Below are 115343 nucleotides of genomic sequence, written 5' to 3' on the forward strand. Positions count from 1 at the left end.
AGCCTATGTATTATTTACAACGGATGAGCCAACACAAATCACATATACTGTAGAAGGAAAAACAAAAGATACGGAGTATTCTTATACCACAAAAAAATATTCTGTGCGTCACGAAATTCCACTGATGGGACTTTACGCAGGACAAGTAAATAACGTTAAGTTGGAAGTTGAAAATGAAAATGGTGAAGTGTTAACGCACGACTTAGCCGTTGAAACGGAAGATATTGACAGTGATTTTTATACTGCTGAAATAACGCAGAAAAATGAATTGAAAATTAATGATGGACTGACGTATATGAAGCCATCAAGCGGTGAATTATTTGGTGTAGATAACGCTGGTGATATTCGTTTTCTACTCACAAATGAGTCATCGGAAATATTTAATTACAACGAAGAAACGGGTCATTTTATTTTAAATACAGTGTCAGAAACCGAAGAAGATACGAAACTCTTTAATGACTTGATTGAAATTGACCCAGTCGGAAGAATATATAAAGCATACACATATTCACAGTCTCATTATGACGGAGAGAAACCAATTCATAACGACATTATAACGCTAAATAATGGTAATATTTTAATGCTTGTTCATAACAATAAAGATGACTATATTAAAGACGCGATGATTGAAGTCGACTGGGATAATGGAAAAGTATTGAACGTTGTTAACTTTAAAGAAATACTCCCAGAATCATTTTACAAGTATACGGAAAGTAAAGACTGGCTAAGCCAAAGCAGTGTTTCACAAACAGAAGATGATACTTTAATTGTGTCATTTTTAAATCAAAACATTATCGCAGAAATTAAATATCCAGAGATTGAATTCAACTGGATTATTGCAAATGAAGATGAATGGCCTAAAGAAGATGATGGACTTGGAGAAAAAATAATTGAATCTTCGGATGAAATTCCAATAAGTCCATATGACATAGAGGTATTACCTGATCAAGATGATAACGCGTCGACGTTAGATATATTAGTATATGATGGTTATTTATATGAAAATGAAGCATACAATAGGATTGTACAATACAGAATTAATCGTTCAGAAGAAAATCTAGAAGAAATCACATCATACCACAACATGTTACAAAAGAATTATCTTAGTGACAGTAGCGTACATCTCTCGTATGACAAAGCATCTGATAATGTTCTTGTACCATTTACTTTAGAAAATGAAGAAAGTACTGAATCTAAAATTATTGAATTAAACCGTGAAAAAAATGAAAAAATATCAGAAGTATATGTCCAAGGAATTAACGAATTACGTGGCCCAATTGACGGTATATATCGCTTGCCGTTATTGTCAGAAGATTACGTAGTAGAAGTGCTTAGAGATGAGGAAGAGTAAAATAATAACACAAAAACAACGCCTGTAAAACAGGCGTTGTTTTCTATTCATCCTCTAATTTAACGTATTTTAATTGTGCTTTACCAAAGATATCTGCTGGCATTTCTTTCACACGGTCTTGTTTTACTGAAAGCTGAGTGTAGTGGTAAATTGGTGCAATTGGATAATCGTTTACAAACACTTTATGAGCCTCTTTGTTTAATTCGAGTCTTTTGTCTGGATCTGTTTCTGTAGCAGATTGATCAAGAAGGCTTGCATATTCTTCGTTATGCCATCTTGTTTGGTTATTACCACCTAGGTTTTTGTAAATGTTTAGGAAGTACTCAGGATCGTTAACATCTCCTGTCCAACCAAGACGTCCTGCTTGGAAATCGCCCTCACTTAATTTTTGTAAATACACTTGCCATTCGTTATTGTCTAACGTAGCATCGATTCCTAAGTTATCTTTCCAACCTTGTTGGATGTACTGCATAATTGCAGCATGTGCTTCACTTGTGTTGTAAGACAGGCTAATTTTGATATCTTCAGGACCATTTAATCCTAATTCTTCAATACCTTTGTCTAAAGCTTCTCTAGCTTCATCTAAGTCGTTAGATTCAAAATATCCTGTAGGCCCTTCAAATCCTTTTACAGTTTGAGGTACTAATCCTGTTGCAGGAGTCTCCTCACCTTTTGTTACGTTTTCAATAAGACCTTCTCTATCGATTGCAATCGTTAAAGCTTTTCGGATATTTTTATTATTTATAATATCTTCTTCCGTGTTAAACACAAGCATATAAGTCGCCACTTGGTCTTGAACGTCGAGTTTATCTTCTTCTTTAAAACGATCAAGTGCGTTTAAATCGATAGTATTATATGAACTTCCAAGATAGTCTAGATTACCAGAGTCAAATTCTTTTAAAGCTGTTGCTGCTGAATCGATAATATTAATATTTGCAACGTCGAGATCAACGTTATCTTTATCCCAGTAGTCATCACGTTTTTTTAATACAATTTTGTCTGAACTTTTGAATTCACTCACTTCAAAAGGACCATTAACGACGTATTCCTCTGTACCTATATTTTTATGCCAGTCTGGATTTTCTTCAACGTACTTATGGTTGAGTGGTGTGTAAATTGTATTTGACACTAACTCATTAAAGTAAGGTGTTGGATTATTAAGCGTGACTTCTAACGTTTTGTCGTCTAAAGCTTTTATACCAACATCTTCTTCGTTCCCTTCGCCAGTGTTATAATCTTGTGCGCCTTCAATGTAATACAGTAAGTATGCAGAATCAGCACCATTTTCAGGGTTTAATGCCCATTTCCATGCGTATTCAAAATCTTGTGCGGTTACTTTATCTCCATTAGACCAGTTCGCATCACGAATTGTGTATGTATATGTTTTTTTATCTTCACTTTCTTGAATATCTTCAGCTAACGCATTTGTTACTTCACCATCTTTGTCGATACGAGTCAGTCCTTCAAAAGCGTTTTGAACTAGAATTTGTGAAGTCGTATCTGTAGATAATAATGGATGAAGTGCAGGTGGATCTGTAGCAATAGAAAGATTGATTACTTTTTCTCCATCATTTGAAGCACTATCTTCTCCAAAGTCACACGCGCTCAATAAAGCGGTGAATATCAGTAAATAAAACACGAATAATCTCTTCATTAACATTCTCCTCTAAAGTTTATATTTATTGATTATAATAAATATTCTGAAAATATCAACAACTTTTTAAAAATAAGCACAATTCTAAATTAATTGTTTGAAATCTAGTATATTAATTAAGGGAGTGATTATATGGATTGTGTATTTTGTGATCTGATTAAAAATAAAGATTACCATCTTGTAAGAGAAAGCATTTATAGCATCGCGATTTTAGATAAGTCTCCAGCATCTAAAGGGCATGTTTTAGTAATGCCGAAGATGCATTTTGAAACATTTGGAGATATCGATAATAAAGTCGTGCGTAATGATTTAATTGCTTTAATGCATAAAGTTGCGACGATGGATATGTTTAAAGATTATAATATTGTAAGTAACAACGGAAAAAGAGCGGGACAATCTGTGCCGCACGTACATTTTCACTTTATTCCAAGAGAAGAATCGGACAATATTAACTTTGAGGTTCCTGCGGATGATTCTATCGATGTTGAAAAGTCTCTTAAAGAACTTAAAGAAAAACGAGCAGAGAAGAAAAAGAGAGAAGGATAATTTCCTCCTCTCTTTTTTAATGTTGAAAATAGGAACATATGTTCGTATAATAAAATCAAGGAGATGGTGGAGATGATTCTTGATTATAGAAATATTCCTTATGAAGAACTCAATTCTAATATACCAGCTGGGCGTGGCATGATTAAATGGATGCCTTTTGCAACGATGCCTGAACAATATGAAAATGTAAATCAAATGATTCAGAGTCAACTGAAAAAAGATTATCCAAAGTTGACACAAGATATAATCGAACATAATGAACGTATAGTTCACGAATTACTTGGTAAAACGGCGATTATCCGTTACTGGTCGAATGGACGAGAAATTATGATGGAATGTGATGTAGAAAGTATTAGTAAAGAAACGAACATGATTATTGTACGTAAGAACAATACGATTTTACCAATTTATTTTTATCATATTTATGAAATTCAAAAAGGCGGGAACTTATTTAAATGAAAATGGCTAGACCGAAGTCTAGCCAAATGTGTTATTTCTTATAATTTTTTAAGAAGTTTTCGAGTCGGTTGCATGCTTCAACAAGTTCTTCCATCGTTGCAGCGAATGATAAGCGAATGTGGCCTTCACCATAAGGTGAGAATGACGCACCGGGGACAACTGCGAGCTGTTCTTGTTCGATTAAATCTAAACAGAACTGGAATGAGTCGTTGCTATATTCACTAATATCAGGAAAGATATAGAATGCCCCTGTTGGCTTTTCTACGGGTAATCCCATGCCCGTGAGTCGATCAAATAAATAGTCACGTCGTGTTTTATAAGCATCATTCATCGCCTCTAAATCTTCTTTAGGAACATCTCTAAATGCTGCAATTGCACCGTATTGTGATGGTGTAGATGCACATATTGTGTTATATAAATGTACCGTATTTACTAAATCTGAAAGTTCAGGTGTTGATAAAATATATCCAATACGTGCCCCCGTCATCGCATGTGACTTAGATAATCCATTCACGACGAATAATTTGTTACGGATTTCTTCAAACTCCATAAATGAGTGGTGTTTACCTTCATAGACGTTGTCGCTATAAATTTCATCTGTCACGATAAAAATATCTTTATCTTTTAATACTTCGACGATTTCTTTGATGTTTTCATATGAGAGTGACGTACCTGTTGGATTTGTTGGGTAGTTGAAAAGTACTGCTTTTGTTTTATCAGTAATTTTTTCTTTAATTGAATCTGCTGTTGGGACGAGATCTGTTTTTGTCGTATCGACGTAGACAACTTTTGCACCGCATAACTTAATAATTGGTTCATAGCCTAAATATGATGGTGCAGGTAAAATGACTTCGTCACCTGGGTTTAAAATAGTTCTTAAAATATTATCTATTGCTTCAGAACCACCTGTCATAACGACAATCTCTTCTTCAGGACTGTAACGTACATTAAAACGATCAAAAATATAATCAGAAATTACTTGACGTAATTCTAATAAACCACGATTATGAGTATAACGTAATTTATTATTATTAATTGCATCGACCATTGCTTTACGAATTGGCTCTGGTGTGTCAAAACCAGACTGGCCAAGTGTTAAGTCGACACTATCAGGATACTGATCAACTTTATTAGAGAATTGACGAGTACCAGGTACTTCGATGTTTTGGATGTTATTGTTTAATTGCTTTTCCATGAATTATGACCTCCTAGAAAAATCGGTAAGGGATGTTAAAGTATGAAAGATAAGAAATACTCAACAAAAACGAAAGCGTTATCAATCGTTATGAACATTATCGGTGTTGTACTGTTTTTATTACCTATACATATTGATGGTAAATGGACGATAATGCTAGGGGTAATCGCTGATTATATTATGAAATACTTTAGTGATTTTTTACCCCTGTTAGTTGTAACGATTGGAATTGTTTCGACTATACTCTTCATTATACAGAAAATATTAAAAACTGAAATTCCATTTTTAAAAATGCTAGATGAAGGCTTTGTATGGACAACGATTAAGTTGATTGGATTTACGTTTTTAGTGATGGCATTTTTTAAAGTCGGCCCAGAATGGGTAGTTAATGAAGATACAGGACTCATGGTATTAAATGACGTATTACCTGTTTTAATTGTATGGTTCTTTTTAGCAGGATTTCTAATGCCCATTCTTTTAAATTTTGGTTTAACAGAATTTATCGGTGTTCTTTTAAGTAAAATAATCCGACCATTATTTAAAGCCCCTGGGCGCTCTGGAGTAGACGCTGTGGCTTCTTGGATGGGTGCAGCACCAATTGGAGTACTCATTACTCTTAGACAATATGAAGAAGGACTATATACTCAAAAAGAAGCGACTGCAATCGCTACGAACTTTTCAGTTGTATCAATTCCGTTTAGTCTAGTCATGACGAAGATGATTGGTATGGAACATATGTTTTTACAAATTTACGGTGCAATGGTTGTAGCTTCGATAGTTACCGCGATTGTAATGGTAAGAATTCCTCCAGTTTCTTGGAAATCAGATGAGTACTTAGTAGATAGTAAAGTTGATCCAGATGAAACCATTCCAGAAGACTGCGGAATGATAGAATATGCAGTCGATCAAATGTTTGATCGTGCTGAAAAAGAAGAAAATCCGTTTAAATTAATTAAAGAAGGTATAGTTTCTGTATTTGAAATGTGGTTCAATTTAACGACGGTAATTATGGCACTAGCAACATTAGCAATGATTGCAGTAGAATTCACACCATTATTTTATTGGTTAAGTCTACCACTTCAACCTATTCTTCAAGTGTTTGGCATGCAACAAATTGATCTAGCAGGACCATCGTTACTCGTTGGCTTTCCAGATATTTTCTTAGGGCCAATTGTAGGAAGTGGTATTGAAGATGAATTTACAAGATTTATAATCGCTGCAACGACGATGGCACAGCTGATTTATATGGCAGATATCGGAGCATTGCTATTAAAAAGTAAGTTAAATATTAACTTTTTTGAGCTTGTATTGATATTCGTGCTTAGAACAATTATTGCATTCCCAGTTATTTTTGTAATCGCTAAACTTGTATTTATGACGGTATAATTTTTTTATCTTACCTCCTATATATTTTAAAATTTACATGATATACTAGTATAGTTGTCGAAGTGTAAACTTTATTAACTTACAAACGTTTTCTTAAATTTAAAATATAGGGAGGTATTGTAGTATGGTACTCGAACTAAATGAGATCACTACAGTGTTACTTGCATTTTTAGTCTATTTATTCGGTGATTTCTTAACTAAAAAAATTAAAATTCTATACAGATTTGCAATTCCAGCTCCGGTAGTCGGAGGGTTACTTGTTGCAATATTAATACTTATTTTATCTAATACAAATATCGTTACAATAAAACTCGATACGAGCTTCCAGTCACTATTTATGATTGCGTTCTTCACGACAATTGGACTTGGCGCGAGCTTTGCACTTGTGAAACTTGGAGGTAAGCTGTTAGTTATTTACTGGTTAGCAGCTGGTGTTATTGCGATTTTACAAAACGTCGTTGGAGTTAGCGTTGCGAAGTTATTTAATTTAGATCCATTATTTGGGGTTGTACTTGGTACAGCAGCGATGGAAGGTGGACACGGAGGAGTAACGGCTTACGGTACAACATTAGAACAGATGGGTGTTGACGGAGCGTTATCTATCGGCTTAGCAGCTGCAACATTTGGTTTAATTGCAGGAGGATTAATCGGAGGTCCAATCGTTCAACATTTAATTCGTAAATATGATTTAAAGCCTTCTATTGATGATAAAAAAGTAAATTTAGATGATTACGATGAAGATTTTGAAGGAGACGGTGCAGTTACTGCTACAACAAGTCAATTTATTTATACATCGACTGTAATTGTATTTTGTATGGCTGTCGGAACATATTTAGGAGATATGTTCACAGAAGCAACGGGATTCTCGTTACCAGGATATGTTGGAGCAATGTTCGTTGCGGTATTAATACGTAACATTATCGACCGCTCAAAACCAGAAGTATTAAACTTAAAAGTAAACTCTTTAGTCGGAGAAGTTACACTTGCAATTTTCCTATCGATGGCACTTATGAGTATCAACTTAGGTGAAATTTCAGGTAACGTATTGCCAATTATCGTGGCATTAATTTTACAAGTTGCTTTAATGGCAATATTTGCATCAACGATTCTATTTAGATTACTCGGAAAAGATTATGACAGTGCGATTATGGTTGCAGGATTTATTGGACACGGGCTTGGTGCAACACCAAACGCGATGGCAAACATGCACTCTGTCACACAACAACATGGTATGTCACATAAGGCATTTCTAATCGTACCAATTGTCGGAGCTTTTTTAATTGAGGTATTAACTGTTCCGATTATACTTGCGACAATTAACTTATTCTCATAAAAAAGCAGCATTCGCTGCTTTTTTTATTTTATAACGAGATATAGATTTTTTATCATAAAAATTTTAAATTTTCTGACATTAAATATGTGATATCTATTATAATAGAATCAACTTAAATTTAGGAGGATTTTTTCGATGTCAAAACTTGGAATTATCGGACTCGGAAGAGTCGGAAGTCAAATATTAACAGATGTGCAACGTGAACAGTTATTTAAAGAAATTGTATTAATCGATGAAAATGAAAAAGTAGCACGTGGTGAAGCGCTTGACCACCATCATGTCACTGGAGCAAATGGTACACCACGCGTTAAAATCTACGCAGGTAGCTATGATGATTTAAAAGACGCGGATTTAGTTATTATTACAGCAAGTATCGTTACTGAAGCTAATATGGCAGATAGGGTGGCACTTGCTAAGGGAAATAAAAAAATTATTGAAGATGTCATTAAAAATATTGAAAGTGTAACGAAAGAAGCAATTATTTTAAATGTTTCAAATCCTGTGGACACGATTACTTATATCGGCAGTAAACATTATGATAAGAAAAAAATAATTGGTACAGGAACGATGCTAGAGACGGCGAGGTTTAAAACTCTCATCTCAGACCACTATGATATCGATCCAAAAAGTATAGATGCATTTGTGATTGGAGAACATGGTAAACACGCAGTACCTGTATGGAGTAAAGTAAGAATCTTTGGTATGGATTTAGAAGAATTTGAACGCTTAACAGGAAAGCCTTCAATCGATAAAGATAAAGTAACAGAAAGCATCGACCAAGTAGCATTTGAAGTCTTTTCAAATAAAGGATGGACAAACTCAGCAATTTCAAGAATTACTGTAGATCTTGCAAAATCTGTCGTATTCGATGAAAAATCTATTTATTCAGTTACGTCAGAATCAAACGAATACGGCTATAAAGAAGTCGCGTATGGACTTCCAACAATCATTGGAAAAGATGGAATCGAGCAACGTCTTGAAATTGAATTATCAGATGACGAACAATCAGCACTTACTGAAGCGGTTGAATATATTAAACAGGCAATTGAATTATAAAAAGGACACCTCTCTTAGGAGGTGTCCTTTAAAGTTTCTATGCTTCTAAGCGACTAAGTCTGCTTGTGAGTGCTCTATATCTTGGGAATTTATCTTTTAAGAAGAACAGTAATAAGATGAATAACATCGCACCAGCGAGCATTCCGAGTAATACGTAGATGATTGTACTAAATTCGTGGTCGAATGCCTGGTTGAATATTGCTGTTCTGTAACCAATGACTGTATATGACATTGGTAAGAATTCATAAAGTTTTTGGTAAATTGCGTTTGTCGTTTCGATAGGGAATGTACCACCACTCGCTGATAATTGAACGATCAGTAAGATGATACTTAAGAACTTACCGAAGTTACCAAATAACGTTACTAATGCACCAATCATTGTAATTGCTAATAATGACCATACGTAACTGAGTAGGAAGAATCTCCAGTGACTACTAATTTCTATTTGCATTATAAAGTCAACAACAACTGTAATGAATGTTGAAATTAGTAGCGCATGAACCATATAGAGTAACATACGGCTAAACCATGCTTTAAAGATGTTAATATCTTCATCAAAAATTTTGTTGTTTGGGTAAACGACGTTAAACGTAATAGACCCAATGAATAAGCTAATCGCAACGATTAGTGGCGCGAAACTTTGTCCATAGTTTTGAGTATCAACTATGTTTTTTGTTTCTAAGTGCACCGGTTGTGCAATGTCTTTTGCACCTGCTTCAGTAAATGCAAGGTTTTCTTCTTCGATTTTATCTAACACTTTTTTAAACTGAGTGTTAATTTCATTTAATGAGTCTGAGAGCTCTTGAGAACCTTGTTGTAACTCACCTAAACCACCATTTAACTCAGAAATACCACCAGCGAGTTGGTTTGAACCATTCGCTGCTTCACTAGTACCTTGTGCAAGTTGATTTGCTCCACCATTTGCTTGTGCTGCGCCTTGTTCAAGTTGAGACTGTGCTTGAACAAGTTGTTGTCCTTGTGGGCCAACCATTTGAGCGAGCTGTTGAAGTTGAGCTGTCATTTGTTGTTCACCTTGAACAAGCTGTCCAGTACCATCGCTTAATTCATTTGCACCATTATTTAATTGACCTACACCGTCATTTAACTCATTTGCCCCTTGAACGAGTTGTCCAGATGCATCATGTGCTTCAATTAAACCATTGTTTAATTCATCTGCACCGTCAGAAAGTTGTTGAATTGCTTCTTGAGCATCTTGACTATCCGATTCTACAGAGTTTAGTTGATCGACAATAGCTGTAATGTAGTTATCTGTAATTTCTTTACGCACTTCTTCGATGATGAAATGTCCAACCTGCTCTGACATCAACGCCCCAATGAAGTTATGTCCAGGGTTTAAGTTTAACGACATTTCTACTTGCTCGGGATCTTCTTTTAGAAACGACATCGCTTTTTCTGAAGCATCTTCAGGAATAACGATGTACCCGTAAGTATCTCCGTTTTGTAACGCCTTTTTAGCAGTATCTAGATCTGTAAACTGCCAGTCTAAGCGGTCTTCTTCTTTCAACTCATCAACTAAAGACTCACCAACGTTAATATCTTCGGTTCCTTTATCTTCGTTGACGATGTTAAATTTCATATCTTCTGTGTTCTCGTATGGATTCCACATCGCACCTAAGAATGTTATTGCATATATGAATGGAAGTGTTGAAACAACGAGAAGTGAAATAAGTAAGACAGGAGTTTTCAATATAAACTTAAAATCTCGTAGCACTTAATCACCTTTACTTTCTTTTTTTACTATAGTTATTGTACACTTAGTACAATAAAATATTATAATACTCACGTGATTTAATTACAAGGAATTCATTCATCATTTGCAGTTTTTTATACATTGTGTTTAAAAGGAGAGTATCCATGACAAAAAAAGATTTACGAGTAATAAAAACTCTAAAAAGTATAGATGATGCGATTGTTACATTATTAAAAGATAAAAAATTTGAAGACATTACGGTTAAAGACATCTGTGAAAAAGCGATGATTAACCGAGGAACATATTATAGTCACTATAAAGATAAATACGCGCTCATTCAGTCGTATCAAAAATCTCTAATTGAAGATGCGGAAAACTTAATTTATAAAAATATTACGGGGGATAGCTTAACAGAAATCGCTGATCATCAAGTAAAGGATATGCTTGAACAATTATTTGAATATATCGAATATAACCAAACGAAAATTTATGCTACTGCACTTGCAGTTGGTCGAGTAGAGTTTATGGAAGATTTTTCGAAGCATATGTATAAAATATACAGATTAAAACAAAAAGAATTAGATGTTCATTTTTCTGACGAAGCGCTTAGTGAGTATTTAATTACTTATGTATCTAACGCACATCTAGGTATTATTTATCGATGGTTAGAAAATGGGTGTAAGGAAACTCCAAAAGAGATGGCGGAAATGTTAGAGCTAATGACGATAACTGGAGTCTTCAAATCAGTATTAACAAAGGAAAAGGACGAGTAAACTTACTCGTCCTTATTTTTATTGGTTTTTCATTTCTAGCTGATGCACCATATGTGTGATCATTTCATTTAATGGTGTTTTAATACCTTTTTCTTCCCCGTAACGTGCAATTTGACCATTTAGATAATCAATCTCAGTTGGTCGTTTATTTGAAAAGTCTTGGTGCATTGAAGGATAGTGTAATCCTGCGACTTCATCTGGGAATGACGCTTTAATTTTTTCAAAAGATTTATTGTAATCAAGCGCAACGTCACGTGAATTTGCAACGTCTACAATTTCTTGAATTAAAGGTCCAATCATATTGTCTACTTCACTATATGCAGCAATTTCTCCGATACGTTTATCTAAAATTGTACATAATGGGTTTAACACGCTATTTACGACTACTTTTTCCCAGATTGCTAGGAAAACATCATCTGAAAGTTTAGAGTTTAGTTTTGCTTTATTGAAAATGTCATTAATTTCATGACCAAGTGGAGTATCTATGCCATCTGCTCTTTGCATAATAATGCTTCCTGAACCTTCTAGTAATATTTGACCAGGTCCACGTAGGCCAGCTGTCCACATCGTTACTGCTAAGAAGATGTGATCTTCTTTAATAAGTTCTTTAAGACGATCTTTATGACCTAAACCGTTCATCATAGTGAGAAGTGCTGTGTCTTCACGTATTGCGCCTTGTGTTTCAAGAGTTTTAACCATTTCAACAGACTGCATTGCTTTTGTTAAAATGATGATTAAGTCAAAAGTGCCGTCGATATTTTTAGGTAATGTTGCTGGAATATCGATTGTATAAGTGTCTGTTTCAGTTTGTATCTCTAATCCATCTTCATTGATTTTGTTAACATGCTCTTCCCACATGTCGATTAATGTTACATCATAACCTGCCTCAAATAATTGTGATCCTACACGTCCACCAAGTGCGCCAGCACCAGCGATTGCGATTTTCATAAATGATTACCACCTTTAATTAATTTAATTTATTCTGATTCGAAAACGTAAATTTCTTCAGAATATAATTTTAATACGCGTGTATATAAGAAGTGGAATAAAACTCCAAATATAATTGGTACTATAAAGTAAGCGATTATTACTAGTAGTACATTAAAACCTGTAGCACCAGTCATCTCTTGTAATGATTGAATTGGACCAATTAATCCTGCGACACCAAATCCAGCAGATTGAGGTGTACCTGGTAAGTTTATTAAGCCAGCGACAAATCCAGAGACAATTGCGTTTGAAATGACAGGTACAAGTAAAATTGGATAGCGAATTAAGTTTGGCATCATCATTTTCATTGCACCTAAAATAATTGCGATAGGTACTCCAATTTTATTTACACGTAATGTACCAATGAATAATACGATTGCTGTAGAAGCTACTCCAACACCTGCGGCCCCTGCTGCGAGACCTGAAATACCAATTGCATATGCGATTGCAGCTGTTGAAACTGGCGAGATAATAATAATAGCAAAAGCAACTGAAAGTAGAATTGCCATGATAATTGGTTGTGCAGATGTAATGTTATTAATTAATACACCAAGACCAACTGTAATAGTATTCACGTAAGGTAATAGTAAAATACCAAGTAATCCTGAAATTCCCCCAACAACAATTGGAATTAGAATAATACTTAAACTACCGAAGCGGTCTTTTACAATTAACATAATTCCGACAGCGATTGCCGCAGTAATCATTGTATTAATTAAGTCACCAATTCCTGTTAAAATCCATCCATTTTCTGTGAACACAGCGGCACCAGAACCTACGAACGAAGCTGTACCGATTGTTACAGTTGCCATTGGATTTAGATTAAAGTTCATTGCGATAAGTACACCGGTTAATACCGGGATAGTAAATTGAATACCGACAACTACGTTTTGTAGTATTTGGAAGATATTCGCATATTGGCTTAAATATCCAAATAATCCTCCTAAAATTGCGTTAGGAATCAATCCAACGACGATTGCTAGTGCGACACCATTTAAAACATTAAATAAAAACTTTTTTGGTGTAAGTTTTTCGTTTGCTACTGCTTCTGACATTTCTTTCACTCCATATATTTTGAATTAAATATGTATACTATTTCTATAAATAGAGTATCACGCTCAGCAAATAGTAACAAGTGGAAAAGTGAGAATTATCAAATGTTATACAATAATTTTGTGAAAATGCTAACAATTATACAAGATGTAATTTTATGCATAATAGTTATTAAAATATATAGTAAATTAAAATTAGTCAGAATAATTAAAATAATTTATAAAAAATGTTGAAAGTATAGTGAAAACACTATACTATTATTAAATATGTATTACTAAGAAAATACTTATGATACTAATAACAAACTTACAAAGGAGGAATTCAATATGTCCAACAATGAAATGGAACGCGGATTAAAGTCTCGACACGTATCCATGATTGCAATCGGTGGCGCAATTGGAACAGGTTTATTTGTTGCGACGGGTGGCGTTATATCTCAGGCAGGGCCAGGTGGTGCCTTAGTTGCTTACCTAATTATAGGTGTTATGCTGTATTTTTTAATGAACTCAATCGGAGAACTTGCAACATTTTATCCTGTTTCTGGTGCGTTTAGTGCATTTTCAACTCGCTTTATTGATCCGTCAGTTGGTTTTGCGGTCGGTTGGTTATACTTACTAATCGGAGTGTTAGTTTCAGCAGTAGATATTATTGTTGCTGCAAACGTGATTACATTTTGGGAGCCGATGCAATTTATTTCACCATTTGGCTGGAGTATGATCTTTTTCTTGATTATCGTCTTATTAAATGTATTTACAGTTACTTTATATGGTGAAGCGGAATATTGGCTTTCTCTAATTAAAGTGGTAACAATTTTTGTATTTATTGTTTTCGGTGTATTAATGATTTTTGGAATTTTAGGTGGAGAAACGTATGGTTTTAAAAACTATACAGTAGGAGAAGCACCTTTTGTTGGTGGAATGGCCGGATTCTTTAGTGTACTACTTATCGCTGGATTTTCAGTTGGAGGAACGGAAGTTGTCGCAGTGACTGCTGGAGAATCAGATGAGCCTGAAAAATCTATGCCTAAAGCAGTGAAACAAGTATTTTGGAGAATTCTCATATTTTATATTGGATCAATTGCAGTGATTGCAGCGATTATCCCTTACACTGATCCAATGTTATTAAATGAATCTGGGTCAGTGAATCAAAGTCCATTTACAATTGTGTTTGATAGAATTGGTATCGCATTTGCAGCTTCAGTAATTAACGCAGTTATTTTAACAGCGTTATTATCCGCATCTAACTCGATGTTATATACAGCAAGTCGTATGTTATTTTCATTATCTAATAACGGACATGCACCGGCATTTCTAGGTAAGATTAGTCATCGTACACGTTCACCGTTATCTGCAATTATTACAATAATTATCGCGATATTTTCAATTATTATATTCTCTCAATTTAAAGAGAATGCAATCTTTTTCTTATTAGAACTCGTAGGTTCTCTCGTTATTGCGGTTTGGGGGTCTAACGTATGGGCACAAATTCGCTTACGTAAAGCTATTAAGGTTCAAGGAAAAAATATCGATGATGTTTTACCGTTCAAAGGGAAAGGTTATCCATTTGGTACGGTAATCGTCGTTCTAGCATTATTGTTATTGTTCCTCGGCGGTTCGGTAAATAGTTTCTTATCGCTTGATTTTAAAGGCGTATTTAGCCACTTCTTACCATTTATTTTATTTGCCTTAGCAATATTTATTCATAAAGTAGTAACTGGAAGTAAAAAAGTAAAACTTGAAGATATAGATTTAGAACGAAAAAGAAAAGCTTAACAAAAAGAGAGTACTGATTTTCTTCAGTACTCTTTTTTACGAGGTGAAAAGATGATTATTACTACTCCTTTAAAATATAACGACACACTCCTTGAAGAAGTTAAAGAGCTCGGAAGATATTATAATATTCCATTTTTATATAGAGACAAAATAAGTACTAAAAAGCTCGTAGAAAAATATTCAGAAGTACTTGTAGTCGGTAAAGAAAAAGTTCAATTAAATAGAAGAAATGAAAATTTCACATATCACCCAAACTTTTCCCAAGTTAGATTAAAGCGTATACTTAAAGGAGAGTCTGATTCATTTTTAGAAGCGACTAATCTAACGGTTGGTGACAGATTTTTAGATTGTACAATGGGTCTTGCATCAGACAGTATTATAGCGTCGATAGTAACGGATGATGTTACTGCTTTAGAATCCACTCTTGGCGTATACTTAGTAGTTACTATCGGTATGAGTAAATATCGCTACACGTTACGAGAATTAGAGAACGCCTCAAAAACAATAAAGACGCATCATATAAATGCTTATAATTTTCTAAAAGAGCAACAGGATAACAGTTATGACGTCATTTATTTTGATCCGATGTATGAAGAAAATGTTAATTCAGAAGGAATCGAAGGTTTAAAACATTATGCAGATAATAGTGAATTAACTGAAGCAATCATTGAAGAAGCAAAACGTGTCGCATCTAAACGAATTGTTTTAAAAGCACACTTTAATAGTCCATTGTTTAAGAGATTTAACTTTATGCAATGTGTTAGAAAAAGTACTGTCTCACATTACGGTGTTATTTTAACGAGTTAAAATTAAGCCAGGAGGTCAAACTTATGACTATTAAAAAAGATTATGTAGATATACTTACCGAATATATTAGAGACGTAGAGGAATATGGACATCGTTACTATTTCAAACGACATTTTAAAAGTATTAAAAAGATTGGATTTGAAAATTTTAAAGAAGAAATGATTTCAGCGTTGGAATACATTACAGCCTATGATTATGTAGACATTGTTGATTTTCATTTTGAAAGCTTATTTAATTCTATGTGCATTTACGAAGACACCTTAAAAACAGATAAACGTTATGAAGAGAAGAATACGCAGTGTGATGTATTATTTAAAGAGGTCGACTGCTTGTATAATACTGAAAAGAAATCGCTAAAAGAAAAACTTGAGAAAATAAAAAAATAAACGAGGAAGACTCAGTCTTTCTCGTTTATTTTACTAAAAGTACAGGTATTTTCGATTCTTTTAATACGCGTCTTGACACACTGCCTATAATAATATCTTTTAGCACTTTACCTTTTTGACCGACGATGATGACGTCGTAACTTCCAGAGTTTGCTTCGTCGATAATCGTTTTTGCAATTTGTCCTGTTTTAGTTAAAAGCTTATATTGAATGTTTTTAGAATCTAAAAGACTTGTTTGTTTTTCGAGTCCTTCGATTGTATCTTCAGGTATTATGTCACCCCCGTGTAATGCTTCTCTCTGAGCTTCTGAGGCATCCCTTACATTTAGTAATGTTATGAAGGTATCTTCTTCGGTAAGCTTTGTTGCTTCAAGAACAGCACGATAACTATTTTCAGACATGTCTACCGCTACAATAATATTTTTATACATCGTTATTCCCTCACTTTGATTGACTATTTTCAACTCTTATTTTTGTCATACGTTCTAGCATTTCAGTACTATTTGAGTTTAAGTTTATAATCTTGACTGTTTTATCATGTTTTTCAAGGTTTAGTATAGCAGTTTGAATTGCACTGACTGAAGTGGAATCCCACAGATGTGCATGCTTGAAGTCTAACGTGACATGTGACTCATTGTCGTCATAGTTTAATTGTTCAAGCATTGACTCAATCGAAGCAAAGAATAATTGACCAGAAATATGATATGTGATGTGATCAGCTTCAGTTTTTCGTTTCGTAACGTCGATGTGTGAAATTTTAACCGCAAACGTAATTATTGCTGCTACAATACCACATATTGCACCAAGTGCTAAGTTACTCGTTATAATACTAACGAGCATCGTTACAGATAACGTAATCATATCGGATTTTGGTGCACGTTTAAAATATTTAAATGAACGCCAGTCAAACGTATTATACGCGACAAATACCATTAGTCCTGTAAGTACTGGCATCGGAATTTCATTTACAATACTTCCAAACATCATCACCAAAATGATTAAGGATATTCCTGCACTAAATGTTGATAATCTTGCTCTTGCACCCATTTGTACGTTAATAATTGATTGACCAGTCACCGCACAACCAGCCATACCTCCGAAAAGTCCTGTAAACAAGTTAGAAATACCTTGTCCAAAGCTTTCTCTATTCTTATTACTATTTGTCTCAGTATAGTTATCTAAAATTCTCGCGACAATTAAACTTTGAATAAGTCCAACTAATGCCATAGAAACTGCATATGGGAAAATAATTTTAAGTGTTTCTAATGTAAAAGGTATATTTGGAATATGTAGAACTGGTAATTGACTTTTAATCGTACCAAGATCCGACACTGTCATAACCTTTCCACCAAAGAAAAAATATACGAGAGACATTATCACAAGTCCAACGAGTGGAGCGGGGATAGTTGTAAATAATCTCGGAGCAAATAAAATAATAAGAAATGTAAAAGTGACATAAAAATACGTAGCGTTAGATATGCCAACGATGTTTTTTAATTGTGTGATGAATAATAAAATCGCAAGCGAGTTCATAAATCCAATCATTACAGAGTTTGGTATAAATCTAAGTAAACGCCCAATTTTTAAATATCCAAGTATCATCTGAATAATACCCATTAAAATCGTCGCCGCAAATAAGTATTCAGCACCGTGGTATTTGACGATATCAACAACGACAAGAGCCATTGCTGCAGTAGTTCCGGAAATCATTGCCGGACGGCCACCTGCAAAAGCGATGGTTATAGTCATAATAATCGGTGTATAAAGACCTGTCATTGGATCGAGTCCTGCAACAATCGAAAAGGAAACAGCTTCAGGAATTAATGCGATACTCACAATTAACCCAGCAATTATATTTGTAAAAATATTAGGGTTTTTAAACCATTCATCTGCTTTTGTTAATGTGTTCAAGTCTTCACCAGCTTTCATAAATTTACAAATAAATATTATATTACACATATATTATTAGAACAAGTGCATATGAATCTGTATAATAGGTTATGATTTAAAATTTACTGTATACTATACTTAACGGATAATGAATAATAACTTCATAAGGAGAGCTTTTTATGAAAATCGCATATATTGTCGACAGCACTGCAGATTTAGATTCGAAATATGAGAACCACCCGGACATTTATAGAGTCGACCTTCACATTACTTATGAAAATGGCGATGTAATTATTGATTCTAAAGAAGAAAGTAAAATAAAAGAGTTTTACAATAGAATTAAAACTGAAAAAGTACCGCCGAAAACTTCACAACCAACCCCACAATCATTTATGGATATTTTAGATGATATTGTAGAAGAAGGATATGACGCAGTTATTGGAATCACTGTATCTGCAAAATTAAGCGGTACATTCCAGACGATGAAAATGATAATGGAAGAGTATAAGGATAAACTTCAAGTGTATCCTGTTAACTCAGAAAACACATCTTACACAATTGGTAACATGGTCGAACAAGCAATGAATATGAACGAAAAAAATATTGAGATTGAAAAAATAGTCGAGCATTTAAAATGGGTTGCGAGTGAAACAGATACTTATTTACTGCTTAAAGACTTACACAACCTTGTAAAAGGTGGACGACTTGGATCAACTTCAGCTGCACTTGGCTCATTATTAAGAATTCGTCCGATTATGATGTTTGACAATGAAGAGGGCGTTAAGCTATATGAAAAAGTTCGTACGGATCGCCGTGTAATGGCTAAATGGATTGAATTGCTAGTTGAAAAATATGAAAGATTTAAAGGTAATTTAGAGGTCGTTGTCGTTCATGGTGACGTTGAACAAGATGCATTGAAAATTGTAGAAAAATTTAAAGATAAGTTCCCAGAGTTAAATTATCATGTGTTTTACTTAGGTACAGTTTTAGGTGTGCATGGTGGGAACGGTGCAATCGGTATGGCATTTATACCAAATAAATTTGAAGAATAAAAAACATGTTTCCTGATTTTTTCAGGAAACATGTTTTTTATTTTTTAAGTGAAGATAATAAACTTAAAATTGAAAGTGATGCAAGTTTAAGTGCTGGTTTAGTATCTTTGAAGCTATCTCCAGCTAGATAATGTTTTGCTGCAGCAACTGACATAACAGTAGAAGCCATGAATGCACCGAGGCGTCCAAATGTTTTGCTTACTAATGAAAGGCTTAAGAGTACTGCACCAATACTTTCTAAATAACCAACAATTAGCATTTCGTTAGAGTTCACGTTAAATTTCTTTTCAACCTCTTCTCCAACTTCACCATTTGCTTTTACTTTACTTAATCCTGGTTGATAAAGCTGTGAAGCTAGATACCAGTTAATAATATGTCTAAACATAATGTCCACTCCTTCTATTTTCTATTATACAGTGTAACCAAATATTTATGGTGTTAAACGTTATATTAGAATTAATAAAAAATAAGTGATAACAGATAGTAAACTTGACGTCACAAGTAGAGAAATCATCGGTACTTTAGCTTTATTTAATAGTGATTTAAATGAAACGTTTAACCCGAGTCCAACCATTGCCATAATCATTAGAAATTTTGCGATTTCATCGATTGCTTGAGAAATATTTTCAGGGATTGCTATAAACGTATTGATCACTGCGAGTAATAAAAATCCGATTAAAAAGTACGGGAAATTCACTTTTTGTGTCGTACTTTCTCTTGTCGTTCGTTTTGACCAAATGTACATTAATACAAAGCTAACAGGAACTAGTAAAAATACACGTGATAATTTCGCAAGTAGCGAAAATGCAAGGCTATCTTGACTTACACTTCCTGCTAAAACGACTTGTGCGATTTCATGTAAACTAAGCCCTGCCCACATCCCGTAGACAGAGTCTGTTAAATTCACAACGGGGAATAGAAATGTATATATGAGAGCAAAAAATGTACCGACTAATGAAATTAGTCCGATACTAATCGCAGTGTCTTCTTCATCACTTTTAATAATCGAAGAAACTGTCCCAATTGCTGCTGCACCGCAAATACCTGTTCCAAAACCTAATAAGAGTGCGATATTTTCATTACCATTAAATAATTTATTGATAAAAATAATCATAAACACGCTAAATAAAATAACGAAAATTCCACCTATAAGTAGCCATAACCCGTCTGTTGCAATGATATATAAATTTAGCTTCAGTCCGTATAATATAATTGCAACGCGAAGTAATTTTTTTGAAACAAATGTAATGCCACCTCTTAACGGCTCAGGATATCCAATAGAGTTTCGGTAGATCATAGAAATGATGATTGCAATCGCAAGTGCACCGATACTAGAAAGAACAGGTATGTATGAGAGCAGATAGCTAATTGCAGCAACAATTATTGTAAATAAAATTCCATATAAAAACAGTCGTGCATTATTTTTCATAAATAGACTCCTAATTAAAAAGGTAACCATTAGGTTACCTTTAAAGTTATTTATAAATATATTCTAATACTTCGACCGCTTGGTCAACTTCTTCTAATACAACATTTGCTTTATTAGACAGTTCTTTAAGTGGGTGAATGTGCGCTTTTGGGCGAATTAAGATGAGTGGTTTCCCAAGATTTACAGCGGTTGTTGCGTCCATTGCAGTGTTCCACTGCTTATATTCATCGCCGAATCGTGCAATAACGATATCTGCGTTTTGCATTAAAACAGTCGTTCTTAAGTTATTAATACTAGACGCAGCATCGTCTCTAAAGTAATTATTTGGTTGTTCACCTAAAATTTTTTCACCAATATCATCTGATAAGTCATGATTTGTTTGAGGAGAAACGAAGTTAATATTAAGTTTTTTATCTTTTACTTTTTCTTCTAACTCATCACGCCAGTTTGTATGAATCTCGCCTGCTAAATAAACAGTTAATTCCACTTTTTGTTCCCCCTAAGTTATATTTAATTGTTATATACCCACATTGATATATGATAAACTAAAACTGTTAACAACAATAAAGGAGTCATCATTATGAAGGTCGCACTATTTGATTTTGACGGAACGATTTATCCATATGAAACATTCGAAACATTACGTTTACACATGCGTGATAATCCAAAATATAAAAAATACTACAAACACTTTGTGAGACGTTTTGCGCCTGCATATTTTGGTCATAAACTAAAGCTTGTACCAGAATTACAGTACCAGTACAAAGCATTGGAGTCATATATTCATGCATTTAAAGGTGCGACAAAAGAAGAGATGGACGAATTTTTTAATATCGTTGGTAAATCGATGCGTAAAGAGCTGAACAAAAATGTCATGGAACGATTACAGTGGTTACGCGATAACGATTACTATACGATTCTCGTTTCTGGAGCATTTCACCCGATGTTAGAAGCAATTTTTAAAGATGAATTTTGCCATATAATCGGTTCAGAAGTGAACTATAACGAAAAAGGTATCGTCTCAACGAAGCAACCATTTGTGAGAGTATTCGGCACTCGTAAAATCGAATTGATTTTTGATCATTTAAAAAAGAAAGAAGTAGAATGGGAAGAGAGTCATGCATATAGTGACAGTGCTACAGATTTAAGTATGTTAAAACTTGTTGGCCATCCGGTGGTCGTTAAACCAGATTTAACATTAGAAATTATTGCTGATAAAAACGGATGGGAAATATTAAAATAAAGGATGAATATTATGTCGTTAATTAATATTAGTGAATCAGAGTTATATCCAACAGAATCATTTGGGCCTGCACTTGAAGGAACAATAATTTATAACGTACAAGGGCAAGCAGAATGGGTAGGTGCATTTATTACGACAAATGAGCGCCTAATTATGAATGTAGATATGAATGGTGAAGAGTATAAACGTGTATTTTCATATAACGACATTGCTGACATTTATACAAACGCGCATGGATTATTTATAGAATTCCCTGAAGGCATGGGAAAGCTTGCTTTAGTTAATGTCAAAGAAGGCGACGTTGACACATTTGTGAATTATGTAAAAGATAAAATAAATTAACAAAAAATAGATAAGTATTAATACTTTTATACCGTTATAGAGAACGATATAATAGTAAGTAAATATTAAATTAGGGAGATAGATTCAGTATGACAACGAACGAGAAGAAAAATGTCGTCCTAATCGGAGGAGGCATAATGAGTGCAACGTTAGGAACACTCATTAAAGATTTAGAACCTAACTGGAATGTGAAAATGTTTGAAACGCTTGAATCACCTGCGTTAGAGAGTTCAGGCCCTTGGAATAATGCCGGTACAGGTCACTCTGCACTATGTGAGTTAAACTATACGCCTGAAGACACAGACGGTAACATTGATATTATAAAAGCTGTTAATGTCAACGAAAAATGGCAAACATCATTACAATACTGGGCAAATCTCGTTAAAGAAGGCAGACTATCTGCACCTGAAGAGTTTATTAAAAAAGTACCACACCTTAGTTTTGTAGAAGGTAAAGATAACGTAAACTACTTAAGAAAACGTCAAGAAATTTTAAAAGAACATCCATTATTTGAAGGGATGGAGTTTAGTACGGATCCTGAAACGTTAAAAGAGTGGATGCCCCTAATGATGGAAGGTCGCGAGTCATTTGAAGATATTGCTGCGACTTACATGGAAAAAGGTACAGACGTAAACTTTGGTGAGTTAACAAGACAACTCTTTAACAACTTACAACATGAAGGTGTCTCTCTAAACTATAAACATGAAGTATTAGATTTAAAACAAATGGATAACGGTAAATGGGAAGTTAAAGTGAAAGACTTAAATACAGGGTCTGATGAATTCCATATCGCAGATTTCGTATTTATCGGCGCAGGCGGTGGAAGTTTACCACTACTTCAAAAAACGAAAATACCTGAGTCTAAAAATATTGGTGGATTCCCAGTCAGTGGTTTATTCTTAGTTGCACAAGATGAAGAAATCGTTAATAAGCATGAAGGTAAAGTGTATGGTAAAGCTAAAGTTGGTGCGCCACCAATGTCAGTACCTCACTTAGATACACGATATATCGACGGTAAAAAATCATTACTATTTGGACCATTCGCAGGATTCTCACCTAAGTTCTTAAAAACAGGTTCTTACTTTGACTTAATCGGATCTGTTAAACCGAATAACGTTTTCACAATGCTTGCATCTGGAGCAAAAGAAATGCCATTAACGAAATATTTAATTAGTCAGTTAATGCTATCAGATGATGATCGTATTGAGGAACTAAGAGAGTTTGTTCCAACTGCTAAAAAAGAGCAATGGGAAACGATTATTGCAGGCCAACGTGTTCAAGTAATTAAAGATACTGATAAAGGGAAAGGTACTTTAATGTTTGGTACTGAAACAATTGTTTCACAAGATGGTTCAGTCGCAGCGCTACTCGGAGCATCACCAGGTGCATCGACTTCTACAGATGCAATGATTGATGTTTTAAAACGTGCATTTCCTGAAGAGTTTATCGAATGGCAAAAAGAAATTAAGAAAATGATTCCTTCATATGGTAAACATCTCGGCGATGAAAAAGAAATGTATGAGTTAATCGATAAAGAAGTTCGTGAGATTCTTAAAATTAAATAACTGAAATAACGCCTAGCGATACGACTGCTAGGCGTATTTTAATGCAATTTACCTAGAAAGATATAACGCTATGCGTTATAATACTTATATCGAAAGATGACAGATAAGGAGAATACTATGGCTACAAACACACCGATTTATTATTCGACAGCGCAAGTAACGGATATGGTCGAGTTATCAGATCAAAACGTACGTAAGTACTTCCGCATGCTTGAAGAACGTGGCTACGAAGTCACACGTGATGAATATCAAAGACGTTTGTTTTCTAAAGCAGACGTACATGTACTACAAGAAATGATTAAAGTTTCTAAAGAACCTGGATTTACTTTAGAACTCGCTGCAGATGAAGTCATTAAAAAAGCAGATGAAATCATCGAAAAAAACAAAGAAGAAACAAATAATAGTGCTTCAAATGATGACGTATTAAAAGCATTAAGACTTGTTGTTGATAAGTTAGAAGAAATGAGACAAGAAAATATTGAGCTACATCAAAATATTAAAACGCTTGTCACAAGACTCGATAGTTATGACGAAAATCTTTTAGATACTAAAGAGCAACAGCAATTACTTGAATCAGAAGTAACGACAATTAAAGAAGATTTAAATAAATCTGCTGAAAAGATTGAATCTGATACAAAAACTCTAGAAGACCTAGAAACATCTCTACCAAAAGAAGAAGAGAAACTAGAAGAAAAAGAAGCAATTGAAGAGCCAGTAGAGGAAACTAAGGAAGAGGAAGTAACTGAAAAGCCAGATCGCAAAGAAGAAGAAACATCAAACAATAAAGACAGCTTTGATATGAGTACTTATGAGGAAAAAGAAGAAGACATAGAAGAAACTGAAGATGCTGAAGAAGCACCGAAAGTAGAAGAAGAAAAAGAGGAAGTATCTGAAGCTGAAGAGAAAAACGTAACATTTGAACCTGAGAAAAAGAAAAAAGGTTTTTTTGCAAGACTGTTTGGAGGCTAAAGTGACGCCTAAAAATAGCGATTCATGTTACAATACGTAAAAGATATATTGTGGACGATAATTTAACAAAAATGCCACTTAACATATGAAGTGAAAGTGGCATTTTTTGGCGTTCATTGCTAAAGGAGGATTGTAGGTGATTATCCATATTTCACAAAACTCTAGTGAAAATCAAATTGATGAAATCACACAATTTGTTGAATCGATGGGGTTAAATGTCCATCGTTCAAACGGATCGAATAGAATTATTTTAGGTCTAACAGGTGACGTATCAAAAATAGATATTAATACGTTAAAAAAATACAATATCGTCGAAGATGTATATAGAATTACAGCACCTTATAAAAAAGCGAATCGTGAATTTCATGAGACAGATAGTGTCATCGATATCGGTGGTGGTGTTAAAGTCGGTGGTGGTCACTTTTTAATGTGCGCAGGTCCATGTTCAGTTGAGAATGAAACTGACACAATTGAACTTGCGAAGCAACTAAAAGATGCTGGAGCAAACTCTTTACGTGGTGGTGCATTTAAACCGAGAACTTCACCATATAGCTTTCAAGGACTCGGTGTTGAAGGGCTACGAATTTTAAACGAAGCGAAAAAGGAAACGGGATTACCAATTGTTTCAGAGCTTATGGGGACTGACCATTTAGATACGTTTGTCGATATGGTAGATGTTATTCAAATTGGTGCACGTAATATGCAGAATTTTGATTTATTAAAAGCAGTTGGTCAAACAGATAAACCTGTTCTTTTAAAACGGGGCATGTCAGCAACAATTGAAGAGTGGTTAATGAGTGCAGAATATATATTAGCGGGTGGAAACAAGAACGTTATATTCTGTGAACGCGGCATTCGAACGTTTGAAGATGCAACACGTAACACATTAGATATTCAAGCAGTACCGGTTGTGCAAAAAGAATCTCATTTACCAATTGTAATCGATCCATCTCACGCTGCAGGAATTAGATATGTAATTCCATCAATGGCAAAATCAGCGGTCATGTCTGGTGCAAACGGCTTACAAATCGAAGTACATCAAAATCCTGAGAAAGCATGGAGTGATGGTCAACAATCATTAACTCCAGAAGAATTTAAAAATCTAATGGAGACGATTAAAATTCTTCTTAAAATAGAAGGGAAAACTTTATAAAATCTTTACAAAGTATTTGTAGCTTTAAAGTAATAAAAAGAGTATAATTATCTTAAATTCTATAGGAGCAGGTGAGTGTCCTTGAAAAAAGAACTTAGAATTTTAAGCGGCGTTTTAACTGTTTATCAGATAAGTAAAGCACTCGATTTACCATTTGATGTATCTAAAGACCTATTAGAAAAAAAGCTACATATTCAAGATTTAGACGAAGATTTCCAAATAAAACTAGAATCACTTGAAAGAGCATTATATAGTAACTAATGAAACTGAGGCTAACGACGTTAGTCTCAGTTTTAATTTAAGGAGCATTATGAAAAATTCATTACAAAAACATATACTCGTAATTATAATGTTAGTAATTATATTAATATTTATTATTGCTTTTATTGTCTCAATGGACTATTTACTAGAAAAAGAGGAAGAACCAATGTATACATTTAATGAAGCTTTAGAACGACAAATTAGTAATGGTACAGAAGATTTAAAATTTAGTGATGGGTACCTTGTACCTGCATCTGATGATGACATTAAGAAGGCAATGCAACCGGATCTTCAAAGTACGTATCAGTTTGTTGAACTTAACAATAGATCACAAGTGCCAGTCGAAATACTGAATGAGCTATTAAAGGATGCTGGTGTTTTAAAAGGAACAGGAGAGTACTTTTTAAAAGCAGAAGAAGAGCATAATGTAAATGCACTATATTTAATCGCTCATGCTAAAGTAGAAACTGGCAATGGAAAATCAAAATTAGCAAAAGGTATCAAGGTTGACGACAAAACATATTATAATTTCTATGGTATCGGAGCATTCGACGTTGCAGCGATTAAAGAAGGTAGTAGTTACGCTAAAAAAGCGAAGTGGGATTCAAAAGAGCGTGCAATTATTGGTGGTGCGAAATTTATCCGTCATGAATATTTTGATAACAATCAAAATACACTATATGATATGCGCTGGAATCCAAATAATCCGGGGACACATTTATATGCAACGGATATTAAATGGCCAGAGTCCATTTCAGGAATATTAGAAGAGCATTATGAAGTAGCACAAATAAAACCGGATTTTATAGATAGTAAAATTTATAAAGAAGAGGAGTAACGCATAGCGTTACTCCTCTTTATTTGCACCAACTACTCGGTCTGAATGGCTGTATATATTAAACATACCACGTCTTATAAATCCAACGGCTGTAATGTTTAAGTCTTCAGCAAGTCTAAGTGCTAAGTCAGTCGGTGCTGATTTTGAAAGGACAATTCCTACACCTATTTTAGATACTTTCGTTAATACTTCTGAAGACATTCTTCCACTAAAGATAATCACTTTATCGTGTACAGTAATATTATTTTTTAAGCAGTATCCATATAACTTATCGAGTGCGTTATGACGACCGATATCACCACGCTGGACAATAATACCGTTAGGCGTTGCGATACTTGCGTTATGAATTCCACCAGTTTCTTTAAAAACATCTGATGTATCTTGCATCGTTTTCATTAAGCTGATGATTTGATCTGGAGTGATTTTTGTTTTTGACATGGATACTTTCGACATTTCCATATCACTTTGAAAATAAAACTGTCTACTTTTACCACAGCATGAACCGAGTACACGTTTAGTAAAACTAAATACATCTATTGGTATTTCTCGAGTAGTTTCGATATGACAAAATCCTCCACGGTCATCGATATTCATAGATTTTATATCACTAAATGATCGAATCACACCTTCAGATGCTAAAAATCCAATGACTAATTCTTCTAAGTGGTCTGGCGTACAGACGAGCGTTGCAAATTCTGTGTCGTTGATATAAATCGTTAAAGGGAACTCTGTTGCAACTTTGTCAGTGAACGCTTCGAACTCATTATTTTTATATTTAATAATTTTCTCATTTGAGATAATATCCAACTTAAATAACCCCTAAAATAAATATTGTAAACCCTTACTTATAGATATATAATCATAATTATAAATAATATTCAATAATATGAATTAAAATCAAGGGGGTAGAACGATGGAAACAAAGAAAAATCGTTGGCTTATGGCTTTAGCTGGGGTGGCGTTACATATTTCTATTGGAAGCGTTTACGCATGGAGTGTTTTTACTCAGCCGCTTCAAGACAAAGTTGGTTGGACGTTAAGTGATGTTTCACTTATTTTTAGTATTGCTATATTTTTCTTAGGAACATCTGCAGCATTTATGGGACATTTTGTAGAAGCGAGAGGACCAAAAGCATCAGGTTTAATTTCAACAGTGTTTTTTTCATCGGGTCTAATCTTATCAGGTTTCGCAGTGTCGATTGAAAATTTATGGCTTTTATATTTAGGTTACGGGGTACTTGGAGGTATTGGTTTAGGTATTGGGTATATTACACCAGTATCTACTTTAGTTAAATGGTTCCCAGATAGACGCGGTATGGCAACAGGTTTAGCGATTATGGGATTCGGCTTTGCAGCGATGATCGCAAGTCCAGTAATGGGTTATTTAATAGATAATTTTGGAATCGCTAACACTTTTTATATTATGGGTGTTACATACTTTGTAATTATGCTTTCAGCGAGTCTTTATCTTGAAAGACCACCTGAAGGTTATCATCCGTCTGGAATTCCGTTACAAGAACAACCGAAACAAAAGAAAGACTATGTACAACTTACGGCAAATGAAGCAGTCAAAACACGCCGCTTCTATTTCCTATGGTTAATGCTATTTATTAACATCACATGCGGAATCGCTATTTTAGCCGTGGCAAGTCCAATGGGACAAGAAGTTGCTGGTTTATCAGTAAAAAGTGCAGCAATTATGGTTGGAATAATGGGAGTATTTAACGGTGCAGGCCGTCTTGTGTGGGCAAGTATTTCTGACTACATCGGTCGTCCGGTCGTCCAAATGTCTATACGATATATTTTATTATTCAAATTATCGTGTTCGCGTTATTACCATTCACGACGAACGGCATGTTATTTATGATTATGTTATTCATTATGATTTCTTGCTATGGTGGAGGATTCTCAGCAATTCCAGCATATATTGCAGATTTGTTTGGGACAAAACAACTCGGTGCAATTCACGGTTATATTTTAACAGCGTGGGCACTCGCAGGGCTAGTTGGGCCGTTTATCGTTGCGAAAGTATATGAAGCGACACAAAGCTATGATATTACATTATATATATTCGTTGCGATGTTTGTTGTAGCACTAATTATCTCATTAGTTATTCGTGCGGATATTCGTAAAATTAAAAGAGAATCAGAATTAAATAATCAAACAGTTTAAATCTACTTTAAATTTTCACAAAGTAACAAAAATCGTTAAGCACAGAGGTGTGTATTGTGTATAATAAAGGGTAGCAATCTTTTAGGAGGAAAAATAATGGGCAAAACATTACATCCAGGTCCTGTAAATAAAACAAAACGTTGGGATCCAAAATTATGGGTGAGTCCAATTCCATTCGGTTTAACAAAAGTTAAGCCGCATCATATGCGAGATACAGCTAAAATCGTATGGAAAAATAGAGATAACCTAAACTATGCCAAAAATATTATCTTAAAAGGTGTATGTGACGGGTGTGCATTAGGTGTTTCTGGTCTACAAGACCAAACACTAAATGGTCCACACATGTGTACGACACGTTTTAACGTTCTCAGATTAAACACAGCACCTCCAATCGATCCAGAATTTTTACATCAAGATATTGATGAGTTACGTAAATACTCAAGCCGTGAACTTCGTGAAAAAGGAAGAATTCCTTATCCGATGATTCGTCGTAAAGGCGAACGTCGTTTTACACGTATTTCATGGGATGAGGCAATGGATCAAATTGCAGGAAAAATGCGTGAATTAGATCCAAAACAATACGCGTTCTACCTAACAAGCCGTGGGATTACAAACGAATCTTACTACGTGGCAGCTAAAACTGCACGTTACTTAGGTACAAACCATATCGATAACGCATCACGTATTTGTCACTCACCATCTAAGTCAGCGTTAATGCGCTCAATTGGTGTAGGTGCATCAACATGTAACTACCAAGATTGGTTAGGTACAGATGTACTCGTATTTTGGGGATCTGTTGCATCTAACGCATCACCAGTATCAACAAAATACATGATGGAAGCGAAAAAACGTGGAACGAAAATTATCGTGATTAACCCGTACCGAGAACCAGCACTTGAAGATTACTGGATACCATCAGTCACTGAATCTGCGTTATTTGGAACAAAAATTGCAGATGATTTCTATGAAGTAAATATTGGTGGAGATATCGCACTAATGCACGGTATTATGAAACACTGGTTTGAGATGGAAGAAGTTCAGGAAGGTTCTGCAATTAACCATGATTTCATTAAAGAGCACGTGAATAACTACGAGGAATTAATGGAAAACGTTAAATCTCAAGACTGGGATGAGCTTGTTGAATCTTCAGGTATTTCTAAGAGTGACATCATTGAATTATCTGAAACACTCGCAAAAGCAAAAACTGGTGTAATGGTGTGGGCACTTGGTTTAACAATGCACTCACATGCAACAGACAACATTTCACAAGTGGCAAACGTCGCATTATTACGTGGTTGGTTAGGTAAAAAGCACTGTGGTTTAATGCCATTACGTGGACATTCAAGTGTTCAAGGTTCTGGAGAAATGGGTGCAGATCCATTCTCATTACCAGGTGGTGGATTTGACGATGAAAACGTTGAACGTATTGAAAAACTATGGGGCTTTGACTTACCGAACTGGCCGGGAGATACAGTTGGTGTAACGATTGAAAACGCAATGTTAGACGAAGATAATGAAAGAAAACTTAAGTTATATTACATGTCTGGTGGTAACTTCTTAGAAACAATGCCAGACCCTGACTTTGTTGAACAAGCATTATCAAACTTAGATATTCGTGTACACCAAGATATTATTTTAAATACATCAACACTTGTAGATGCGAAAGAAGCGGTTATCGTACTACCAGCTAAAACTCGTTATGAACAAGATGGTGGTGGTTTATCGACTTCAACAGAACGTATGGTATACTTCTCACCTGAAATTGAAGGAAACCGTAATAGAATTGAGGAAGCACGTAGTGAGTGGCAAATTTATGTAGACCTTGCGAAACGTGTAAAACCTGAAGACAGTCACTTAATCGACTTTAAAACAGGTCAAGACATTCGTAACGAAATCGCAAAAGGTAACCCAGTGTATGACGGTGTACAACACTTAACTAAAGCAGGAGACGTCTACCAATACGGTGGTGCTTGGTTATGTGAAGGTGGAGTTTGTCCGACACCAGACGGTCGTGCGAACTTAATTACGATGGAAATTCCTAAGAGTAACCAAAAAGCTGGAGAGTATAAACTATTAATGCGCCGTGGTGCACAGTTTAACTCAATGGTTTATGGTGACGTAGATAACTTCAACCATATGAACCGTCACGACGTACTCATCAACCCAGAAGATGCGAAACGTCAAGCAATTGAAGATGGAGAAGCAATTGTACTTTATAACAAAAACGGAGTATTCCAAGGACACGCGAGATACGCAGACATCCGTGAAGGAAATGTCGGTACATTATTCCCAGAAGGTAACTTCTTAGCACAGATCGGTGTTTACGAAAGTTTCGTAGAAATGCCAGATTACGATGCGAACGTTAAAGTTGAAAAGGCAGACTTCTTCAACGCAAACAAAGATAGACAATATTTAGAAAAACCAGTACCGGATTTAGAAGATAATCCGAACTAATAGAAATAGAAAATCCCCTAATCATATGATTAGGGGATTTTTCTTTAGTCATAAATCGTAAATTCTTCTGGTAACTCGTGTCTTGTTGAGTAAAGAATTGTTTCTGAGATGTTTCTTGAGTTATAACCGATACGCTCAAGTAACGCGATTAGTTCAGCATATACTGCACCTGATTCAGGTGAGCACGTTCCATCATTGAGTCGCGAAACGTGGTCTTGACGTAAGTTATGTTCGATTTTATTTGATTGTTTACCGAGTTGAATAATACGTTCTAACCCAGCTGGATTATAAATATCAATGGAGTCTACGGTCATATCGAGTGAACGTTTGACGTGCTTCATCATAGTTTCTAATCCTTCAAATGCAGCGTCTGAAATACGGATACGTGCATCTTCTTTCTTTTTGTATTCAATTGTAAACTTCTCAATAAAGTCAGCAGTATTTGTGTAAATTCTTGTTACTTCTAATAGTGCAGCGATATTTTCGCTATCGATACTTCGCTGATTTTGAAGTTCTAATATATTCATTAAATATTTTCTAATACGGTCTTGTACATTATCAATCAGTTGTATTTTTTCTTGAATTTTTCTATAGCGTTTATCTGTAGGGTTTTCAACGTATTTGTATAAATCTTTGAATGTATCTGAGACGATTAACCCTAGGTTTTTCACTTCACTCTGAGCGCTTTGAGTCGCAAGTTGTGGTGATTGCTTAAGTAAAATTGGATCTAAAAGGTTTGGTTTATAATCTTCAGCAAGATCTTTACCTGGAACAATTTTAGTAACAATCCACGCGAGTGTACCGATAAATGGTAACTGAATTAATGTGTTTATTAAGTTATAAGAACCGTGTGCAAAAGCGATAGTCATTGGCTTATTTAAGTTTAATAATGACTGTAGAAAATCGACATATATTACAAATAAAGGTAGTAATATTATAAATATTACTGCACCTACTACGTTAAAAATAACGTGAACTGCTGCAGCACGTTTAGCAGCAATTGATCCAACAAGGGCAGCAAGAATTGCTGTAATTGTCGTTCCGATGTTATCACCAAGTAATATTGGTAACGCTGCTTTTAAATCGACAAGGTCGTTTAAATAGAAGTTTTGTAATATCGCAATTGTTGCACTTGAGCTTTGTACAATCACTGTAAGTATCGTACCAACTGCTAGACCTAAAAATCTATTGTCGCTCATTTGTAACATTAAGTTTCTAAAGGCCTCTAGATCAGCGAGCGGTTTTACCCCGTCTCCCATCAATTCAAGACCAAAGAATAATGCACCAAATCCAAATAAAATACGACCGATATTATTAGTAGTTGTTTTATTTGAAAAGAATAACAGAAAACTACCAATTGCTAAAACAGGTAATGCATATTCACCAATATCTAAACCGATAATGAAAGCTGTGACTGTCGTTCCGATATTTGCACCCATAATTACACCGATGGCTTGTTTAAGAGTCATAAAGCCAGCAGAAACTAAGCCGATTGTAATTACAGTTGTACCCGAACTACTCTGAATTAAAATAGTTACAAGCATCCCAGCTAAAATTCCACGAAGTGGCGTTGCTGTCATACGGTTTAAAATCTCACGTAAACGGTCCCCAGCGGCTGCTTGTAAACCGTCTCCCATAGACTTAATACCGTACAAAAATATACCAAGTCCACCAAGGAAAGAGAAGATGACTTCCATTGGAGTTATATCCATAATTTTTCCTCCACAAAAATTAATTAAAAAGCATTTAAGCTAATATGTATATTATAATACCATTTTCAACGTTAAAGATTAAAAATTCAAGTGCTTATGGTAAAATATATTATCAATATAAATTAGAGGTAAAATGAATGAGATGGTCAAACGTTATTAGAGGATTTTTTATGGGCATTACTGAAATGCTCCCCGGTATAAGTAGCGGTACGCTTATGTTACTGCTTGGCATTTATGATCAAATGCTAGTTTCAATCAATCAACTATTTACAAAAAAGTATAAAGAGTCATTAAAATTTTTAGTTCCACTTGTTATTGGAATGGGGATTGCAATCGTAACGATGTCTTCGGTAATTAACTATATGTTAAATGAGCATGCGACGATTACACACTTTTTCTTTTTAGGATTAGTGTTGGGTGTTGTTCCGATGATGTTTAAGCTTGGTAATTATAAAGTTGAATTTAAAAGCATTCACTACATTTTAATGATTATTGTGACGATTGCTTTATTTTCACTCGATTATTTTGTTGGAGAAAAAGCAAGTGTAGAAAATGTTCAAATTACAGGAACGTTACTCATATGGATGTTTATTAGTGGATTTTTAGGCGCAAGTGCATTAATATTACCTGGTTTATCTGGAGCGGTTATATTATTAATGCTCGGCGCATATCCGATTGTGATGTACTCGATATCAGAGTTTTTATCATTTGATTTTAGTGTATTTCCTGTACTTATGGCGACAGGTCTCGGAGTATTGAGTGGGGTATTATTAACGAGTAGAATACTTCACTACTTATTAAAGACATACCCATATTTAATGTATGCACTAATTATTGGATTACTCATTGGATCGGTATTTCCAATTTACAATGGAATGCCAAGTAGTATCAGTGAGTGGGTCTTTTCCACTGTGACATTTTTACTTGGGCTATCCATTAGTTATTACATGTCAATCAAAAATAATACACATGCAATTTAATTAAAGTAAATGAGTAAAATAGTATAAAAATGCCATCCGGCAAGTAATATATTTATAACTGCAAGAATATTTGTTAATTTTTTTGCTACCGAGTAAAATATATACTACGCTTAAAGCACCGGAGATTACGAGCAATATAATACGTATACTTAACCAGTCGATTAAATCATCTGGTAAGTAGTTCGCATGTATATCAAAACCACTCCATGCGTTAAATAATATAAATAACAAAAGCAATAGTTGCTTCATAATTACATCACCTTCTTTAGAAAATTATAACAAAATTTCTAAAATAATGATTGGAGTAAACACAATGATTAAAAGACTAGAAGTAAGCGAAAAAGAGTATAACAACTTTATTGAATCTCATAGAAATGGAGACTTACTGCAGTTAACTGACTGGGCAGAATCTAAAAAATTAACAGGTTGGTATTATAAGCGCATCGCAATTGGTCGAGACGATAAAATAGAAGCGGCCGCAACTTTACAGTTTAAAAAAATTCCAAAAACTAAATTTACATTGTGCTATATATCGCGTGGCTTTGTCGTTGATTATAGCGACGAGATACTCGTAAAAGCCTTATTAAAAGAAGTCATTGACGCTGCGCTAGAAGAAAACAGCTATACAATTAAAATCGATCCTGACATTCCTGAGACTGATGCAGCAGCATTAAAATTATTAAAGTCTTTAGGATTTATCCATCACGGTTTTTTAGATGGTATGAGTAAAGATGCGATTCAGCCACGACAAACGATGGTCACTGACGTCTCCTTAGACGATAAAAAACTTTTACAGAGTTTTGACCGAAATAACCGTACACGTGTGAGACGTGCATTACGAATGGGAACAACAGTAAAGCGTGCGGCGCGTGAAGACTTAAAAACATTCCACGAGTTAATGAAAATTACAGGAGAACGTGATGGTTTCTTAACAAGAGATATCACGTACTTTGAGTCATTATACGATGCACTTCACGACAATGGTCATATGGAGTTATTCTTAGTCGAGTTAGATCCAAAAGAAGTAAAAGAAAATATCCAAAAAGATATCGATAAGGTTAATAAAGACATTAAAAAAGCTAATAAAATTAAAGATGAAACAAAGAGAAATAACCAACTCGAAAACTTAAACAACCGCTTAAGTAAACTAGATACTCAGCTTGAAGAAATTAAAGAGATTAAAGAAAAAGCAATTCTTTCAGGGGCGTTATACGCACAATGTGGAGAAAAAGCATATTATTTATATGGTGCTTCTTCCAATGATTATCGTGACTTTTTACCAAACCATCATATGCAGTTCAGTATGATGCAGTACGCAAGAGAAAACGGTGCTAAAAGTTATGACTTCGGTGGAACGAGTGTCGAGCCACCTGAAGACTCTGAGTATTTTGGATTATGGCAATTTAAAAGTCAGTGGGGCACAGAAGTCAGCAACAAAATTGGAGGATTTGATTTTGTACTGAATCGTCCAGTATATTACCTATTAAATACTATGGTGCCGATGTACCAAAAAGGTAAAGTGTTTTTAAATAAAATAAGAAAATAGGTGAGGAATATGTCAGTAAGTAAAACTCTTTATGAAGCACGAAAACATAACGTTCCTGTAGAAGCTAAAGATATCAATGTAGATAATTTAAAAGCAGCTTATGATATTCAAGATGAAATTCTTAGCTTTAAAAAAGATGATGGTGAAACTTTAAAAGGATATAAAATCAGTTTGACATCTGAAGATACTCAAAAACTGTTTAATAGTACACATCCATTATACGGTGCAATGACAGATAAACAAATTGTTAAAACTATTTCCTTAAATGATTATAATGATCCGTTTCTTGAATTAGAACTTGTATTTATCGTTCAAGAAGAACTATCACCTGAAGATAGTGTCGAAGATATTATGAAAAAATGTACAGTCGCACCAGGAATCGAGGTGCCTGACAGTCGTTATAAAAATTGGTTTCCGAATATCTCAATGTTCCAAGTCATTGCAGACACTGCCGTGTCAGGAAGTGTCGTTATTGGTGAAGACCAGACGTTCAACTATGAAGATTTAAAAAATATTAACGGAACGATTTTCTTTAACGGTAAAAGCGTAAAGACAGGAAATTCAGAAGACGTTTTAGATCATCCAGCGAACGCAGTGAAGTGGTTAGTCGAATCACTCGACGCACGTGGAGATAAATTAACAAAAGGAATGTTCGTGTCATCAGGCACATTTATCTCACCGATTCAATTAGAAAAAGGTCAATATAAAGCGGAGTATGAAACCATCGGTACAGTTGAATTGACTGTAACAGACTAATGACTCGGGTAACCTCGAGTCTTTTTAATGTTTAGCGCACCCTAAATAAGTGTAAAAACAAATAAAGAGGAGGTAGAGATATGTTTGAATATCAACGAGATTATTTTGAAAAATTAAGAGGACAACATTTAAAAGTTATTTTAAATATTGTATTATTTTCTATATTTTTAGGACTCGTTTTTCTATTTGCTGGAGGTATAGCCGTAGTGATAATCGCAGGCTCGGTGAGTACAATAGATGCAACAGGGTCTAACGCACTTAGCATTTTTGGAGTTATATTTAGTATAATTTTCTTCTTACTTTTTGCGATTTTTGTATTAATACCATTAAACTTTAGTTATTATAATTATTATTTCTTAGCATATGAAGAAAAACTTTCTAGATTTAAACATGGATTATTCCCATTCCAAAGAGGTAGATACTTAAAATCACTTGGTCTTGCGATCGTTTTAATTCTCATCGGATTTGCAATGAACATATTTATCAACATTGTAACGGGACCGATATTTTATGGTGGTGGATTTGGATTCGCTGATGTTAACGAGTTTAGTAATGCTGTCGTTAATTCAATTGGAGCAATACTACTTCTATTTACCGGGATTATAGTGACTGTATTTCTTAATATACTCGTTCAAGGTTTTGTTGCGAACACATGGTTTAGGCATTTAGAGAAAGCAGAAAACACATTTGGAGATAAGATAAGTACAGGATTTAACATTATTTCTAAGAACTTTAAGCAGTTTTTAAAACTTGTTATTTCGATGTTTTTACTATCATTAATACTCATTTTAATTGTTGGTGTTTCAATATTACTTGCATCAGCGATTATTGCATATACAAACTCAACAGTGCTTTCAGTCCTTGCCGGAATATTAGCTGGACTTGTGATTCTAGTTACTTCTATATTTATTAGTTATATTAGTTATGGTGGATTTATCTCATTCTATAAAAAGAATATGAATTATCCAGAAGAAACAGTTGAATATATTGAAGCATAAAATAAAGCCGTTCTACACTATAAGTAGAACGGCTTAAATATTGCCAAATATATAATGCACCCTATTGATACGATCGATATTGTTATTAGTGTTAATGCGAAATAATTATTCGCGCTGTCGTCAATATTACTTGAACTGGAATTAAAAGAAATCACACCTGCCATAAGAGAAGTTAATGCAACAACTCCCCATATGTAGATGTTAAAGAAAATAACACCCTCATTAAGCAGTACGTTGACAAAGAACATACATTGAATCAGTGTGAGTAATGTTAATATCACTCGGTTCATAAGTTAACTCCTTTACACGATGATGAGGTATACGACTAGCGCAAGTGCCATCGCAAGTGTAAAGACGTGAATTAAGAATAAGTGTCTATCATCATGTCTGACTTTAAATGCAGTAATCTCTACTGCTGCGATAATCGAAATCGCGAGTAACAGCATCATATAATCGTTAATTCCATGTAAAGGAAGTAGAAACGATAACAACATAATGAAAAATCCAATTCCGGAAATAATTCTGATAATCATTAAAAATTTAGCGCGTAAACTATAAATCGTTATAAATGCGACTAATAGATAAATGATTAACATCATTATCGTTAAAAATGTCATACGACTTGACCTCTTTTTCTATAATATTGATATATAAAGAATGTTGATAGTAATACAACTAATGCACCAAAGAAGAAAGGTACGCCGTAGTGGATAAGAAATAGTAAGTTGAAAAATACCGGTCCAATAATACGTCCAAGACTATCTAATGCATATGTTGTAGACGTCATCTTACCCATCTCGTTATGTTTTGCTTCTTTAGTAATTTGAGAAGTCATGAGTGTTTTAACAAGTGCGTTACCACTCATTAACAAGACAATACAAATGCCTGCGTAAAATAAACCTGTCATAAATGGAAGCATTATAAATGCGATTAAAGCCATGAGTTGGCCGATCATCATCGCACCATATTCTTGTCCGTCTTTTAATTTTCTAATGACTCCACCTTGAACGATTGCGTTAAAGATTCCTCCAATAAAGAAAAGAACGCCCATCTCTCCAGGTGTAATATCGATTTTTTCTTTTCCTAAAAGTTGGAATGTACTTTCCATTCCACTCATCATAAACATTACAACGAACGTTGCGACAAGTAAGATACCAACAGGTTTAATAAAGTATTCCTTTTGAACACCAATGCCACGCACAATCTCAGTATGTCTATTGTATGTTTCTTCAATTTTAATAATTGAAAAGATGAGTGCGACTAAAATAATGATGGACGTCATGAAAAACGGCGCTGAAATTGATACTGTGGCAAGTAATCCACCAATACCTGGGCCAAATACAAAACCAATACCCATCGCCATGCCGATGAGTCCCATGTATTTTGTACGAGATTCAATTGATGTAATATCTGCGACCATTGATGTTGTCGCGACATATAGTGCACCAGAAGCCATACCTGCAAAGAAGCGACTGATGTATAAGATTACTAAACTATTTGAAAAAATCGCAAAGACTAAAAAACTTAACATAAATACAAAAAGACCACCGACTAACAGAGGTTTTCTGCCAATTCTGTCAGATAGAGTTCCGAAAAATGGTGCAGATATAAAACTTGCAATAGAGTATATTGCAAGTATAAATCCAAGATGTAATGTACTTACTCCAAACACGACGACAAGTTCCGGCATGACTGGGATAATCATACTAAAACCAAAGTAAATTAAAAACTGAATGAGCATAATAAATAATATTTTTTGCTTTAAATTATCTGTCATCGTTTGAATCAACTACCTTTTTTAATTTTTTCTTTTGTTTCTTTGATTTCTTGTTCAATAGATTCAAGTTTTTCAAGCATTTTTTGCGGAGAGTGTCCGGTAGATTCAATTTTTTCTAAATCACCTTGAATTCGAACGTAATCATACTTTAATGATTCTAGATGTTGTTTTAAATCCATGCTCTCACCTTCTTATATATAGTTATTACTAATGATAGCACAAAAGGACTTTCTACCTCTACGTAAAAAAGCGAGGGGATATCCCTCGCTGTAGAGTATTGATTCGATTAGTCATCGATTTTTACAAAATCACCTGTATACGCATCAATTATAACATCAACGTCTTCATTATCACTGTTTTGAATGATTGAAATCTCGTAGTAAAGTTTTCCATCATCAAAGTCAGTGGACCATTCTTCAACTTTACCATCTACTTCTTTTTTAGCAGTTTCAATCGCATCTTCTACTTTAACGAGATCATTATATTGGAAGTAATCATTGTCTTCAGGATCATCTTCTGTTTCAGTTTCTTCTTCCACGACAGATAAGTCATTGACATTTAAACTTACTTCATATTCTTCAGTGTCGCTTTCAAGTTCAATCTTATAAACATACTGATTATTTTCAGTGCTAACTCCGATTTCAGTTAATTCACCGTCGAAATTAGATTTTGCTTCTTCAATCGCGTCTTCAATTGATGAATCAAATTGAGCCATATCGAGTTCGTCGTTTGTGTTACTTTCGTTTGAAGAACTTTCATTATTAGTATTACTACTATTATCATCACTATCGTCATCGTTTGAATCTTCATTTGAATCATTTGACTCGTTTGTGACTTCTGTTTGCTCTGAATTATTATCTCCAGTATTTTCGGTATTTGTTGTTTCTTCATCATTACTACATGCAGCTAAAGTAAGAGATAACGCAAGTAATAATGATGTAAGTTTGATTTTAGTATTAATATAGCATCCCTCCGTAACTATCTATTGCCAAAAGGTCGATTATATAAACTTTCTCTTGTCAAAAAACATTGCAAACATAATATAATATCGTTAAAATTTATAATTACTATAAAAAGTACTTTAATTAAGAAGAGGATGAATATGAAGCGGTATTTTCAGTTTGATGAGTTAGGTACAAATTATCGTAGTGAAGCAATCGGAGGAATCACAACGTTTCTTTCGATGGCGTATGTTTTAGCAGTAAACCCAGCGATGCTTAGTCTTGCTGGAGTAGACGGGATTCCTGATGACATGCGTATGGACATTAACGCAGTATTTGTTGCGACGTGTTTAGCGGCATTTATCGGGACTTTTATTATGGGAGTATGGGCTAGATATCCAATAGCTTTAGCGCCAGGAATGGGGTTAAACGCATTCTTTGCGTTCTCCGTTGTACTTGGTATGGGTGTACCGTGGCAAACAGCGCTATCTGGAGTTTTAATTTCTGGAATATTATTTATTATTTTAACGGCAACAGGTTTAAGAGAGTATGTAATTAATTCTATACCAATGGAAATGAAAATGGCCGTTAGTGCTGGAATTGGGTTTTTCATTGCATTTGTTGGGCTTAAAGGTGCAGGTTTAATTGTTGCTGATGAAAATACTCTCGTACATATCGGTAATATTCATGATGCGCATGTTCTTCTGACAATATTTGGTTTAATTCTTACTGTTATATTGATGGCAAGAAAGATTCCAGGTGCGATTTTTATTGGAATGATTTTGACGGCGATTGCTGGACTCGTATTTAACTTACTACCAATGCCAGACGGGATTGTAAGTAGAGTACCAAGTATTGCACCGACATTTGGTGCAGCGTTTGAAGGATTTTTAAATCCTTCAGAATTGTTTAACGTACAGTTTTTAGTCGTCGTACTTACATTTTTATTTGTTGACTTTTTCGACACAGCTGGTACATTGGTTGGAATAGCTTCTCAAGCGAACTTAATTAAAGACAATAAAATACCAAGAGCAAGTAAAGCACTTGCTGCAGATTCTATTGCTACAATCTCTGGAGCAATTCTCGGTACATCTACGACGACGTCTTATGTAGAATCAACGGCGGGAGTTGCTGCAGGAGCAAGAACGGGGTTTGCGAGTGTTGTAACATCTCTATTATTTTTACTTGCGATATTCTTTAGTCCGTTAATTGTTGTATTTACCTCTGAAGTAACGGCACCTGCTCTTATAATTGTTGGAGCTTTAATGGCTTCAAACTTAAGTCGAGTCGAGTGGACGAGATTTGAAGTTGCAGTTCCGGCATTTTTAACAGTTATTATGATGCCACTCACTTACAGTGTTGCGACAGGTATTGCAGTTGGATTTGTTTTCTATCCAATTTCAATGATCATGGCAGGTAAAAGAAAAGAAGTACATAATATAATGTATGTTTTATCTGTAATTTTTATCTTTTACTTCATATTTATATTACAATAATGAGAAATTTATATAAAAGATAAAAAAAGAGCGAAAATTATAAGGATAATCCTTGATATCTTCGCTCTTTTAATGTATTATATATAGCGTTGGACTCAAAGAAAGACAGAAACAGCTGTCAAATACAATGTAAATCCTTGGTATATCAAGGATTTATTGTAAAATCGATGAAGCGAGAGGTTACTGACACACCCGGCCCCATTGTCATGGCGGATGTGCAAGAAAATTTTCGTGGAGAAGTCTATCAATAAATGATGACGACCGAGGAGGTTAAAATAATGGCAAAACAAAAAATTCGTATTCGTTTAAAAGCGTACGAGCACAGAGTGCTTGATCAATCAGCAGAGAAAATTGTTGAAACAGCAAAACGTTCTGGTGCGGAGGTTTCTGGACCAATTCCACTTCCGACAGAAAAATCTGTTTACACAATCTTACGTGCAGTACACAAATACAAAGATTCACGTGAGCAATTTGAACAACGTACGCATAAACGTCTTATCGACATTTTAAACCCTACACCAAAAACAGTTGATGCTCTTATGGGCTTAAACTTACCATCTGGTGTGGACATCGAAATTAAACTATAAATTAAACTCAGGAGGTGCGACTTTCGATGACCAAAGGAATCTTAGGTAAAAAAGTAGGAATGACTCAGATTTTCGGAGAGAATGGTGAGTTAATTCCAGTAACAGTTATTGAAGCGGCAGGTAACGTTGTCCTTCAAAAGAAAACAGAAGAAGTAGACGGATATAACGCAGTACAAATTGGTTTTGATGACAAACAAGATTACAAACCAACTAGACGTACTAACAAATATGCAACTAAGGCTGAAATGGGCCACGTTAAAGCTTCAGGTGCGAACCCTAAGCGCTTCGTACGCGAATTCCGCAACTTAAACGTAGATGAATTCGACGTAGGTCAAGAAGTCAACGTAGATACATTTGAGGCTGGCGACATCGTCGATGTTACAGGAACTTCTAAAGGTAAAGGTTACCAAGGTAACATTAAGCGTCACAACCAAGCGAAAGGACCTTCAAGTCACGGTTCACGCTACCATAGACGCCCAGGTTCAATGGGTATGATGGATCCATCTCACGTATTAAAAGGTAAAGAATTACCAGGACAAATGGGTGGAGACAAAGTGACTCTTCAAAACCTAGAAGTAGTAATGGTTGACAACGAGCGCAGCGTAATTTTAGTAAAAGGTAATGTGCCTGGACCTAAAAAAGGATACGTACAAATTTCATCAGCAATTAAAGGTGACAAATAATAGAGGAAGGAGGATACAAAATGGCAAGCGTAGATGTATTATCTATTGATGGTTCAAAAGTAAAATCAATCGATTTAAACGAAGAAATTTTCGGTATTGAGCCAAACCAACATGCATTATTCGAAGCAGTTATGCTTCAACGTGCATCATTAAGACAAGGTACTCATAAAGTTAAAAACCGTGGAGAAGTTCGCGGTGGTGGTAGAAAGCCATTTAGACAAAAAGGAACTGGTAACGCACGTCAAGGTTCAATTCGTGAACCACACATGAGAGGCGGGGGCGTAGTATTCGGCCCAACTCCAAGAGACCACAGCGTCAAAATGCCTAGAAAAATGAGACGTTTAGCGTTACGTTCAGCACTTTCATCAAAAGCAAACGAAGAAGCATTAACAGTTGTAGATGCATTATCATTTGATGCACCGAAAACAAAAGAACTTGTTAAAGCTTTAGATAACTTAGATGCAGGTAGAAAGACACTTATCGTATTAGGTGAACAAGATGAGAACGTTCTAAAATCAGGACGTAATATCCCTGAGGTTAAAGTTATCACTGCTTCAGGCCTAAACGTATTAGATATCCTTTCTGCAGATCGTGTAATTTTCACGGAAGATGCAATTACTAAAGCAGGGGAGGTACTTCTGTAATGGAAGCTAGAGACGTTATTAAACGCCCAGTAATCACTGAGCGTTCAGCAGACTTAATGTCAGATAACAAGTACACTTTCGATGTTGACGTTAGAGCTACAAAAACTCAAGTTAAACACGCAGTGGAAGAAATTTTTGATGTTAAAGTTGAAAAAGTTAACATTATGAACGTAAAACCTAAAAAGAAACGTATGGGACGTTATGAAGGTTATACAAACAGAAGAAGAAAAGCGATTGTAAAATTAAGTGAAGGTTCTATTGAACTCTTCTAATTCGATAATTACCAATAAGGAGGTAAACATTTAATGGCGATTAAACATTATAAACCAACTACAAATGGTCGTCGTAACATGACGAGTCTGGACTATAAAGATGTTACAACGTCAAAGCCAGAACGTTCATTATTAGAGCCACTTCCGAAAAAAGCTGGCCGTAATGCTCAAGGAAAAATCACAGTTCGTCATAAAGGTGGCGGACATAAGCGTCAATACAGAAAAATTGACTTTAAACGTAACAAAGACGGGGTACCAGGACGTATTAAAACAATTGAATACGATCCGAACCGTTCAGCGAATATCGCACTTGTTCAATATGCAGATGGTGAGAAAAGATACATCATTGCTCCTAAAGGAATTGAAGTTGGACAAGAAGTTATGAGTGGTAAAGATGCAGATATCAAACTTGGTAACGCACTTGAATTAGGTGATATGCCAGTTGGTACAACTGTACACAACATTGAACTTAAACCAGGTAAAGGTGGACAAATTGCTCGTTCAGCTGGTGCGTCAGCACAATTACTTGGTAAAGAAGGTAAATATGCGATTGTTCGCCTACGTTCAGGTGAAATGCGCATGATTTTACTTACATGCCGTGCAACAGTAGGTGCTGTTGGTAACGAACAACACGAACTTGTTAACGTAGGTAAAGCAGGTCGTTCTAGATGGGCAGGTAAAAGACCAACTGTTCGTGGTTCTGCTATGAACCCTAACGATCACCCACACGGTGGTGGTGAAGGTAGAACAGGTATCGGTATGCCATCTCCACTTTCTCCATGGGGTAAAAAGACTCTTGGTAAGAAAACTCGTAGAGATAAAAAGAAATCAACTAAGTTAATCGTTAGAAGACGTAAAAAATAATCAACATCATTAAATCTTGTGCGGTAACAGCCGCACTGATTTCTTGAAGGGAGGCGCCAAAATGGCACGTAGTATTAAAAAAGGACCTTTTGTAGATGATCATTTAATGAAAAAGGTAGAAAACCTTAATGAATCAAATAAAAAGAGCGTAATTAAAACATGGTCACGTCGTTCGACAATTTTCCCACAATTCATCGGACACACAATTGCAGTTTACGATGGACGTAAACACGTACCAGTTTATATTACTGAAGATATGGTTGGTCACAAACTCGGAGAGTTTGCTCCAACAAGAACATTCAAAGGACACGGCGGCAATGACGCTGTAACTCGATAATAGTCTACACCTAAAGGAGGATAAAACATGCAAGCGAAAGCAGTTGCTAGAACAGTGCGTATTGCACCACGTAAAGTACGTCTAGTACTTGATCTCGTTAGAGGTAAAGAGGTCGGAGAAGCAGTAGCACTATTAAAGTTAACGAATAAAAGAGCGGCTGACGTTGTTGAAAAGTTAATTCAATCAGCAGTAGCAAACGCTGAACATAACTATGACATGGACGTTGACAACCTAGTTGTTTCTGAAATTTACGCAAATGAAGGACCAACGCTTAAACGTTTCCGCCCACGTGCACAAGGCCGTGCGACAGCAATCAACAAACGTACTAGCCACATTACTGTAGTACTTACTGAAAAAGAAGAAGCAGTAGAAGAACAGGCTGAAGAAGCAAACTAATTAGAGGAGGGAATTAATTTGGGTCAAAAGATTAATCCAACTGGATTACGTGTTGGTGTAATCAAAGACTGGGAAGCTAAGTGGTATGCAGAAAACGACTTTGCTGACTTATTACACGAAGACTTAAAAATCCGTAAATATATTGATAAAAACCTAAAAGATGCAGCAGTGTCACAAGTAATTATTGAGCGTGCTGCAAATAGAGTAAACATTGCGCTCCATACTGGTAAACCAGGAATGGTTATTGGTAAAGGTGGTAGCGAAATTGAAAAATTACGTGAAGCACTTGTTAAATTAACAGGCAAACGTGTTCACATTAACGTAATTGAAGTTAAAAATATTGATTTAGATGCAAAATTAGTTGCGGAAAACATCGCACGTCAACTAGAAAACCGTGTGTCATTCCGTAGAGCACAAAAACAAGCGATCCAAAGAACGATGAGAGCTGGAGCAAAAGGTGTTAAAACATCAGTTTCAGGTCGTTTAGGCGGAGCAGACATTGCTCGTGCTGAAGGATACAACGAAGGAACAGTTCCATTACACACACTTCGCGCAGATATTGACTTTGCTAACGAAGAAGCAGACACAACTTACGGTAAGTTAGGTGTTAAAGTGTGGATCTACCGTGGTGAAGTTCTACCAACAGTAAAGAACGAGAATAACTAAGAGAGGAGTACTTGAAGAATGTTATTACCAAAAAGAGTTAAGTACCGTCGTCAACATCGTCCAGACAGTAAAGGACGTTCAAAAGGCGGTAACGAAGTAAGCTTCGGCGATTACGGCTTACAAGCTACGACAGCGTCTTGGATTACAGCGCGTCAAATTGAAGCTGCACGTATCGCTATGACACGTTACATGAAACGTGGCGGTAAAGTGTGGATCAACATTTTCCCACACACGCCAATCACTAAAAAACCATTAGAAGTCCGAATGGGTTCTGGTAAAGGTGCTGTTGAGCAATGGGTTGCTAACGTAAAACCAGGCCGTATCCTGTTTGAAGTTGCAGGTGTTGAGGAAGCCGTAGCACGTGAAGCGTTACGTCTTGCAGGACATAAACTTCCAGTAAAAACAAAATTCGTTGTACGCGAAGAATTAGGTGGTGATACGAATGAAGGCTAAGGAAATCCGTGAATTAACAAATGAAGAAATTAATAACAATATTAAAGAGCTTAAAGAAGAACTCTTCAACTTACGCTTTCAACTAGCTACAGGTCAGCTAGAGAACACTGCTCGTATCAAAGAAGTTAGAAAAACTATCGCTCGTATGAAAACGACAATTCGTGAAAGAGAAATTGAAGAAGCTAAAGCGAATCAATAACTAAGAGGAGGTTTATATAATGGCAGAAACAAATGAACGTAAAGTTTATCAAGGCCGTGTCGTTTCTGATAAAATGGATAAAACAATTACAGTTGTTATCGAAACGCACAAAAGACATCCAATTATTGGTAAACGCGTAAAATACTCTAAGAAGTACAAAGCTCACGATGAGCACAACAAAGCAAAAGTAGGCGACATCGTTAAGATTGAGTCAACTCGTCCATTATCAGCTACAAAACGTTTCCGTTTAGTGGAAATCGTAGAGGAATCAGTAATTATCTAATTCAGTAGATATATAAAGGGAGGTAACCACGCATGATTCAACAAGAATCTCGTATGAAAGTTGCCGACAACTCTGGAGCTCGCGAAGTTTTAGCGATCAAAGTACTTGGTGGTACAGGCCGTAAAACTGCGAACATTGGTGATGTTGTTGTTGCAACAGTAAAACATGCAACACCGGGTGGTGTTGTCAAGAAAGGTGACGTAGTAAAAGCAGTCATCGTTCGTTCTAAATCAGGTATCCGTCGTGAAGATGGTTCGTATATCAAATTCGACGAAAACGCATGTGTCATTATTCGTGACGATAAAAGTCCAAGAGGAACTCGTATATTTGGTCCAGTAGCACGTGAATTACGTGACGGAAACTTTATGAGAATTATCTCATTGGCACCAGAAGTATTATAATTTTATATTAGCTAAGGAGGTGCGATAAGACGATGCACGTAAAAACAGGCGATAAAGTAGTAGTTATCAGCGGTAAAGACAAAGGTAAAGAGGGAACTGTTTTAAGAGCTATCCCTAGAGAAGAACGTGTGGTAGTTGAAGGAGTTAACATGGTTAAAAAACACCAAAAACCTTCTCAACTTAACCCAGACGGAGGGATCTTAGAAACAGAAGCAGCAATTCACGTTTCTAACGTTATGCACGTTGATCCTGATTCAGGTGAACGCACTAGAGTCCGTTATGAAGAAAAAGACGGAAAGAAAATTAGAGTAGCTGTTAAATCAGGTAAAGAAATTTAATTAGGTAATTCGGAAGGAGGACACATTTCGTGATTCGTTTAAAAGATAAATATAACGAGACAATTAAAGATGAACTCGTTAAAAAGTTTGATTACAGCTCTGTAATGCAAGCACCTAAAATCGAAAAAATCGTAATTAACATGGGTGTTGGTGAAGCTGTACAAAACGCTAAAGTACTTGATAATGCTGTTGAAGAACTTACAGCAATTACAGGTCAAAAACCACAAATTACAAAAGCTAAAAAATCAGTAGCAACATTCCGTTTACGTGAAGGTATGCCAATTGGTGCAAAAGTAACTTTACGTGGCGACAGAATGTATGACTTCTTAGATAAATTAATCTCAGTTTCATTACCACGTGTAAGAGACTTCAGAGGTGTATCTAAAAAAGCATTTGATGGTCGTGGGAACTACACACTAGGTGTTAAAGAACAAATTATCTTCCCAGAAATCGACTACGATAAAGTGACAAAAGTTAGAGGTATGGATATCGTTATTGTTACAACAGCAAACACAGACGAAGAGGCTCGTGAACTGTTAACACAATTTGGTATGCCATTCAAAAAGTAAAAAGGAGGCATATTCATGGCTAAAAAATCAATGATTGCGAAACAACAAAAACCGCAAAAATTCAAAGTAAGAGAATATACACGTTGTGAAAGATGTGGACGTCCACACTCAGTACTTCGCAAATTTAAACTTTGCCGTATCTGTTTCCGTGAACTCGCATATAAAGGTCAAATTCCAGGCGTTAAAAAAGCAAGCTGGTAATTCCATATAATTTGAAGGGAGGCATATTAAATGACAGTATCAGATCCAATTGCAGATATGCTAACGCGCATTAGAAATGCGAATATCGTTAAACATGAATCATTAGAAATTCCAGCATCAAATATCAAAAGAGATATCGCTGAAATTCTTAAAAACGAAGGTTTCATCAAAAATGTTGAATATGTGGAGGATGACAAACAAAACATCATCCGTGTGTTCTTAAAATATGGTCAAAACGACGAAAGAGTTATCACTGGTCTTAAGAGAATCTCAAAACCAGGACTTCGCGTTTACGCAAAGAAAGATGAACTACCAAAAGTACTTAACGGTTTAGGTGTTGCTTTAATCTCAACATCTGAAGGTGTACTTACAGATAAAGAAGCTCGTAATAAAAACGTTGGCGGAGAAGTACTCGCATACGTTTGGTAATAAATAATAGGAGGTGCAAAAATGAGCCGTATTGGTAACCGTATTATTGAAATCCCATCAAACGTTACAGTAGACGTTGATGGCACTACATTTACAGTTAAAGGTCCAAAAGGGGAGCTTACAAGAACTTTAAATGCAGACTTAAACTATAAAATTGAAGAAAACACGATCGTAGTTGAGCGTCCTAACGACTCAATCCCGATGCGTTCGATTCATGGTACAACACGTTCTTTATTAAACAACATGATTCAAGGTGTGTCAGAAGGATTCACTAAAGAATTAGAGTTAATCGGTGTTGGTTACCGTGCACAAATGCAAGGTAACAAACTTGTATTAAACGTCGGACTTTCTCACCCAGTTGAATTCGAATCTACAGATACTTTATCAATCGCTGTTGATGGTAACACTAACCTTAAGATTGAAGGTATCAACAAAGAAGAAGTTGGAGCATTAGCTTCTAACATTCGTGCTGTACGTCCACCTGAACCTTATAAAGGTAAAGGGATTCGTTACAAAGACGAATACGTACGTCGTAAAGAAGGTAAAACTGGTAAATAATTAAAAAAGTGAGGAGGAACATAAATGATTTCTAAGATCGATAAAAATGCGGTACGTCGTAAAAGACACTTACGTGTACGTAAAAACATTTCAGGAACTCCTGAAAGACCACGTTTAAATGTATACCGCTCAAATAAAAATATTTACGCTCAAATTATCGATGATGTGAACCATAAAACATTAGCAAGTGCTTCAACACAAGACAAAGAGTTCAAAGGTGAACTTGGATCTAACAAAGAAGCTGCTGGTGAAGTTGGTAAATTAATTGCTGAACGTGCAAAAGATGCAGGTGTTGAAACAGTAGTATTCGACCGCGGTGGATACCTTTACCACGGACGTGTTGCTGCATTAGCAGACGCTGCACGTGAAAACGGACTAAAATTCTAATTGAAGGAGGCGAATTAAGAAAATGGCTCGTAATCGTAGAGATGAAAAACAAGAATTTGAAGAACGCGTAGTAACGATTAATCGTATTGCGAAAGTAGTTAAAGGTGGTAGACGTTTCCGTTTCTCTGCTTTAGTAGTAGTAGGAGACAGAAATGGTCGAGTAGGATTTGGTCAAGGTAAAGCACAAGAGGTGCCAGAAGCAATCAAAAAAGCAATCGAGGCTGCTAAGAAAGACCTTATCCAAGTTCCAATCGTTGATGGAACTATTCCACATGAAATTAACGGACGCTTTAGCTCAGGTCACGTATTTATGAAACCAGCTGCTCCTGGTACAGGGGTTATCGCAGGTGGTCCAGTACGTGCGGTATTAGAGTTAGCAGGTGTTACTGACGTGTTAAGTAAATCTATTGGCGCAAGTACTCCAATTAACGTAGTGCGTGCTACTATGACAGGTTTAGAAGAACTTAAAGACGTTAACGAAGTAGCTAGACTGCGTGGAAAAACTGTAGAAGAAATCTTAAATTAAGGGGGAGTTTCCAAGATGGCAAAAGTTAAAGTTACCCTCGTAAGAAGTGTTATCGGTAGACCGGAAACACAAAAGAAGACAGTGGCTTCACTCGGTCTAAAGAAAATTAATTCTTCAATCGAGCTTGAAGATACTGCTCAATTAAGAGGACAAGTAGACAAAGTAAAACACTTAGTAAAAGTAGAAGAGATTTAATTAGCAATTTAAAATAGGAGGTGCGACAATGAAATTACACGAACTTAAACCAGTTGAAGGCGCGCGTAAATCACGTAAACGTGTTGGTCGTGGTATGTCATCAGGGCACGGTAAAACTTCAGGACGTGGACATAAAGGTCAAAACGCTCGTACAGGTGGTGGCGTAGGTTTAGTATTCGAAGGTGGTCAATTACCATTATTCCGAGCTATTCCTAAACGTGGTTTCACAAATATCAACCGTAAAAGTTATTCGATCGTTAACATTAGCGATTTAAATAAGTTTGAAGCTGGAACTGTAGTAACGCCTGAGGTATTATTTGAGTCTGGGTTAGTTAGAAAGAACGCAGCAGTTAAAGTACTTGGTTCAGGTGAACTTAATGTTAAACTTACAGTACAAGCGAATAAGTTTTCACAAGCTGCTAAAGAAGCGATTGAAGCACAAGGCGGTACTGTAGAGGTGATCTAATGATCAGCAATGTTCAGAATTTCTTTAAAATTAAAGAGATTCGCCATAAAATTCTGTTCACACTAGCGATGCTCGTTATATTTAAGATAGGTACTTATATACCAGTTCCTGGTGTTGATCCTAGCGTCTTTGACGCACAAGCAGAAGGCGGCGTACTTGACGTCATGAACACTTTCGGTGGTGGGGCACTTAAAAACTTCTCTATTTTTGCAATGGGGATAATGCCCTACATCACTGCGTCAATCGTTACGCAATTATTACAAATGGATGTAGTACCTAAATTCGCTGAATGGTCACGTCAAGGTGAAGTTGGAAGACGTAAAATTGCGCAATTTACGCGTTACTTTACGATAATTCTAGCGTTCATTCAGTCTATTGGTATGTCATTTGCTTTTAACCAAATGCTTGGAGGAACGTTAATCGAGGACAATTCAATTGGTTCATATTTAATCATTGCAATTGTATTAACGACAGGTACAGCGTTCTTATTATGGCTTGGTGAACAAATTACTGAACACGGTGTAGGTAATGGTATTTCTATAATTATCTTTGCTGGTATTTTAGGAGCATTACCAAGTTCATTAATTCAGTTCTATGAACAGCAATTTGTTGGCGCACAAGACACTACGATGGCTGTGTTGACAGTTGTTGGAATGGTCGTAGGTTTATTACTTCTAGTAGCATTTGCGGTTTACGTATTACAAGCGATTCGTAAAATTCCGATTCAGTATGCTAGAGGTAGAGGTCGTCAAGCAATGCTTGCACCTCAAGCGACATTCTTACCATTAAAAGTTAACCCTGCAGGAGTTATCCCAGTTATCTTTGCTATGGCATTCTTAATGCTACCGCAATCTATATCGCTGTTTTTCCAAGATCAAGCTTGGGCAATTAAATTTGCAGAAGCTGCAAATCCAGCTTCAAATATCGGTATGGTATTGTATATTATTCTGATTATACTGTTTGCGTACTTCTACGCATTTGTACAAGTTAACCCAGAAAAGATGGCAGATAACCTTAAAAACCAAGGCAGTTACATTCCTGGAATTCGTCCAGGTAAAAATACAGAAGAATATATCACGAACGTACTATATCGTTTAGTATTTGTTGGATCTATATTCTTAGCATTTATTGCTGTATTACCAATACTGCTAACAAGATTAATGGATTTACCACAAACAATTCAGATTGGTGGTACAAGCCTACTCATCGTTATCGGGGTTGCGCTAGAAACAATGAAACAACTCGAAGCTCAGGCAGGACAAAGAGAGTACAGAGGATTTAGACGCAATAAGTAAAACGTAAGAGGATTAGTAGGAGGATATTCATGAACATCGTAATCATGGGATTGCCTGGAGCAGGTAAAGGAACACAGGCGACAGAAATCATTAAAAAATACCCGATTCCACATATTTCAACTGGCGATATGTTCCGTTTAGCGATTAAAAACGAAACTGAACTCGGTAAAGAAGCGCAAGCTTATATGGACCGTGGTGAACTCGTACCAGATGAAGTAACAATTGGAATCGTTAAAGAAAGACTAGCTGAAAGTGATGCTAAAGACGGCTTCTTACTAGATGGTTTCCCAAGAACTGTCGCTCAAGCAGAAGCATTAAACGATATTATGGCAGAACTTGGTAGTCAAATAGACTCTACACTATATATCGATGTTCCTGAAGAGGAACTTATGAACCGACTCACAGGTCGTCGTATCTGTGAAGTATGCGGTACGGCGTATCACTTAGTGTTTAACCCGCCGAAAAAAGATGGTGTTTGTGATCTCGATGGCGGTAAACTATACCAACGTGAAGATGACAACCCAGAAACGGTTCAAAATAGACTAGATGTAAACATTAAAAAAACAAAACCTCTACTTGAATTCTACGAAAATCAAGGAATTCTATCTAAAGTAGATGGTGCAAGAGATATCGACGAAGTTTTTGCTGACGTCGATAAAATTCTTGAAACACTTTAATATTCACCTTAAGTCTTTAGGTGAATATAGCAATGGTCCTTAAATATAAGTGGTTTCACCTGAAGACAAGCTAAAAGAAAGAGTTTAAACTGTAAAGGAGGAATATAAAGTGAGTAAAGAAGGCGTTATTGAGTTAGAAGGTATTGTAAAAGAAACATTACCGAACGCACAGTTCAAAGTAGAACTAGAAAATGGTCATGAGATTACAGCTCATGTATCTGGTAAAATTCGTATGAACTATATTCGAATCCTTCCTGGAGATAAAGTAACAGTTGAAATGTCACCATATGACTTAACTAAAGGAAGAATCACTTATCGTTTTAAATAAGGACTCCAATTATTAAGGAGGTAACAAAATGAAAGTAAGACCATCAGTAAAACCAATCTGCGAAAAATGTAAAGTTATTCGTCGTAAAGGTAAAGTAATGGTAATTTGTGAAAATCCTAAGCATAAACAAAGACAAGGATAATAATTAACGGAGGTGTAAATCAATGGCTCGTATTGCAGGAGTTGACATTCCACGTGACAAACGTGTAGTAATTTCATTAACGTATATTTACGGTATCGGTAAATCTAGAGCAGCTGAAATTCTTTCAAAAGCTGGAGTAAGCGAAGATACACGTGTTCAAGATCTAACAGATGATGAACTAACAAAAATTCGTGAAGTTGTAGACAATTACAAACTTGAAGGTGACTTACGTCGTGACGAAAACTTAGACGTTAAACGTTTATTAGAAATCGCATCATACAGAGGTATGCGTCACCGTCGTGGATTACCAGTTCGTGGACAAAAGACTAAAAACAACGCAAGAACGCGTAAAGGTCCTAAGAAAACAATCGCGAACAAGAAGAAGTAATTAATAAGTAAGGGAGGAGTATTATAAATGGCTCGTAATCAAGCACGTACATCACGTAAACGTAGAGTGAAAAAAAATGTTGAATCAGGAGTTGCGCACATTCGTTCAACTTTCAACAACACAATTGTAACGATCACTGATGATTTCGGAAACGCACTTTCATGGTCATCTGCTGGTGCATTAGGATTTAAAGGTTCTAAGAAATCTACTCCATTTGCAGCACAAATGGCTTCTGAAACTGCTTCTAAAGCAGCAATGGAACACGGTCTTAAAACTGTAGAAGTTACAGTAAAAGGACCTGGTGCAGGACGCGAATCAGCAATTCGTGCATTACAATCAGCTGGATTAGAGATTACATCTATTAAAGACGTAACTCCAGTTCCACACAACGGTTGTCGTCCACCGAAACGTCGTCGTGTATAATTAACGATGATAAAAACACATTGCTCAAATTAACGGCGGTTATAGGGAGGAAAAAGTAAACAATGATTGAAATCGAAAAACCTAGAATTGAAACAGTAGAACTATCGGAAGATTCTAAGTTTGGTAAGTTTGTTGTAGAACCTCTAGAAAGAGGTTATGGAACAACGCTTGGGAACTCCTTACGTCGCATTCTTTTATCATCTTTACCTGGTGCGGCAGTAAAAACAGTCGAATTCGAAAACGTACTGCATGAATTCTCAACAATTGAGAACGTCATCGAAGATGTTACAACAATTATTACAAACATTAAAAGCTTAGCGTTAAAGATCTATTCAGAAGAGGACAAAACGTTAGAAATTGATGTTACAGACGAAGGTGTTGTAACAGCTGCAGATATTACACACGATAGTGACGTTGAGATTTTAAATCCAGATTTAAAAATTGCAACAGTTGCTAAAGGTGGAAGTATAAAAGTACGTATGATTGCAGGACGCGGACGCGGATATGCATTATCTGAGGCGAATAATAGTAGCGACCTACCAATCGGAGTAATTCCAGTAGACTCTATTTACACACCAGTAGAGCGTGTAAACTACACAGTAGAAAATACACGTGTCGGTCAAAATGCGAACTTCGATAAGTTAACATTAGATGTTTGGACAGACGGATCTATTACACCACTTGAATCTATTTCTCTTGGTGCTAAAATCTTAACTGAACACTTAAATATCTTTGTAAACTTAACAGATGAAGCGCAAAATGCTGAAATTATGGTGGAAAAAGAAGAAGACCAAAAAGAAAAAGTACTTGAAATGTCAATTGAAGAACTTGATTTATCAGTACGTTCATATAACTGCTTAAAACGTGCAGGTATTAACACAGTTCAAGAGTTAACTGAAAAAACAGAATCAGACATGATGAAAGTACGTAACCTAGGACGTAAGTCTCTAGATGAAGTTAAAAATAAATTAAATGACCTTGGTTTAGAATTACGCCAAGATGATTAATTAAAGAGGAGGTAGAAGAATGGCTTACAGAAAACTCGGCCGTGAGTCGGCACACAGAAAAGCTATGCTTAGAAATCTTGCAACATCATTAATCGTTGAAGAACGTATTACGACTACTGAAAAGCGTGCTAAAGAGTTACGTAAAGTTGTGGATCGCCTAGTTACTTTAGGTAAGCGCGGTGATTTAGCTTCTAGACGTCGTGCAGCTCAAACTGTACAAAACGTAACTTTAGTTAACGAAGATGGTTCAACTACAACTGCATTACAAAAATTATTTGATGATATCGCACCACGTTTTGAAGAACGTCAAGGTGGATACACAAGCATTAAAAAGCTTGGTCAGCGTCGTGGAGACGGTGCAGAACAAGTAATTATTGAATTTGTTGAGGGTGCTTAATCTCTCTTATAAAGCAGTATGAGTGTTATGATAGATTCATTTCTGTCTAGCTCTTAAGTATCCTGCAAAACAATGAATTGCGCGACTCTTTTGCAGGGTACGCGCTTTTTTTAATATTTTAAAGAGGTGGAAATATGATTTTACTTAAAAACATTTCGTACAAATATAGTCAGAGTAGTCGATATGCACTAAATCATATTTCTATCGACTTTAAAAAATCAGAATTTGTTTCAATTATTGGACACAACGGTTCAGGGAAAAGTACGTTAGTTAAAATCATCATGGGTATTTTAACGCCGACTGAGGGAGAAGTTTATATTGATGGTGAAAAGGTGACTGAAGAAAACTACCAGACGATTCGCGATAAGTTTTCAATCGTTTTTCAAAATCCAGACAACCAGTTTGTTGGGGCAACGGTAGAAGATGATGTAGCGTTTGGATTAGAAAACCGTGGTGTTCCACATGAAACAATGAAAGAAAAAGTTGAACTTGCTTTAAAAGAAGTTGGTATGTGGGAATTTAGAACACACGAACCACACAGACTCTCAGGGGGTCAAAAGCAGCGTGTTGCGATTGCTGGTGCCCTTGTGACTAACCCTGACGTTTTAATTATGGATGAATCGACATCTATGTTAGATCCAATTGGAAGAAGAGATATTTTATCACTTTTAAAAGAAATACATAAAAAACGAGATACAACAATTATATATATTACTCACGACTTAACAGAGATTGAAGATAGTGACTATGCGTATGTTATGAATAAAGGTGAAATTGCGAGTGAAGGGAAAGTATACGAGATATACGAAGATACAGATGTTTTAAAAGAGAGTAATCTCGTATTGCCGTTTAACATCGAACTTTCTGAAGCGTTAATGCAAGGAGAGTATATGTCTTATGAAGAGTTGGTGAAACGTCTATGAATATTCATTTAAACAATGTGTCGGTCGTGTATCAAAAAAAGACACCATTTGAATTTACAGCACTAAAAGATATATCTACAGAGTTTAATGAAGGAAAGTTTTACGGGGTGATCGGTCACACAGGTAGTGGGAAATCAACACTCGTTCAATTATTAAATGGGCTTATTTTGCCAACGACTGGAGAAGTTAAGGTTGGAGATGATACTCTCTTGCCTAAGACTAAACAAAAAGTAATTCACCGCGTCAAAGGTCGTGTTGGGATTGTGTTTCAGTTTCCAGAACACCAGTTATTTGACGAGACGGTCTTAAAAGATGTGACGTTTGGACCAATTAATATGGGTAAATCTAAAGAAGAAGCTGAAGAGATTTCAAAGTATTATTTAAAGCGTTTAAATGTCGATGAGTCATTATTTGATGAGTCGCCGTTTGATTTATCGGGTGGACAGATGCGTAAAATCGCACTCGCTGGTATATTAGCGATGGAGCCTGACGTACTTATATTAGACGAACCAACCGCAGGGTTAGATCCACTCAGTCATATAGAAACGATGGATTTATTTAAATCGATTCATGAAACGCTTGGTATTACAATTATACTCGTGACACACGATATGAATGATGTCTTTAATTATACGGATGAGGTTAAAATCCTTTCAAAAGGAACGCTCGCAGTAGAAGGAGATACGCATGAACTCTTGCAAGATGAAACACTTTTAAAAGATTATCAACTTGAAGTGCCGAACGTGGTGCGTTTAGTTCATGATTTACGACAAAAAGGATATCAGTTAGACGAAATGCCGCGTAATATCCAGTCATTTATATCTACGTATAAGGGGGTATTTGATGTTTGATTCAATGCTTCTTGGTAGGTATATCCCTGGAGATAGTATTATTCATAGACTAGACGCAAGGGCAAAACTTATTGCAACAGCGCTATTTATGGTCATCGTGTTTTTTGCGAATAATTTAGTGACGTACTTACTTTTAATTGGGTTTGTACTCGTCATTTTAAAGCTCGCAAAGCTCGGTGTTATGTTCGTATTAAACGGGCTAAAAATTATACTCGTACTACTCGTCTTTACATTTTTAATGCATCTATTTTTAACAAAAGGTGGACCAGTACTTGTCGATGCGAAAATATTTACAATTGAGCTTGAAGGGGTCATTAAAGGATTATACATTTCAACGAGACTCATTATGCTCGTCGTGATTACAACAATTATGACACTGACAACAAGTCCAATCTCTTTAACTGATGCATTAGAAAAGTTAGCCTCACCGTTAAAAGTGTTTAAAGTACCTGTCCATGAAATCGCGATGATGACGTCGATTAGTTTAAGATTCATCCCGACGTTAATGGATGAGACCGATAAAATAATTAAAGCACAATCATCAAGAGGATCGACATTTATGACAGGGCCTGTAAAGAATAGAATTAAAGCACTCATTCCAATCGTTATACCGCTTTTTATCTCTGCGTTTCAAAGAGCTGAAGATATGGCAGTAGCGATGGAAGTAAGGGGCTATAAAGGAGACGAAGGACGTACGCATTACAGGTTACTTATATGGCACCGAAGAGATACAATTGCGTTAATTATATTAGTCATTTTCGGAGTGTTATTATGGATGTTAAGAACATGACAAGAATATTATTAAAAATTACGTATAACGGTAAAGAATTTGATGGTTGGCAGTACCAACATAATGGCCGTACAGTTCAAGGGCAAATTGAACGTGCATTAAAATCTATACATCGTGAATTTATAAGAATTCACCCAGCGTCACGTACGGACAAGCACGTTCACGCTTTTGAACAATACGCACACTTTGACACGACACTCGATATCGAGCCGGAAAAATGGGCGTTTATATTAAACAATAAACTCCCAGGTGATGTTCGGATTATAGAGTCAAAAGAAATCGATTCAGACTATCATGTAAGGTATCACTCAAAAGGAAAAGTATACCGGTACAAAATGTATTTCGGGAATCCGACTCCATTTAAGTATGGCCTAGAAACACATGTAAAAGATGAATTAAACGTTGAAAGAATGCGTGAAGCGGCAGAGTATTTTATCGGCACACATGACTTTACGAGTTTTTCGAGTGCAAAAACGGTCATTGAAAACAAAGTGAGACACATATATAAACTAGATATAATCGAAACAACAAACGGAATAGAAGTTGTAATTATGGGCTCTGGATTCCTATACAATATGGTGAGAATCATCGTTCAGTACTTACTTGAGGTTGGTAAAGGAAATAGAAATCCAGAATCTACAAAAGAAAATATTAGTAACAAAGATCGTACACAAAATCCTAAAGTTGCACCTGCGGGTGGATTATATTTAGAGCGTATATTTTTAACAGAACAACAACAACGAGATTATTTAAAAGAAAACACGTGATATCGTTGACTTTAAGAGTTAAAGTAGGTTATAATTACTAACGGTATAAATTTATATCACACACTGATAAGCCCCGGAACTTATCTTTTGTAAGATATAACACGAACAATTAAAACTTAACTTTAGAAACTTTTTTTATTTTGGAGGGCAAAAACAATGCGTCAAACATTTATGGCTAACGAGTCAAACATTGAGCGTAAATGGTACGTAATTGATGCTGAAGGACAAACTTTAGGTCGTCTTTCAACAGAAGTTGCATCAATCTTACGTGGTAAACATAAACCAACATACACGCCACACGTTGACACTGGTGACTACGTGATCATCATCAACGCTGGTAAAGTTGAATTAACAGGAAACAAATTAAGTCAAAAAGTATACTACAGACACACTGGTCACCCAGGTGGAATTAAAGAAGTTACAGCTGGTGAGTTAAGAGACACTTATCCAGTTCGTTTAATCGAAACTTCAGTAAAAGGTATGCTACCTAAAAACTCATTAGGTGACAAACAACTAAGCAAACTATTCGTATACGAAAACGATACGCATCCACATGCGGCACAACAACCTGAAAACTACGAGTTACGTGGTTAAGGATTAGGAGGTAAAGACATTGGCTAAAGTAGAATACAGAGGAACTGGACGTCGTAAGAAATCAGTTGCACGTGTACGTCTTGTACCAGGTGAAGGTAACGTAACGATCAACAATCGTGATATGAGAGAATACCTTCCATTTGAAAGCTTAATCTTAGACTTAAACCAACCATTCGCAGTTACTGAAACAGAAGGTAACTACGATGTATTAGTAAACGTAAATGGTGGTGGATTCACAGGGCAAGCACAAGCAATCCGTCACGGAATTGCACGTGCATTATTAGAAGCAAACCCTGAACACCGCGCTGAATTAAAACGTGCAGGTCTATTAACACGTGACCCACGTATGAAAGAGCGTATGAAACCAGGTCTTAAGAAAGCTCGTAAAGCACCACAATTCTCTAAACGTTAATATTTCTTATATATTAAAGTACAAAAGCACTTCTCGAGAAATCGAGAAGTGCTTTTTTGTTGTAGAAAAATATTAATGCCCCTTTAAAAATTAATATGATTATATAGCCTAAATATTCATTTTGATTTGGTAAGATAAATATATTACGTCTGTTAGTTTTTATAGACTCTATAGAAATGGATTTTTGTTGCTTATTGTGGAATTTTATATCTCTAAAATTTACAAAATCAAAAGCATTAAATCTTTGAGACATTTCTTATATAAAACCTTTATCTTTTTCATCAAATCGTTTTATTTTCATAATTATTATCTTTCTCTTTTAAAAAATAAAATAAAAATACAATTCCAAGTAAAATTTCTAGTATTGATAAGATTGGAGTTACAAATCTATTACCAAGGTATTGAATGATAATACCTGTAAGTAAAGCCCCTACTTGCATTGAAAGCATACTACATGTATTCCACAACCCAAATACTCTTCCTCTTAAATCAGGATTTACCTTTATTTGCATCACATTTCTTTCAAATGGTACTACAAATCCTCCTACAAAAGCGAATGCAATCATTATAAGAGACCCAGTAAACAAGTTATTTGTCAGACTAAACAGTGCCCAAGTTAATCCCATCAGTATATAGATATAACCATAGTTATGAACTTTCTTAAACATGATTTTATTATTCGCAATCCAGTAGCCGATAATTACAGAAGTTAATCCTTCTGCAATATATAATACACTAAGACCAAATGGAGGAACTTGATATACTTCATTCACCATTCTTTCAATCATTAAGTTGAAAGATCCAATGATCAGCCCACCCGTTAGCGCGAATAATAATACGTAAGAAACAAAGACATTATTTTTAGCTACTTGGAGACCAACTTTTATTTCTTTTACAAAATTTCGTTCCTTGCTAGAAATTTTTTTACGTTTAATATCTAAGTTCAACATAGCAAATCCAGCATATACAAATGAGATACTTGTTATTATCCAAAATATATTAAGACTAAAAAATGAAACAACTAAACCACCTGTGGCAGCACCAATTAGTCGTATAAAGCTAGTTAGTGTAAAATTTAAAGAGTTCGCAGTAACCAAATCTTCATCTGGCATCATTTCCGGAATAATCGTTTGTCTCACAATAGTTGTAACTGATTGTAATAATCCAACAACAAATCGAATTACAAAGAATAAAATCCAAGCAGTCCATCCTTCAAAGAATGGTACAAGAATAAACAATAAATAAAATGGAACTTTTAAAAACTCACTGATAAACAATACTTTTTTAGTATCGTAGCGATCAATAATACCGCCGAGCAAGAAACTCATAAAGATTGGGAATAATCCACTTACTGCCCAAAGGACGCCAAGCTGAAGCCCACTAGAGGTAATATTACCAATCAGAACGAGCATTGCAATGAATGCACCCCACTGTGTTAATCCTGTAATCATAGTTGTGATTAAAAGTTTCCTATAATTTTTATTTTTTGTAATTAGTTTAAATACCTCATTTTTGCCCATATTTTTATCCATCTTTCATTAAAATTTTTAAAAATATTTTATTATAATTATCAAAAAAGTTTCTATCTTTCTTAGTTAATTCATCTATGTTTATTAAGGTATTTATTTTTATAAAGTTAACTAAACTATATCCATAACTATACCCTAACCAAAGTGGTATATTTTCTTTTTTATTTCCATGCATAATTGAATATATTCTACTTCTATCATTTATGTATGGATTCTTTAATATTTCTATAAAGCTATTAAATTCTTGGCGTTGATGCATAAATGCCCAAGGATTAACATATTCTTTACCTAAGATTTCCTCTACATAATTTTCAGCTAATCCTTCGTTTATAATATAATCTAATAAAAGTGAGTTTAAATATAAAAGCGCTATCATTTTCAATCTACTATTTCATATATCACAAGTCAATAATGATGAATATCTAGTGAATTAATAATATCTCGAAATATTAACAAATTAAAAATACTTTCAAATATTTATTCATAGTTCTCAACTTTTCCTATTACATTCACCGCTATGAAATCGTAAGTATCTTACTTAAAAATTCAAAATAATGAATGTTATTATCAAGTTTATAAAACGACCGTTTTACACACAAAATAGTACTTACGATAAAAAGGCGTGTCATTATTGACGGTAAATTGCATATATCTTAAGTGTTATTTTGCATAACTAACTTTAAAAGCCCAGCTGTCTTCGTGAAAAGATTAGCTGGGCTTCTTAACTAGAGTGCAAATTATCGCTTAAATCAGTGCAAAATAACATCGAAAGTGACATGCAGTCAAATCAATACATAATATATGTATGTTTAGGGCCTACTTAAATCAAACTATTTTTACGTCACAATTCGTCAAAATATAATAATTTAAAAATAATTAAGAGTAGATTTATTCTAAAAATTTGACCTGGAAATCATTGTATTCTATATTTAAGTAAACGCTTAAATGTTAGGGGGGGAGGTATTTGAAAGATGCGTTTAAAGCGATGGCAGACCCTACAAGAAGGGAAATATTAATGTTGTTAAAAGAAGGGGAGATGACTGTTTCCGAAATAGCAGATCATTTCGATGTTAGTATGGCGAGTATATCTCAACACTTAAAAATATTGACAAACGCGAATTTAGTAAGATTTCGAAAAGACGGAAAATATATATATTATCAGTTACATGCTTCTATAGTTGAAGATTTAATACATTGGCTAATAAAACTAAGCAACTAATGAAAGAAGGAGATATTTTATGACTAATATAGTCAAACAAACAAAGTATTCTTTAATAATGATTGGAGTAACTATTATCACTTGGGGTTTTGCGCTTCCTTTTTTACCAGACCATATCCCCATGCAATTCACATACTCCGGAGAAGAGAGATGGGGGACTAATAAATATCTGGCAGGATTATTTTTCGTTTCGCTGATGTTAATAGTTTATTTATTAGGGATTCTTAAACCTAAAATAGATCCAGAGAGAGCAGCTTATTCAGTTTTTAAAAATTTTTATTTTATAAGTATATTTTTAACAGAAGTATTAATATATATTGTGAGTGTATTATTGGCATTAAATGCAATGGGATATGATATAAATATCCAGATTATTATTGTTTGTTCAATAGGTTTTATATTTTTGTTTGTCGGAAACTACTTGCCTAAAATTCCAACAAACTGGTTTGTTGGAATAAGAAATCCATGGACCATTACCAATGATGATGTTTGGATAAAGATCCATAGGAATACAGGAAAATTATATATGATAATAGGATTAGTATTTTTGGTGATGGGGATGTTGAATGTTATCAATCGTCCTCTAATAGTGATTACAATTATTATATGTGTCCTATATCCGCATATACATTCGTTTGTAATGTTTAGAAAAAAATAATAATTAAAAATATTTAAATAAATGTTCCATCCATATCAAAAATAATTGCTGGCTAGCTTCATATTGATGGTCTAATCTACATTGATCACATTAAAGAATGACCAGTGGAAGCAAAATAATATAAGTAAGAAATTCTGTATCTTTAAAATTCAAAACATGAGAATGTAGAATTAAATGACTGGTCTCCCTATATTCCAATAAACGACCGTTATAATGACTATTTAATTTTTCTAAAAATAGTTTATTTTTAGTCGATTTAAAAGTTCATTTATCTGTTTTATTTATCTATGTCCATTTATTAAAATTAATATGAATTTATGTACTTTTTAGCACTGATTTAAATGCATTTTAAAATTAAAAGATGGAGTTTCTTCCATTATTCAATGAGAAACACACTTGTACAATATAGCAAAGCACTTGATGAAAAAATCAATAGATAAACCTATATCTTATAAAATTATCTGTAACACTTTATGAGTAATAAACTACCGGCCAGCATAAATTTTAATACCTAATTAATACCCTTGTTGAAAGAGTACTAAATTATATGATGTTAATAATCGATAGACACATACGATTGGATGATATAATAGAGTCAATAAGATGCATGATTGCGAGGTTTAAATATGACTGATAGAGATGGATATATTGAATTTTTGCAAACTGAGGCTGAAGGACAGCTTATAGATAGAAAGAGAGCGTCTATAAATCCTAAAGATGTAGCTCAACACATTAGTGCATTTGCAAATGCTGAAGGTGGAAAACTTGTAATTGGCATTGAAGATAATGGTGAGATTTCAGGATTTAATCATACAAAAGCAAAAAAGAAAGAACTATATATTGAAGCACCCTTCGAATATTTGTATAGAATACCTAAATATAAACATGAAGTAATAGAAGTGAAGAAACTCGATGGAACTATGGATGAAATTCTTGTTTTCAACATTGAACCTAGTTATGATGCCATTATCACCTTAAAAGATGACTCAGTATATTTAAGAATTAATGATAAAAGTAGAAAATTGACGCACAACCAAATTACAAATTTAGAATATGATCGTGGTTCACGCCGTTTTGAAGAAGAACTGGTTGAGCATTCTAGTATCGAAGATGTAGATAAAATGCTAATTAGAGAATTTAAACAATTACTTAATACAAATGTAGATGATGAAAAATTATTAAAAGCTAGAGGGTTTATGCGTGAAGGAAAATTGACAGTTGCCGGTTTGTTGCTGTTTAGTAACAATATTAGTGTCTATTTACCTAGTGCTAGAATCCGTTTTATGAGATATGAAGGTAATAAAGAAGAATCTGGAACAAGACTTAATGTGGTAAAAGATATTACATTTGATAAAGCTTTACCGATAGCAATTAGGGAAGCAAGAGTTTTTATCAATACACAACTACGAGAATACACTTTCTTAGGAAAAGAAGGAAAGTTTATAACCTTACCAGAATATCCTGAATTTGCTTGGTTTGAAGGAATGATAAATGCGATTGTACATCGTAGATATGATAACCAAGGTGATCATATAAGAATAAAAATGTTTGACGACAGACTAGAAATTAGTAGCCCAGGCGCATTACCTGCTTCTGTTACTTTAGAAAATATTAAAGAAGAACGATATTCAAGGAATCCAAAATTAGCCGCGGCATTAACTCAATATAAATGGGTGAGAGAATCAAATGAAGGTGTTGGTCGTATTTTTGACGAAATGAAGGAATATTTTCTAGATGACCCCGTTTATTCAGAACCTAATAACAGTTCGGTACAATTAACTTTGAAGAATAACATTGTGGCTAGAAAAGAAAGAGAAATGAGTCGAGTGAGTAATATAATAACACCTGAATTATTTGAAAGTTTAAATGAGCAACAAGAATTAATTGTGAGACATTTGTATAATGAGGGAGAATTAACAGCATCTAAAATTGCAAGTATTATTCAAAGATCTGCTCCTACGGCTAGAAAAAGATTGAAAGAATTGGAAGAAATGAATATTGTATCGACACATGGATCAAGTAAAAATGATCCGAAGAGAACATATTATTTAATCGGTTTTGAGTAAAGTGGAAAACTTTCGAGTAATTCAAAAGTTAAACACTAAAAAACAATAAGAATCTAGTGATATCAAGGCATTTGTGAGCTTTCGAGTAAATATAGGAATTTTCGAGTAACTCAAAAGAAATTACAAAAAATAGGGTAGAACCGATGGAATCAAAGAGTTTACGAGCTTTCGAGTAAAGTGAAAAACTTTCGAGTACTATTATTTTAATTATAGAATGCTTAAATTTTGAATAGGCAATCTATTTTGATAGCAATAGAAAGAAATAATAAGACGCTACAAGATTATTTAATGGCCAGCATTTTTGAACGTATGAAACTAGGTCTTAAGAAAGCAAATATAAATATAAAGTTTAAAAGCACTTCTCGAGAAATCGAGAAGTGCTTTTTTAGTATTATTTATATTTAACGGTCTGGTATTATTTCATCTAGAAACTCGCCGTATTTTCCTTCATTATTTTTAGTTAATAAATGACTGTAATTATCTAAGATAGTAATATGGGTTTTCCATCCGTTTGTTCTATAAAATTCTTCTCCTTCTTTACTTGCTGTTAAAGCGTCAAAAGGATGTTCTTTGCTCTCGCCTGTATCATGTTCTCCGACAATCCAATAAATAGGGAAGTCGCCTCTTATAATATTCTTTTTTGGGATACGCTCACTTATATTTTCAACTTTTGGAGAACCGCCGCCTCCAAAAAGAACAGCGCCTCCTTTTTTAATATCTATGTCTTTAAGCTTTTCAATTAGCCAATAAGATGTAATTTCGGCACCACCTGAAAAGCCGCCGATCCAAAGATAATCATTATTCGGAAGAGATTGAATTAAATCAATAAGATAATATGAATTAAGATCGCCTTCTTCCCACCATGTATTATATTGTGTTGAAGGTGTTTTAGGAACGACTAGAGTTAAGTTTTTATCTTTTGCAACTTGTTTAATTCCTTTTGGTCCTTCTAAATATTCTTTTGACTCTGGATTCTCGTATTCAAAAGCACCGTCACCATGTAGCCACAGGAGTATGCCCTTAGAATTATTTGTCGGATAAATGATATATTCGCCCTGCCTTCCATTAGACGAAGTAAATGTTTTGGTAGAAGGACTATTTATTTTATAAACAAAAAATATAAGTAACAGTGTTGCTATAATGACAATTAATGTCCACTTTAATTTAATATCCAATTTTAGATCCCCTTAATAAATTGTCTACTTAAATTTACATCATTGTGAATTTTTATCATAGTATATATAATCAAACTTAATTATAACGAATATTATTTCATAAGAAGAGAAGGGGTTCATCATGAATAAAGTAAGTGAAGAATATTGGAATGATTATTGGAAAAATCAAGAAAAGCCTAAATCGGTGAGTGCATGGCAATTTGGGGATGATCCTGACACTCTTGCACAGTTAGTGGTAGATGGTATTAAGACAGCAACTTGTTCAGCATATATTTTATATGAATTTGAAAATGCACCTTTACCAACTACAGAGGATTACAGCATTATTTTGAACAGTGAAAATGAGCCCGTAGCAATTATCAAGACAGTTGAAGTGACTATAACCCCAATGAATGCGGTCAGCGAAGAATTTGCGATTGCAGAAGGTGAAGGGGATAGAACTTATCAATATTGGTGGGATGAGCATGAAAAATTCTTTAAAAAAGAGCTCGGTGCTATTGGCCATGAGTTTTCAGAAGACATGCTGCTTGTTTGTGAACGATTCGAATTGATTGATATAAGGAAATAAATATAATTCTTTTGATTAGTACTCTGATTTATAAAATTAAATATACAAGGATATACATTTATAAAGCTTAATCAAGCACTTTCCATTTTAGGAGAGTGCTTTTTTATTTCCAAATTTTATTTTTAAATTTCATATACGTTTTATAAATGGATTGTATTATAAGTTTGTAAATGTTCGAAGGAGGTTTGTGATGTTAAGAAATGCGTTTTTGTATGTTTCAAGGAAGATGAGACGAACGATGATTTTATTTTTAATTTTAGTGGTCGTTCTCTCTTGTTTATATTCTTGTTTTAATTTTTTATATACGACAAATCAATTGAAGTCGTCTCTTGAGGAGTCGTCTCGTTCTTCTCTTGTAGTATCGAAAAAAGACGGCGGGGATTTTTTAAGTACTGAGTTTGATTCTATTGATGGTGATTATGAGATTACTTCTAAATATAAAGGACTTGCTAAACCTAAAGGGTTAAAGGTGATTGAAGGTGCTCAGACGGTGATGCGAGAGGATTTACCGAGTGAGTTTAGAAAAGTTGTCGCTTTTGAAGCGGTTGAAGATGTGAAACGTCATGAATTGTTTCAAAGTGGTGCGTTTACTATTGAAGCGGGTGAAAACCTAAATGAGAGTGATGAGGATGGCATTTTAATTCATGAAGCTCTCGCGAAAGAAAACAACTTAAAAGTGAATGATGAAATTCAGTTAGAGATGTTTGAAACAAATAGTGAAAAGGCGCATAAGCCATATACATTTAAAATTAAAGGAATTTTCTCTGGTAAAAAGCAAGAACAATATACAGGGTTAACATCTGACTTTAGTGAAAACATGGTATTTATGAATTATACATCGAGTCAGCGTGCGCTTGGTCTAGATGATGACCATATAGTAAATGAAATAGAAATATTCACAAAAGATCCAGCGGAGTTAAAGGAAACACTAGAAGCGTCGAGTGTATTAAGTTCAGAGTTTTATTTTGATGAAAAAAACGATCCGTTTAAAGACGTCATTGAATCTTACGGAAGTATCAATGACATGATTAAGTTCATGGCGTATTCGATATTAGTCGGCGGAATTTTAGTGTTATCACTTGTACTTACGTTCTTTATAAGAGAACGAATTTACGAGATTGCGATTTTACTATCAATTGGTGTCAGTAAGTTTAAGATTATTATGCAGTTTTTAGTAGAACTTTTAATTGTATCTATACCGGCACTCGTGCTGTCGTTTATCTTTAGCTATTTTATAATTGGAAAAATAATTGAAAAACAGTTAATACAGAGTGAACTTCAAATAGAAATGACATATCAGTTATCTACACTATTCATGAGTTACGGTCTACTCGTGATCATTATTATAGTATCAGTAACCATCGCTTCTTTAGTGATTGTCGTTAAAACACCAAAAGAACTACTATCAAAAATGAGTTAGGAGAATATTATGAGCATTTTAGAAATAAAAAACATATCGTATCAATATAAAAGCAGTAAAGGTAAAGTGTTATCGAATGTTAATGAAACATTTAAAAAAGGTAAATTTTACGCAATTGTTGGGAGATCTGGATCTGGTAAGTCGACGTTACTTTCACTCCTTGCAGGGTTAGATGAACCGACAAGTGGCCAAATATTATTTGACAGTAAAGATATTAAAAATGCTGGCTACACAAAGCATAGAAAAGATCATATATCGTTAGTATTTCAAAATTATAATTTAATCGATTATTTATCTCCACTAGAAAATATTCGTTTAGTAAAGAAAGAAGCGTCATCAGACATACTATTAGCGCTAGGTCTTAGTCCAAATGAAGTGAAAAGAAACGTTTTAAAACTTTCAGGCGGACAACAACAACGTGTAGCGATTGCGCGTGCATTAGTATCGAAAGCTCCGATTATATTAGCAGATGAACCCACTGGAAACTTAGATGACAATACAGCAGCGGATATTATCGAAGTACTGAAAGAACTCGCAATTGAAAGAGATAAGTGTGTCATCGTTGTCACACATAGTGCGTCAGTCGCAAAAGCAGCAGATGTCGTATTAGAACTGAAACAAAAAACGCTGAAACGTGTCGATAGGGAGGCAGTAAAATGATAAAAAATGCCTTTCATTACGTGACGAGAAAGAAATTAAAAAGCTTAATTATAATGAGTGTCATTTTAATTATGACAACACTTTCGCTCATCGGTTTATCAATAAAAAACGCAACAGAAAAAGCATCTGAAGAGACATTCGGAAATGTCATGAACAGTTTCATCATGGAAATTAATCGACAAGTAAATCCAGGTACGCCGAGAGGTGGCGGAAATATTAAAGGTGAAGATATTAATAAAATATCAGAAGTGAAAAGTATCGATCACTACGTTAAAAGAATTAACAGTGTCGCAGACTTAGCGGATTATGATATTATCGAAACGCCTGAAACAGCAGTCGATCCGTCGAGTGACCGTGCGAAGTATTTTAAGCGTACTGTTATGTTAACAGGGGTGAATGACTCTTCTAAAGAAACAAAATTTGTATCTGAAAGTTATCAGCTTGTTGAAGGAGAACACCTTAAAGATGGCGATACAAACAAAGTCCTACTTCATAAAGAACTCGCTGAAAAGAACAAGCTTAATGTTGGAGATACAATAACTATTAAATCAAACATCTATGATGCGGATAACGAAAAAGAGGCAGATGAAACGGTAGAAGCGGAAATCATCGGATTATTTGATGGAGATAATAATGGACCTGTAACGGCACCACAAGAATTATATCAAAATACGATTATTACTGACCTCAATACAGCGGCTAAAGTATATGGGAACACTGAAGATACAGCAGTATACCAAGACGCGACGTTTTTTGTTAAAGGAAATACAAGTTTAGAGTCCGTCATTAAAGATCTTGAAAAACTCGATATTAACTGGAGTATGTATAGTTTAGTTAAGAGTACATCGAACTTCCCAGCACTCGAACAATCAATTAAAAGTATTAGCAGCATTGCGAACACGTTATTTATCGGTTCACTTATATTTGCAGGTATAATTGTATCGTTACTATTATTCTTATGGATGAATGCCAGAAGAAAAGAAATTGCGATATTATTATCATTAGGGATTTCTAAAGGCAAGATATTAATGCAACTCGTATTTGAAGTAATTTTTATTGCGATACCTGCGTTTATTTTATCGCCAATTATCGCAAAATATACAGCTGAAATATTTGGTGAGAAGATCTTAAGTAAAGTATCTGACGATATTCAAAAACAAATCGAGTCACAGTCATCATCAAGTCAGTTAGGTGGCGGCGCAGAAGTCGATGGATTTAATAGAACGTTAACACATTTAGATGTTACTATATTACCTGAATCAATCGTTTACGTCGTAATCTTTATGTCTATCGTCTTACTCGTTTCAGTTATTATCGCATCAATTCGTATTCTTAAAAAGAATCCGAAAGAGTTACTGATAGACACGAAATAAGAAAATATAATTATAGGTAAGGAGAATATATGAAAATACTCATTGTTGAAGATGATCAAATAATTCGAGAAGGTATTATAGAGTATCTATCGGAGTTTGGTTATACAGTTATAGGCGCAGAAGACGGAGAAGCGGCGTTAAATCTATTTAATCGTGATATAAATCTCGTTATTTTAGACATTCAACTTCCTAAAATTAACGGATTAGAAGTGTTAAAAGAGATTAGAAAAAAGAGTACGTTACCAGTACTTATGCTCACTGCATTTAACGATGAAGCGTATAAAATAGATGCCTTTACACATTTTGCAGATGGCTATATAGAAAAACCATTCTCCTTACCTGTATTAAAAGTAAGAGTTGATGCGCTCATTAAAAAACATTATAACAACGTTGAAACGTTTAAATATCGTGATACTGAAGTGAATTTCACAAGTTACACAGCAACAGTGAACGGCGCGCTTGTCGACGTGAATCCGAAAGAATTAGAGATATTAAAGTATTTACTTATCAATGAAGGTAATGCCTTAACTCGGTCGCAAATATTAGACAACGTATGGAAAGATACTGACGACGCACCATATGACCGCGTGATTGATGTGTATATTAAAGAGTTAAGAAAGAAATTACAGCTCGACTGTATTCAGACGATACGTAATGTTGGTTATAGACTGGAGAGACAATAATCATATGAAGATATTCCCTAAGATGTTTATACAAATCTTTTCAGTCCTATTAGTGATTACGTTACTCATTCATCTATTTGTCTTTTTAATATTTCCAAAGCCATATTTAGAAAATAGAAAAGATGAAATTCATGCTAAAGCAGATGAAATATCTGCGAATTTAAATGGACAGTCACTCAATTACATAGAAGAATCATTAAATTTTTACTCTAAAAATAGTGAAGTGAAAGTGTCTTTAAACAAGCAAAATAATAAAAACGCAGTACCTATTAACGAAGATATTGGAATCGATCCAACGAGTAATTCTAACTCTTTAATTATTGAAGAGCGAACAATCACTTTAAATAGTGGAGAGGATATCGACGTACAGTTCATGTCGACAACAGACATGCAAAAAGACGCAAGAGATTTAAGTTTTAAATTTCTGCCGTATTCTTTACTATTATCGTTACTTGTTTCAGTCATCATTGCACTCGTTTACGCTAAATTTATTAAAAATAATATAGAAGAAATAAAATCAGTCACTGACGACATGATGATGCTCGATAAAAATGCATCATTAACCGTTACATCTAACGATGAAATTGGAGATTTAAAGTCGCAAATTAACGAGTTATACTTTACGTTATTAGAATCTATTGACGATCTTGAAATTAAAAATAAAGAAATTTTAAAGTTAGAAGCGTTAAAGTATGATTTTTACAGAGGCGCATCTCACGAGTTAAAAACACCACTTGCAAGTCTAAAAATTATACTTGAAAACATGCAATATAATATTGGAAAATATAAAGATAGAGATAAGTATATTAAGAACTGTATAGAAATTACAGACGAACTTTCACAAAATATATCACAAATTTTATCATTATCATCTATTGATCATTTAAAAGAAGATGAAGCGGATATTACAATAAACGACGTATTACAAGACATTATAGAAAAATACCGTGTCATATCAAAGCAAAAAAACATCACGATTCACAATAAATTATTAGATGAAAAAATATATATCGGAGATCAAGCGTTAAAAATTATTCTGTCAAACTTAATGAGCAACGCGGTCAAATATACGGATGATTACGGAGAAATTAATATCGGTGTCGATAATGATTGGTTTTACATCGAAAATACTTATGAAAAAATAGAAGAATTAGACACTGCTGAGATATTTGATGTGAAATTTGATTTAAACAAACAAACGAGTAACGGTCTCGGATTATATATCGTCAGTAGTCTTTTAGATAATTACAATAAGCAATATAGAATTCAAAAGAATAATAAAAGATTTATTTTTAAAATTTATATTAATAGATAATAGTATGAAATCATTCCTAAAATAAATTTAGGAGTGATTTTTTTATGATTTAAATGAAAATATTTTCGTAATGAAAACGCTATCTTTAACATGGATTTTTAGATATACTATAAATATAAAATGTCAGAAAGGGAGATGGACTTATGATTACATTTATAGTAAGTATTATTCTATTAATCATTGGGTACTTTACATATGGTAAATACGTTGAACGCGTGTTTATGCCTAAAGATCGTCCGACACCTGCATATACGCATAGTGACGGTGTGGATTATGTACCAATGAATACAAGAAAGAATTCTCTCATACAGTTACTAAATATTGCAGGAGTAGGTCCTATTTTCGGACCAATTATGGGAGCGCTTTACGGACCGGTAGCATTCATTTGGATTGTACTTGGTGCAATATTTGCTGGAGGTGTGCATGACTATTTAACAGGTATGATTTCTATTCGTAACCGTGGTGCGCATTTACCAGAACTTGCAGGTAAATTTTTAGGGAATACCATGAAACACGTGGTGAACGCATTTTCAATATTATTATTAGTACTCGTTGGTACAGTATTTGTATCTGCACCTGCAGATTTACTTTATAACTTAATGGATGGAAAAATTGCGTTAACAATTATTTTAGTATTTATCTTTGCGTACTATATTTTAGCGACGTTATTACCGATTGATAAAATCATCGGTCGTTTCTACCCAATTTTCGGTTTATTACTCGTTATTAGTGCGATTGGTATTGGTGGAGGATTAATTATAAAAGGGGCACCAATTCCAGAGATTACACTACAAAATTTACATCCAGAAAATCTTCCGATTTTCCCGTTACTATTTTTAACGATTTCGTGTGGTGCATTATCTGGATTCCATGCAACACAATCACCAATTATCTCTCGTACGACTGAAAAAGAGGGGCAAGGTCGTAAAATTTTCTACGGCATGATGATTGCTGAAGGTATTATCGCTATGATTTGGGCAGCGGCTGGTATGAGCTTATTCTCAGGTGAAAATTTAAATGAACTACTCGCTACAGGAGGACCGGCAGTTGTTGTAAGTGAGGTTGCAACAACAATGCTAGGCGCAGTTGGAGGGACACTCGCAATTTTAGGAGTTATTATTTTACCAATCACATCTGGAGACACTGCATTCCGAGGTGCCCGTATGATTATTGCAGACTATTTTAAAATTGGACAATCTAAAGTGAGTAAACGTTTAATGATCGCGTTACCTATGTTTATTATTTCAATTGCATTAACGCAAATTGACTTTAATATTTTATGGCGCTACTTCTCATGGGCAAACCAATCAACAGCAGTAATTGCATTATACGTTGGAGCAATGTATTTATTTATCAGTAAGAAAAACTACTGGATTTCACTCATTCCAGGAATATTTATGTTAATGGCAACAACGACTTACATTTTAAACGCAAAAATTGGGTTTAACTTGCCGATGAACATTTCGTACATTGGTGCAGCAATAATAACCGTGATTCTAACAGCAGCATTTTTCGTTGCAGCAAAACGAGCAAGAGAAGAAGAAATTCCATTAGAAGAGGATATATCAAATTATAAAAGAGCATATCCAGCAACTGAATTATAATTTTCAGATTATTTTAAAAAATCTGTTGATTTTATTTTCTAGTGTGTGCTATAGTTATTCACAACAATAAATTAAAGCTGTTGATGAGGAAAGTAGAAATAATGAATACAGTACAGAGAGTCTTTGGTTGGTGAGAAAGGACACGTTGAAGTTATTTTGAAAATGGCCTCTAAAGTATTAATTCGAGCGTATGTTAGAGTTAATCGGTTGCCTCCGTTATAAGGGCAGGGTATAAGTTTTGCACTGTACTTGTCGAGGTGTATTTCGCGAGAAATACATAAATAAAGGTGGTAACACGTATATAACGTCCTTTGAATTTGGTAATTCAAAGGGCGTTTTTTTATTTCAATAGCTTTTAAAGTGGGGCGATGATAATCGAAGTTGACATGATGGTGAAGGTTATTCGTTACTAAGGTTTTTCGTAAAAAATTAGAGGGGATGTTTTTATATGACACAAGGACCATTTAAAGCAGATCACGTTGGGAGTTTACTCCGTCCAGAAAGAATTCATAAAGCACGAGAAGATTTTAATAATGGCGATATTTCTAAAGATGAGTTATTTAAAATTGAAACAGAAGAAATTGAAAAAGTTGTCGACAAACAAATTGAAGTTGGTTTAAAAGCTGTGACTGACGGTGAGTTTCGTAGACGCTTTTGGCACACAGACTTTTTAGAACAACTCAATGGTGTGGAAGGGTATCAACCAGAAGAGGGGTATCAATTCGTCGGTGAAGAAACAGAAGCCTGGAATATTCGAAACAACGGTAAAATTTCATTTAATAAAGACCATCCACATGTAGAAGAATTTAAATTGTTTAAGAAAATAGTAAACGGCCGTGCAGTCGCAAAACAAACGATACCAAGTCCAAACCAATTATTTAACGAGGGTATTCGTGATAAGTCTATCTACCCAGACATTAAAGATTATGCAGACGATATTATTAAAACTTATCAAGATGCAGTCAAAGCATTTTACGATGCAGGATGTCGATATTTACAATTTGATGATGTGTACATTGCAGGACTGAATGCAGAAGATTACTTATGGGGAGACACAGAGTTAAGTCGAGAAGAAGCCATTGATTTAGCTTTATATGTAGTGAACTCTATTTTAGAAGCAAAACCAGACGATTTAGTCATTACAACACATCTATGCCGCGGGAACTACCGCTCGAAATATGCATTTGAAGGTAGTTATGCAAAAATAGCACCGACGTTATTTGCAAAAGAAAAAGTCAATGGGTTCTTCTTAGAATATGACGATGACAGATCCGGAGACTTTAAACCACTGGATTATATTCCAAATGACGGACCAAAAGTTGTGCTTGGTTTATTTACATCTAAACATGGTGAACTTGAAGACAAAGAAACAATAAAAGAAAGAATTGAAGAAGCGCGTCAGTTTATACCAAAATCACAAATTTGCTTATCCCCGCAATGCGGTTTCGCATCAACGCACCATGGTAATTTACTTACTGAAGAAGAGCAGTGGAACAAACTTCGTTACATTGTAGAGCTAGCAGAAGAACTACTTGTCGAGGAAGAATAATTAGAAAAATTAAAAAAAGATGTTTAAGAAAAATTTAAACGGGCATATTTTAATTAACAACACACGATAGGCATATAATCTTAACAATTAAAATAATGATTACCATCAAGGTAAACATAGGAGGAAGATTATAATGAGTTTTGTACAAGGAAGTTATAATTCATCAGAAGAAGCATTAGAAGCAGTTAAAGGGTTAAAAGCAGAAGGTTACAGAGAAGACCAAATTAGATTAGTAGCAAACGAATCAACACGTGATACATTTGTAAATAATTCAGGTGTAGACGTTACTTCAGCAGAAGGATCAAATGGTGTAAACCATGAAGACGAGTCATTCTGGGACAAAATTGTAAATGCATTTACAGTTGAAGATGACTATGAACACCGTGTTGGACAAGACGGCGATGTGTTAGCAGATTACCGTTCAGATATTGATGCAGGTAAAGTTCTTGTTGTAGTAGATGGTGAACGTGGAAATGTTTCAGAGGCTAACGCAGTAGACGGCGCAGCACCAGTTGGTGGTGCTTATGAAGGTAGAGACGTAAATGACCGTAGCCGCGTAGCAGAAGCTGACACACAAAATGTAGAATTAAAAGAAGAACAACTCGACGCTAATAAACGTGAAGTTGAAAGTGGTCAAGTTAACGTTTCTAAAAATGTAGTTGAAGACAGAGAGTCAATTGACGTTCCAGTTGAACATGACGAAGTTGTAATTGAACGTCATAAAGTTGAAGACGGTAGAGAAGCTAAAGATGGTGACTTCAAAGATGAAGACTACTCAATTCCATTAACAGAAGAAGAAGTGGATGTCAATAAAAAATCAGTAGTCACTGAAGAAGTAGAAGTAGGTAAACGTCGTGTTACAGATACTGAACACTTTGAGGACAACGTTAGACGTGAAGAACTCGACGTTCAAACGGATGGTAATGTTAATGTAGAAAAAGATCAAGATAGATTTAATAGATAAATCAAATAAAAACTTTTAAATAGTAAGTGATTAGACTGTAGATTAAATCTACAGTCTTTTTTATTAATGTTATTTTTCAACAGACTTTGGGTAAATGTTCTTTATCAGCTAAAAGGAGTGAATATTGTGGGAGAAACTATTATTAAGAAGAGCAACAAAAAAGTAATTATGTTAACGTTACTTGCTGTCGTATTCATTGTTGTAGGCGGAATTATAATGTATAAAGGAATCAACGATGGAAGTATACTACTTACTGTGATTGGTGGAATATGTGGAGGGGTATTCATAGGCTTTTTAATTGGAGCGCTTAAGATGTCCCGTTCTGGAGATACTTTACTAATTCTTAATGACAAAGGATTCTATGATTATTCATCATTAATAGCAACAAAAGATCAGTTAATTGAATGGAGCGAAGTTCGTGACATACAATACGCTGAAATGAGTGGACAACAATTTGTGAATGTTCAATTAAAACACCCAGAAGAGACTTTACGTCATCAATCTGACTTTGCTAAGAAAATGGCAAAAGCAAACGAAAATTTAGGATTTTCCGGCATTAACGTGAATGCAGGTATCGCAGTCGGTTACGATGGTACTGAATTAACCAATCTCATGAATGATTACTTTAAACAATACGAGAAAAAAGATGTATAACAGTTAGAGAGTCTTACACTACAAAGTAGTTTAAGACTTTTTTTATTAAGGGTGAATAATTGACTTGAAATTTCTAAACGTGATATTATATAAAACGTAATAATTACGATTTAGGAGAATTTTAATGAAAAGAATACCAGTAACAATACTTAGTGGATACCTTGGTGCAGGTAAGACAACGTTAATGAACCACATATTAAACAATACAGAAGGACTAAAAGTTGCGGTCCTTGTAAACGATATGAGTGAAATTAATATCGATGCAGACTTAATTGCGAACGGTAGTAGTTTAAGTCGTACAGATGAAAAATTCGTAGAATTATCTAACGGATGTATTTGTTGTACATTACGTGAAGACTTACTTGTAGAAATCGAGAAACTTTCTAAACAAGATATCGACTACATATTAATTGAATCTACAGGAATCAGTGAACCAGTACCAGTCGCACAAACATTCTCATACGTCGATGAATCACTTGGCATCGACTTAACAAAAACAACATATATCGACACGATGGTCACAGTTGTAGATGCATATCGATTCTGGAATGACTATAATTCAGGAGAAACCCTACTTGATCGTCAAGAAGGAATGAGTGAAGTCGATGAACGTGAAGTCAGTGATTTACTCATTGACCAAATCGAATTCTGTGACATTATTATTTTAAATAAAACAGATTTAGTATCTGAAGATGAGTTATCGCAATTAAAACGAACAATTCGTACGTTACAACCTGAAGCAGAAATTATCGAAACAGTAAATGCAGAAGTACCACTTGAAAAAGTATTAAACACCGGACGTTTTGACTATGAAAAAGCAGCATCATCCGCAGGTTGGTTAAGAGAACTTGAAATGGGACATGAAAACCATATACCAGAAACAGAAGAATACGGTATCTCAAGTTTTGTATATAAAAGAACATTACCATTCAACGCAAAACGTTTTGATGATTTCTTACAAGAAATGCCAGAAAATATCGTTCGTGCAAAAGGACTTGCGTGGCTCGCATCAAGAAATGACTTTGCAATCATGGTTTCACAAGCAGGAAGAAGTGTTGGAATCGAACCCGTTAGTTACTGGGTGGCGGCAATGCCAACAGAAACACGCCGACAAATTTTAGCAGAAAATAGAGAAATGGCACAAACATGGGATCCAGAATATGGAGATAGAAGAAACGAACTTGTCTTCATCGGAATCGACTTAGACAAAGAAGCAATTACAAAACAACTCGATGAATGCTTAGTAAACGAAGAAGAAATCGAACAAGACTGGAATACGTTAGAAGATCCGTACCCATGGCAAATTAGTTAAACAATCGCTCCATCACCAACTTTGGTGGTGGAGTTTTTTGCTTTAAATTCTAATTTTTATAACATTTGGTATAATAATATTAGAGAAAGAAGTATATAGGGGGCGTTATTATGAGTAAAGATTTAACAGACAGACTAAAAGTAAGAAGCCTACTACGAGAGTTAGAAGACATCCTTTTTAACATTGCTGTCGAAGAAGCGGATAACTTTTTTATAAAAGAAAGTGAGCTTGAGACAGAGTTATTTAACGAAGGAACTTCACACGGAGAAGACGAGTTAGAAATCGTTGTTGCACTTAAAAAAGAAAAAGTGGAATACAAGCTAGAGATTGAAGCGGAATATCCATCAGAAAAACTTGGCGTCGATGTGTACAAAAAAGGTACAGATGAACTGTCATTTGTAAAAGTAAACGAACTACCAGAACAACTGAAATCATCAGATGAATTTAGAGAAAAATTAAATGAATTATCAAAACACGTTAAAAACCTCGGTGGCGAAGAATTTGGAGAATTGTTTGAAGAATAATTAAAACCCTCAGTATTCAAGAAAATGAATGCTGAGGGTTTTTACTAATGTTTATTTGGTGAGTTTGAAGAATACTCTTCGTAATTATCATAGTAGACTATCATATTCACAAGCTCATTTACACGCTCGTCGTCTTTATAGTTTTCATATAATTCATCTATAAAGTATTCATTTCCGTGTTCTAGTACTGTTTCCCACTGTTGAATGGCTTGTGTACCAAAAAGAATTACTCTATCGTTAGTAATACCAATAATTGCATTAGCATTATTATTTTCTGGTTGAATAGAATACATATCTAAATTATATGGAGGATTATCAGAAAACCAAGAATCCATATCTGTTTTAATTAAACTGACCTCGTGCACTTCTTTTTGCTGATCACCTTCATAAGGATCACTTGGATTATCGTATTTAGTATATTCGTGATTAAGGAAATCTTCTCCAGTTGGTACAATATAATGACCATAATCATTTGGAGTTTGATCAAATAAAGTCATCGCAATAATTTGTTCTTTAGTTAGTTCTTCTTTCTTTATTAAAGGCTCAGTTTCTTTTTCTTTACTACCTTCTACATCTTTATTTTTATTTGAAGAAGTATTTTTTTCATCAGTGGATGTACTTTTTGATTCACTTTTCTCAGCTTCATTGTCCACTGATTTTCTTTCGACATTATTACTCACATCTATTTCTTCGTCATTGTTATTATTACACGCGCTTAAAATCAGTATTGAACTAAATGTTAAAAATAGAAGTTTTTTCATAAAATGACCGCCTCACATTAATTTTGTTAATTTTTATGTTCATTAATTATAATATATCAGATTTCACATTTAGTTATATAATCGTTTCATCTATAATTAATATTTAGAAATTGGAGGGTAATATGGTTGATAAAATTAAAACTGAATGGCTGAATCAGCCGCTTCAAAATATATTAGCTGGAATTGTCGTAACGCTTGCTCTGATTCCTGAGGTGATTGCATTTTCTTTTATTGCGGGTGTTGAGCCGATGGTTGGGTTATATGCGTCGGTGGTTATGGCGATTTCTATTTCGTTTTTAGGTGGTCGACCAGCGATGATTTCTGCAGCTGCTGGTGCGATTGCATTAATTGTTAGTCCACTCGTGAAAGAGTATGGTGTCGATTATTTAATTTTCGCGACGATTCTGATGGGTGTTATTCAAGTGATTTTTGGGCTGTTTAAAGTTGGTGCATTACTTAAGTTTATCCCGAACTCTGTCATGATCGGATTTGTGAACGCACTTGGTATTTTAATTTTTATGGCACAACTTGAACATATATTTAACATCTCTTTTGCAACATACATATATGTAATCGTCACGTTATTAATTGTTTATATTACGCCATACTTTATTAAAACAATACCTGCACCGTTATTTGCGATTGTGATTTTAACGAGTGTATACATTATGTTTGGTGCAGATGTTAAAACAGTTGGTGATTTAGGTGAGATTAAACGCACGCTACCTGAATTCATTATTCCGAACGTTCCGTATACGTTAGAAACACTACTCATCGTTTTACCGTATTCGATTTCGATGGCAATCGTTGGACTTGTTGAAAGTTTACTGACAGCTAAAATCGTAGATGATGCGACAGATACTGTGAGTAATAAAAACAAAGAATCTCGTGGCCAAGGGTTTTCAAATATTATCACTGGATTTTTTGGTGGTATGGGCGGATGCGCAATGATTGGGCAGTCTGTTGTAAGTGTTGAGTACGGTGGAACAACTCGACTTGCTACTTTTACTGCAGGTGCATTTTTAATGTTTATGATACTCGTTTTAGGCGATATTATGGTACAGATTCCGATGTCAGTACTCGCAGCGATTATGGTGATGGTCGCGTTAAAGACGTTTGATTGGGGTACATTTAAATATATTAAGCATGGAGAGAAAAGTGATATCTTTGTAATGCTTATTACAGTTATTGCGGTTGTTTTAACGAACAATTTAGCGGTCGGTGTTATTATCGGTGTACTATTAAGCGCACTGTTTTTCTTAAAGAAAATATCAAATGTTACTGTACTAAAGACTGATAAAGAAACGATAACGTATCATATCTCAGGTAATATTTTTTATGCTTCAATTGAATCAATGATGGATCAAATTAACTTTAATGATACAAATCGTACGATTTACTTAAACTTTGATGACGCAAAAATTTATGATGATGCAGCTGTTCAAGCGATTGAACAAGTTGTCAATCAGTTAAAAACGTATAATGAAGTTTACGTGACAGATCTGTCTAAAGAAAGTTATGATAAGTTTATGAGGCAAACAACGATTGATGCGTCTCATTTAGTACAAAAAAGGAGTTAACGAAATATGTACAAATCAATACTGCTTGCTGCTGACGGCTCGGAGTACAGCTTACGTGCCGCAAAAGAAGCGCTAAATTTTACAGGTACACACACGGTAATTACTATTTTAAACGTTTTAGAAACTGAAGCGACAAAGTATGATTTTTTACATAGAAAACCAGGAGAAAAGCAGTTAAGAGAATTAAGGCTAAAACCGATTCAATCGACGATTGATTTTTTTGAAGAAAACAATGTGAATTATGAAGTGAGACTTGAACAAGGCAATCCAACTAAAAAAGTAGTAAATATCGCAAATGAAGGAACTTATGATGCAATCGTTATCGGGTCACGTGGTCTAAATGCATTTCAAGAAATGATGCTTGGTAGCGTTAGCCATAAGGTTGCTAAAAAAGCAGAAATCCCTGTGATAATTGTGAAGTAATTGATGAGGAATAGTTAATAAACTCATTCCTCTTTTTAATTTGTTTAATTTAAATATTAAGGGAGTAATAACAATGCATCAAAAAATAAAAAATGATATTCAATCATTTAAACCGTCAAATGAACAAGAAGAAAAAGACAAAATTCAGTTTTTAAAATTTTTAGAAGAAGACAATATATTATTAAGAGAAAATAAAGTTGCACATGTAACTGTATCAGCATTTGTGTTAAATACATCTCGAGACAAAGTACTCATGGCATACCATAATATATATGATTCATGGGCGTGGCTTGGTGGTCACGCGGATGGTAATCCGTATTTACTTGAAGTTGCGCTAAAAGAGGTCGAAGAAGAAAGTGGGTTAACAGACGTCTCATTAATTGAAAAAGGCATATTCTCATTAGAAATACTCACAGTTGACGGTCATGTAAAGCGCGGAGAATATGTGTCATCGCATTTACACTTAAATGTCACTTACTTATTTGAAGGTGATGATGAAGCACCGCTTCGCGTAAAAGAAGACGAAAACTCAAAAGTCGGCTGGATACCACTAGACAAACTAGATAACTACGTCTCAGAAGAATGGATACTCGAGAATGTTTATCAGAAGATTATGAGTAAATATCAGCAGATGTATGGTAACTAAGCAACTTATCGTAAGAGATAGTGCAGAAAGTTACTATCACTACTGATAATTGGCTCTTTATCGTAAGAGATAGTGTAGAAAGATACTATCACTACTGATAATTGTTTCTTTATCGTAAGAGATAGTGTAGAAAGATACTATCACTACTGATAATTGTTTCTTTATCGTAAGAGATAGTGTAGAAAGATACTATCACTACTGATAATTGTTTCTTTATCGTAAGAGATAGTGTAGAAAGATACTATCACTACTGATAATTGGCTCTTTATCGTAAGAGATAGTGTAAAAGGATACTATGATTTATGATATCCGTCTTTTAATCGTAAGTAATAGTAGAAATATACACAATCGCTTATCATAAATTGTATAATGACTATGTGTTTGTCTTATTTTATACGATAAAAAAACAGTTTGATCAAAATATTTTGCAAATATGTTATTGCTCTAGACGTATTCTATTATGAAGCGTAGAATTAGTATGTTAGTTAACTGGTATGGGAGATAGAACTATGAATGATTTCTTTAAATTAAGTGCACGTGGTACGGATGTTAAAACAGAGGTTATTGCTGGTTTTACAACGTTTTTAACGATGGCATATATCGTTATCGTAAACCCGGCGATTTTATCAGCAGCTGGAGTACCGTTTAACCAAGTATTTATTGCGACGGTGATTTCAGCAGTAGTCGGAACGCTCATTATGGCGTTATGGGCAAATTATCCGATTGCGATCGCACCCGGGATGGGTATGAACGCATACTTTGTGTCCGTCGTGTTTTCAGAAGGTGTAACGTATCAAGCGGTGCTTGGTACAGTGTTTTTTGCTGGGGTAATCTTTTTACTCCTTACGTTTACATCACTCCGTGAAACATTGATTCGCTCAATCCCAACACCTTTAAAGGTTGGGGTCGCAAGTGGTATCGGGTTATTTATCGCGTCGCTTGGACTAAAGATGTCCGGTATAATTGTACCTGACGAAGAGACGTTTGTAACGTTTGGTGATATTACGTCACCAGTGACTTTACTGACAGTGTTTGGTGTATTACTCTCACTGATACTTGTCACTCGTGAAGTTAAAGGTGCGTTATTTATTGGGATGCTCGTTACAGCAGTGATTGGTTACGTCACTGGATTACTTTATATTGATAATGGGTTTGTATCGACACCACCGTCACCTGTATTTTTTGATTTAGACTTAAGTAGTGTATTTAGTCAGTCGTTATACTCAGTCGTATTTGCATTTTTACTCGTCACGTTATTTGATACGACAGGGACGATGATTGGAGTTGCTGAACAAGCAGGACTGATGAAAGACGGAGAACTACCAGGTGCTAAAAGAGCGTTGATGGCAGACGCGGTTGCAACTACTGTCGGTGCGACATTTGGTTCAACTCCTTCAAGTGCGTACGTTGAGTCGTCATCTGGAGTTCAGGTTGGTGGACGTACTGGACTCACGACGCTCGTCGTTGCGGTGTTATTTATGTTAACACTTTTCTTCTCACCAATAATTGAATCAATTTCTGCATTATCTGCAATTACAGCACCTGCACTCATTATTGTTGGAAGTTTTATGATGTCAGGATTATCTAAAGTAAATTGGTCGCGTTTTGATGATGCATTTCCGACATTTATTATCATCTTATCAATGCCATTTACTTCAAGTATCGCAACGGGAATTGCACTAGGATTTATTACGTATCCGTTACTTAAACTCGTTGTAGGTAGAGGTAAAGAAGTTCATCCGTTAATATATGTATTTGCAGTATTATTTATCATCCAAATCGGATTCTTATAAGGAAAGATGTTTTGACTCATACAGATATTGAATTGTCAGATGAGAAACGTGAAGGTAAGGAATACTATACAGAGAACGAATAAAATGAAAATACGGTAAATGATCTTTGAATCATTTACCGTATTTTTTATTTACATAATCACATGCAATGTACCAATCAATACTCTGATGGTTTTACGATATTGCTGTAGTTTTGTAAGATGTCGTAAGGAACTTCAAGGATAGGTAAAACTTTTGCCTCATTAATAATTTTCTTAGATTCGTTGAGTGAGTAATTATCATCATCGAGCCATCTTAAATCGTGAAAATGTGAAGGCACTAAATAATACGTAAATGTACCATCTTTGTTATCGATAAAAGTCACTTGTCCATCAGCGAGCACTTCACCAAGAATAACTGTCGTCCCTTCCGGTAGAGGCACAGTACTATCTTTATTATAAGGATTTAGTGGTTCATTACTCTTGTCACTATATGTGAGGTAAGGCGTTGTCGGTTCTATTGGAATCGAATCTATTGTTTCATCATTGTAATGATATGTCAGCCACGCTAGAGCGATGATATCTTCTTTTGAGTAATCTTCGTAAGTCATTTCATCAGCTAAAACGACTTTTTGTGATATCTTTTCTAAGTCATCATCGTAGTGTTTTTCAAATAAATCTTTAATATTAAATACATACCCTATTTCTCTTAATTCTTCATAAGGCGCAGGATATTGTGATACTGTTATGACAATTTCATTTGTTTCTTCATCTATAATTATTATGGATACTGCATTTATTTTTCGTTGAGATACTGCATAAATTTTTTGATTTTTAGTCAAGCCAGGGTGATCATGATAATCCACGGGATTTAATAGTAAACGGTCTATTTTATGAACTGAAGTAGTAGGTCCAACTCCAATATGTTCAAAAGAGCCAGATAACAAATCATCAGCAGTGATACTAACGTCGCTGATTGAATCTTCTTTAATAGCCATTGCAACGATGTCATTGACAGTTAAATTTTCATAAGACTGTTTCTCTTTAGACTTATCCTCAGTATCTTTTTTCATATCTGTTTTTTTATTGTTCTCATTATCTTTGTTATCTTTATCGTCTTTATCTTTCTTTTCGTCTGCTATTTGTTTGTCTTGTTCTGAATTATCCTTTCGCTCAACGACAACATCACCAGGCTTTTCTTCTGATTGGCTACAAGCAGAAAGAGTTAATGCCAGTAAACATAATATCAATCGAAATCTCATTAACATTTTCTCCTTAAATAAATTGAATTAGAGTAATTATAGCAAAAACTATTAATATTACTAAATAAAAAATAATAAACACAGGAAGTTTTATATATATTTAGCATGAGCATATTAATAAAACGAACTATGTAAGATAACTATTCCTAAAATGTGGAGAGACCTAGCCCTTCTTGAATTCTGTATAGGATTGTTTTCATAACACTATCTTCTGATTCTTCTTCATAATCGAGCGTGTAAATATCATCTTCGTTGTTCCAAAGTCTATTGTAGTATTCGTTCATAGCAATCATTTCTTCGCTGTTCGAATTTGACTTCACAATAAGGTCTGTCTCTAGGTTTAAGTCTTTCAAGTTACGTCTTGTAAAGTTAGGTGAGCCTAAAATTAATGTGGATTCCTCACCATTGTTATGAAGCATAAATTTTGCATGATACTGCTCGCCATGCGACTTATACCAACGAATTTCTGGAGGGTTTTTGTAGTTCATTAACTCGCTCGCTACCGGTTTGTTTGGAATACCGTTCTTCTCATTACCAAAAGCATCTTGGTTAATATCTAAAATCAGTTGCACCTTCACATCGCGATCTAACGCCTTCTTCAGTGCTTTTATAAATCCGCGATCTGAAAGATAAAACACACCGATTTTAAGAGAATCGCCCGCTTCAGATGTATTCACGGTATCAATTAGCGCTCCTCTAATCTTACTTTCAGTGACGAGAGAAATTTCATACTCACCTGTATTATTATCAGTTTCAATTTCATACTTTTTAATTTTAGATGTATCATAGCCTGAGAAATCTAGAACAGCAATTTCACTTTTTAATAGATCATTTAAAGTATCACCGGCAAACCTCACTGCAATATTTGAGTGTAAGCTAGAACCATCATGCGGATTTAGTGAAGTGATAACGCCTTCCTTTTCACTCATGATTGTCTTGCGGTGATTGGCTTTGAAGTTTAAGAGTCTTAAATAACTCCCGATACCCACTTTGTCATCCATCGGACGAAGTGCGTTTGGTAAAATTTTTAAACCGCCTGGTTTTATCCAAGTAAGATACGTCCTGTAATAGCCACTGTATAAATAGTTAGAATCTCTTAATTGAGACAGATTCGTTTCAATCACATCAATTCCAGCGTCACGTAATTTTTTGTATACTTTCGTGTCATATGTACCATAAAAAGAGTTGATGGGATCCGTGATGACGGTAATTGGAATGTCAGACTCTTCTTTCTTTTGTACTAAGCGATCTGCAAAATTATCAGACAACGTTGGAAACTCCAATGTGTCGTGATTATAGTCATTATTAAATAAAAACATATCTAAAACGATAAACTCCTCAGCATTATCAATCACTTCGTACATCGTATCAACGATTTCCTGGTCATGATGGACTGCTTTGTTTTTATCTTCATAAGTCACGTCATAGAGTATGTCTAAATCATCTGTTTTTCTAAAATCAGACTGAACAGAAATACCTTCAGGGAGCGGTTTGAATAGCGAATAGACTCCAACGAAAATAGGGATAATAATTAGAATCAGAACGATACCGATACTTAACTGAACAGTTCGACGCTTACGATAACTCTTTTTAGCCATATGAACACCTCACGATATCTATTTGATTATTATTATACAGAAAACAAGTGTATTTACTATTGGAAAGGAGAAACAGATTTCTATCGAAATAATTGCAAACAGTACCATTTACTTCAAGTATCAGAACGGGAATTGCACTCGGATTTATTACGTATCCACTGTTAAAAATCTTTGCGGGTAGAAAAAATGAAGTTCATCCGTTAATATATGTGTTTGCGGTATTATTTATCATCCAAATCGGATTCTTATAAGGAGAGGTACTATGGAAGAGTTAAACAATAAAGTTGCACTAATTACAGGTGGTGGCCGCGGCATTGGTCGTGCGGTAGCATTAGAACTTGCGAAAAACGGTGTAAATGTTGGACTTGTTGCACGTTCAGTTGAAAACTTAGAAAAAGTACAAGATGAGTTAAAAGAGTATGATATAAATGTAGCAATTGCGACAGGTGACGTTTCTGATTTAGATAGTATTACAAAAGCAGTTAACGATATTCAAGAAGAACTGGGTAACATTGATATTTTAATCAATAACGCTGGTATTTCTAAATTCGGTAACTTCTTAGAATTAGATCCAGAAGAGTGGACAAATATTGTCGATGTAAACTTAAAAGGTGTGTACTACACAACACGTGCAGTACTTGGTCAAATGATCGAAAGAGAAACTGGAGATATTATTAACATCTCTTCAACAGCTGGTCAAAAAGGTGGTCCAGTAACGAGTGCATATTCAGCAAGTAAAGCAGGTGTTATTGGTTTAAGTGAATCTCTAATGATGGAAGTTAGAAAGCATAACATCCGTGTGATGACATTCACACCAAGTACAGTTGCAACAGATATGTCAATCAATGACTTAAAAATTACTGATGGAGATAAAGACTCTGTTCTTCAGCCAGAAGATTTCGCTGAATTAATGATTGATGCATTGAAACTCAACCGAAGAGTTGTATTAAAAGAAGCGGGCATTTGGTCAAACAACCCGTCATAATATTAAAATCCTGTCCGATTGGGCAGGATTTTTTATAGTAAAAAACGGGTAAAAGAAATTAAAACTTACTAGAAAAGAGGCTCTATATGAAAATTGCAATTGTTGGCGCAGGTATGGCTGGTATAGGAACACTTCGCTATTATATTGATCATATTAATATTGATGATATGGAGATTTACATATTCGATGATCGCAACTCTGCGGGAATCGGTTATCCTTTTGGTCCCGATGATGACGCATTGTTATTAAACCAGCGACTTAAAAAAATGACGCTTGAACCATGGGATGACAAAAAAGAATACGTAAAATACTTAAAAGAAACAGAACCAGAACTATTAAATCATGAATTCATTACTCGTCCAGAATTCGGTAAATATTCAAAAGATGTATTTTTAGAATACATAAAAGATGAACGGGTTAAATTTGTACCGTCTATCGTTAATGATATTGATGTAAAAAAGGATAAGTACGTTATTAAAACGGATAATGATTATGAAGTAGATGTTGTTCATTTATGCATCGGACAACTTCCTCAAACAGATATTTATAATCTAAAAGATATTAAAAAATATATCGCAACACCATTCCCAATAGAAGATCACAGTGAATTATTATTAAATTCAAAATCTGTCGGTATAATCGGAACAAATCTAACATCTCTCGATATTATTATGTACTTATACAAACATAACTATAAAAATGATATTATCGTTACTTCAAGAAGTGGTACAGTGCCATTTATCCGCGGAAATGAGGCGGAAGTTAGTATTGATGTAAACGCGCTAAAAAATAAAAAAGACATCACAATTCACGATATTGTTGAGATCTTTAAAGAAGAAACTAAGAGACAAGGTATTGATTTTAAATTTATAAAAAAGTTAAATGAGATGCCCGTCCTTGAGACGCTTAAATATCAACTGAATCATTTAGACACTTTAGGTGTATTAGAAGAAACCGCAGAAGAGTTATCAGAAGTACTTCGAGAAGTGTGGAATGATTTATCGTTAGAAGATAAAAAATATTACATGAAACATATTAAAGGTGTCCACGGACAATTGACAGGTCCATTTCCAAAAATGACAGCTGAAAAAATCGTAGAACTGATTGAAGCGGGTCAATTAACGTACGTATCAGGCGTCGAAGATATTTGCTACAATGATGAGTTTGTTATCCATTCAGAAGATGGTGATTATTCAGCATATGTCATGGTGAGTGCGGTTGGTCCGAACTTAAGCGGTAAAAATTTAGCTGATGAAAATAACGCGTCACCTCTAGTGAAAACACTGCTCGAAAAAGGTGTACTCGAAGTCGATGAGCTCGGCGGTATTAAGATCACTTATCCAGAGTTTTCGGTAATATCTGAAGCAGGTGTGTTAGAAAGAATGAAACTGTATGGAAACTTAGTATCTACGACGCACATCAATAACTCTGGTGTGAACTTAATATTAAAGAAAATACCGCAGTCGATTGAAGAAATCTTTCATGGAGATGATGGGGAAGAAGGAACTTTATCCTAAGAGATAGTGTAATAGGTGCCTATCATTTGCGATAGTGGTTAGTTTATCTTAAGAGATAGTGTAATAAGTGCCTATCATTTGCGATAGTGGTTAGTTTATCTCAAGAGATAGTGTAATAAGTGCCTATCACTTGTGATAGCGGGTAGTTTATCCAAAGAGATAGTGTAAAAGGTGACTATTACTTGCGATAGCAGGAAATTTATCTTAAGAGATAGTGTAAAAGATAACTATCGCTTGCGATAAACACGCGACCCCCCACAAAAATTCCTAATTAATGGCAAACTGTATGTTATACTAAAGAAAATATAATAGACGATTCGGGGTGCTACATTTGTGGCTGAGATTATACCCATTGAACCTGTTCAGGTAATGCTGGCGTAGGTAATAATTGTTTAGGGATTCTTTGAGCACTCCGAAATTATGTAAATAATTAAGGAGTGCTTTTTTGTTGGAATTTAAGCAAGGTTTTCCGCTTCAAGATAGTCCATTAGTCGACTGCTTAACAAATAATGTCACGATCGAAACGATGGCAAATAGTTTACTTTATGTTGGGGCAAAGCCAATTATGGCAGCACATACAGATGAGCAAGATGACGTCATTAAAGTAGTAGATGCAGTTCTTTTAAACTTAGGACGTATACTGCAAGGTGAGAATGATAATCTTCAAAGTGCAAGTAAACTTGCAAAAAAATATGGTAAGCCATTTATTGTAGATTTGGTTGGTTACGGTATTGGAGAATTTAGAAATAATGTTGGTGAAGAAATTATAGACAATCATCCTTCAATTATTAAAGGAAACATGTCTGAGATTCGAGCATTTTGTAAATTAAAAAGTCATGGGCGCGGTGTAGACGTTGGTGACGAGGATACAACGAATACAAGTTTAGATGAATTAATTGACGCATTAAAAAAACAAGTTGAAACGTATAAGAACACTGTGTTTATGGTAACAGGACCAGTAGATGTTATCGTTAGTAAAAATCAGGCAGTAAAATTATATAACGGTGTAGAAAATAATGGTAATTTTACTGGAACAGGTGATGTAGTCGGTGCGCTTGCTGGAGCATTAATTGGAGACGGAATGGATCCACTTAATGCGTGTATTAACGCAGTAAGTTACTTTAACATTTGTGGTGAAATTGCTGAGGATAAAAGTCACGGACTAAATGATTTTAGATTTCATTTATTAAATGAATTATCACTGTTAAAAGATACAGATTGGACAAAAGAAGTAAAAGGAGAATACGTATGACATTTGATCTAAGTTTATATTTAGTGACGGGACATTATGATTACAGCGATGAGGAGTTTTTATCGATTATCGACATGGCGTGTCAAAATGGTGTCACGATTGTGCAACTCCGTGAAAAAGAATTATCGACGCATGATTTTTACGAACTTGCTGTAAAAGTAAAAGAAGTGACGGACAAATATAACGTGCCGCTAATTATTAATGACCGAGCGGATATTTGTCTCGCAGTAGATGCTGCAGGTGTTCATATCGGTGACAATGAATTACCTGTTGATGTAAATCGTAAAATTTTAGGTCCAGATAAAATCATAGGAGTGTCAGTTAAAACAAAAAAACGTGCTGAAGAGGCACGCGATGGGGGCGCAGATTATTTCGGTGTGGGTGCTTTCTTTAATACTGACACAAAAGAAACGAATGTACTTTCAAAAGAAGAGTTAATGGAAGTTATTCAACATACAGATGTTCCAGCTGTCGGTATTGGTGGTCTAAAAGAGCATAATTTAGATATTTTAAAAGGTACTGGTGTGAAGGGTGCAGCAATTGTGTCTGAAATTATGTTAGCAGAAAATGTATCTGAGAAAGTTAACGCTTTGAAAAATAAAATTGATACGATTTTGGAGGATAGATAAATGATTAACTCAACACCACAAACTGTCACAATTGCGGGTTCAGACTCTGGTGGAGGCGCAGGTATTCAAGCAGATTTAAAAACATTTCAAGCACGAAGTGTATTTGGAATGAGTATCATTGTTGCACTCACTGCACAAAATACTAAAGGTGTACAAGATGCTTATTTTATACCAACAGAATTTATTGATGCACAGTTCGATTCACTCGCGGACGATTTTAAAATCGGTGCATGTAAAACTGGGATGCTCGCGAGTGAGGCACATGTGAAGTGTGTTGTAAAAAACTTGAAAAAAGTTGATTTTGGCCCATATATACTAGATCCAGTGATGATTGCAAAAGGCGGTCATAAATTATTAGAAGATGATGCGATTGACTCTATAAAAAATGAATTATTACCGCTCTCAACTCTCATTACACCAAATATACCAGAAGCTGAAGTGCTTACTGGTTTAGAAATAGAATCAAAAGAAGATATGGTAAAAGCAGCGAATTATTTAAAGAAAATCGGAGCAACTAACGTGGTGATTAAAGGCGGTCATAGGGATAGTAATTACTCAGATGATTACGTGTTATTAGAAAATGAATCATTCTGGCTAAGAGGAAAAAGAATTGATACGAATCGTACACACGGCACAGGAGATACTTTTGCGGCATGTATTACTTCAGAACTTGCAAAAGGAGAAACACTTAGAGAGTCAATTATTACTGCAAAGAAATTTATACAAAGTGCTGTACAACATGGAATTCAAGTCGGTCATGGTCATGGTCCATTAAATCACTGGGCAGAATTAGAAGATGATATAAAAATTATAGAATAGAAAAAGAGCTGATGATGAATCATCAGCTCTTTTAACTATTTTAAATGTGAATTACTCACTTAAATTGTCGATTTGATCTTTAGTTTTTTTAGATGCGCTATCTACAGCATCTTTAGCTTTACCTGCTAATTGATCTGCTTTACCTTCGTGTTCAGCTTTTTTGTCGTCAACAGCTTTACCTGCTGCTTCTTTAACGTTACCTTTAATTTGATCTAATTTGCCTTCGCCTTTAGCCATAAATATCATACCTTTCATTTCTGAATGTAGTTAATATTTACCCGACAAATAATTTTTAAAACATAAATTTAAAATTATTTTTTAAAAACATAAGCAGCAGTTACCAGTGTACTTAAACCAATCGTTGTTGCAGCAATCAATTTTTTATTACTACTGAGTTGATTATTAGTACTTTCACTGTGTTTACTCGTTGAAGGTTTAGGAGAAAAAGTATTTACTTTTCTTTTAATATTTTGTTTTTCTTTTAATTCATCTGTTGTATAGCCAAATGCTTTTACAAATGATAATAGAGTGTTAGATCCTTCAATGAAGTGAGGGTCATTTAATACTTTGAATAGGCCTAACCAACCATCTTTTTTACTTTTCTCTTCATATAGACCTGCATCAATAACCCCTTGATTGACTTTAAGAACTGTTTTTTCAACATTTTCAATATCAAGCTTTCCGATTATCTCAGTCATTAAAAGAACATTTTGAATCGATGAAGTAATGTCGTTATCAATTAACGCATTTAGAACACGTGTGAGTGCTTTGTCGCTTTTATTTAGACCTGCACGTGTTAAATTAAGCACCTCATGATCATCAAGTAAACGAAGAACTTCTATTGTTTTTTCGATTAAATCTTTATTTTCTATTAAAAGTGTTTCAAGTTCTTTAAGGCTTTCAGCGTGCGCTTTTTCTTTATCAACTTCCATATACTTAATTTTAGTTGTTGCTTTCGCCATTCTGCTTCACCTTTCTTTCTTTGACAAGATCACCAGGGAATGTGTAATCATCACGTGCCCATTTTGCTTCAACGTTAACACCCATTTGTGGTTGACGGTTACCATATCTAAAGTTGTGTTTAGGTAGTGGTGAATCTTCATGGCCGAGCACAGTCATTTTCGCACTAATTTCTTTGTATGCTGGAGTATCTGTGTCTTTATCGGCATAAGAACTTGTAAGTAAGTTAATTGCACCGTCACCTTGGTCGTTCATCGGTAAGTATACTTCTTTACCAAATACTCTGTCTGTCACGATTGTTTTTAGTTCAACTTTACCGTAAGGAGACTGTAGTCTAACGAGCGTTCCGTCTTTTAAATCTCTCTCTTCAGCAAGTTCATGTGAAACTTCTAAGAATACTTCAGGTGTTTCATGAGTTAGTCCTTCTGATTGATAAGTCATATTACCTTCGTGGAAGTGCTCGAGTAGACGACCGTTGTTTACGTGAATATCATACTCTTCTTCAAAATCTAATGGTTTTGTCCAGTCCACTGGGAAGAATCTCGCCATACCGTCATCAAAGTTAAATCTTTCAGTGAATAGAAGTGGTGAATCTGTACCATCTTCAAATACTGGCCATTGTAAACTGTTATAGCCTTCAAGTAAGTCGTAGCTTACACCACTAAAGATCGGTGTAAGTTTTGCGATCTCATCCATAATTTCTGAAGGGTGATTGTAATTCCAGTTTTCTCCCATATGATTTGCAAGTTCTTGAATGATTTCCCAGTCAGGTTTCGTACCTTCAAGTGGTTCGAATACTTTATATAGACGCTGGATACGACGTTCTGTATTTACGAATGTACCGTCTTTTTCGAGTGACGGGCTTGCTGGTAATATAACGTCTGCGTATTCTGCTGTTTTAGAGAAGAAAATATCTTGGACGACGAAAAAGTCTAGTTTTTCAAACGCTGCGCGTACATAGTTAACGTTCGCATCAACGAGCCCCATATCTTCACCTTTAATGTAAAGCATATCTAATTCACCGTCGTGAATCGCATCAACCATTCCGTGGTTATTTAATCCTGGAGTACCTGAAAGGTCTTTGTTCCAGTATTTACTGAATTTTTCTCTAACTGCTTCGTCAGTCACTTTTTGGTAACCAGTGAATCTATCTGGCATACTACCCATGTCACTTGCACCTTGTACGTTGTTGTGACCACGTAGTGGGTAAGAACCTGCACCAGGTTTTCTGTAGTTACCTGTAGCAAGTAATAAGTTAGAAATTGCTGTTGAAGCGTCAGAACCGCCGCTGTGCTGTGTAATACCCATTGCCCACATAACTGCAGTTGTGTCAGCTTCGATAATTGATTCAGCAATTTCAATAATTGTTTCTTTTGAAAGTCCAGTATGTTCTTCAGCGTAATCTAATGTGAATTTTTCTAGAGATTCTTTAAGTTTGTCAAAGTTTAAAACGAACTCATCAATGAATGCTTTATCGTGTTTGTCATTATCGATAATGTATTTCGTTACAGCATTTAGCCACACGATGTCACTACCTGGATTTGGACGAATGAATAAGTCCGCACGCTCTGCGAGTTCATGTTTACGTATGTCAGAAACGATGACTTTTTTACCATCTAATTTTTGTGAAGATTTAATACGTGTTGCGATAACAGGGTGTGCTTCTGCTGTGTTTGTACCGATACAAATCTTAAGATCTGCTTTTTCGATATCTTCAATTCCACCAGAGTCTCCGCCGTAACCAACTGTTCTCCATAATCCCATCGTTGCTGGAGATTGACAGTATCTAGAACAGTTATCTACGTTATTTGTACCAATCACGCTACGTGCAAATTTTTGCATTAAGAATGCATCTTCATTTGTACATTTAGAAGATGAAATAAATCCTAGAGCATCTGGGCCTTTTTCTTCTACTTTTTCTTTAAATTTAGAAGTAATTAAGTCGTATGCTTCTTCCCATGTAGATTCTACAAATTCATCACCTTTACGAATTAAAGGTTTAGTGAGACGTTCTTCACTATTTACAAAGTCCCAACCGAATTTACCTTTTACACAAGTGGAGATTCCATTTGCAGGTGCATCTTTTTGAGGTTCGATTTTAAGAATGTCGCGTCCTTTTGTCCATACGTCAAATGAGCAACCAACCCCACAATATGTACATACTGTCTTTGTTTTTTTAATACGATCTTCACGTAAAATAGATTCAGTATCAGAGATTGCCATTAATGGACCGTAACCTGTTTCAACAGCTTTTGTAACTTCAACTGCAGGACGGAATGATTCTTGAAGCATTCCTGTTAGGAAACCAGCTTCGCCTTCCATATTCACTTCCATCATTGCGTTACATGGACATACAGTAGAACAGTGACCACAGTTTACACAAGAAGATTCGTCTATATTAATATCACTGTCGCCATCCCAAATTACACGCGGGCGATCTAACGTCCAATCGATGAGTAATGTTTCATTGACTTGTACGTTTTGACATGCTTCAACACAACGTCCACAAAGAATACATTGGTTCGGATCATAGCGGTAAAATTTACCACGATTTACTTCTCCTTTTTCTCTATGTAAACTATCTTGTGCATCGATTTTCATTTCTTGAACAGTATTATGTATTTCACAGTTGCCATTATTAAAATCACAAACTGTACAATATAGCTCGTGGTTACCAAGAACTCTATCTAAAGCGATGAGTTGTGCTTCAACAACCTCACTTCCACCTGTTTTAACGACGTCACCATCATTAAGTTTTGTAGAACATGAACGCACAAGTTCTCCATTCACTTCAACAATACAAGTATCACATGTTTCGATTGGTCCTAGTGATTCGTGATAGCAAAGACTAGGTACTTCGATTCCTTTAAACCTTAAATAATCGAGTACTGATGCATTACTAGGAACTTCAACTGGTCGGTTGTTTAGAGTTATTTTAACTGTATCTTTTACCTGATCCAATTTGACCCCTCCTAATAAAATTATAATTAATATAAATATTCTGTAATTTTAGTATACCTTATTTATAAAAGTCTAAACAAAAAAACTTCTCATAAAATATGAGAAGTTTTTAAAATTATATATTTGAAGTTGTAAGTTCATCATAATCTGTGCTATTATATACAGATTTATCAAGAGTGCCGTTTGTTTTTGCTGTCACTGTACCCGCAACCATTGAGTCACTAACGTTTAGAGCAGTACGTCCCATATCAATAAGTGGTTCAACAGAAATTAGTACAGCTGCTAAAGCGACAGGAAGGTTCATTGTACTTAGTACGATGATAGCTGCAAATGTTGCACCACCACCAACACCTGCAATTCCTAAACTAGTAATTACAATAACTACAACTAAAGTTAAAATAAATGTTAAATCTACTTCAACTCCAGCAACAGGTGCGACCATAATTGCTAGCATTGAAGGATAAATACCCGCACATCCGTTTTGACCAATAGATAATCCAAAGCTTGCAGAGAAGTTTGCAATACTTGAAGGCACACCAAGTCTTGTCGTTTGAGTTTGGATATTTAATGGTAATGATCCAGCACTTGAACGTGACGAGAATGCAAATAATAATGCTTCAGATGATTTTTTAACATATGTGATTGGGTTTAATCCTGTAAACATAAGAATAATTAAATGAATAATAAACATTATAATTAATGCTACATACGATGCAACGACGAACAGACCTAAATCTATTAAAGCTCTAAAGTCACTCGTTGCGACAGTGTTTGTCATAATCGCTAAAATACCATATGGTGTTAATCTTAAAATAATTTTAACGAGTTCCATGACCCAATCATTAACGATTAAAATACCTTCAGATAATCTACTTGCTCTTTCTTCATTATGTTTTTTGAATTTTAATAGTGCATAACCTAGAAATGCAGCGAATATAACAACTGCGATTGTTGAAGTTGGACGTTCCCCTGTAAAGTCTAAAAATGGATTTGCTGGAAGCAATTCAGTAATTTGTTCAGGTAACGTTAAATCTTCAATTTCAGAAGCTGTAGTTTCAATATCTAATGCACGTGATTCCTCAGCTTGACCTAAGTTAATACTTGAAGCATCTAAGTTAAATAGTAAAGCAGTTGAAATACCGATGACTGCCGCAATTGCAACGGTACCGAGTAAAATACCAATCGTTTTAACTGCAGACTTTAAAAATTTCTCTTTTGCTTCTAACTTAGCAAACGCACTTAAAATAGAAATGAAGATTAATGGAATTACAATCATACGTAGTAATCGTATAAATCCTCCACCAACCATGTTGATCCAGTTAGATGTCGTTGACAGTACTGATGATTCTGAACCGTATATTAATTGGAGGATACCTCCAAAAGCAAGTCCAATAACTAGAGCGATGAGTACTCTATAAGAAAACTTGATATGTTTTTTTTGCATGAAAAAAACTGCACCAAGGAGCAGTAAAAAGACAATTAAATTCAATATAACAAAAGTTACATCCATGTAAATCTCCCTTTTTTGTAATAGTCATATGTCATTATATACAGAAAACAATTCATAGTAAATAGATATGTTTTAAAAAGTTTAGAAAAAGGGTATCTATTTTTAATGGAGTTGATTAAATGAGTAATATATTTCTATCATTAAATAAAAGTTATATAGATGGACAGTTTGTAGAAGGGGATAGTGGTAAAACATTTGAGTCATTAAATCCATTTGATGATTCAGTACTTGCTGAAATTCCACTCGCGAGTTTAGAACAAACGAAATATGCATTTGACGTTGCAAGTAACAGTGAATGGAAAGATAATCCGAAAAAGCGTAAAAAAGTACTTAAGAATTTAATTAAGCTATTTATTCAGCATAGAAAAAATATTGTAGATGTACTGATTAAAGAAAGTGGTAGTACGTTTGTAAAAGCAAATGCAGAATATGTAGCGACGATGAATATCATTAAAGAAGCTTTAAAGCTAGTCGATCAAGTGGGGCATGTAGATAATCGTAAATCTTTAATACCAGGAAAGAAAAACTTAATCTACCGTTCACCTAAAGGAATCATGTCGTCTGTCGCACCGTTTAACTTCCCGTTACACTTGTCAATGCGTACGATTGCACCAGCGCTTGCGTTAGGTAATGCAGTCGTTCATAAACCAGATGTTCAAACAGGAATTGTCAGTGGTTCGATTCCAGCCGTCTTATTAAGAGAAGCAGGCGTACCATCGGATGTGTTTCAAATGATTTTAACAAAATCTAGTATTGTTGGCGATGAATTCTTTATTAACGATAATATTAACGCAATTAGCTTCACAGGTTCTACTGCAGTTGGTAAACATATTCGAGAAGTGACGAATGATCGATTTATATCGATGGCATTAGAGCTTGGTGGTAATAGTCCATTTATCGTAATGGATGATGCGAATTTAGATCATGCTGTACGTGCGTTAATTCCTGGGAAATATATGCATTCTGGGCAAATTTGTATGAGTGTAAACCGAATTATTGTGCATGAAGCAGTATACGATGAATTTATAGAGAAATTTAAAGTTGCCGCAGAGCATTTAAAACTAACAAACGAAGACAATAAATTAGGTATTATTGGACCAATTATAAATAAGGATCAATTAGAGAAAACAAAGAAATTTATTGAAATGGCAAAAGAATCTGGAGAAATGGTGTTAGAGGGTGAAGTGACTGGTAACTTCGTGACACCGTTTATCTTTAAAGATATTAAAAATGATAGTGAAATTGCGCAAACTGAATTATTTAGTCCAATAGGATTAGTCATTAAAGCAAATTCAAATGATGAAGCAATTAAACTTGCAAATGATACAGACTATGGTTTAACGGCAGCGGTATTCACTGGAGATGTTGAAACTGGTCAAAAATATGCAGAACAAATTGAGTCTGGAATGGTACATGTAAACGAACAGCCAGTACTAGATTTTCCGAATATACCGTTTGGTGGCGTGAAAAATAGTGGAATGGGTCGCTATGGAAATCCGTATGTACTTGAAGACTTTACAGATATAAAATGGATGAGTACGCAGCGCGGTCCGTTACCATATCCGTTTAGTTAATAAGAAATCTGCCTCTTACTAAGAGGCAGATTTTTTTATGGTTTAAATAAGTACATCTCTTTTGTGTAATTTGGTAAAAATTTCAAGCATAATTTATTGACAATAAATGCTGCAATGACGGGTACAATTAAGTATGCAACTGTAAGTTTTACAATATTAACACTCGTACTACCATCCATTAATGCAAGTGAATTAATTGGTCCGACAAGACCAGTATGACCAAAACCAGCGGACATCGGAGTTCCTTGCACATTCATGAAGTATCCTGTTGCACCGACGATAATTCCGTTAATAATCAATGGAACAACAATAATTGGATGTTTAAAGTATACGGGCATCATCATTTTACCTGTACCAATAATAAGTGCGATAATCGTTCCCTTATTGTTCACACCAATTGAACCGAATAAGAACGTCATACATGCAGTTAAAATACCTAAGTTCGCAGCACCACTTGCAAGGCCAGACAAACCAACAACTGTTGCGATCGCAATGAGTGAAATTGGTGTAGCTAATAGTGCAGAGTAAAACACACAAATAAATATTGTCATTAATAATGGATTTAACTCTGTGAAGCGAGTGATTACGTCACCTAACGCTGTCGTTACTGCTTGTGAATAAGGTAATATCAATAATCCAATTAAACCTGGAACAACTCCACCGAGAAACGGTAAGAATACAATGTTCAATGAACCAAGTTTATCACCAATTAAAACGATAATCGCCGCTGCAATAATCAGCGTGACTAAAACGTTAATTAAATCGCCCATTCCTTGTATACGTATACCAGACTCTTCAAACAATAGTGCACCTGATCCAATTAATGCAGCACCACCTAATATAACACTTCTAATTCCGTCGAATTTTAAGTTAATTCCAGCTAAAACGCCGATAATCACTGATGTAATGAGTTGAAAAGAATTTACAGCATTTCCAATAATTAAAAATACTTCAGAATAACGGCCTAAAAATTTTAAAATCTCTCCAAGTAACGCACTTGTAACTAAAGAAACAACGATACCAATCGCCATTCCGTTAAGGATATTGAAAAAGAAATCTTTTTTTGACATATTCATTCGATGCAATCACTCCGGTAAAAGTTAATTATTCATATCATACCTATTATTTATTAAATAAACAATAAATTTTTATATAAAAAAAGAGACTGCTAGACAGTCTCTTAAATAATTTAAAATACATTATTTGTATCTTCGCGGTTCATATCAGTATGTGGGTGTTCTTCAACATGTTCGTGATATTCTTCTAATCGTTTTTTATCTGGAGTTATTGTAAGACCGAGATGTTTACGTTCCAAGTTAGCATCTTTAAAGAAGCTGATAGTCATAAGTATAATTACAATACTAAAAGGAAACGCTGAAATAATTGCTGCGGATTGAAGTGCACCTAGACCTTCATCTCCACCTGTTAACAGCAGGACAAATGCGATTAGAGATAATAAAACTCCCCAAATGATTTTTACGCCTTTCGGAGGTTGTAAATCACCGTAAGAAGTTTGCATTCCTAAAACAAACGTTGCGGAGTCTGCAGATGTTATAAAGAAAATAGAAACAAGTAGTAATGCTATTGTTGAAAGAACAACACTTAATGGTAATTCGTTAAATATGGCAAACAATTGAGTTTCGGGTGGTAAACTTAAAATGCTATCTGAACTCTGAGCAACAGTAACTCCTGTAGTACCGAATACACTAAACCAAATTAAACTAATAATTGTTGGCACAAGTAATACAGCAATAACAAATTCTCTAATTGAACGTCCTTTTGATACACGTGCAATAAATATACCTACAAACGGACTCCAACTAATCCACCAACCCCAGTAGTATATTGTCCAGTCTTTTAGCCAAGAAGATTTTTGTTCATATAATGGTGCCACATCAAAACTGTTTTCTAAGAAAGTACCAAGATAAGAGCCTGCTGTTGTTGTCATCATATTTAGAATTAAAATAGTTGGTCCAATAAAAAATAGTGATATTAATAGTAGTATTGCTAACGACATATTGATGTTACTTAAATACTGGATTCCTTTCGATAAACCGCTCCATGCACTTATAAGGAAAAGAATTGTAACAACAAATATGATAACGAATTGTATAAGGATGTTTTGTGGAATGTTAAATAGATAATTTAAACCCGCATTAATTTGTAATGTTCCAACACCTAGAGACACTGCGACACCTATAATTGTTGCAAATACAGACAGCACGTCGATGATCGTTCCAAGTGGTCCATCAACGCGATCACCAAAAATAGGTCTTAATGTTTTAGAAAGTAAACCATCTTCGTTTTTTCTAAATTGGAAGTAAGCAAGTGATAATGCAACAATTCCATATACTGCCCATGGATGAAAACCATAATGAAAAATTGTTGAACGCATAGATTCCATAAAAGCTTCCTTCGTTTCAGGTTCAGTAGAAGGAGGCATTAAATAGTGAGAAATAGGTTCAGATGCACCGTAAAATACAAGACCAATACCCATTCCAGCACTAAATAACATCGCAAGCCAAGAAATAGTTTTAAACTCTGGTTCATCATTTGGCTTTCCGAGTTTTAATTTACCAATAGGACTAAATATTAAGAAAAGTGAGAAAAGAATTATGATGGTAACAAGAATCATATAATACCATCCGAATGTATTTGTAATCCAAGAACTTAAAGTACCAGTTACATCACCAAAGCGTTTAGGCATAATCATTCCAAAAATAACGAGAATGAGTACCAAAATTGATGCGTAAATGAAAACTGGTGATAGCTTATTTTTATTTTTCATTAAAACGCTCCTTTTTTTAAATATTATAATCATAAATAATAACACTATTTTGAAATAATTAAACCCTGATATCTAAATTATTATATTAATATTAGACTATTCAATTGCTTTTACTATTTAGAATAATTATAATTAATAATAGATAGATGATAAATAAAAAGATGATATTCTAAATTAGAAGGTGGACAACTTGAAAAAATGGCTTGAAAATCAAGGTATGAGAAACACAATTATATGTGCAGTCCTTATTGTGGCTGGAATCATACTTCAGTCTCAAGGCCTAGAAAATGTAGCGATTCCGGTGTTTATCGTTGCTTTTTTAATCGGGGGATATTATAGCGCGAAAAACGGAATTGAAGAACTTATTTATGATAAGCATTTAAACGTTGATGTGTTAATGATTTTAGCTGCGATCGGTGCTTCAGTGATTGGTTACTGGATGGAAGGTGCATTATTAATTTTCATATTCAGTTTAGCTGAAGCGATGGAGACGATGGCGAATGAGAAAAGCCGTAATGCAATTTCTGAGTTAATGAATTTAACGCCAGATGAAGCGCGTCGTTATAATGATGCTGGTGAGGTTGAAGTTATTCCGACGTCAGAATTAAAAATTGGTGACAAAGTGCAAGTACCACGTGGTGAAACAATTCCAATTGACGGTAAGCTGATTTCTAGTAATGCCGTAATTAATGAAGCTTCAGTCACAGGTGAATCAGTACCAGTTGAGAAAGTGACTGGTGAAGACGTCGTCGGAGGGACGATTAACGAAGGAAACCGTATCGATATTGAAGTAACAGTTGAAGATAGTGATACGCTATTTTCAAAAATCATTCGATTAGTAGATGAAGCACAGTCTTCACCAAGTAAAACAGCAAGCTTTATTGAATCGATTGAAGATACTTATGTAAAAGTGATCTTAATCGGAGTACCGTTATTTATTGCTTTTGCATATTTCGTACTTGACTGGGGATGGACAGAGTCGTTCTATCGTGGAATGGTGCTCCTAACTGTTGCATCACCATGTGCGTTAGTAGCGAGTGCCACACCAGCAACTCTTTCAGCGATTTCTAATGCTGCACGTAACGGTATGATATTTAAAGGTGGCCAAACAATTGATAACGTAAATGCGTTAGATGCGATTATCTTTGACAAAACAGGAACGTTAACAGTCGGAGAACCAGCAGTGACTGACGTATATTATTTAGATAACGTTGATAACACTCATGTCGATGAAGTAATCAAAAGTGCAGAATCTGGATCAACACATCCAATCGCAACTGCTATTTTAGAATACTTAACAGAAACTTCACTCATAGAGTTAGATAACGTAGAAGATATTACAGGTAAAGGATTTTTAATTAAACATAATGGTAGTGAATGGAAAGTTGGTAAACACAGTTATGTGCTCACTGAATCTAACATTCAACTGACTGAAGACGTTCAACGTGTAGTGACTGAAAAAGAATCGACAGGAAACACCGTGATTTTTGTGAGTCGTGATAATGAATTACAAGCGTTCTATGCGTTAGAAGACGTCGTTAAAGAGAACGCAAAAATTGCAATAGAAAAGTTAAACAATATGGGCATACAAACAATTATGGTTACAGGAGATAACGAAAACACTGGTAAACATATCGCAAAACAAGTTGGCATTAAAGAAGTACATGCAAATAAAATGCCGGACGAAAAATCTTCTATATTAGATGATTTAAAAGAGAAATATGGAAATGTTGGAATGGTCGGTGACGGGGTTAACGACGCACCAGCATTAGCCAAAGCATCCACAGGTTTTGCGATGGGTTCAGGTACAGACATCGCGATGGAAACAGCAGACGTCGTTCTGATTAAAGATGATTTAACAATGATTCCATTCTCAATCGGATTATCTAAAAAGATGAAACGCATTATCGTCGCAAACGTTATATTTGCGATTAGTGTTATCGTACTTTTAATCGTTGCGAACCTGTTTCAAGCAATTAACTTACCAATTGGTGTAATCGGACACGAAGGGTCAACGATATTAGTTATCCTGAATGGTTTAAGATTACTTATGTATAGAGACTAAAAAGCGCTGAGTACAGTTTAACTGTACCAGCGCTTTTGTTTATTTATGAATTTCTTTTCTAAATGTTTTATGTGCTTCAGCAATTTGGATGGTTTCATCTGCTAAACGATCTAAACGATGAAGAATATTGACATCTGTGAGTCGTTTACCTTCATATGATTCTGGTGTTATAAACACATACGATGAAAGAACGTGTGCTTTCATATAGTTTAAAATAGGCTTTAACATCATTTCTGCGACTAAGAAGTGTCTATTAGAACCAGCTGTTGAAACGATAGAAACTGTCTTTCCTCTGAGTCCATCGATTGGTAGTAAATCAAATAAGTTTTTCAACACTGCAGGAATAGATGCTTGGAAAACTGGGAAACCGATAACGATGACGTCAGCACCTAACATTTTTGAAACTACTTCTTTAGTATCTCCAGACCAGTCTTCATAGTGGCGCCCATCAGCTAGGTTAAGTTTTTTATCTTTTAAATCAATCATTTCAATATTATGAGTATTGTGATGCTCTTTAAAATAATTAGTCACATAGTCTAAAGCTGTTGCAGTTTTCGAACCGACATTCGATCCAGCTAATACTATAACATTCATTTTATTCTCTCCCATAAAATTATCAATTATATCGTAACATGGAATTCAACATAATTTATAATTGACGATTAAAATCAGTCGAATTAATGAGGTATAATTAGATTGTTTACTATATTAATTATTTGAAATAAGTTTAAAATAAAGATATTTTTAGAAAAATTTCAGAAAAGAAGGAAACAAATGAAACGTATTTTAAGATTTGTAGTCAGTTTATTAATAATTTCTATTACTTTTATTTTAAAAAGTGACAAGAGAGCAAAATAATACGTTGGAGTGATTACGATGAAATGTAATTATTAAAGACAGACTCTAGTCTGTCTTTTTTGGTACAATGAGGCCTGGAGGAGAGTCATGAGTAAATTTTATGCAGTACGTAAAGGTCGCACACCTGGAATCTATAGAGACTGGGAGAGTGCGAAGCGTGAAGTGATGGGGTTTAGTGGTGCTGAATATAAGTCGTTTAAAACGAATGAAGAAGCACTTGAATTTATGAATAAAAATAAGAAAAAAGACACAAAGTTAGATGGTTTAATTGCGTATGTCGACGGGAGTTATGATCGACGTACTAAACGCGCGGGCTTTGGAGCAGTGCTGATTTTAAACGATGAAGTCATCCATGAAGCTTCGAAAGAAACTAAAGTAAATGAAGCGGATAATTTATGGAACGTGAGTGCCGAGATTAGTGGTGTGTTGTACGCAGTTGAGTACGCAGTAAAACATAATTATAGTAAAATACATGTTCATTATGACTATATGGGGTTAGAAAAATGGGCGACACATGAGTGGCGCGCAAATAAAGAAACGACAAAAGCTTATCAAGAAAAAATTCAAAAGTTGATGCAACAAATTGAAGTCGACTTTATAAAAGTAAAAGCACATACTGGAGATTACTATAATGAGCGCGCAGATGATCTCGCAAAAGCAGCAATTATGGAGGGTTAATATTGAAAAAACTGTTCTTTTTTGACATTGACGGCACGCTTTATAATACTGATGTAAAAGTCCCTGAAAGCACAAGAAAAGCGATTAAAAAATTACAAAATGATGGTCATACTGTGATGATTGCAACGGGTCGCGCACCGTTTTTATTTGAAGATTTACGTGATGAATTAAATATTCATTCTTACGTTTCTTTAAACGGTCAATATGCGGTTGTCGATGGGGAAGTGATTTACAAACGTCCGATAGAAAAAGAGTTATTAGAACTACTTACAAAAGAAGCAAAGAAAAACGATCATCCGATTGTCTACCTAAATCAAGAGAATATGGTATCTAACATTAAAAGACATGATTATATCGATGAAGGACTCGGTTCTTTAAAGTTCAATCATGACCCAGTGCATGATGAGGCCTTTTATTTATCAAATGATGTCTATCAAAGCTTACTGTTTTGTACAGAAGATGCAGAAGACTACTACAAAGAAAAATTCACAGACTTGGATTTTTTAAGATGGCATCGGGTATCTTTAGATGTATTACCTAAAGGTGGTACGAAAGCTAAAACAGTTAAAAAAGTAATTGAGAAGCTAGGATTTGATGAAGAAGACGTCTATGCGTTTGGAGATGGTCCAAATGACCGTGAAATGTTAAAGTTTGTAAAGCATTCAGTGGCAATGGGGAACGCAGTGGATGAAACAAAGGCAGTCGCAGAGTACGTGACAGACCACGTCGATAACGACGGATTATATAAAGCGTTAGAGCATTATGGCTTCATTTAAAAAGAGTATCCGATCTATTCGGATACTCTTTTTATGTCCTTACGAATATAAATTGTGCGATTTTTGAAGAAATATAGACTGTTTCATTATTACTTTCATTTTCGATTTCATAAAGATCGAGTGTTTTATCATAAGATTTAATATTTATAACATCGTTAATATTTAAATTTTGATTTTTAAAATAATGAACTAACTTGTCTTCATTTACGAAGCGGCTAATCGATACAGAAACATTATATTCAGCACCAGTTAAAGACACTGAATGTAGGTCTTCTGCTTTCATATCTTCAGGTAATATTGCACCGCCGTGTGGGCAGTATTTCGGGTGGTCAAGAAACTCGTAAAGCTTTTTAGCAAGTTTGTCAGTCGTTGAGTGCTCAAGCAGCTCTGCTTCATCATGTACTTCTTCAATTGAAAAGCCGAGCTTATTTACGAGGAAGACTTCCCATAATCTATGTTTATGGACGAGACGTTTAGCTTCAGCAGCGCCCTCTTTAGTTAACATGCTCCCGTGATATGGCTTAACTTCAATCCATCCTGCTTTTACTAAACTGCTTGTCATTTCAGTAACAGTTGGTGGAGAGATATTTAACTTCTCAGCAATGGCTTTATTCGAAACTCTCGAAAACTCACCACCAAGTTCGTAAATAATTTTTAAGTAATCCTCTCTCGTCGGACTCATTGTATGAAACCACCCTTCTAATATATGTTAATTATGCAATGAATACATCATCCATGCAACATGTCTATTAGTTATCATTTGAAAACTTATCAGTTATAATGGAGAAATAGAAGATAGTTAAGAAACTACATAATTAAGTTAAAGGAAGTATTTAATCTATGGTTAGAATGATTGATATTATCACTAAAAAACGTGATAACGTTGAACTTACAAAAGAAGAAATTAAAACATTTGTAGAAGGATATACAAATGGAGATATCCCAGACTATCAAGCATCGAGTTTACTTATGGCAATCTTTTTAAATGGTATGACAAAAGATGAAGTGTCTGCACTTACGATGGAAATGGTAGATTCTGGAGATAAAATCGATTTATCAGATATTAACGGCGTTAAAGTTGACAAGCACTCTACTGGAGGTGTCGGTGATACGACGACACTCGTACTTGCACCACTTGTTGCAGCAGTTGGTGTACCTGTTCCTAAAATGAGTGGACGTGGCCTTGGCCATACTGGTGGAACAGTCGACAAACTAGAAGCGATGGAAGGATTCCATGTTGAGTTATCACAAGAAGAATTCGTTAACTTAGTGAACGAACAAAAACTTGCGTTAGTCGGACAATCTGGTAACTTAACGCCGGCAGATAAATTAATATACGCACTACGTGACGTAACAGGAACAGTAAACTCCATTCCGTTAATTGCAAGTTCAATTATGTCTAAAAAAATTGCGGCAGGTGCTGATGGTATCGTGTTAGACGTAAAAGTCGGTGACGGAGCGTTTATGAAAAATGAAAAAGATGCTGAAGCACTCGCGCATACAATGGTTCAAATTGGTAATAGTGTTGGACGTAATACGATGGCAGTAATTTCAAGTATGGAAGAACCACTCGGTTACGCAATTGGTAATGCGCTCGAAGTCATCGAAGCAATTGACACTTTAAAAGGTGAAGGTCCAGAAGATTTAACAGAATTATCACTTGTACTTGGTAGCCAAATGGTTGTACTTGGTAAAAAAGCAGATACGTTAGAAGAAGCACGTGAGATGCTTGAAAAAGCAATCGAAGACGGATCAGCACTAGAGAAATTTAGACAACTTATTGAAAGTCAAGGCGGTAATGGAGATGTTATCGATGACTACAACTTACTTCCAACAGCAGAGTATAAAGTAGAAGTAAAATCTGACGTATCAGGTTACGTGACTCAAATCGAATCAGAAAACATGGGAGTTGCAGCATCTATTTTAGGTGCAGGTCGTGAAACAAAAGAAAGTGAAATAGATTTAGCAGTCGGAATTGTGTTAGAGAAAAAAGTCGGAGACAAAGTTGAAACAGGTGACACATTAGCAGTAATTCACTCAAATAAAGAGAATGTCGACGACGTCATTGAACGCGTTAAAAACTGCTACTCATTTGGAGATGATGAGGTTCATCCGACATTAATTAAAAAAGTAATCACAGAATAGGAGTGTAGCAGTTGAAAGAATGGATTTTACAGTACGATTTGTTAAGTGACGACTCAAAACGTAAATTAGACGAGCAATTAAAGACATTAGATTTAAATGAAATTGAATCTGTGTATGACGACGTTTATGTTAATCAGCAAGCATTCGATACTTCAAACGTTACAGAAGTGCCGTATGTTACAAAAGATGATTTAAATGTTGAAGCGTTAAAATCACTCGCGAACTCTTCTATTAATGATGGAAAAGTTGCGGTACTTTTAATGGCCGGTGGTCAAGGCACGCGTTTAGGTTATGATGGACCGAAAGGAACATTTAAGTTTGACGATGTATCATTGTTTGAGTTACAAGCGCGACAAATTTCAAAATATAATAACGTGCACTGGTATATTATGACGAGTGATATTAACCATGATGAGACATTAAAATTCTTTGAGGAAAATAATTACTTTAATCTCAAGAGAGAAAATATTCATTTCTTTAAACAAGAGCACTTCCCGTCATTATCAAAAGACGGCAAACTACTCTTAACTAAAAATGAAGACGTCATGATCACACCAAACGGCAACGGTGGTATATTTAGTGCATTAAAAACAAGTGGCATGTTAGACGATATGAAATCTCGTGGTATTGAAGCGGTATTTATGAATAACGTTGACAATGTTGTCGTAAAAGTACTTGATGAAATCCTTGTTGGGCTTCATTTAAAAGAAAATAATGAAGTGACGTCAAAATCAATTACACCAAAAGAGAATGAAAGTGTTGGGCGCTTAGCTTTAGTTGATGGAAAGAAAAGTGTCGTAGAATATACCGAGATTCCTGAAGGTGAAGACAGCTCATTTAAAAACGCTAATATCGGAATTCACGTATTTAGCGTCGACTTTTTAGAGCGTGCAGCGCACACAAAAATGCCATATCACTTGGCGCTTAAAAACTTAGAGTTTCTAGATGGAGATTTAAACCTCGTAAAAGAAGAAGCGTTAAAATTTGAGAAGTTTTATTTTGATGTGTTTCATATTGCTGAAAAACATAATACGCTTCAGGTGGATCGTGCCGGAGAGTTCTCTCCACTTAAAAATCGAGAAGGTCAAGATAGTGTAGAAGCTGCGCGTCGTGATCTTGAAAGTTTTAATCTGATATAAATGACAGAAAAAGTGATTAGACCAGAAAGAACTCTAAAGAATATTGTGCCCCTATCTTTTGGTGAAGAAGTTGGAAACAGTGTGAGTCACGGAGTTGCGATGTTGCTGTTTATCTTTTTACTACCATTTACTGCAGTATATATGTATGTGGATGGTGGAGCACTTCATGCAATTGGTGGTAGTATTTTCGTTATTTCAATAATTACGATGTTTCTATCATCGACGATTTACCATATTATGGCACCTGGAACGCACCATAAATATGTCATGCGTCTCATTGACCACAGTTGTATTTACATTGCAATTGCAGGAACTTATACACCGGTTGCAATTAGTGTTATCGGTGGCTTTTGGGGGTATACGATTTTAATCCTTCAGTGGAGCGCAGCGGTTTTAGGAGTATTGTATAAAACGTTAAGTCCAAGAGTTAGCCCTAAAATTAGTCTCGCGTTTTACCTCGTCATGGGATGGATGATTTTACCCTTTCTACCGACGCTTTTATTTGATACAAATATTATGTTTATAATTATGCTCTCACTTGGGGGAGTGCTATATACAATCGGTGCATGGTTTTATGCACAAAAAGATAGAAAATACTTCCATATGATTTGGCATTTCTTCATTATTGCAGCAAGTGTTGCGCAGTATGTTGGAATTGTATTTTATATGATTTAAATTAAAATCCGACTTAGTTCGGATTTTATCTACATATTAGTATGTATTATTATGATAGTATGAAATTAAAATGAACAAAATATCGAGAGGGGATCATTAAATGATAACAGAATCAGAGGCGCGTCAAATTGTAGAAAACGTGAAAGATCCAATTCTTAACGTGCCAATTTCTGAAACGAATGGCATTGAGTCATTAAAAATTATCGAAGATAAAGATCATGTCAGTTTAAAAATTTTAATTGGACGTCTAGGTGGACAAGAGCAACTAGACTTACAAATTAAAATTGTAAATAAATTAAAAGAAGCAGGCGCTAAAAGTGTGGGGCTTCGTTTTGATGAATTACCAGAAGAAGAAATCAATAAACATAAAGCAACAATGGGTAATGAATATGAAAATCAATTTGATATGGAGAAAACAAAATTCATTTCTGTTGCATCTGGTAAAGGTGGCGTTGGTAAATCAACTGTTACGGTTAACCTAGCAGTAAAATTACAAAAACTCGGTAAAAAAGTAGGGATTATCGACGCAGACATTTACGGATTCAGTGTTCCAGATATGATGGGTATTCGAACACAACCAGAAGTTAAAGATAAAAAAATCATTCCAGTCGAAAGATTCGGCGTACAAGTAATTTCAATGGGCTTCTTCGTTGAAGAAAACACACCTGTAATTTGGAGAGGTCCAATGCTTGGTAAAATGTTAACAAGCTTCTTTAAAGAAGTCGTGTGGGGTGACTTAGATTACTTAATCCTTGACTTACCACCTGGTACAGGGGATGTTGCGTTAGATGTACACCAAATGTTACCAGAAAGTAAAGAGATTATTGTTACAACGCCACATCCAACAGCAGCGTTTGTTGCAGCACGCGCAGGTGCAATGGCGAAACAAACAGATCACGAGGTGCTCGGTGTCGTTGAAAACATGTCTTACTTTGAAAGTAAAGAGACAGGTAACAAAGAATATATCTTTGGTAAAGGTGGCGGACAAAAACTTGCAGACGAATTAAATGTCCCGCTACTTGGTCAAATCCCACTTGGACAACCAGATTTTGATGAAGATGATTTTGCACCGTCAGTATATCTTGAAGGTGAAATTAGCGATCATTACGAAGAAATCGCAAAAAGAATTATTGAGGAAGAAGAATGAGTTCGAAATTCGTAGTAAGGTTTTACTTTACGACATTATTAATTGGTGTTGTAGTCGCAACAATTGTAAGTTTGTTTACAGAATATGAAAACGTAACGAGTCAATTATTTAGAGGTCACTTTGCAGAGTTCTTTGTAGGACTCGTATGGATTATCGGTTATGGCTTGATTATTGCGACTGTAGCACAAGTGGTCTTTTATATATATCTATTTATAAACCCACTTGGCCTTGGAATATTTAGAAGTTTTTGGCCGTATGTTCAAATACTACTTATAATGTATGCGATATTCGATTTATTTTATTTACGATTTTTCAAAGTCGGTCGCGATCACGGCTCGACATTTGAATTTATATGGATTCCTATAATAGTAGTAATCGTTGGATTTGTCATTGCGTACTTTAAAAATAAACAAGTGACAAACAAAAATGTATTTGTCCCATCATTATTTTTTATGATATTTATGACATCTTTAACATTACTACCATTCATTTCCGTCGAAGATACAACATGGATTTACCGTTCAATTTTCACAGTACTCGTATTAAATGCGTATCAATTACTCAGATTACCTAAATATATCGAAGCATCTAAAGAAGATAAAATTGCACGTGGTGTTACGAAGAGAAAATAACGTATAAGGTGAAGTAGATAACTACTTCACCTTTCATATATTGTCGAGGATTTAAAATAATTATAAAAAAATATATAAAAGGCTTGACCATTTTTAAGGACCTTGCTATTATATAAAAGTCGTCGAAATCAAGCGACAACACTCACACGAAAAAAGAAATTAAAAAGTTTCAAATAAAACTTGCATTAATTTCCGCAACGTGCTATAGTAGAAAATGCGCTTCAGAGGAAGGGCAACAGAACATTGAAAACTGAATGACAATATGTCAACGTTAATTCCGATAAATAGGTTACTTTTAAATGAAGAAGTAACACAACTAGAGCGACTAGTATAAAACGCGATAAAAGAGCTAGAGAACTCTTAATTATGGAGAGTTTGATCCTGGCTCAGGATGAACGCTGGCGGCGTGCCTAATACATGCAAGTCGAGCGCGACTGATTGCACCGTCCTTCGGGACACCGTAATCATCGAGCGGCGGACGGGTGAGTAACACGTGGGCAACCTACCCTTAAGACTGGGATAACCGCGGGAAACCGTGGCTAATACCGGATAATACTTTTATACAACGGTATAGAAGTTGAAAGGTGGATTTCTATCACTTAAGGATGGGCCTGCGGCGCATTAGCTGGTTGGTAAGGTAACGGCTTACCAAGGCGACGATGCGTAGCCGACCTGAGAGGGTGATCGGCCACACTGGAACTGAGACACGGTCCAGACTCCTACGGGAGGCAGCAGTAGGGAATCTTCCGCAATGGGCGAAAGCCTGACGGAGCAACGCCGCGTGTGCGAAGAAGGTCTTCGGATCGTAAAGCACTGTTGTTAAGGAAGAACGACAGTAAGAGTAACTGCTTACTGTGTGACGGTACTTAACCAGAAAGCCACGGCTAACTACGTGCCAGCAGCCGCGGTAATACGTAGGTGGCAAGCGTTATCCGGAATTATTGGGCGTAAAGCGCGCGTAGGCGGCGAGATTAGTCTGATGTGAAAGCCCCCGGCTCAACCGGGGAAGGTCATTGGAAACTGTTTCGCTTGAGTGCAGGAGAGGAGAGTGGAATTCCATGTGTAGCGGTGAAATGCGCAGAGATATGGAGGAACACCAGTGGCGAAGGCGGCTCTCTGGTCTGCAACTGACGCTGATGTGCGAAAGCGTGGGGATCAAACAGGATTAGATACCCTGGTAGTCCACGCCGTAAACGATGAGTGCTAAGTGTTAGGGGGTTTCCGCCCCTTAGTGCTGCAGCAAACGCATTAAGCACTCCGCCTGGGGAGTACGGCCGCAAGGCTGAAACTCAAAGGAATTGACGGGGACCCGCACAAGCGGTGGAGCATGTGGTTTAATTCGAAGCAACGCGAAGAACCTTACCAAATCTTGACATCCTCTGACCGTCATGGAGACATGATTTTCCCTTTGGGACAGAGAGACAGGTGGTGCATGGTTGTCGTCAGCTCGTGTCGTGAGATGTTGGGTTAAGTCCCGCAACGAGCGCAACCCTTAACTTTAGTTGCCATCATTAAGTTGGGCACTCTAGAGTGACTGCCGGTGACAAACCGGAGGAAGGTGGGGATGACGTCAAATCATCATGCCCCTTATGATTTGGGCGACACACGTGCTACAATGGGCAGGAACAAAGGGCAGCGAAACTGTGAAGTCAAGCGAATCCCATAAAACTGTTCTCAGTTCGGATTGGAGTCTGCAACTCGACTCCATGAAGCTGGAATCGCTAGTAATCGTGGATCAGAATGCCACGGTGAATACGTTCCCGGGTCTTGTACACACCGCCCGTCACACCACGAAAGTTGGTAACACCTGAAGCCGGTGGCCTAACCATTTGGAGGGAGCCGTCGAAGGTGGGACCGATGATTGGGGTGAAGTCGTAACAAGGTAGCCGTATCGGAAGGTGCGGCTGGATCACCTCCTTTCTAAGGATAATGGAACGGAAAGTTGACATATTGTATTCAGTTTTGAGTGTTATCACTCATCAGTACATTGAAAACCAAATAGAAGCAAAGATTATATATAAAAATATGATTTCAAGCGTAGAAACCGAGAACGACAAGTTCAAAATACACGCGCGATAGAGTAGAGATACTCTCTCACAAATTCATTACGATTAAGTAGTGAAGGGCGCACGGTGGATGCCTTGGCACCAAGAGCCGACGAAGGACGGAACAAACACCGAAATGCTTTGGGGAGCTGTAAGTAAGCTGTGATCCGAAGATATCCGAATGGGGGAACCCGGCATTTAATAATGTCACTCATATATGAACTGATTAGTATATGAGAGGTAGACCTGGGGAACTGAAACATCTTAGTACCCAGAGGAAGAGAAAGTAAACACGATTCCCGTAGTAGCGGCGAGCGAAGTGGGAAGAGCCCAAACCAGTATAGACTGGGGTTGTAGGACTTCAACGTGTGACACGACGATTTA

124 protein-coding genes, 2 rRNA genes, 2 pseudogenes, 1 riboswitch and 1 other annotated feature (2 of these 130 cut by a window edge) are annotated in these 115343 nt (G+C 35.1%); of the genes and pseudogenes, 97 read left to right on the top strand and 31 right to left on the bottom strand.

Features of this window, described 5'->3' with window-relative positions; genetic code table 11:
- On the top strand, window positions 1-1351 hold the 3' portion of the coding sequence (locus KPF49_RS00255; RefSeq protein ID WP_183672940.1) for an aryl-sulfate sulfotransferase. 275 nt of this gene lie to the left of the window's left edge; the window shows 1351 of its 1626 coding nt (coding positions 276-1626); its start codon lies off the left edge, out of view; its stop codon occupies window positions 1349-1351.
- Window positions 1352-1394: 43 nt separating this feature from the next.
- Here the strand turns inward: KPF49_RS00255 and KPF49_RS00260 are convergent, their stop codons facing one another.
- Window positions 1395-3005 carry a peptide ABC transporter substrate-binding protein gene (locus tag KPF49_RS00260; RefSeq protein ID WP_183672941.1) on the bottom strand — a complete coding sequence of 537 codons (1611 nt, stop codon included), beginning with the start codon at window positions 3003-3005 and terminating at the stop codon, window positions 1395-1397.
- Between the two features lie 132 nt (window positions 3006-3137).
- Here KPF49_RS00260 and KPF49_RS00265 point away from each other — a divergent pair, with 132 nt between their 5' ends.
- The gene (locus tag KPF49_RS00265) at window positions 3138-3551 is read left to right on the top strand and encodes an HIT family protein (RefSeq protein ID WP_183672942.1); all 414 of its coding nucleotides are present in this window, start codon (window positions 3138-3140) and stop codon (window positions 3549-3551) included.
- 72 nt (window positions 3552-3623) lie between these two features.
- Complete coding sequence (locus KPF49_RS00270) at window positions 3624-4010, top strand: YolD-like family protein (protein WP_183672943.1); 387 nt, start codon at window positions 3624-3626, stop codon at window positions 4008-4010.
- A 31-nt stretch (window positions 4011-4041) separates the two neighbouring features.
- Here KPF49_RS00270 and KPF49_RS00275 read toward each other — a convergent pair whose 3' ends face one another.
- Window positions 4042-5205 (bottom strand): aminotransferase class I/II-fold pyridoxal phosphate-dependent enzyme, encoded by a 1164-nt coding sequence (locus tag KPF49_RS00275; RefSeq protein ID WP_183672944.1) that lies wholly within the window; start codon window positions 5203-5205, stop codon window positions 4042-4044.
- A 42-nt stretch (window positions 5206-5247) separates the two neighbouring features.
- On the opposite strand from KPF49_RS00275, the gene KPF49_RS00280 reads away from it, so the two are divergent.
- From KPF49_RS00280 to KPF49_RS00290, 3 genes are all read left to right on the top strand, one after another.
- A complete protein-coding gene (locus KPF49_RS00280; protein ID WP_183672945.1) occupies window positions 5248-6591 on the top strand; it encodes a YjiH family protein in 1344 nt (447 codons plus the stop codon).
- A gap of 124 nt (window positions 6592-6715) precedes the next feature.
- Window positions 6716-7924 (top strand): sodium/glutamate symporter, encoded by a 1209-nt coding sequence (gene gltS / locus KPF49_RS00285; protein WP_183672946.1) that lies wholly within the window; start codon window positions 6716-6718, stop codon window positions 7922-7924.
- 135 nt (window positions 7925-8059) lie between these two features.
- A complete protein-coding gene (locus KPF49_RS00290) occupies window positions 8060-8980 on the top strand; it encodes a lactate/malate family dehydrogenase (protein WP_183672947.1) in 921 nt (306 codons plus the stop codon).
- A gap of 37 nt (window positions 8981-9017) precedes the next feature.
- Here KPF49_RS00290 and KPF49_RS00295 read toward each other — a convergent pair whose 3' ends face one another.
- Complete coding sequence (locus tag KPF49_RS00295; protein WP_219490124.1) at window positions 9018-10712, bottom strand: YhgE/Pip domain-containing protein; 1695 nt, start codon at window positions 10710-10712, stop codon at window positions 9018-9020.
- Window positions 10713-10855: 143 nt separating this feature from the next.
- On the opposite strand from KPF49_RS00295, the gene KPF49_RS00300 reads away from it, so the two are divergent.
- Window positions 10856-11464 (top strand): TetR/AcrR family transcriptional regulator, encoded by a 609-nt coding sequence (locus KPF49_RS00300; protein WP_183672949.1) that lies wholly within the window; start codon window positions 10856-10858, stop codon window positions 11462-11464.
- Between the two features lie 18 nt (window positions 11465-11482).
- On the opposite strand, the gene KPF49_RS00305 is transcribed toward KPF49_RS00300, so the two are convergent.
- Complete coding sequence (locus tag KPF49_RS00305) at window positions 11483-12412, bottom strand: ketopantoate reductase family protein (protein WP_183672950.1); 930 nt, start codon at window positions 12410-12412, stop codon at window positions 11483-11485.
- Window positions 12413-12441: 29 nt separating this feature from the next.
- Entirely contained in the window at window positions 12442-13506 is a 1065-nt protein-coding gene (locus tag KPF49_RS00310; RefSeq protein ID WP_183672951.1) for a PTS sugar transporter subunit IIC, read from the bottom strand.
- 324 nt (window positions 13507-13830) lie between these two features.
- Here KPF49_RS00310 and KPF49_RS00315 point away from each other — a divergent pair, with 324 nt between their 5' ends.
- Genes KPF49_RS00315 through KPF49_RS00325 form a run of 3 tightly spaced genes read left to right on the top strand, consistent with a single transcriptional unit; the run spans window position 13831 to window position 16469 of the window.
- Window positions 13831-15276, top strand: a complete 1446-nt coding sequence (locus KPF49_RS00315; RefSeq protein ID WP_183672952.1) for an amino acid permease — start codon at window positions 13831-13833, stop codon at window positions 15274-15276.
- 51 nt (window positions 15277-15327) lie between these two features.
- A complete protein-coding gene (locus KPF49_RS00320; RefSeq protein ID WP_183672953.1) occupies window positions 15328-16083 on the top strand; it encodes a class I SAM-dependent methyltransferase in 756 nt (251 codons plus the stop codon).
- 23 nt (window positions 16084-16106) lie between these two features.
- Entirely contained in the window at window positions 16107-16469 is a 363-nt protein-coding gene (locus KPF49_RS00325; protein WP_183672954.1) for a hypothetical protein, read from the top strand.
- Window positions 16470-16494: 25 nt separating this feature from the next.
- Here the strand turns inward: KPF49_RS00325 and KPF49_RS00330 are convergent, their stop codons facing one another.
- Complete coding sequence (locus KPF49_RS00330; protein ID WP_183672955.1) at window positions 16495-16899, bottom strand: universal stress protein; 405 nt, start codon at window positions 16897-16899, stop codon at window positions 16495-16497.
- Window positions 16900-16909: 10 nt separating this feature from the next.
- Window positions 16910-18397, bottom strand: a complete 1488-nt coding sequence (locus KPF49_RS00335) for a SulP family inorganic anion transporter (RefSeq protein ID WP_183672956.1) — start codon at window positions 18395-18397, stop codon at window positions 16910-16912.
- 140 nt (window positions 18398-18537) lie between these two features.
- Between KPF49_RS00335 and KPF49_RS00340 the strand changes: the two genes are divergently transcribed.
- Complete coding sequence (locus KPF49_RS00340) at window positions 18538-19410, top strand: DegV family protein (RefSeq protein ID WP_183672957.1); 873 nt, start codon at window positions 18538-18540, stop codon at window positions 19408-19410.
- 37 nt (window positions 19411-19447) lie between these two features.
- Here KPF49_RS00340 and KPF49_RS00345 read toward each other — a convergent pair whose 3' ends face one another.
- The 3 genes from KPF49_RS00345 to KPF49_RS00355 are packed head-to-tail and all read right to left on the bottom strand — an operon-like array spanning window position 19448 to window position 21326.
- Entirely contained in the window at window positions 19448-19795 is a 348-nt protein-coding gene (locus KPF49_RS00345) for a hypothetical protein (RefSeq protein WP_183672958.1), read from the bottom strand.
- Window positions 19796-19855: 60 nt separating this feature from the next.
- Entirely contained in the window at window positions 19856-20839 is a 984-nt protein-coding gene (locus KPF49_RS00350) for a YeiH family protein (protein WP_183672959.1), read from the bottom strand.
- 46 nt (window positions 20840-20885) lie between these two features.
- On the bottom strand, window positions 20886-21326 hold the full coding sequence (locus KPF49_RS00355; RefSeq protein WP_183672960.1) for a YtoQ family protein: 441 nt from the start codon (window positions 21324-21326) through the stop codon (window positions 20886-20888).
- Window positions 21327-21419: 93 nt separating this feature from the next.
- Here KPF49_RS00355 and KPF49_RS00360 point away from each other — a divergent pair, with 93 nt between their 5' ends.
- From KPF49_RS00360 to KPF49_RS00390, 7 genes are all read left to right on the top strand, one after another.
- On the top strand, window positions 21420-22082 hold the full coding sequence (locus tag KPF49_RS00360) for an HAD family hydrolase (RefSeq protein ID WP_183672961.1): 663 nt from the start codon (window positions 21420-21422) through the stop codon (window positions 22080-22082).
- A 12-nt stretch (window positions 22083-22094) separates the two neighbouring features.
- Window positions 22095-22424, top strand: a complete 330-nt coding sequence (locus KPF49_RS00365) for a PH domain-containing protein (RefSeq protein WP_183672962.1) — start codon at window positions 22095-22097, stop codon at window positions 22422-22424.
- Window positions 22425-22513: 89 nt separating this feature from the next.
- A complete protein-coding gene (mqo, locus tag KPF49_RS00370; protein ID WP_183672963.1) occupies window positions 22514-23989 on the top strand; it encodes a malate dehydrogenase (quinone) in 1476 nt (491 codons plus the stop codon).
- A gap of 117 nt (window positions 23990-24106) precedes the next feature.
- Window positions 24107-24958: a MerR family transcriptional regulator gene (locus tag KPF49_RS00375; RefSeq protein ID WP_183672964.1), complete on the top strand. Its 852-nt coding sequence runs from the start codon at window positions 24107-24109 to the stop codon at window positions 24956-24958.
- 136 nt (window positions 24959-25094) lie between these two features.
- Window positions 25095-26111: a 3-deoxy-7-phosphoheptulonate synthase gene (aroF, locus tag KPF49_RS00380; protein ID WP_183672965.1), complete on the top strand. Its 1017-nt coding sequence runs from the start codon at window positions 25095-25097 to the stop codon at window positions 26109-26111.
- A gap of 81 nt (window positions 26112-26192) precedes the next feature.
- Window positions 26193-26372, top strand: coding sequence for a hypothetical protein (locus KPF49_RS00385; protein ID WP_183672966.1), 180 nt, complete (start codon window positions 26193-26195; stop codon window positions 26370-26372).
- Between the two features lie 49 nt (window positions 26373-26421).
- Window positions 26422-27210, top strand: a complete 789-nt coding sequence (locus KPF49_RS00390) for an N-acetylglucosaminidase (protein ID WP_183672967.1) — start codon at window positions 26422-26424, stop codon at window positions 27208-27210.
- Window positions 27211-27219: 9 nt separating this feature from the next.
- On the opposite strand, the gene fdhD is transcribed toward KPF49_RS00390, so the two are convergent.
- Window positions 27220-28017, bottom strand: a complete 798-nt coding sequence (gene fdhD / locus KPF49_RS00395) for a formate dehydrogenase accessory sulfurtransferase FdhD (RefSeq protein ID WP_183672968.1) — start codon at window positions 28015-28017, stop codon at window positions 27220-27222.
- A 106-nt stretch (window positions 28018-28123) separates the two neighbouring features.
- Here fdhD and KPF49_RS00400 point away from each other — a divergent pair.
- A pseudogene (locus tag KPF49_RS00400) lies at window positions 28124-29382 on the top strand (L-lactate MFS transporter).
- 96 nt (window positions 29383-29478) lie between these two features.
- Window positions 29479-31836: an FdhF/YdeP family oxidoreductase gene (locus tag KPF49_RS00405; RefSeq protein ID WP_183672969.1), complete on the top strand. Its 2358-nt coding sequence runs from the start codon at window positions 29479-29481 to the stop codon at window positions 31834-31836.
- Window positions 31837-31880: 44 nt separating this feature from the next.
- Here the strand turns inward: KPF49_RS00405 and KPF49_RS00410 are convergent, their stop codons facing one another.
- Window positions 31881-33548 (bottom strand): Na/Pi cotransporter family protein, encoded by a 1668-nt coding sequence (locus KPF49_RS00410; protein WP_183672970.1) that lies wholly within the window; start codon window positions 33546-33548, stop codon window positions 31881-31883.
- A 137-nt stretch (window positions 33549-33685) separates the two neighbouring features.
- Between KPF49_RS00410 and KPF49_RS00415 the strand changes: the two genes are divergently transcribed.
- On the top strand, window positions 33686-34528 hold the full coding sequence (locus KPF49_RS00415) for a DUF368 domain-containing protein (protein ID WP_246562745.1): 843 nt from the start codon (window positions 33686-33688) through the stop codon (window positions 34526-34528).
- Here the strand turns inward: KPF49_RS00415 and KPF49_RS00420 are convergent, their stop codons facing one another.
- Complete coding sequence (locus KPF49_RS00420) at window positions 34529-34777, bottom strand: hypothetical protein (RefSeq protein WP_183672971.1); 249 nt, start codon at window positions 34775-34777, stop codon at window positions 34529-34531. It abuts the gene before it with no gap.
- A gap of 67 nt (window positions 34778-34844) precedes the next feature.
- Here KPF49_RS00420 and KPF49_RS00425 point away from each other — a divergent pair, with 67 nt between their 5' ends.
- The 3 genes from KPF49_RS00425 (at window position 34845) to KPF49_RS00435 (ending at window position 37828) form a co-directional block, all read left to right on the top strand.
- A complete protein-coding gene (locus tag KPF49_RS00425; protein ID WP_375781549.1) occupies window positions 34845-36074 on the top strand; it encodes a lipid II:glycine glycyltransferase FemX in 1230 nt (409 codons plus the stop codon).
- Window positions 36075-36083: 9 nt separating this feature from the next.
- Window positions 36084-36830: a 2-keto-4-pentenoate hydratase gene (locus KPF49_RS00430; RefSeq protein WP_183672973.1), complete on the top strand. Its 747-nt coding sequence runs from the start codon at window positions 36084-36086 to the stop codon at window positions 36828-36830.
- Window positions 36831-36910: 80 nt separating this feature from the next.
- Window positions 36911-37828, top strand: a complete 918-nt coding sequence (locus KPF49_RS00435; RefSeq protein ID WP_183672974.1) for a hypothetical protein — start codon at window positions 36911-36913, stop codon at window positions 37826-37828.
- Window positions 37829-38130: 302 nt separating this feature from the next.
- Here the strand turns inward: KPF49_RS00435 and KPF49_RS00440 are convergent, their stop codons facing one another.
- From KPF49_RS00440 to KPF49_RS00455, 4 genes are all read right to left on the bottom strand, one after another.
- Window positions 38131-38445 (bottom strand): hypothetical protein, encoded by a 315-nt coding sequence (locus KPF49_RS00440; protein WP_183672975.1) that lies wholly within the window; start codon window positions 38443-38445, stop codon window positions 38131-38133.
- On the bottom strand, window positions 38442-39605 hold the full coding sequence (locus KPF49_RS00445) for an MFS transporter (protein WP_183672976.1): 1164 nt from the start codon (window positions 39603-39605) through the stop codon (window positions 38442-38444). The genes KPF49_RS00440 and KPF49_RS00445 overlap by 4 nt, the downstream gene beginning before the upstream one ends.
- 8 nt (window positions 39606-39613) lie before the next feature.
- Window positions 39614-39784 carry an SE1832 family protein gene (locus tag KPF49_RS00450; RefSeq protein WP_183672977.1) on the bottom strand — a complete coding sequence of 57 codons (171 nt, stop codon included), beginning with the start codon at window positions 39782-39784 and terminating at the stop codon, window positions 39614-39616.
- 107 nt (window positions 39785-39891) lie between these two features.
- The gene (locus KPF49_RS00455; RefSeq protein ID WP_183672978.1) at window positions 39892-40320 is read right to left on the bottom strand and encodes a PepSY domain-containing protein; all 429 of its coding nucleotides are present in this window, start codon (window positions 40318-40320) and stop codon (window positions 39892-39894) included.
- A gap of 16 nt (window positions 40321-40336) precedes the next feature.
- Here KPF49_RS00455 and KPF49_RS00460 point away from each other — a divergent pair, with 16 nt between their 5' ends.
- The 37 genes from KPF49_RS00460 to rpsI all read left to right on the top strand — a co-directional run bounded on the left by KPF49_RS00460 (window position 40337) and on the right by rpsI (window position 60490).
- Complete coding sequence (locus KPF49_RS00460; RefSeq protein ID WP_183672979.1) at window positions 40337-40570, top strand: hypothetical protein; 234 nt, start codon at window positions 40337-40339, stop codon at window positions 40568-40570.
- Between the two features lie 137 nt (window positions 40571-40707).
- The gene (locus KPF49_RS00465) at window positions 40708-42042 is read left to right on the top strand and encodes an NCS2 family permease (protein WP_183672980.1); all 1335 of its coding nucleotides are present in this window, start codon (window positions 40708-40710) and stop codon (window positions 42040-42042) included.
- A gap of 278 nt (window positions 42043-42320) precedes the next feature.
- Window positions 42321-42629: a 30S ribosomal protein S10 gene (gene rpsJ, locus KPF49_RS00470; protein ID WP_183672981.1), complete on the top strand. Its 309-nt coding sequence runs from the start codon at window positions 42321-42323 to the stop codon at window positions 42627-42629.
- A 26-nt stretch (window positions 42630-42655) separates the two neighbouring features.
- Complete coding sequence (gene rplC / locus KPF49_RS00475) at window positions 42656-43312, top strand: 50S ribosomal protein L3 (protein ID WP_183672982.1); 657 nt, start codon at window positions 42656-42658, stop codon at window positions 43310-43312.
- A 20-nt stretch (window positions 43313-43332) separates the two neighbouring features.
- Window positions 43333-43956 carry a 50S ribosomal protein L4 gene (gene rplD, locus KPF49_RS00480; protein WP_183672983.1) on the top strand — a complete coding sequence of 208 codons (624 nt, stop codon included), beginning with the start codon at window positions 43333-43335 and terminating at the stop codon, window positions 43954-43956.
- Window positions 43956-44228 carry a 50S ribosomal protein L23 gene (gene rplW, locus KPF49_RS00485; protein WP_183672984.1) on the top strand — a complete coding sequence of 91 codons (273 nt, stop codon included), beginning with the start codon at window positions 43956-43958 and terminating at the stop codon, window positions 44226-44228. The genes rplD and rplW overlap by 1 nt, the downstream gene beginning before the upstream one ends.
- Before the next feature lie 33 nt (window positions 44229-44261).
- On the top strand, window positions 44262-45092 hold the full coding sequence (gene rplB, locus KPF49_RS00490) for a 50S ribosomal protein L2 (RefSeq protein WP_183672985.1): 831 nt from the start codon (window positions 44262-44264) through the stop codon (window positions 45090-45092).
- A gap of 61 nt (window positions 45093-45153) precedes the next feature.
- Window positions 45154-45429: a 30S ribosomal protein S19 gene (gene rpsS / locus KPF49_RS00495; protein WP_183672986.1), complete on the top strand. Its 276-nt coding sequence runs from the start codon at window positions 45154-45156 to the stop codon at window positions 45427-45429.
- 27 nt (window positions 45430-45456) lie between these two features.
- A complete protein-coding gene (gene rplV, locus KPF49_RS00500; RefSeq protein WP_183672987.1) occupies window positions 45457-45825 on the top strand; it encodes a 50S ribosomal protein L22 in 369 nt (122 codons plus the stop codon).
- Between the two features lie 18 nt (window positions 45826-45843).
- On the top strand, window positions 45844-46491 hold the full coding sequence (gene rpsC, locus KPF49_RS00505) for a 30S ribosomal protein S3 (protein WP_183672988.1): 648 nt from the start codon (window positions 45844-45846) through the stop codon (window positions 46489-46491).
- An 18-nt stretch (window positions 46492-46509) separates the two neighbouring features.
- Window positions 46510-46944 carry a 50S ribosomal protein L16 gene (rplP, locus tag KPF49_RS00510; RefSeq protein WP_183672989.1) on the top strand — a complete coding sequence of 145 codons (435 nt, stop codon included), beginning with the start codon at window positions 46510-46512 and terminating at the stop codon, window positions 46942-46944.
- A complete protein-coding gene (gene rpmC / locus KPF49_RS00515) occupies window positions 46934-47143 on the top strand; it encodes a 50S ribosomal protein L29 (RefSeq protein WP_183672990.1) in 210 nt (69 codons plus the stop codon). Before rplP ends, rpmC begins: the two co-directional genes overlap by 11 nt.
- Window positions 47144-47162: 19 nt before the next feature.
- The gene (gene rpsQ / locus KPF49_RS00520) at window positions 47163-47426 is read left to right on the top strand and encodes a 30S ribosomal protein S17 (RefSeq protein WP_183672991.1); all 264 of its coding nucleotides are present in this window, start codon (window positions 47163-47165) and stop codon (window positions 47424-47426) included.
- Between the two features lie 32 nt (window positions 47427-47458).
- The gene (gene rplN, locus KPF49_RS00525; protein WP_183672992.1) at window positions 47459-47827 is read left to right on the top strand and encodes a 50S ribosomal protein L14; all 369 of its coding nucleotides are present in this window, start codon (window positions 47459-47461) and stop codon (window positions 47825-47827) included.
- Window positions 47828-47859: 32 nt separating this feature from the next.
- The gene (gene rplX / locus KPF49_RS00530) at window positions 47860-48165 is read left to right on the top strand and encodes a 50S ribosomal protein L24 (protein ID WP_183672993.1); all 306 of its coding nucleotides are present in this window, start codon (window positions 47860-47862) and stop codon (window positions 48163-48165) included.
- Window positions 48166-48194: 29 nt separating this feature from the next.
- On the top strand, window positions 48195-48734 hold the full coding sequence (rplE, locus tag KPF49_RS00535) for a 50S ribosomal protein L5 (protein ID WP_183672994.1): 540 nt from the start codon (window positions 48195-48197) through the stop codon (window positions 48732-48734).
- A 15-nt stretch (window positions 48735-48749) separates the two neighbouring features.
- Complete coding sequence (locus KPF49_RS00540) at window positions 48750-48935, top strand: type Z 30S ribosomal protein S14 (protein ID WP_183672995.1); 186 nt, start codon at window positions 48750-48752, stop codon at window positions 48933-48935.
- A gap of 30 nt (window positions 48936-48965) precedes the next feature.
- Window positions 48966-49364, top strand: coding sequence for a 30S ribosomal protein S8 (gene rpsH / locus KPF49_RS00545; RefSeq protein ID WP_183672996.1), 399 nt, complete (start codon window positions 48966-48968; stop codon window positions 49362-49364).
- Window positions 49365-49385: 21 nt separating this feature from the next.
- Entirely contained in the window at window positions 49386-49922 is a 537-nt protein-coding gene (rplF, locus tag KPF49_RS00550) for a 50S ribosomal protein L6 (protein ID WP_183672997.1), read from the top strand.
- A gap of 24 nt (window positions 49923-49946) precedes the next feature.
- Window positions 49947-50309 carry a 50S ribosomal protein L18 gene (gene rplR / locus KPF49_RS00555; RefSeq protein WP_183672998.1) on the top strand — a complete coding sequence of 121 codons (363 nt, stop codon included), beginning with the start codon at window positions 49947-49949 and terminating at the stop codon, window positions 50307-50309.
- A gap of 22 nt (window positions 50310-50331) precedes the next feature.
- Complete coding sequence (rpsE, locus tag KPF49_RS00560; RefSeq protein WP_183672999.1) at window positions 50332-50835, top strand: 30S ribosomal protein S5; 504 nt, start codon at window positions 50332-50334, stop codon at window positions 50833-50835.
- A 15-nt stretch (window positions 50836-50850) separates the two neighbouring features.
- Window positions 50851-51030, top strand: coding sequence for a 50S ribosomal protein L30 (gene rpmD / locus KPF49_RS00565; RefSeq protein WP_183673000.1), 180 nt, complete (start codon window positions 50851-50853; stop codon window positions 51028-51030).
- Between the two features lie 28 nt (window positions 51031-51058).
- Window positions 51059-51496, top strand: coding sequence for a 50S ribosomal protein L15 (gene rplO, locus KPF49_RS00570; protein ID WP_183673002.1), 438 nt, complete (start codon window positions 51059-51061; stop codon window positions 51494-51496).
- Window positions 51496-52791 carry a preprotein translocase subunit SecY gene (gene secY / locus KPF49_RS00575; RefSeq protein WP_183673004.1) on the top strand — a complete coding sequence of 432 codons (1296 nt, stop codon included), beginning with the start codon at window positions 51496-51498 and terminating at the stop codon, window positions 52789-52791. Before rplO ends, secY begins: the two co-directional genes overlap by 1 nt.
- A 29-nt stretch (window positions 52792-52820) precedes the next feature.
- Window positions 52821-53468 (top strand): adenylate kinase, encoded by a 648-nt coding sequence (locus tag KPF49_RS00580; RefSeq protein WP_183673006.1) that lies wholly within the window; start codon window positions 52821-52823, stop codon window positions 53466-53468.
- A gap of 109 nt (window positions 53469-53577) precedes the next feature.
- On the top strand, window positions 53578-53796 hold the full coding sequence (gene infA / locus KPF49_RS00585; protein ID WP_183673008.1) for a translation initiation factor IF-1: 219 nt from the start codon (window positions 53578-53580) through the stop codon (window positions 53794-53796).
- Window positions 53797-53824: 28 nt separating this feature from the next.
- Window positions 53825-53938 (top strand): 50S ribosomal protein L36, encoded by a 114-nt coding sequence (rpmJ, locus tag KPF49_RS00590; RefSeq protein ID WP_029091518.1) that lies wholly within the window; start codon window positions 53825-53827, stop codon window positions 53936-53938.
- A 22-nt stretch (window positions 53939-53960) separates the two neighbouring features.
- Window positions 53961-54326, top strand: a complete 366-nt coding sequence (rpsM, locus tag KPF49_RS00595) for a 30S ribosomal protein S13 (protein ID WP_183673010.1) — start codon at window positions 53961-53963, stop codon at window positions 54324-54326.
- Window positions 54327-54353: 27 nt separating this feature from the next.
- Window positions 54354-54749: a 30S ribosomal protein S11 gene (rpsK, locus tag KPF49_RS00600; protein ID WP_183673012.1), complete on the top strand. Its 396-nt coding sequence runs from the start codon at window positions 54354-54356 to the stop codon at window positions 54747-54749.
- A gap of 62 nt (window positions 54750-54811) precedes the next feature.
- Window positions 54812-55756, top strand: coding sequence for a DNA-directed RNA polymerase subunit alpha (locus KPF49_RS00605; protein WP_183673014.1), 945 nt, complete (start codon window positions 54812-54814; stop codon window positions 55754-55756).
- Between the two features lie 19 nt (window positions 55757-55775).
- Window positions 55776-56153, top strand: a complete 378-nt coding sequence (gene rplQ, locus KPF49_RS00610) for a 50S ribosomal protein L17 (protein WP_183673016.1) — start codon at window positions 55776-55778, stop codon at window positions 56151-56153.
- Between the two features lie 134 nt (window positions 56154-56287).
- The gene (locus KPF49_RS00615; protein ID WP_183673018.1) at window positions 56288-57076 is read left to right on the top strand and encodes an energy-coupling factor transporter ATPase; all 789 of its coding nucleotides are present in this window, start codon (window positions 56288-56290) and stop codon (window positions 57074-57076) included.
- Window positions 57073-57927, top strand: coding sequence for an energy-coupling factor transporter ATPase (locus KPF49_RS00620; protein ID WP_183673020.1), 855 nt, complete (start codon window positions 57073-57075; stop codon window positions 57925-57927). The genes KPF49_RS00615 and KPF49_RS00620 overlap by 4 nt, the downstream gene beginning before the upstream one ends.
- A complete protein-coding gene (locus KPF49_RS00625) occupies window positions 57920-58717 on the top strand; it encodes an energy-coupling factor transporter transmembrane component T family protein (RefSeq protein WP_183673022.1) in 798 nt (265 codons plus the stop codon). The genes KPF49_RS00620 and KPF49_RS00625 overlap by 8 nt, the downstream gene beginning before the upstream one ends.
- Entirely contained in the window at window positions 58699-59484 is a 786-nt protein-coding gene (gene truA, locus KPF49_RS00630; RefSeq protein WP_246562748.1) for a tRNA pseudouridine(38-40) synthase TruA, read from the top strand. The genes KPF49_RS00625 and truA overlap by 19 nt, the downstream gene beginning before the upstream one ends.
- A gap of 156 nt (window positions 59485-59640) precedes the next feature.
- On the top strand, window positions 59641-60078 hold the full coding sequence (rplM, locus tag KPF49_RS00635) for a 50S ribosomal protein L13 (protein ID WP_183673024.1): 438 nt from the start codon (window positions 59641-59643) through the stop codon (window positions 60076-60078).
- A 19-nt stretch (window positions 60079-60097) separates the two neighbouring features.
- Entirely contained in the window at window positions 60098-60490 is a 393-nt protein-coding gene (gene rpsI, locus KPF49_RS00640; protein ID WP_183673026.1) for a 30S ribosomal protein S9, read from the top strand.
- 281 nt (window positions 60491-60771) lie between these two features.
- Here the strand turns inward: rpsI and KPF49_RS00645 are convergent, their stop codons facing one another.
- Both KPF49_RS00645 and KPF49_RS00650 read right to left on the bottom strand, forming a co-directional pair.
- The gene (locus tag KPF49_RS00645) at window positions 60772-62010 is read right to left on the bottom strand and encodes an MFS transporter (protein ID WP_246562750.1); all 1239 of its coding nucleotides are present in this window, start codon (window positions 62008-62010) and stop codon (window positions 60772-60774) included.
- A 4-nt stretch (window positions 62011-62014) separates the two neighbouring features.
- On the bottom strand, window positions 62015-62395 hold the full coding sequence (locus tag KPF49_RS00650) for a DUF2268 domain-containing putative Zn-dependent protease (RefSeq protein ID WP_183673030.1): 381 nt from the start codon (window positions 62393-62395) through the stop codon (window positions 62015-62017).
- Window positions 62396-62983: 588 nt separating this feature from the next.
- On the opposite strand from KPF49_RS00650, the gene KPF49_RS00655 reads away from it, so the two are divergent.
- The 3 genes from KPF49_RS00655 (at window position 62984) to KPF49_RS00665 (ending at window position 65962) form a co-directional block, all read left to right on the top strand.
- Entirely contained in the window at window positions 62984-63238 is a 255-nt protein-coding gene (locus tag KPF49_RS00655) for an autorepressor SdpR family transcription factor (RefSeq protein ID WP_124010217.1), read from the top strand.
- 19 nt (window positions 63239-63257) lie between these two features.
- The gene (locus KPF49_RS00660) at window positions 63258-63896 is read left to right on the top strand and encodes an SdpI family protein (RefSeq protein ID WP_183673032.1); all 639 of its coding nucleotides are present in this window, start codon (window positions 63258-63260) and stop codon (window positions 63894-63896) included.
- Window positions 63897-64522: 626 nt separating this feature from the next.
- Window positions 64523-65962 carry an ATP-binding protein gene (locus KPF49_RS00665; RefSeq protein ID WP_183673034.1) on the top strand — a complete coding sequence of 480 codons (1440 nt, stop codon included), beginning with the start codon at window positions 64523-64525 and terminating at the stop codon, window positions 65960-65962.
- A 401-nt stretch (window positions 65963-66363) separates the two neighbouring features.
- On the opposite strand, the gene KPF49_RS00670 is transcribed toward KPF49_RS00665, so the two are convergent.
- The gene (locus KPF49_RS00670) at window positions 66364-67137 is read right to left on the bottom strand and encodes a hypothetical protein (protein ID WP_246562752.1); all 774 of its coding nucleotides are present in this window, start codon (window positions 67135-67137) and stop codon (window positions 66364-66366) included.
- Window positions 67138-67258: 121 nt separating this feature from the next.
- On the opposite strand from KPF49_RS00670, the gene KPF49_RS00675 reads away from it, so the two are divergent.
- From KPF49_RS00675 to KPF49_RS00730, 12 genes are all read left to right on the top strand, one after another.
- Window positions 67259-67705 carry an ASCH domain-containing protein gene (locus tag KPF49_RS00675; protein ID WP_183673036.1) on the top strand — a complete coding sequence of 149 codons (447 nt, stop codon included), beginning with the start codon at window positions 67259-67261 and terminating at the stop codon, window positions 67703-67705.
- A 190-nt stretch (window positions 67706-67895) separates the two neighbouring features.
- Entirely contained in the window at window positions 67896-69125 is a 1230-nt protein-coding gene (locus tag KPF49_RS00680; protein WP_183673038.1) for an ABC transporter permease, read from the top strand.
- A 9-nt stretch (window positions 69126-69134) separates the two neighbouring features.
- Window positions 69135-69785, top strand: a complete 651-nt coding sequence (locus KPF49_RS00685) for an ABC transporter ATP-binding protein (RefSeq protein WP_183673040.1) — start codon at window positions 69135-69137, stop codon at window positions 69783-69785.
- The gene (locus KPF49_RS00690; protein WP_183673042.1) at window positions 69782-71158 is read left to right on the top strand and encodes an ABC transporter permease; all 1377 of its coding nucleotides are present in this window, start codon (window positions 69782-69784) and stop codon (window positions 71156-71158) included. Before KPF49_RS00685 ends, KPF49_RS00690 begins: the two co-directional genes overlap by 4 nt.
- Before the next feature lie 29 nt (window positions 71159-71187).
- Window positions 71188-71841 carry a response regulator transcription factor gene (locus KPF49_RS00695; protein WP_183673044.1) on the top strand — a complete coding sequence of 218 codons (654 nt, stop codon included), beginning with the start codon at window positions 71188-71190 and terminating at the stop codon, window positions 71839-71841.
- Window positions 71813-73156, top strand: a complete 1344-nt coding sequence (locus KPF49_RS00700) for a sensor histidine kinase (RefSeq protein ID WP_446430490.1) — start codon at window positions 71813-71815, stop codon at window positions 73154-73156. The genes KPF49_RS00695 and KPF49_RS00700 overlap by 29 nt, the downstream gene beginning before the upstream one ends.
- A gap of 143 nt (window positions 73157-73299) precedes the next feature.
- Entirely contained in the window at window positions 73300-74760 is a 1461-nt protein-coding gene (locus tag KPF49_RS00705) for a carbon starvation CstA family protein (protein WP_183673046.1), read from the top strand.
- 71 nt (window positions 74761-74831) lie between these two features.
- Window positions 74832-75075 (top strand) — a binding site (T-box leader).
- A gap of 133 nt (window positions 75076-75208) precedes the next feature.
- Window positions 75209-76309, top strand: coding sequence for a 5-methyltetrahydropteroyltriglutamate--homocysteine S-methyltransferase (locus KPF49_RS00710; protein WP_183673049.1), 1101 nt, complete (start codon window positions 75209-75211; stop codon window positions 76307-76309).
- 133 nt (window positions 76310-76442) lie between these two features.
- A complete protein-coding gene (locus tag KPF49_RS00715; RefSeq protein ID WP_183673051.1) occupies window positions 76443-77273 on the top strand; it encodes a DUF2382 domain-containing protein in 831 nt (276 codons plus the stop codon).
- A gap of 126 nt (window positions 77274-77399) precedes the next feature.
- Complete coding sequence (locus KPF49_RS00720; RefSeq protein WP_183673053.1) at window positions 77400-77927, top strand: STM3941 family protein; 528 nt, start codon at window positions 77400-77402, stop codon at window positions 77925-77927.
- Between the two features lie 124 nt (window positions 77928-78051).
- Complete coding sequence (locus KPF49_RS00725) at window positions 78052-79239, top strand: GTP-binding protein (RefSeq protein WP_183673055.1); 1188 nt, start codon at window positions 78052-78054, stop codon at window positions 79237-79239.
- A gap of 110 nt (window positions 79240-79349) precedes the next feature.
- Window positions 79350-79763: a hypothetical protein gene (locus tag KPF49_RS00730; RefSeq protein WP_183673057.1), complete on the top strand. Its 414-nt coding sequence runs from the start codon at window positions 79350-79352 to the stop codon at window positions 79761-79763.
- 44 nt (window positions 79764-79807) lie between these two features.
- Here the strand turns inward: KPF49_RS00730 and KPF49_RS00735 are convergent, their stop codons facing one another.
- Window positions 79808-80524 carry a hypothetical protein gene (locus tag KPF49_RS00735; protein ID WP_183673059.1) on the bottom strand — a complete coding sequence of 239 codons (717 nt, stop codon included), beginning with the start codon at window positions 80522-80524 and terminating at the stop codon, window positions 79808-79810.
- A 122-nt stretch (window positions 80525-80646) separates the two neighbouring features.
- Between KPF49_RS00735 and KPF49_RS00740 the strand changes: the two genes are divergently transcribed.
- The 4 genes from KPF49_RS00740 (at window position 80647) to KPF49_RS00755 (ending at window position 84966) form a co-directional block, all read left to right on the top strand.
- Window positions 80647-82104 carry a SulP family inorganic anion transporter gene (locus KPF49_RS00740; RefSeq protein ID WP_183673061.1) on the top strand — a complete coding sequence of 486 codons (1458 nt, stop codon included), beginning with the start codon at window positions 80647-80649 and terminating at the stop codon, window positions 82102-82104.
- A 6-nt stretch (window positions 82105-82110) separates the two neighbouring features.
- A complete protein-coding gene (locus KPF49_RS00745; protein ID WP_183673063.1) occupies window positions 82111-82527 on the top strand; it encodes a universal stress protein in 417 nt (138 codons plus the stop codon).
- A 73-nt stretch (window positions 82528-82600) separates the two neighbouring features.
- The gene (locus KPF49_RS00750) at window positions 82601-83173 is read left to right on the top strand and encodes an NUDIX hydrolase (RefSeq protein WP_183673065.1); all 573 of its coding nucleotides are present in this window, start codon (window positions 82601-82603) and stop codon (window positions 83171-83173) included.
- A gap of 509 nt (window positions 83174-83682) precedes the next feature.
- On the top strand, window positions 83683-84966 hold the full coding sequence (locus KPF49_RS00755; protein WP_183673067.1) for an NCS2 family permease: 1284 nt from the start codon (window positions 83683-83685) through the stop codon (window positions 84964-84966).
- A 157-nt stretch (window positions 84967-85123) separates the two neighbouring features.
- Here the strand turns inward: KPF49_RS00755 and KPF49_RS00760 are convergent, their stop codons facing one another.
- Window positions 85124-86206 (bottom strand): hypothetical protein, encoded by a 1083-nt coding sequence (locus KPF49_RS00760; RefSeq protein WP_183673069.1) that lies wholly within the window; start codon window positions 86204-86206, stop codon window positions 85124-85126.
- Between the two features lie 146 nt (window positions 86207-86352).
- On the bottom strand, window positions 86353-87804 hold the full coding sequence (locus KPF49_RS00765; protein ID WP_183673071.1) for a phospholipase D-like domain-containing protein: 1452 nt from the start codon (window positions 87802-87804) through the stop codon (window positions 86353-86355).
- Window positions 87805-87902: 98 nt separating this feature from the next.
- On the opposite strand from KPF49_RS00765, the pseudogene KPF49_RS08035 reads away from it, so the two are divergent.
- The 6 genes and pseudogenes from KPF49_RS08035 to thiD all read left to right on the top strand — a co-directional run.
- A pseudogene (locus tag KPF49_RS08035) lies at window positions 87903-88055 on the top strand (NCS2 family permease); the annotation flags it as partial.
- Between the two features lie 11 nt (window positions 88056-88066).
- Entirely contained in the window at window positions 88067-88789 is a 723-nt protein-coding gene (locus tag KPF49_RS00770) for a 3-ketoacyl-ACP reductase (RefSeq protein ID WP_183673076.1), read from the top strand.
- Window positions 88790-88875: 86 nt separating this feature from the next.
- Window positions 88876-90306, top strand: a complete 1431-nt coding sequence (locus KPF49_RS00775) for an FAD/NAD(P)-binding protein (protein WP_183673078.1) — start codon at window positions 88876-88878, stop codon at window positions 90304-90306.
- Between the two features lie 308 nt (window positions 90307-90614).
- Window positions 90615-90709, top strand: a riboswitch (TPP riboswitch).
- A gap of 42 nt (window positions 90710-90751) precedes the next feature.
- Window positions 90752-91558 carry a hydroxyethylthiazole kinase gene (gene thiM / locus KPF49_RS00780; protein WP_183673080.1) on the top strand — a complete coding sequence of 269 codons (807 nt, stop codon included), beginning with the start codon at window positions 90752-90754 and terminating at the stop codon, window positions 91556-91558.
- Window positions 91555-92187 carry a thiamine phosphate synthase gene (gene thiE, locus KPF49_RS00785; protein ID WP_183673082.1) on the top strand — a complete coding sequence of 211 codons (633 nt, stop codon included), beginning with the start codon at window positions 91555-91557 and terminating at the stop codon, window positions 92185-92187. The genes thiM and thiE overlap by 4 nt, the downstream gene beginning before the upstream one ends.
- Window positions 92188-93006 (top strand): bifunctional hydroxymethylpyrimidine kinase/phosphomethylpyrimidine kinase, encoded by an 819-nt coding sequence (thiD, locus tag KPF49_RS00790; RefSeq protein WP_183673085.1) that lies wholly within the window; start codon window positions 92188-92190, stop codon window positions 93004-93006.
- 51 nt (window positions 93007-93057) lie between these two features.
- Here the strand turns inward: thiD and KPF49_RS00795 are convergent, their stop codons facing one another.
- The 4 genes from KPF49_RS00795 to KPF49_RS00810 form a co-directional block, all read right to left on the bottom strand.
- Window positions 93058-93243 (bottom strand): CsbD family protein, encoded by a 186-nt coding sequence (locus KPF49_RS00795; RefSeq protein WP_183673087.1) that lies wholly within the window; start codon window positions 93241-93243, stop codon window positions 93058-93060.
- A gap of 74 nt (window positions 93244-93317) precedes the next feature.
- Window positions 93318-93968, bottom strand: coding sequence for a DUF1641 domain-containing protein (locus KPF49_RS00800; protein WP_183673089.1), 651 nt, complete (start codon window positions 93966-93968; stop codon window positions 93318-93320).
- Window positions 93949-96927, bottom strand: a complete 2979-nt coding sequence (gene fdhF / locus KPF49_RS00805) for a formate dehydrogenase subunit alpha (protein WP_183673091.1) — start codon at window positions 96925-96927, stop codon at window positions 93949-93951. Before fdhF ends, KPF49_RS00800 begins: the two co-directional genes overlap by 20 nt.
- Before the next feature lie 115 nt (window positions 96928-97042).
- Window positions 97043-98437 carry an L-cystine transporter gene (locus tag KPF49_RS00810; protein WP_183673093.1) on the bottom strand — a complete coding sequence of 465 codons (1395 nt, stop codon included), beginning with the start codon at window positions 98435-98437 and terminating at the stop codon, window positions 97043-97045.
- Window positions 98438-98556: 119 nt separating this feature from the next.
- Here KPF49_RS00810 and KPF49_RS00815 point away from each other — a divergent pair, with 119 nt between their 5' ends.
- Entirely contained in the window at window positions 98557-100011 is a 1455-nt protein-coding gene (locus KPF49_RS00815) for an aldehyde dehydrogenase family protein (protein ID WP_183673095.1), read from the top strand.
- A 35-nt stretch (window positions 100012-100046) separates the two neighbouring features.
- Here KPF49_RS00815 and KPF49_RS00820 read toward each other — a convergent pair whose 3' ends face one another.
- Together KPF49_RS00820 and KPF49_RS00825 are read right to left on the bottom strand one after the other, a co-directional pair.
- Window positions 100047-101087: a PTS sugar transporter subunit IIC gene (locus KPF49_RS00820; protein ID WP_183673096.1), complete on the bottom strand. Its 1041-nt coding sequence runs from the start codon at window positions 101085-101087 to the stop codon at window positions 100047-100049.
- A 113-nt stretch (window positions 101088-101200) separates the two neighbouring features.
- Window positions 101201-102799 (bottom strand): BCCT family transporter, encoded by a 1599-nt coding sequence (locus KPF49_RS00825; protein ID WP_183673098.1) that lies wholly within the window; start codon window positions 102797-102799, stop codon window positions 101201-101203.
- Window positions 102800-102989: 190 nt separating this feature from the next.
- Between KPF49_RS00825 and KPF49_RS00830 the strand changes: the two genes are divergently transcribed.
- Window positions 102990-104864 (top strand): heavy metal translocating P-type ATPase, encoded by a 1875-nt coding sequence (locus KPF49_RS00830; protein WP_246562754.1) that lies wholly within the window; start codon window positions 102990-102992, stop codon window positions 104862-104864.
- Between the two features lie 39 nt (window positions 104865-104903).
- On the opposite strand, the gene KPF49_RS00835 is transcribed toward KPF49_RS00830, so the two are convergent.
- Window positions 104904-105458 carry an NADPH-dependent FMN reductase gene (locus KPF49_RS00835; RefSeq protein WP_183673100.1) on the bottom strand — a complete coding sequence of 185 codons (555 nt, stop codon included), beginning with the start codon at window positions 105456-105458 and terminating at the stop codon, window positions 104904-104906.
- Window positions 105459-105809: 351 nt separating this feature from the next.
- On the opposite strand from KPF49_RS00835, the gene KPF49_RS00840 reads away from it, so the two are divergent.
- A complete protein-coding gene (locus KPF49_RS00840) occupies window positions 105810-106400 on the top strand; it encodes a ribonuclease H1 domain-containing protein (RefSeq protein WP_183673102.1) in 591 nt (196 codons plus the stop codon).
- Window positions 106401-106402: 2 nt separating this feature from the next.
- Complete coding sequence (locus KPF49_RS00845) at window positions 106403-107176, top strand: Cof-type HAD-IIB family hydrolase (protein ID WP_221265213.1); 774 nt, start codon at window positions 106403-106405, stop codon at window positions 107174-107176.
- 31 nt (window positions 107177-107207) lie between these two features.
- Here KPF49_RS00845 and KPF49_RS00850 read toward each other — a convergent pair whose 3' ends face one another.
- Window positions 107208-107858 carry a metal-dependent transcriptional regulator gene (locus KPF49_RS00850; protein WP_183673104.1) on the bottom strand — a complete coding sequence of 217 codons (651 nt, stop codon included), beginning with the start codon at window positions 107856-107858 and terminating at the stop codon, window positions 107208-107210.
- A gap of 158 nt (window positions 107859-108016) precedes the next feature.
- Here KPF49_RS00850 and KPF49_RS00855 point away from each other — a divergent pair, with 158 nt between their 5' ends.
- From KPF49_RS00855 to KPF49_RS00885, 7 genes are all read left to right on the top strand, one after another.
- On the top strand, window positions 108017-109321 hold the full coding sequence (locus KPF49_RS00855; protein ID WP_183673106.1) for a pyrimidine-nucleoside phosphorylase: 1305 nt from the start codon (window positions 108017-108019) through the stop codon (window positions 109319-109321).
- A gap of 11 nt (window positions 109322-109332) precedes the next feature.
- Window positions 109333-110460, top strand: coding sequence for a UTP--glucose-1-phosphate uridylyltransferase (locus KPF49_RS00860; RefSeq protein ID WP_183673108.1), 1128 nt, complete (start codon window positions 109333-109335; stop codon window positions 110458-110460).
- Window positions 110461-111135, top strand: coding sequence for a PAQR family membrane homeostasis protein TrhA (gene trhA, locus KPF49_RS00865; protein WP_183673110.1), 675 nt, complete (start codon window positions 110461-110463; stop codon window positions 111133-111135). It abuts the gene before it with no gap.
- A gap of 100 nt (window positions 111136-111235) precedes the next feature.
- Window positions 111236-112282, top strand: a complete 1047-nt coding sequence (locus tag KPF49_RS00870) for an Mrp/NBP35 family ATP-binding protein (protein ID WP_183673112.1) — start codon at window positions 111236-111238, stop codon at window positions 112280-112282.
- Window positions 112279-112914, top strand: a complete 636-nt coding sequence (locus KPF49_RS00875) for a KinB-signaling pathway activation protein (RefSeq protein ID WP_183673114.1) — start codon at window positions 112279-112281, stop codon at window positions 112912-112914. Before KPF49_RS00870 ends, KPF49_RS00875 begins: the two co-directional genes overlap by 4 nt.
- Window positions 112915-113277: 363 nt before the next feature.
- Window positions 113278-114834, top strand: a 16S ribosomal RNA gene (locus KPF49_RS00880).
- 189 nt (window positions 114835-115023) lie between these two features.
- Window positions 115024-115343: ribosomal RNA gene (locus tag KPF49_RS00885) — 23S ribosomal RNA — on the top strand (it continues 2550 nt past the right edge of the window).
- Together the 16S and 23S rRNA genes form the textbook arrangement of a ribosomal RNA operon.

It is taken from the genome of Nosocomiicoccus ampullae, assembly GCF_019357495.1.
In the GTDB taxonomy this organism is placed as follows: domain Bacteria; phylum Bacillota; class Bacilli; order Staphylococcales; family Salinicoccaceae; genus Nosocomiicoccus; species Nosocomiicoccus ampullae.

Coding starts and splice junctions, on each gene's coding strand:
- KPF49_RS00740 (WP_183673061.1), top strand. CDS start 80,647: ATGGTTGATAAAATTAAAACTGAATGGCTGAATCAGCCGCTTCAAAAT.
- KPF49_RS00300 (WP_183672949.1), top strand. CDS start 10,856: ATGACAAAAAAAGATTTACGAGTAATAAAAACTCTAAAAAGTATAGAT.
- KPF49_RS00835 (WP_183673100.1), bottom strand. CDS start 105,458: ATGAATGTTATAGTATTAGCTGGATCGAATGTCGGTTCGAAAACTGCA.
- KPF49_RS00685 (WP_183673040.1), top strand. CDS start 69,135: ATGAGCATTTTAGAAATAAAAAACATATCGTATCAATATAAAAGCAGT.
- KPF49_RS00680 (WP_183673038.1), top strand. CDS start 67,896: ATGTTAAGAAATGCGTTTTTGTATGTTTCAAGGAAGATGAGACGAACG.
- KPF49_RS00375 (WP_183672964.1), top strand. CDS start 24,107: ATGGCTACAAACACACCGATTTATTATTCGACAGCGCAAGTAACGGAT.
- rpsQ (WP_183672991.1), top strand. CDS start 47,163: ATGGCAGAAACAAATGAACGTAAAGTTTATCAAGGCCGTGTCGTTTCT.
- rplW (WP_183672984.1), top strand. CDS start 43,956: ATGGAAGCTAGAGACGTTATTAAACGCCCAGTAATCACTGAGCGTTCA.
- KPF49_RS00265 (WP_183672942.1), top strand. CDS start 3,138: ATGGATTGTGTATTTTGTGATCTGATTAAAAATAAAGATTACCATCTT.
- KPF49_RS00650 (WP_183673030.1), bottom strand. CDS start 62,395: ATGATAGCGCTTTTATATTTAAACTCACTTTTATTAGATTATATTATA.
- rplP (WP_183672989.1), top strand. CDS start 46,510: ATGTTATTACCAAAAAGAGTTAAGTACCGTCGTCAACATCGTCCAGAC.
- rpsM (WP_183673010.1), top strand. CDS start 53,961: ATGGCTCGTATTGCAGGAGTTGACATTCCACGTGACAAACGTGTAGTA.
- KPF49_RS00465 (WP_183672980.1), top strand. CDS start 40,708: ATGAAGCGGTATTTTCAGTTTGATGAGTTAGGTACAAATTATCGTAGT.
- KPF49_RS00625 (WP_183673022.1), top strand. CDS start 57,920: ATGTTTGATTCAATGCTTCTTGGTAGGTATATCCCTGGAGATAGTATT.
- truA (WP_246562748.1), top strand. CDS start 58,699: ATGGATGTTAAGAACATGACAAGAATATTATTAAAAATTACGTATAAC.
- KPF49_RS00310 (WP_183672951.1), bottom strand. CDS start 13,506: ATGTCAGAAGCAGTAGCAAACGAAAAACTTACACCAAAAAAGTTTTTA.
- thiD (WP_183673085.1), top strand. CDS start 92,188: ATGATTAACTCAACACCACAAACTGTCACAATTGCGGGTTCAGACTCT.
- KPF49_RS00705 (WP_183673046.1), top strand. CDS start 73,300: ATGATTACATTTATAGTAAGTATTATTCTATTAATCATTGGGTACTTT.
- KPF49_RS00580 (WP_183673006.1), top strand. CDS start 52,821: ATGAACATCGTAATCATGGGATTGCCTGGAGCAGGTAAAGGAACACAG.
- KPF49_RS00365 (WP_183672962.1), top strand. CDS start 22,095: ATGTCGTTAATTAATATTAGTGAATCAGAGTTATATCCAACAGAATCA.
- KPF49_RS00420 (WP_183672971.1), bottom strand. CDS start 34,777: ATGAAGCAACTATTGCTTTTGTTATTTATATTATTTAACGCATGGAGT.
- KPF49_RS00305 (WP_183672950.1), bottom strand. CDS start 12,412: ATGAAAATCGCAATCGCTGGTGCTGGCGCACTTGGTGGACGTGTAGGA.
- KPF49_RS00275 (WP_183672944.1), bottom strand. CDS start 5,205: ATGGAAAAGCAATTAAACAATAACATCCAAAACATCGAAGTACCTGGT.
- KPF49_RS00440 (WP_183672975.1), bottom strand. CDS start 38,445: ATGACATTTTTAACGATAATGATGTTAATCATTTATCTATTAGTCGCA.
- KPF49_RS00290 (WP_183672947.1), top strand. CDS start 8,060: ATGTCAAAACTTGGAATTATCGGACTCGGAAGAGTCGGAAGTCAAATA.
- KPF49_RS00765 (WP_183673071.1), bottom strand. CDS start 87,804: ATGGCTAAAAAGAGTTATCGTAAGCGTCGAACTGTTCAGTTAAGTATC.
- KPF49_RS00270 (WP_183672943.1), top strand. CDS start 3,624: ATGATTCTTGATTATAGAAATATTCCTTATGAAGAACTCAATTCTAAT.
- rplN (WP_183672992.1), top strand. CDS start 47,459: ATGATTCAACAAGAATCTCGTATGAAAGTTGCCGACAACTCTGGAGCT.
- KPF49_RS00390 (WP_183672967.1), top strand. CDS start 26,422: ATGAAAAATTCATTACAAAAACATATACTCGTAATTATAATGTTAGTA.
- KPF49_RS00800 (WP_183673089.1), bottom strand. CDS start 93,968: ATGGCGAAAGCAACAACTAAAATTAAGTATATGGAAGTTGATAAAGAA.
- KPF49_RS00735 (WP_183673059.1), bottom strand. CDS start 80,524: ATGAAAAAACTTCTATTTTTAACATTTAGTTCAATACTGATTTTAAGC.
- gltS (WP_183672946.1), top strand. CDS start 6,716: ATGGTACTCGAACTAAATGAGATCACTACAGTGTTACTTGCATTTTTA.
- KPF49_RS00715 (WP_183673051.1), top strand. CDS start 76,443: ATGAGTTTTGTACAAGGAAGTTATAATTCATCAGAAGAAGCATTAGAA.
- rpsJ (WP_183672981.1), top strand. CDS start 42,321: ATGGCAAAACAAAAAATTCGTATTCGTTTAAAAGCGTACGAGCACAGA.
- KPF49_RS00660 (WP_183673032.1), top strand. CDS start 63,258: ATGACTAATATAGTCAAACAAACAAAGTATTCTTTAATAATGATTGGA.
- rplC (WP_183672982.1), top strand. CDS start 42,656: ATGACCAAAGGAATCTTAGGTAAAAAAGTAGGAATGACTCAGATTTTC.
- KPF49_RS00810 (WP_183673093.1), bottom strand. CDS start 98,437: ATGGATGTAACTTTTGTTATATTGAATTTAATTGTCTTTTTACTGCTC.
- rpmJ (WP_029091518.1), top strand. CDS start 53,825: ATGAAAGTAAGACCATCAGTAAAACCAATCTGCGAAAAATGTAAAGTT.
- rpmC (WP_183672990.1), top strand. CDS start 46,934: ATGAAGGCTAAGGAAATCCGTGAATTAACAAATGAAGAAATTAATAAC.
- KPF49_RS00620 (WP_183673020.1), top strand. CDS start 57,073: ATGAATATTCATTTAAACAATGTGTCGGTCGTGTATCAAAAAAAGACA.
- KPF49_RS00350 (WP_183672959.1), bottom strand. CDS start 20,839: ATGAAAAATAATGCACGACTGTTTTTATATGGAATTTTATTTACAATA.
- KPF49_RS00325 (WP_183672954.1), top strand. CDS start 16,107: ATGACTATTAAAAAAGATTATGTAGATATACTTACCGAATATATTAGA.
- KPF49_RS00820 (WP_183673096.1), bottom strand. CDS start 101,087: ATGAATATGTCAAAAAAAGATTTCTTTTTCAATATCCTTAACGGAATG.
- KPF49_RS00850 (WP_183673104.1), bottom strand. CDS start 107,858: ATGAGTCCGACGAGAGAGGATTACTTAAAAATTATTTACGAACTTGGT.
- KPF49_RS00770 (WP_183673076.1), top strand. CDS start 88,067: ATGGAAGAGTTAAACAATAAAGTTGCACTAATTACAGGTGGTGGCCGC.
- KPF49_RS00605 (WP_183673014.1), top strand. CDS start 54,812: ATGATTGAAATCGAAAAACCTAGAATTGAAACAGTAGAACTATCGGAA.
- KPF49_RS00730 (WP_183673057.1), top strand. CDS start 79,350: ATGAGTAAAGATTTAACAGACAGACTAAAAGTAAGAAGCCTACTACGA.
- KPF49_RS00330 (WP_183672955.1), bottom strand. CDS start 16,899: ATGTATAAAAATATTATTGTAGCGGTAGACATGTCTGAAAATAGTTAT.
- KPF49_RS00450 (WP_183672977.1), bottom strand. CDS start 39,784: ATGGATTTAAAACAACATCTAGAATCATTAAAGTATGATTACGTTCGA.
- KPF49_RS00615 (WP_183673018.1), top strand. CDS start 56,288: ATGATTTTACTTAAAAACATTTCGTACAAATATAGTCAGAGTAGTCGA.
- rplB (WP_183672985.1), top strand. CDS start 44,262: ATGGCGATTAAACATTATAAACCAACTACAAATGGTCGTCGTAACATG.
- rplM (WP_183673024.1), top strand. CDS start 59,641: ATGCGTCAAACATTTATGGCTAACGAGTCAAACATTGAGCGTAAATGG.
- rplD (WP_183672983.1), top strand. CDS start 43,333: ATGGCAAGCGTAGATGTATTATCTATTGATGGTTCAAAAGTAAAATCA.
- KPF49_RS00405 (WP_183672969.1), top strand. CDS start 29,479: ATGGGCAAAACATTACATCCAGGTCCTGTAAATAAAACAAAACGTTGG.
- KPF49_RS00700 (WP_446430490.1), top strand. CDS start 71,813: ATGTTGGTTATAGACTGGAGAGACAATAATCATATGAAGATATTCCCT.
- KPF49_RS00825 (WP_183673098.1), bottom strand. CDS start 102,799: ATGAAAAATAAAAATAAGCTATCACCAGTTTTCATTTACGCATCAATT.
- mqo (WP_183672963.1), top strand. CDS start 22,514: ATGACAACGAACGAGAAGAAAAATGTCGTCCTAATCGGAGGAGGCATA.
- rpsK (WP_183673012.1), top strand. CDS start 54,354: ATGGCTCGTAATCAAGCACGTACATCACGTAAACGTAGAGTGAAAAAA.
- secY (WP_183673004.1), top strand. CDS start 51,496: ATGATCAGCAATGTTCAGAATTTCTTTAAAATTAAAGAGATTCGCCAT.
- rplX (WP_183672993.1), top strand. CDS start 47,860: ATGCACGTAAAAACAGGCGATAAAGTAGTAGTTATCAGCGGTAAAGAC.
- KPF49_RS00695 (WP_183673044.1), top strand. CDS start 71,188: ATGAAAATACTCATTGTTGAAGATGATCAAATAATTCGAGAAGGTATT.
- KPF49_RS00280 (WP_183672945.1), top strand. CDS start 5,248: ATGAAAGATAAGAAATACTCAACAAAAACGAAAGCGTTATCAATCGTT.
- rpsE (WP_183672999.1), top strand. CDS start 50,332: ATGGCTCGTAATCGTAGAGATGAAAAACAAGAATTTGAAGAACGCGTA.
- KPF49_RS00760 (WP_183673069.1), bottom strand. CDS start 86,206: ATGAGATTTCGATTGATATTATGTTTACTGGCATTAACTCTTTCTGCT.
- KPF49_RS00345 (WP_183672958.1), bottom strand. CDS start 19,795: ATGTTTAGACATATTATTAACTGGTATCTAGCTTCACAGCTTTATCAA.
- KPF49_RS00260 (WP_183672941.1), bottom strand. CDS start 3,005: ATGAAGAGATTATTCGTGTTTTATTTACTGATATTCACCGCTTTATTG.
- KPF49_RS00725 (WP_183673055.1), top strand. CDS start 78,052: ATGAAAAGAATACCAGTAACAATACTTAGTGGATACCTTGGTGCAGGT.
- thiE (WP_183673082.1), top strand. CDS start 91,555: ATGACATTTGATCTAAGTTTATATTTAGTGACGGGACATTATGATTAC.
- rpmD (WP_183673000.1), top strand. CDS start 50,851: ATGGCAAAAGTTAAAGTTACCCTCGTAAGAAGTGTTATCGGTAGACCG.
- rpsS (WP_183672986.1), top strand. CDS start 45,154: ATGGCACGTAGTATTAAAAAAGGACCTTTTGTAGATGATCATTTAATG.
- KPF49_RS00430 (WP_183672973.1), top strand. CDS start 36,084: ATGTCAGTAAGTAAAACTCTTTATGAAGCACGAAAACATAACGTTCCT.
- KPF49_RS00710 (WP_183673049.1), top strand. CDS start 75,209: ATGACACAAGGACCATTTAAAGCAGATCACGTTGGGAGTTTACTCCGT.
- KPF49_RS00665 (WP_183673034.1), top strand. CDS start 64,523: ATGACTGATAGAGATGGATATATTGAATTTTTGCAAACTGAGGCTGAA.
- KPF49_RS00745 (WP_183673063.1), top strand. CDS start 82,111: ATGTACAAATCAATACTGCTTGCTGCTGACGGCTCGGAGTACAGCTTA.
- KPF49_RS00815 (WP_183673095.1), top strand. CDS start 98,557: ATGAGTAATATATTTCTATCATTAAATAAAAGTTATATAGATGGACAG.
- rplO (WP_183673002.1), top strand. CDS start 51,059: ATGAAATTACACGAACTTAAACCAGTTGAAGGCGCGCGTAAATCACGT.
- KPF49_RS00435 (WP_183672974.1), top strand. CDS start 36,911: ATGTTTGAATATCAACGAGATTATTTTGAAAAATTAAGAGGACAACAT.
- KPF49_RS00335 (WP_183672956.1), bottom strand. CDS start 18,397: ATGAAAGCTGGTGAAGACTTGAACACATTAACAAAAGCAGATGAATGG.
- rplQ (WP_183673016.1), top strand. CDS start 55,776: ATGGCTTACAGAAAACTCGGCCGTGAGTCGGCACACAGAAAAGCTATG.
- trhA (WP_183673110.1), top strand. CDS start 110,461: ATGACAGAAAAAGTGATTAGACCAGAAAGAACTCTAAAGAATATTGTG.
- KPF49_RS00445 (WP_183672976.1), bottom strand. CDS start 39,605: ATGACAGATAATTTAAAGCAAAAAATATTATTTATTATGCTCATTCAG.
- rpsH (WP_183672996.1), top strand. CDS start 48,966: ATGACAGTATCAGATCCAATTGCAGATATGCTAACGCGCATTAGAAAT.
- KPF49_RS00415 (WP_246562745.1), top strand. CDS start 33,686: ATGAGATGGTCAAACGTTATTAGAGGATTTTTTATGGGCATTACTGAA.
- KPF49_RS00340 (WP_183672957.1), top strand. CDS start 18,538: ATGAAAATCGCATATATTGTCGACAGCACTGCAGATTTAGATTCGAAA.
- KPF49_RS00795 (WP_183673087.1), bottom strand. CDS start 93,243: ATGGCTAAAGGCGAAGGCAAATTAGATCAAATTAAAGGTAACGTTAAA.
- KPF49_RS00645 (WP_246562750.1), bottom strand. CDS start 62,010: ATGGGCAAAAATGAGGTATTTAAACTAATTACAAAAAATAAAAATTAT.
- KPF49_RS00755 (WP_183673067.1), top strand. CDS start 83,683: ATGAATGATTTCTTTAAATTAAGTGCACGTGGTACGGATGTTAAAACA.
- rplV (WP_183672987.1), top strand. CDS start 45,457: ATGCAAGCGAAAGCAGTTGCTAGAACAGTGCGTATTGCACCACGTAAA.
- KPF49_RS00360 (WP_183672961.1), top strand. CDS start 21,420: ATGAAGGTCGCACTATTTGATTTTGACGGAACGATTTATCCATATGAA.
- KPF49_RS00690 (WP_183673042.1), top strand. CDS start 69,782: ATGATAAAAAATGCCTTTCATTACGTGACGAGAAAGAAATTAAAAAGC.
- KPF49_RS00840 (WP_183673102.1), top strand. CDS start 105,810: ATGAGTAAATTTTATGCAGTACGTAAAGGTCGCACACCTGGAATCTAT.
- KPF49_RS00320 (WP_183672953.1), top strand. CDS start 15,328: ATGATTATTACTACTCCTTTAAAATATAACGACACACTCCTTGAAGAA.
- KPF49_RS00750 (WP_183673065.1), top strand. CDS start 82,601: ATGCATCAAAAAATAAAAAATGATATTCAATCATTTAAACCGTCAAAT.
- KPF49_RS00455 (WP_183672978.1), bottom strand. CDS start 40,320: ATGGCTCAATTTGATTCATCAATTGAAGACGCGATTGAAGAAGCAAAA.
- KPF49_RS00870 (WP_183673112.1), top strand. CDS start 111,236: ATGATAACAGAATCAGAGGCGCGTCAAATTGTAGAAAACGTGAAAGAT.
- rplR (WP_183672998.1), top strand. CDS start 49,947: ATGATTTCTAAGATCGATAAAAATGCGGTACGTCGTAAAAGACACTTA.
- KPF49_RS00315 (WP_183672952.1), top strand. CDS start 13,831: ATGTCCAACAATGAAATGGAACGCGGATTAAAGTCTCGACACGTATCC.
- KPF49_RS00875 (WP_183673114.1), top strand. CDS start 112,279: ATGAGTTCGAAATTCGTAGTAAGGTTTTACTTTACGACATTATTAATT.
- KPF49_RS00855 (WP_183673106.1), top strand. CDS start 108,017: ATGGTTAGAATGATTGATATTATCACTAAAAAACGTGATAACGTTGAA.
- rplF (WP_183672997.1), top strand. CDS start 49,386: ATGAGCCGTATTGGTAACCGTATTATTGAAATCCCATCAAACGTTACA.
- KPF49_RS00775 (WP_183673078.1), top strand. CDS start 88,876: ATGAAAATTGCAATTGTTGGCGCAGGTATGGCTGGTATAGGAACACTT.
- KPF49_RS00675 (WP_183673036.1), top strand. CDS start 67,259: ATGAATAAAGTAAGTGAAGAATATTGGAATGATTATTGGAAAAATCAA.
- KPF49_RS00540 (WP_183672995.1), top strand. CDS start 48,750: ATGGCTAAAAAATCAATGATTGCGAAACAACAAAAACCGCAAAAATTC.
- KPF49_RS00410 (WP_183672970.1), bottom strand. CDS start 33,548: ATGGATATAACTCCAATGGAAGTCATCTTCTCTTTCCTTGGTGGACTT.